Source organism: Faecalibacterium sp. 9, from assembly GCF_048320955.1.
Lineage (GTDB): Bacteria > Bacillota > Clostridia > Oscillospirales > Ruminococcaceae > Faecalibacterium > Faecalibacterium wellingii.
The window spans coordinates 114,487-228,510 of the sequence record NZ_JBLWGB010000001.1 but is presented as its reverse complement, the minus strand read 5'-3'; the positions used below and the strand labels follow the sequence as shown (position 1 = coordinate 228,510).

The window sequence follows — 114,024 nt, the reverse complement described above, 5'->3', positions numbered from 1 at the left end:
ACTGACCACCCCCTGCACCGTGCAGGATCTTGCCCCGCTCAAGGCGGGCGATACGGTGCTGCTTTCCGGCGTGGTGTACACCGCCCGGGATCAGGCTCACAAGCGCATGACCGAAGCACTGGATAAGGGGGAAACGCTGCCCTTTGAACTTGAAGGCAGTGCCATCTACTACGTAGGCCCCACGCCGGAGCGGCCGGGCGAGGTGATCGGCTCGGCAGGGCCTACCACCAGCGGACGCATGGACGCCATGAGCCCGCGTCTGCTGGACCTTGGCAACAAGATCATGATCGGCAAGGGCAAGCGGGACGACGCCGTAAAGGCTGCTGTGGTGCGCAATGGCGCGGTGTATCTGGCCGCTCTGGGCGGTGCCGGTGCCCTGATGGCAAAGAGCGTGCAGACGCTGGAAGTCATCGCATGGCCGGATCTTGGCTGTGAAGCGGTGCGCCGCCTGACTGTGAAGGACATGCCGCTGACGGTGATCCTGGACGCCCACGGCGGCGATCTGTACCAGTCCGGCCCGGCAGCATATCTGGAGAGCAGATAAAAGATAAACGGGCTCGCCCTCTCCGTCTGCTCCCGTTGGCCGCATCGAACTGCTTTTTATGCAAACAAGCCAAAACCAAACCGGCTAAGATGTGGTCAAAACAGCAGATTTATGCAGAAGAAAATTGGTTTGTTTTAACAAACTTCCGCGAATTGCTTGCACATCGGTCAAAAGTGTGATATCTTGTACTATATGAAACCGTGGTGCTTTGCATCCCGGCACAGACAGGAGGCAAACATACCATGCAGATCCACCAATCCGCAGAAGATTATCTCGAAACGATCCTTATGCTCACCCAGCGGATGGGCCGTGTGCGTTCCATTGACGTTGTCAATGAGCTGGGCTTTACCAAGGCAAGCGTCAGCATTGCTATGAAAAAGCTGCGCGAGAACGGCTATATCGCGGTGGACGGCGAGGGCAACCTGACCCTGCTGGCACCGGGCCGCGAGATCGCAGAGCGTATCTATGGCCGTCACCGTCTGCTGACCCACTTCTTTATGCAGCTGGGCGTGGACGAAAAGACCGCCGCCGAGGACGCCTGTAAGGCAGAGCATATCCTGAGCGAGCAGACGCTGGAAAAGATCCGCGAGCGCGCCCTTGAGACCGACTCCGAGCTGACCAAGCCTGCCGAGTGACCGTAAAACCGGAAAATGATCCCGTTCCTTACAAAAAGGAGCGGGATTTTTTGTACCCAAAAGGAGCCGCAACTTCCACTTGCATCCGGGAGCGGGGTGCGGTATTCTTATAAGATAAGAAGGTTTTACAGCCAAACCGGGAGGAAACAGCCATGGATGCAGACGAGATCCGCACGCTTTTGGGCGATAACATTTTTGAGCGGGCCAAGAAATACCGCAAGCGCATCCAGCAGAGCACCTGCACCGTCAACGCCGATGGCGTGCGGCATATTTCGGCCATGGTACAGGGCAGCGGCGGCAGCTATTACTATACGCAGGCATGGCTGCGGGAGAACGGCAGCTTTGTCAGTGCGTCCTGCAGCTGCCCGTATAACCAGAACGGCGAGGGCACCTACTGCAAGCATATCGGCGCATTGCTGCTGGACGATGCGGAAAAGAATGCGCCCGCCCCCGCTGCAAAGCCGGATGCCATTCCGGGCGTGGTGCGGGGCACTGCCGGGCTGGGAACAGAGCCATCCCGCCGCGACAGCTACGCTTCCGGTCTGGAGATGCTGTTTGGCAAAAAGTGGCACGGGGAAGCGCCGGTGTCGGACAACGAAGCCCGCAGGCTGCTGGATACCTATAAGGAAGCCGCGCTGGAGGACCTTGGCGGCGGCGAGGTGCCCCAGCGCACCGGCTTTGTCCGACTGGAACCGGAGCTGACCCTGCTGCCCGGCGCGCAGCCATGGCTGCGGCTGCGCATTTCGGACGGCGGGCGGCAGTATGTGGTCAAGAGCATCCCGGATCTTTTGGAGAACATCGAACACGGCCGCAGCGTCAGTTACGGAAAGGCGCTGGCCTTTGTGCACCGGTGGGATGCCTTTGATGAGGAGTCCCGCGCCCTTTTGCAGCTGCTGCGCCGTCAGGTGAGCGCAAGGCAGAGTCTGGATAAGGCTGCAGTGCGGGTGTATGGCGGGGCCGAGCAGGGCCCGGCAGGCGGCATGATCCTGACCGGAGAAAACTTTGACGCCCTTGTTCAGATGTACGCACACACCGGCTTTCTGGGCGGCTACGAGCTGCGGGAGGGTCTGCCCGCAGTCACCCTGACTGTGGCACGCAGCCGCGGCGGCGTGCAGGTGGAAGGCGAACCCGCACTTTCCGCTGTGCAGGGGCTGGATTATGATTATCTGTTCAGCGAGGACACCCTCTGGCGGCTGCAGCGGCCCGGCTGCACCCGCATCCTGCCCGCGCTGCAGGCGCTGGGCGGCAAGAGCCTGTTTTTTACAAACGCAGATGCCACCGCCTTTTGCAGCTATGTGCTGCCGGAGCTGGGCAGCAGGCTGAACATCGTGGACCCGGAACGCCTGCTGCTGAACCAGATCCCGCTGGAGCCGGTGGTGCAGTTCTATCTGGATGCGCCGGACAGCTTCCGCATTGAGGCCCACGCGGAATTTCTGTACGGAGAGGATAAGGTCACGCCGTTTGCCCCGGCCCCGGCGGGCCTCTTGCGGGATGTGCGTGCCGAGAGCCGTGCAAAGCGGCTGCTGGCTTCCTATCTGCAGCCCGGCGTCGGCGGCAATGAGGAAGTGTACGGCACCGCCGACGAGGAAGAGATCTGCCGTCTGCTGGAAGAAGGCATCCCGGCCCTGCTGGCAGAGGGCGAAGTCTACCTGAGTGATGCATTCCGCAGCCTGCAGGCCGCGCCGCCGCGCATCACGGTGGGCGTTTCGGTGCACGGCAGCGTGCTGGATCTGGAAGTGGACACCGGCGAGTTCCCGGTGGCCGAGCTGAAAGAGCTGCTGCGCTCCCTGCACCAGAAAAAGCGCTACCACCGCCTGCGGGACGGGAGCCTGCTGCGGCTGGACGACAGTCTGGAAGGGCTGGATGAGCTGAACGATACACTGGAGCTTTCCGGCGTCAGGCTCCGGAACGGCCATGCCGAACTGCCGCTTTACCGGGCACCCAGTCTGGACTGGGCACTCTCGGGCCAGAACGGCCTGCGCTTCAACCGCGACGATGCCTTCCGCCGCATCAGCCGCAGCTTCCATGCCGTGAAGGACAGCGAGTATACCCCGCCGGAAAGCCTGCACAATGTGCTGCGCAAGTACCAGCGGGACGGCTACCGCTGGCTGCGCACGCTGGACGGCTACGGTATGGGCGGCATTCTGGCCGATGATATGGGCCTTGGCAAGACGGTGCAGGTGCTCAGCTACCTGCTGGCTATGAAGGAAAGCGGGCAGACCCTGCCAAGCCTCATCGTCTGCCCGGCATCGCTGGTGCTCAACTGGCAGGAGGAATGCAAAAAGTTCACCCCGCAGCTCATCTGTGTGGCGGTGGACGGCGACGCCGCCCACCGTGCCGAGCTGGCAAAGCAGTGGCAAAACGCCGACCTTGTGGTGACCAGCTACGACCTGCTGCGCCGGGACGAAGAACGGTATGCGGAACAGGCGTTCTATGCCTGCATTCTGGACGAAGCCCAGGCCATCAAAAACCACACCACCCAGAAATACAAGGCGGTGTGCGGGGTGAACAGCAAAGTGCGTTTCGCCCTTACCGGCACCCCGGTGGAGAATCGTCTGGGCGAATTGTGGAGCATCTTCTCCTTCCTGATGCCGGGGTATCTGCCGCCCTATAAGACCTTCTGCGCCCGGTTTGAAAAGCCCATCGTGCAGGAGGAGGACAAGGAAGCCCTGCGGCGGCTGAACCAGCTGACCGGGCCGTTCATCCTGCGGCGCATGAAGTCCGAGGTGCTTAAAGAGCTGCCGCCCAAGACCGAGAATCTCCACCGCATCGAGCTGGACGAGCAGCAGCGCAAGCTCTACCTTGCCGCTGTGGTGGACGCGCGGGAAAAGCTGCGCGCCGCCAAGCCCGAGGATAAAATGGCGGTGTTCGCGGTGCTCATGCGCCTGCGGGAGATCTGCTGCGACCCGCGCCTTGTGGCGGACAACTGGGACGGCGGCAGCGCCAAGCTGGACGCCTGCATGGAGCTGGTGACGGCTGCTGTGGAGGGCGGACACCGCATCCTGCTGTTCAGCCAGTTCACCTCCATGCTGGAACTGCTGGCAAAACGGCTGGACGAAGCAGGCGTGAGCCACTTTACCCTGCAGGGCTCCACCCCAAAGCCGGTGCGTGCGGAGCTTGTGCGCCGGTTCAACAGCGGCGAAGCGGACGTGTTCCTCATTTCGCTGCGGGCGGGCGGCACCGGCCTGAACCTGACGGCGGCAGATATCGTCATCCACTACGACCCGTGGTGGAACGTGGCCGCGCAGAATCAGGCCACCGACCGCGCCTACCGCATCGGCCAGCGCAATCCGGTGCAGGTGTACAAGCTCATTGCGCAGGACACCATTGAAGAAAAGATCGTGGAGCTGCAGCAGGCAAAGCAGGACCTTGCCGAGACGGTCACCGGCTCGGCAGACGGAGCGATCCTGTCCATGAAGCCGGAAGAGCTGCTGCAGCTGCTGCAGGAAGAATAAGGAGAGACTGCCATGAAAGTCTGGGATCTGCACTGTGACACCCTCAGCGAGCTACGCAAAGCCGAACATGCGGGACGGCCCAAGAGTTTTGCGCAGAACGATCTGCATATCGACCTTGAAAAATTACAGAAAGGCGACTATCTGCTGCAGTGCTTTGCAGCCTTCGTCAATCTGGACGACCCCGCTCCCGGCGCGGACCCGCTGGTGACGGCGCTGGAGGAGATTGACTGGTTCAAGCGGATCATGGCGGCATACCCGGACGCCATTGCCCCGGTGTACACGGCGGCAGATATCCGCCGGAATGCTGCGGCGGGAAAGATCAGCGGGATGCTCACCATCGAGGAAGGCGCCTGCTGTAAGGGCAGCGTGGGGGTGCTGCGCCGGATGTATGAGCTGGGCGCACGCATGATGACCCTGACATGGAACCACGAAAACGAGCTGGCAAGCCCGCAGCGGAACCCCGGCGGCGTGCTGGTGCCCCAGACCGAAAAGGGTCTGACCGGAATAGGCTTTGAATTTCTGGCCGAGATGGAGCGGCTGCATATGATCGTGGATGTGAGCCATCTTTCGGATAAGGGCTTCTGGGATATCGTGGAGCACGGCACCCGGCCCTTTGCGGCCAGCCACTCCAACTGCCGTGCACTGGCACCCCACACCCGCAACCTGACCGATGAGATGATCCGTGCGCTGGCAGAGCGCGGCGGCATTGCGGGCCTGAACTACTATGCGCCCTTTCTGGACGCCGACCCCACCCATCCGGAACGCTGCCGCAGCACGGCGGCGCTCATTGCGAAGCATGCGGCCCACTACAAACAGGTGGGCGGTGCCCAGATGATCGCCCTTGGCAGCGATTTTGACGGCATCGATGGCCCCCACCAGCTGGAAAATGCTGCCTTCCTGCCGCTGCTGGCGGATGCCCTGCGCAAAGAGGGCTTCACCGAGGACGAGGTGGAGGGGGTCTATTTCCGCAACGCTATGCGCTTTTTTGAGGAAAATCTGTAATAATAACGGAGAATATGCCGATATGGATAAAAATATGACGCTGGAAAAGCGCATTGCTGCGGAACTGTACTGCTATCAGGGGAGAATGAGCGTGTTCGTGGACGACCTGCAGGGCCATACCGTGGAGGTGGGCGCGGACGAGGAATTTGAGACCGCATCCACCATCAAGGCGTTCCTTCTGGCGGCGCTGTATTTGCAGGTGCAGCGGGGCAGGGCCAGCCTTACGGACGAACTTGTCTACGAGCAGAGCCAGTTTGTGGACGGCAGCGGCATGCTGCGGGCGCTGGGTGTGGGCGCACGCCTCAGAGTAAAAGATACCGCTACCATGATGATCATTTGTTCGGACAACATCGCCACCAACATGCTCATTGACTATCTGGGGCTGGACACCATCAATGCCTGCATCCGGGAGCTGGGCTTTGCCCACACGGTGCTGCACAATCCGCTGCACTTTGACCGCTACCGCCAGCTTGGCACCACCACGCCCCGGGACTATGCGGCGCTGTTCGCCCGCATTGCAAAAGGGGAGCTGGTCAGCCGGGAAGCCAGTGCCGAGATGCTTGCCATCCTGCGCCAGCAGCACTACAATACCATGCTGACCCACGATTTTCCCCAGTATTATCTGGACTGCGAGGAGACCGGTGCGCCGGAACTCATCTGGGTGGCCAGCAAGAGCGGCAGCATGAACGCCTGCCGCAACGATGGCGGCATCGTCCATACCCCCTACGGCGAGTATGTCATCGTGCTGATGAACAAGGACTTTCATGATATCATCGAGTACAACGAACATCCCGCTATGGTGTACGGTGCAAGGGTGTCCCGCATGATCCTGGATCAGGTGCTGGCCTGTGAGGGACGGCTGTTTCTGTCCTGAAATGCACGTACCCAAAAACAAAAAACTGGAAAAATAAAGGGAATTATAGCAATGGGTATCACGCTCTCGCCATGGATGATGGCGTTTCTCATTCTGATGACGGGCTTTGCAGGCTTTGTGGATTCGGCAGCCGGCGGCGGCGGCCTTATCAGCCTGCCGGCCTATCTGTTTGCCGGACTGCCGCCCCACTACACCTATGCTACCAACAAATTCAGCGCCGCCTGCGGGACCACCTTTGCCACAGCCAACTTTTTCAAAAACGGTGCCATGAACCTGAAGGTAGGCATCCTTGCAGCCATTGGCAGCTTTGCGGGCAGTGCACTGGGGGCGCACATCGTGCTGCTGCTCAGCGATGAACTGCTGCGCACCATGATGTTCCTCATCCTGCCGGTGGCGGCAGTGGTCATTTTGTGGCAGCGCGACCTGCCGGACCAGAACCGGGACGACGGCACCCTGAACCTGAAGAAGATCCTGCTGGCGCTGGGCATCGGCTTGGGCATCGGCCTGTACGACGGCATCGTGGGCCCGGGCACCGGCACCTTTGCCATCATTGCCTTTACCACCCTGATGGGCTTTGACCTGCGCACCGCCAACGGCAACGGCAAGGTGCTGAATCTTGCCAGCAACTACGCCAGCCTGTTCACCTACCTGATGAACGGTCTGGTGGTGTTCCACATCGGCATCCCCTGTGCTGTCAGCAACATTCTGGGCAACCTGCTGGGCTCCCATTTCGCCCTGAAAAAAGGTGCACGCTTCATCCGCCCCATGATGCTGGTGGTGCTGGTGCTGCTGCTGGGCAAGCTCATCTCGGACGCAGTGCTGTAAGCGCAGGGCGCGCCAGAGGCTCCCTCTCCGAGGAAGCTGGCAAAACCGTCAGGTTTTGACTGAGGGAGTTTGTGGTTCCCAACAAAAAAACAAGCCGGGCAGCCCGCAGGGCTGCCCGACTTTGGTCGGATGATCTTTTTTCGGTGGTCGCTTATTCCAGCACCAGCCCTTTGTCGAAGAATGCCAGACCGAACGCGCCGGGGCCCGCGTGGGTGCCAATGACGCAGCCGATCTGCCGCACCAGCGGTTCAGGCAGATCCAGAGTATCCCGGAAGTAGTTCTGGATGGGCTGCACTTCGCGCAGGCTGGCAGAGTAGCCTGCAACCGTGGCAAAATCCGGACTGATGCCGCCCAGTTCGTCGATCTTCTTGAACAGGGCTACATAGGCACCGGGCAGGCCGCGGGCCTTGCCGGCCATGGCTACCTTGCCCTCCTTGATGGTGATGAGGGGCTTGATGCCCAGCATCCCGCCTGCGACGGCCACGGCGGCGGGCAGACGGCCGCCCTTGCGCAGATACTTCAGATCGTCGATGGCGGCAACCAGATGCAGATGCTCCTTGGCATGCTCCAGATCGGTGGCGATCTGCACCAGCGTCTTGCCTGCGTCCCGCAGCTGTACGGCCAGGCGCACCAGCAGCGCTTCGCCCAGACACACGTTGGCACTGTCCACAAACAGCACGTTGTCCACATTGGCAAGGTCTGCAGCCAGCTTTGCGCACTGCCATGTGCCGGACAGCTCGTGGGACAGGAAGATGCCCAGCACTTCGTCCCCGGCAGCAGCGGCTTCCAGATAGAACTTCTCAAACAGTTCCGGGCTGGGCTGGCTGGTGGTGGGCAGCTTGCGGCAGGAAGCCAGATGGTCATAGTAGGCGCTGGGGGTCATGTCGATGCCGTCCCGCAGGACGACGCCGTCCTCCAGCGTCACGTTCAGAGGAATCACGGTCACGCCCAGCTGCTCCGCCTCGGCAGGCAGGATGTCGGACGCAGAATCGGTAAGAATGCGGATCATAAAAAATACCTCCGGATCTCCGGTGAGTGAGAGCTTAAATTATGTTAGTCAACGATTTTTGATAAAAGGTCGGAAAACATTATACCAGAACCGGCAGGGAAAAGTCAATCGTTTTCCAGTACACTCTGGCCAAAATTGCTTCGTCACAGCGCAAAATACTTGCGCAGCGGCCAATGGATGTGATAAGATAGACGCTGATCGATGCGGCAGGGAGGGCAGGGCCATGGAACGGAATGAAAAAACAAGGGCCCTGCTGGCCGCATTCGGCTGTGCGCTGGCTTACCTGCTGGCGGGCAAGGCTCTGACGGCGGTCCTGCCGCAGGTGCCGGAGGAAGCCGCCCGGATGTGGGCCTTTGTGCACCGCTGTGCCGCTGCGCCCATCGTGGAAGAACTGGTGTTCCGCGGCACCATCCAGCAGCTGGCCCGGCCGCTGGGCGAGAGACAGGCTGTGGCTTTGCAGGCGGTGCTGTTTGCCGTGCAGCATAGGGGCCCGGCAGGCATGGCCTATGCGCTGGTGTGCGGCCTTGTGCTGGGCACCCTCCGCAGCCGTACCGGAAGCGTATGGCCGGGGATGCTTTTGCATACATTGAATAATCTGCTGGTTTTTGCAGCAGGATAAAGAGGAGCCTATGACCGATTTTGAATTGATGGGCCTTGCGCTGGAGGAAGCCCGCAAGGCGGCGGCGCTGGGCGAGGTGCCGGTGGGGGCGGTAGTGGCCCGCAGGGGCGAGGTGGTCGCTGCGGCCCACAACACCCGCGAGACCGAAAAAAACGCGCTGCACCATGCAGAGCTGCTGGCCATCGATGCGGCGTGCAAAAAGCTGGGCGGCTGGCGGCTGTGGGAGTGTGAGCTGTTCGTTACACTGGAGCCCTGCCCCATGTGCGCCGGAGCGATCCTCAACAGCCGGGTGCGGCGGGTGGTATACGGTGCGGCAGACGCCAAGGCGGGCTGCTGCGGCAGCGTGACAGACCTGTTCGCCATGCCCTTCAACCACCATCCGGTGGTGGAAAGCGGTCTGCGTGCCGAGGAGGCACAGGCGCTTTTACAGGCGTTTTTCAAAGACCTGCGGGCACGGCTTGCGGCAAAGCCGAAGTGGAAACCGCCGGTACAGCCGGGGCAGAATATGAAAAAACCGTAAAAAAGTGGAAGCTGCGTGAAAAAGCAGGCGGCTTCCACTTTCTTTTTTCGGCAAATTGTGCTATATTATTTAATGGTGTTTTGTCGAAACCCATCTTGCGCACCTGCCTGTCACGCCAAGCGCCGGACTTTGACCGGAAAAGAAATGGACGCTGACCGGGGGCGATGGGCGGCAGAACATCTCCTGCACGGCGCACAGCTGCTGTGCAGAGAACACGACAGGAGGACCATACTCTTGTACGAAGATGAATTTGAACTGACGTTCAATCTGTCGGGCGAGGAGCCGCAGCCGGAACAGGCTGCGCAGAAACCGCCTGCAGCGCCAAGGCCGAAGGCGGCACCGGCAGCATCTGCGGTGGACGAACCCACCCGGGTGATGGTGCTGGAAAAACCTGCGCCGCAGCCGGTCCCGGAGCCGGAGACGCCAGAACCGCTGCAGGAGCCGGAAAAACCGGCAGCCGAAGAGGCAGCTGCGGCGCGTCCGTCTGCGGGCAATGGCCGGGGCGTTCTGATCTCCGGCGGCGACCGGGGCATCGGTGCGGCTGCGGCCCGGGCGTTTTATGAGGCCGGCTTCCGCGTGGCGGTGCTGTACCACAGCAACGCCGAAGCCGCTGCGGCACTGGAAAAGCAGCTGCCCGGCATTACCGCCGTGCAGTGCGATGTGGCATCCCGCGCCAGCTGCGAGCTTGCGTTCCGCACCGCAGAGCAGGCGCTGGGCCATGTGGATGTACTGGTGAGCAATGCGGGCATTGCCCAGCAGAAGCTGTTCACCGACATCACCCCGGAGGAGTGGCAGCACATGCTGGATGTGAACCTGACCGGTGCATTCCACCTGTGTCAGCTGGCGCTGCCGGGCATGATCCGCCGCAAGGCCGGACGCATCCTGACGGTGAGCAGTATGTGGGGCCAGACCGGCGGCAGCTGCGAAGTGCACTATTCCGCAGCAAAGGCAGGCCTGATCGGCCTGACCAAGGCTTTGGCCAAAGAAGAAGGCCCCAGCGGCATCACAGTGAACTGTGTTGCGCCCGGGGTCATCGATACCGATATGATGGCAGCGTTCACCGCCGAGGATAAGGCGGCGCTGGCCGAGGAGACCCCGGTGGGCCGTCTTGGCAGCGCAGATGAGGTGGCAAGGCTGCTGGTGTTTCTGGCGGGCGAGGATGCCGGCTACATTACCGGACAGGTGTTCGGTGTGAACGGAGGACTTGTGATCTGATGCGCGGGAACACGTTATTACAGGATTTTCCCCGGAGCAAGAAGGAGAGAGCAAAATGGGCATGACTTTAAAGGAACTGTTGACGAAAGGCGAAGGCACCATTTCGGCCAAGGAGGCCAAGGCGCTGGCTGCGCAGTGCAGAATGGATGAGGAAACGCTCTATACCCTTCTGGAAGAACGCGGGATCAAGGTGCTGGAAGAGGACACGGAGCCGATGCTGGATGTGGACAGCATCATGGCGGAGGTGGAGAGCGCCGAGAACAACAACGATGATCTGGGCATCACAGAGGACGAGGACGAGCAGAGCGAGGAGAACCCCGCAGACCTGAAGGCTGCCATGGACGAGCTGCTGGACGACCCTGTGAAGAACTACCTCAAGCAGATCGGTCAGATCCCGCTGCTGAGCGCCGAGCAGGAGGTGGAGCTGAGCCGCCGCATCCATGCCGGTGCCGAGGCAGCGCATATCCTGCAGGCCGACCGTCAGAAGTACGGCGGGCCGGAGTACATCAAGAAGAACAGCGCCCGCTTCTCCTTTGAAGAGGACGAGAACAGCCGCAGCTATACCGAGGATCTGGACGAGGAAGGCAACGAGAAGCCCACCGAGGATGCCGAGGAAAAGGCCGCAGAAGAGGAAGCCATGGAGGCCGTGGAGAACGGCCCCCTGACCGACGAAAAGCGCGCAGAGCTGCTCAAGACCCGCCGCGACGGCCTGAACGCCCGCCGCAGCCTGAGCGAGGCGAACCTGCGTCTGGTGGTGTCCATTGCCAAGAAGCATGTGGGCCACAATCTGGCATTTCTGGATCTGATCCAGGAGGGCAACATCGGCCTGATCAAGGCTGCGGAGAAGTTTGACTGCGACCGTGGATTCCGCTTCTCCACCTATGCGACCTGGTGGATCCGTCAGGCCATCACCCGCGCCATTGCGGATCAGGCCCGTACCATCCGCATCCCGGTGCACATGGTGGAGACCATCAACCGGATGCGTCAGGCCACCAACCAGCTGGTGTACCAGAACGGCCACGAGCCGACCCCGGAAGAGCTGGCAAAGGCCATGGATATGAGCGTGGAGCGTGTGCGTGAGATCCAGCGCATGGCACAGGAGCCGGCAAGTCTGGAAAGCCCCGTGGGTGAGGAAGAGGATTCCTCTCTGGGCGATTTCGTCGCAGACGAAAATGCCGAAGCTCCCGGCAAAGCCGCAGACCGCGCCATGGTGGCACAGCAGATCAATCTGGCGCTCAAGAGCCTGACCCCCCGTGAGGAAAAGGTCATTCGCCTGCGTTTTGGTCTGGACGATGGCCGTCCCCGCACGCTGGAAGAGGTGGGCCGTGACTTTGGCGTTACCCGTGAGCGCGTGCGCCAGATCGAGGCAAAGGCCATCCGCAAGCTGCACAGCCGCAAGTGCCTGTCCCTGCTGAACGGCCTGATCGAGTGATACGGATCGAGTTTTGAACATGCAAACCGCCCGGTCGTGGAAAACGGCCGGGCGGTTTTTGCGTAAAAACCGACTTTTTGCGAAAGACGCAAACTATTTTGCAAAAAACACTTGCAAAACAGCAAAAGCTGTGGTATTATAATTGAGCTGTGATTGTGCTGCTATAGCTCAGTTGGTAGAGCGCATCCTTGGTAAGGATGAGGTCTCCAGTTCGAATCTGGATAGCAGCTCCAGCTCAGACGCCTCGAAGCGGAAACGCTTCGGGGCGTTTTTTGTCGTATAAAAGCAGGCCGGACAAAACAAAAACCGGCTGTCGGCTCGCAGAAGCGCGAGACCAGCAGCCGGAATGGGAGGCTTATGCAGTTAGGCGGTCAGGCTCAGAAATCCACCTCGGTGTCGTAGTAGCAGCACTTGAGCAGCTTTTCCATCTCTTCCTGACTGGGCTGGCGGGGGTTGGAGCCGGTGCAGGCATCGGCAATGGCGTTCTTTGCGATCTCGGGCAGGCGCTGCAGGAACACGTCCTCCGGCACAAAGCCCTGCTCGGCGGGGTAGGAGTCCGGGCCGTAGTGCTGGATGCAGTGGGGGATGTTCAGCGCGTCGTTCATGCCGCGCAGGTACTCGATGAGCAGCGTTACCTTCTCGTCATCGTTGGCACCGCCCAGCTTCATCTCGTCTGCAATGACGCCGTAGCGCTTCCTGGCTTCGGGGTCCTTGGCGTTGAACGCGATGACCTTGGGCAGATACATGGCGTTGGCGGCACCATGGATGATGTGTGCGCCGTAGTCCGCAAAGGCAGCGCCGGTCTTGTGGGCCATGGAGTGCACGATGCCCAGCAGTGCGTTGGAGAAGGCCATGCCGGCCAGACACTGGGCGTTGTGCATGGAGTCACGCTTGGACATGTCGCCGTTGTAGCTGTCCACCAGATCGCCCTGGATCATGCGGATGGCAAAGATGGCCAGCGGGTCGGTGTAGTCGCAGTGTGCGGTGGAAACATAGGCTTCGATGGCGTGGGTCATGGCGTCCATGCCGGTGTGGGCCACCAGCTTTTTGGGCATGGTCTCGGCCAGATCCGGGTCCACGATGGCCACGTCGGGCGTGATCTCAAAGTCCGCGATGGGGTATTTGATGCCCTTCTGGTAATCGGTGATGATGGAGAAAGCCGTCACCTCAGTAGCGGTGCCGGAAGTGGAGGAAATGGCGCAGAAGTGGGCCTTGCGGCGCAGCGGCGGGATGCCGAACACCTTGCACATCTCCTCAAAGGTGATCTCGGGATACTCGTACTTGATCCACATGGCCTTGGCGGCATCGATGGGAGAGCCGCCGCCCATGGCGATGATCCAGTCCGGCTCAAATTTCAGCATGGCCTCAGCACCGCGCATGACGGTCTCCACCGAGGGATCGGGTTCGATGCCTTCAAACAGTTCTACTTCCATGCCTGCTTCCTTCAGGTAGGAGACCGCACGATCCAGAAAGCCGAACCGCTTCATGGAGCCGCCGCCCACGCAGACGATGGCCTTTTTGCCGGTAAAAGTCTTCAGGGCTTCCAAAGCGCCCTTGCCATGGTAAAGATCACGGGGCAGGGTAAAACGAGCCATAGTAGTTACCTCCAAAAGTTCCAATACTCTCTATGCGGCCAGACTGCCGCCAAATGCATTATGTTAATTGTATAACAACTGGACGGTGACATCAATTGACGGCAGCGGAAGAAAGTTTCCGCTGCTTTTGGGCAGAGTGGACAACCAGATGGATGCAACAAAGGACCGCAAACAAAAAACACCCCGAAGTCCTAAGACTTCGAGGTGTCTGCGCATGGAGCTGCTATCCAGATTCGAACTGGAGACCTCATCCTTACCAAGGATGCGCTCTACCAACTGAGCTATAGCAGCAAATGGCGACCCGGATCGGGCTCGAACCGACGACCCCCAGCGTGACAGGCTGGTGCTCTAACCAACTGAGCTACCGGGCCATGATCGCTCAAGTTTCGTGCGGTGCTTACCGCCGGAACGTGCTTTATTATATCGAAAAACCGCCTGCTTGTCAAGCATGAATTTCAAAAAATTGCAAAAAAGCAAAAAACATGCTGGTTTCCTCTCCAGCCCCTTCCCGTGAAAAAGTGTTCCGGAAATGACCGCAGTCATTTCCGGAACACGAACATAAAAATGATATTTCCGCTGAAAATGGCCAGAGCGAATGCGGAGGCCATTCTAAATGGTTCGGCCTTGCCGCAGGCGTACAAAAACAAACCGCACAGGCTCCGAAGAACCTGTGCGGTTATGGCAGGGGTAGTAAGTTTCGAACTCACGGCACGCGGTTTTGGAGACCGCTGCTCTACCAGCTGAGCTATACCCCTATAGGCACTCGCTGAATGCTTAGTTATTATAGCCGATGCAAAGGCGAATGTCAAGCATTTCTTTCAAGATTCAGGCATTTTTCGTGCCGCAGCTGCAGCAGCCCTCTTTTTTGTCTGCGGTGGGCAGCTGACGGGCAAGCTGCTCCAGCGTTACACTGTCGATATACTGGTTGATGACCTCGTCAAGGCCGGTCCAGAACGGCAGGGTGAAGCACTGCTCCCACATGGGGCACTCGTTGGTCTCGCTGCCAAGGCAGGGAATGGGGGCCACACTGCCCTCGATGGCGCGCAGGATCTCACCGGCGGTGTAGGCGGCAGGGGCTTTGGTCAGGCGGTAGCCGCCCTGACTGCCGCGCTCGCTCTTGACAAGGCCTGCCCGGGCCAGCGGCGTGACGATCTGCTCCAAATATTTCAGGCTCAGGTTCTGCCGCTCACTGATCTCCTTCAGGCTGACGGTGGTGCCCGGCGCATAGCGCGCCAGCTCGGCCATCAGGCGCAGGGCGTAACGGCTTTTGGTCGAAAATTTCATGGCGATCCTCTCCTTATTGCTTCCTATAGTATAGCACGTTGCTCGGATTTTGCAAAGGTATCCTCTTGTGCAAACAAAAAAGGTCTGCTATCATAGGATGGATAAGAGGATAACATAAGGAGTGAGAGTATGACTGAGAAGATCACTGCTGCCGACGCCATCCGTCTGCTGGATGCACATGAGGCAACCGCCGTGGACGTCCGGGAGCCGGACGAATTTGCTGTGGGCCACATTCCGGGGGCAAAGCTGCTGCCGCTGAGTCAGGTGCTGAGCCGTGCCGCCGAGGTGCTGCCGGATAAGGATGCCATGTGGCTCATCTACTGCCGCACCGGCCGCCGCAGCGCCGATGCCGTGCAGAAGCTGGAATCGCTGGGCTACACCAATCTGCGGGATCTGGGCGGCATCCTGAGCTGGCCCTACGAGATCGAGGGAGATTTTGAGGGGCATTTTTAAAACCCTCTCAGTCTCGCTGTGCTCGCCAGCTCCCCCGAAAGGGGGAGCTTAATACGCGCTGACCGGAAGAAGGCAAAAAGCTCCCCTTTCGGGGGAGCTGGCAAAGCCGTCAGGCTTTGACTGAGAGGGTTTGCTGCCGTTTTCCTCCACGCCCTACCCGCGAAAAGCCGCCGTGTACTTTATATAAAAAGCAAACGATCCTACCAGAAAGAAAGGAAACCACGCCATGTCGTTCCATGCAAAAGACTTTGCCGGCAGCCACTGCGGCTGCCGCTATCAGCAGGATTACCGCCCCACCCTTGGCCGGGACGGCAAAAAGGAATCCGGTACGCTGGAGGTCATCAAGTTCTACTATGATGGCGCTATCCGGTTCGAGCAGCACTGCTACGGTGAAGCGGCTACCTTCGTGTTCGGCGTATGGGCGTCCGGCATGGACGAGGACGGCACCCTGCACTGGGTGCTGCCCGACCGCCGCAAGAGCTACTACGATGAGGCGTATCTGCCCAAAAAGCTGGACCGCGTGGACGAACAGGGAAATCTGTACTTCGACGGCGGCGTTTTTCCCTGGAAGCTGGCAGACGATTTTGCCGAAGATAAGCGCTGGGGCTACCCCAAGTGGAAGGTGTTACTGGGAAAACTGACCGGAAAGGGCAAAAAAGGTGACTGAATCACGAAAATCCAGTATTCATATTGACATACTAGGGAATGATATGGTATAACTTATCCGTTGAAAGGATTCCGCATCTGCACAGGGCATTCAAGGCTCCTGCAGACGCGTTCAATAAGAAAGGATCATTCCTATGGAAAACATGGAAAAAGTGGTTTATCTGGATAATGCTGCCACCACTCCCTGTGCTCCCGAGGCACTGGAAATGATGGTCAAAGCCCTGAGCGGTGCCTGCGGCAACCCCAGCAGCCATTACAGTGTGGGCTATGAGGCCAAGGAATTCGTGGACACCGGCCGTGCGCAGGTGGCAAAGGCCATCAATGCAAGTCCGGCTGAGCTCTTCTTTACCAGCTGCGGCTCCGAGGCCGACAACTGGGCCGTAAAGGGCACTGCCTTCACCAAGGCACGCCAGAACAAAAAGCACCTCATCACCAGCGCTTTTGAGCATCATGCCATCATGCACAGTATGGCTGCACTGGAGCGCATGGGCTTTGAAGTGACCTATATCAAGCCCACCGCCGAGGGCTACATCCGCCCTGAGGACGTGGAAGCTGCCATCCGTCCCGATACCGCGCTGGTCAGCATCATGATGGCCAACAACGAGATCGGCACCATCCAGCCCATCAAGGAGATCGCCGAGGTCGCTCACAAGCACGGTGTGTGGATGCACACCGACGCGGTGCAGGCTGTGGGTGCCATCCCCGTGGATGTGAAGGAACTGGGCGTGGATATGCTGTCCATGAGCGCCCACAAGTTCAATGGCCCCAAGGGCATGGGTGCACTGTACTGCCGCAAGGGCGTATGGCCCCAGAACCTGATCGATGGCGGCAGCCAGGAGGCCCGCCACCGTGCAGGCACCGAGAACGTGGCCGGCATTGCTGCCATGGGCAAGGCACTGGAGATCGCCACGGCGCATCTGGATGAGCGCATGGCCCACGAGAGCGAGCTGCGCGATTACGTTATCGACCGCATCCTCAAGAATATCCCGGAAGCCCGCCTGAACGGCGGCCGCAGCCCCCGTCTGCCCAACAATGTGAACATCAGCTTCCCGGGTCTGGAGGGCGAGACCATCCTGCTGGATCTGGATATGCACGGCATCTGCGCCTCCACCGGCTCTGCCTGCAACTCCGACAGTCTGGACCCCAGCCACGTCCTGCTGAGCATCGGCGTGCCTGAGGAGATCGGCCACGGCTCCATGCGGTTCACCTTTGGCCCGCAGAACACCATGGAAGAAGCAAAATATCTGTGCGACGTGCTGGAGGAGGTCATTCCCCGCCGCCGCGCGATGAGTTGTATGTGGCTGCAGGGCCAGAACACGGCCCGCCAGTTCAGCCTGAAGGGAGAGCAGTAATTATGGCAAGCATGTATAGCGCAAAGGTCATGGAGCATTTTGCAAATCCGCACAACGTGGGTGAGATCCCCGACGCAAACGGCGTGGGCGAAGTGGGCAACCCCAAGTGCGGCGACATCATGCGCATGTACCTGAAGATCGAGAACAACGTGATCGTGGATGTCAAGTTCCTCACCTTCGGCTGCGGTGCCGCCATCGCCACCAGCAGCATGGCCACCGATCTCATCAAGGGCAAGACCATCGACGAGGCCCTCAAGCTGACCAACAAGGCTGTTGTGGAAGCTCTGGAAGGTCTGCCTCCCATCAAGGTGCACTGCTCTGTTCTGGCCGAGCAGGCCGTCAAGGCTGCTCTGTCCGACTACTACCGCCGTCAGGGCATCGATCCGGAACCCATCGTGGGTAAGCTCGAAGAGGACTGCGACCACTGCGAGAGCTGCGGCCACTGATCCCCGCAAAGGACACTTCAGAGGACACCGTTTTGTGCGGTGTCCTCTTTTTTGCAAAAGACTGCACTGTTGTATCCTATCCGATTTGTAATAAACTGACTATAAAATATCATAAGTTTATAAAAACACCCTGTTTGTCTACTCGTTCATGAAAAGTTCATATATTGTTCAGAATGAGTTCACCACTTTTCGGTATAAGTAGGGCAACACAGGCGCAAAGAGCGCCGAACTCCCACGGAAGCGGACGAAGAACAGGGCAAAGAATGGGTTCGCGGCACCCACTGCAAAGCGGATGCGTCGGCTCCGGAAAACGTCCCGCCGCACAGGAAAGGAAACGAGTTAGTATGAAAATTGGTTTTTGGGAACTTGTCGTCATCGTGATCGTGGCGTTCGTGTTCATCGGCCCGGATCAGCTGCCCGTCTACGCAAAGAAGATCGGCAAGATGCTGCGTGAACTAAAAAAGTACACCGGCGCTGCTTCTGAGGAGATCCAGAAGAACGTTGTGGAGCCGCTGAATGAGATCCAGGCTCCCCTGAAGGAAGCCGTTGCCCCGCTGACCGATATCAAGAAGGATATCGACAACAGCGTCAAGGATGTGACCAAGAGCTTTACCGGTATCGGCAAGACCAGCAAGGAGGAAGCTGCCAAGGCAGAAGCTGCCGAGGAAGTGACCGAGCTGACCGAGGAGCCGGTGGAAGAGCTGGAAGAGGACGCTGCACCTGCCGCCAAGGCCGAGGAGAACGCTCCCGCTGAGGAGACCGCTGCACCTGCCGAAAAGGCCGAAGAACCCACTGCCCCGGTTGAAAAGGCTGAGCCTGCCGCTGCACCCGCAGAGGAAAAGGCCGAGTCTGCCGTAGAAGCGGCTCCCGCACAGGAAGCTGCCGAGGCTGCTCCTGCGGCCGAACCGGTGGAGGAAGACCCTCGTCAGAATGATGTTCTGCCGAAGGACTGATTACTTACTGGATGCACCCGCGCCCGCGGTTGCCTGATACATGCAATAAGCCCGCCACGCGGCGCGGCAAAGTAAAAAGGAGATTTTTATTATGCGTATTGGTACTAACGAACTGCTGATCATCCTGGTCGTCGCTCTGCTGATCTTTGGACCCAAGAACCTGCCGAAGCTGGGCAAGATGTTCGGCAAGACCATCAACGGCTTCAAGAAGGGCATGGAGGACGAGGAAGGCTCCTCCGATGATTCCGAGGAGAAGACCGAGAAGAAGGTTTCCAAGAAGGACGAAGACGAGGAGTAATTGTGGCTACGAACGTTAAGCGCAAAAAGAAAAAAGCCGAAGTAATGGCAGAGGACGGCAGCATGACGCTGACCGGCCATCTGAAAGAACTGCGGAACAGGCTGATCATCTGCGCGGTGGTGTTCGTGGTGGGTGTTGTGGTCTCGCTGGCATACGCCGACCGTCTGATCGATCTGCTCACTGCCATGGGCCGCGACTATTACGAGTTTGTTTCCATTGCCCCGCAGGAAAAGCTGATGCAGTATTTCCGCGTCTCCATTCTGGCAGGCGTGGTGGTCACCGTTCCGGTGGCGTTCTACCACATTTATGCATTTGCAAAGCCCGGCCTGAAAAAGAGCGAGAGCTTCTTCTTCAAGATGGTCATGCTGCTGGGCCTGATCCTGTTCTGCGTGGGCGTGCTGTTCGCCTACAAGCTCATGATGCCCTTCATGCTGCGTTTCCTCAGCACCGGCATCGAGGGTGCAGAGTACATCCAGACCACCACCAGTATCGAGAGCTATGTCAACCTCTGCTTGACCATGTTCATCATTTTTGGCTGCGTGTTTGAGATGCCTCTGATCACCATCATCCTGTCCAAGATGGGCATTATCAACCCGCAGCTGCTCAAGCAGGTGCGCGGCATTGCCATCGTGATCATCTTCTTCATCGCGGCCGTTGTCACCCCGCCGGATATCGTGTCTCAGTGCATGGTGGCCGGCCCCATGGTGCTGCTGTACTTCATCAGCATCTTCCTGAGCGGCATCTTCTATAAGCCGAAAAAGGACGATGACGACGAAGAGGATGACGAGGATGAGGGCGAGGACGAAGAGTAAGCTCTGACTTCAGGTTTTCTGTTTTATCATTGCAAAAGCAAAGGCTGCTGCGCCATTTGGTGCAGCAGCCTTTTTGTATGTGGAAAATGTTTTCGGTGCAGAGCGTAATCGCGTGGGAGCGGGTTTGCGTTTAATGCTTGCATTATCTGCGACGCGGCAGCCGCAGGCTGACAGCAGCAATATGCCGTTTACTGCCACGACCCCTCCCCGTGAAAAAGCAAATCAGGAAAATCCGCAGATTTTCCTGATTTGCAAATATAAAAATAATTTTTCCGCTATTATAGCCAAAGCGAACGCGGCGGCAATTCCAAATCGTTGCTGCTCAGTCTATACAAGCCATCTGCCTTGTGCTAGAATGAAACCAACAAATCAAAGGCGGTGAAACCATGCACCCACTCCCGGAATATCCTCGCCCGGCCATGCGCCGGGACAGCTATGAGAACCTGAACGGCCTGTGGAAGTACGCCATTACCCAGACAGCTGAATACCCCGCTGCGTGGGACGGCAGCATTCTGGTGCCCTACTCGCCGGAAACAAAGGCCTCCGGCGTGGGCCGCACCCTGCAGCCCGGCCAGTGGCTGCACTACCACTGCACCTTTGCTCCCCCTCCGGGAGAAGGGGGCCGGGTGCTGCTGCACTTCGGCGCGGTGGACTATGCCTGTGCGGTGCAGGTGAACGGCCATCTGGTGGGCGGCCATCGGGGCGGCTACTGGCCCTTCACACTGGATGTCACCGCCCAGCTCAACGATACGGGCCGCAACAGCCTGTGGGTGGCCGTGCAGGACCCCACGGACAGCGGCACGCAGGCCCGGGGCAAGCAGACCCTGAAGCCCGGCGGCATGTTCTACCCGGCCCAGAGCGGCATCTGGCAGACGGTCTGGCTGGAGCGTGTGCCGGAAAACTACATCCAGTCGCTCACGGTCACGCCGGACTACGATGCCCGCACCGTGACCGTGAAAGCCCATACTTCCATGCCCGGCGGTGCGGTGAACCTGTGGGCCGTGGTGCGGGCCGGGGGCGTGACCATTGCCGAGGACTGGGGCAGTGACGAAGCGGACCGGGATGGCGAGGTGACGCTGAACATCCCGGAGGAACATTTCTTTCCGTGGAGCCCGGATACCCCGTTTTTGTATGACCTGACCGTGGGCACCACGCAGGGAGAGGAGGAACAGTTCGACACCGTGCATAGCTACTTTGCCCTGCGCAAGTGGAGCTGTGAGCCGGACGCGCGGGGCGTGCTGCGCTTCTGCCTGAACGGAAAGCCCATCCTGCTCAACGGCCTGCTGGATCAGGGCTACTGGCCGCAGGGCCTGTATACCCCGCCTTCCGATGCGGCGGTGGAGCGGGAGCTGAGCGAGGTGAAAGCGCTGGGCTTCAACCTGCTGCGCAAGCACGCAAAAATCGAGCCGGAGCGCTGGTATTACCACTGCGACAGGCTGGGCCTTGTGGTCTGGCAGGACATGGTGAACGGCGGCAGCGCCTACAAGCTGTGGTTCGTCACCTACCTGACCAATGTGCTGCAGCCGCTGCTGCGCTGCCTGCCCGATGCAAAACCCCTCTGGGGCCTGCTGAGCCGTGGAAAGGAAAGCAGCCGGGAAGAATACCGCCGGGAGCTGGAAGCCACGGTACAGGCGCTTTCCGGCCATCCCTGTGTCGGCTGCTGGGTGCCCTTCAACGAAGGCTGGGGCCAGTTTGACGCGGCCGGGGCAGTGCAGGCCATCCGCACGCTGGACGATACCCGCCTTGTGGACGAGGCCAGCGGCTGGTATGATCAGGGCGGCGGAGATGTGTGCTCCATCCACAACTATTTCTATCCGCTGCATGTAAAGCCCGGAAAGCGCACTGTGGCCCTGAGTGAATACGGCGGCATTGCATGGCCCATGCCGGGGCACGAAGCTCCGGGCAGGACCTACGGCTACGGTACGGCAAAGAGCCGCGCAGACCTGACGGCCCGCTGCAAAAAGCTGCAGTTGGGTACAGTGCTGCCCCAGCTGAAAAAAGGACTCTCGGCGCTGGTGTACACCCAGCTGACGGATGTGGAGGATGAGGTGAATGGGCTGTTCACCTATGACCGGGCCGAGATCAAGCCGGACGCGAATGCCGTCCGTTCGGTGAACGCTGCCCTTGCCGCAGAGTTCGCGAAAGTAGTGAACCCTCTCAGTCACGGCTGACGCCGTGCCAGCTCCCCCAAAGGGGGAGCTTTTTTGTGCTTGTCGGAAAATAAAAAGAGCTCCCCCTTTCGGGGGAGCTGGCAAACCCGTAAGGGTTTGCCTGAGAGGGTCTTTGTTCTCAGCTGTTGGCGCTGCTGTTCACGATCTTTTTGGCGGGCAGCTTGTTCATGGCGGAGCTGTTCAGGCTGTGGGCCAGTTCTGCACCGCTGGAAGCCAGTGCATCGTCCAGCTCGCTGCCCTTCATATCGCTCAGGACCTGCTCCCGCAGATCATCCAGAGAGGATACGCTCAGCGGGTCCACACGCACCAGCAGGAGCAGGGTGTAGCCGTTGATCTGCACGGCAGCGGCTTCGCCGTAGGAAAGGCTGCGCAGAGCATCGGCAGCACCGTCCTGCGTAAAGGACGAAGCAACATCGCTTTCGGTCAGCAGCTCGGTCTGGACGCTGGCGCTGTCGTCGGAAGTTTCGCCGTCCAGCACAGCGTAGATGTCCGGCAGGGCATTCTGTGCGGCCTCATGCAGGGCACTCACCTGATCCGAGACCGTCTCGCCGCCTGCAGCGTTGACGCTGTCGGCAGCAGTCTGGGCCAGCTTGAGCATCTCGGCCTTCTGGTCGTCGTTGGCAAAGGCATAGGTGCTGGTGTTGTACAGCGGGATGCTGATGTAGCAGATCTCGTACATGCTGTCGTCCAGATGGCTGGTCAGCTCGTCGTCCGCCACCGGGGTCTCGCCGTCCGGGCCGTAGACCATATCCAGCAGAGCGGTGTGCTCCACCTGCAGGCGCTCGTAGGCCTTGATGGTCTCCAGACCGATGCCGTTGGCGGTGTAGGTGTCGCCGTACTGGTCCATCATCTGCTGGGCATAACGGTCGGCAGTGGCGATCTGCTCGTCGGTCAGCTCACCGCCCAGTGCCTTGAAGCGGGCATCCACAGCAGCCAGCGTTTCCAGCGTCTGCTGGGTCTGCTGGGCCACATAGTCGCTGACCACGGCGGTCTCGCCGCTGTCAGAGTCAGTGGTGATCGTCTCCTTCAGAAAGGCTTTTACATCCGAGGCATCCTGATCGCTGCCGGCCAGCTGTGCCGCCTGCTGATAGGCTCCGTACTGGGCCAGCAGATACATACCGGAGGTGATCTCAAAATCACCGATGCTGCCCACGGTGTCCGGGGTGGAAATGGTGCAGCCTGCAAAGCTGAAGGTGAGTGCCAGCGCGCAGACCAGTGCAAGAAGTTTCTTTTTCATGGTAATGCTCCTAGTATTTGATGATTGATAGGCGAGGACGCTGCAGATCATTTGCTGTCTTTTGCTTTTTCTCCGCCATTCAGGATCTCCGCCATCGCCTTGAGGATGCTCTGCAGCAGCTCCAGCGGCTTTTCGTCGGGCTGCAGGGTGACAGAAAGATAGGGCCGGTTGCCTGCACCGGCGGTGACGCGGCCGTTGAAGGCTACCAGCAGGCCCCGGATCATGGGCAGATCCAGACTTTCCAGCTGCAGGGTGAGGGTGTCCTTTTTCTGGGTCACTTCGGTCACGCCCACAGCGCTGGCCTGCACGCGCACCAGTGACACGTTCACCAGATCGCTCACCGAGGGCGGCGGGTCGCCGTAGCGGTCGATGAGCTCGTCCAGCACATCGGCGGCATCCTCTGCCGTCTGGATGGCGGCAATGCGCTTATAAGCTTCAATGCGGCCCGGGCCGTCTGCGATATATTTCTCCGGGATGAAGGCATCCACCCGCAGGTCCACAAGGCATTCACTCTTGTCCCGCCGGACAGGTTCGCCCTTGGCCCGGGCGATGGCCTGCCCCAGCATCTTCACGTAGAGGTCGTAGCCCACGGCCTCCATGTGGCCGTGCTGGCTGTGGCCCAGAAGACTGCCCGCACCGCGAATTTGCAGATCCCGCATGGCGATGCGGAAGCCGGAACCGAAGGCCGTGAACTCCCGGATAGCGGAGAGCCGCTTCTGGGCGATGTCGGTCAGGGTCTTGTCCCGCCGGAAGGTGAAGTAGGCATAGGCTTTGCGGCCGGAGCGGCCCACCCGGCCTCTGATCTGGTACAGCTGGGCAAGGCCCATGCGGTCGGCGTCCTCGATGATGAGGGTGTTGCAGTTGCGCACATCGATGCCGGTCTCAATGAGGGTGGTGCACACCAGAATATCGATCTCACCGTTCAGCAGATGCTGCCATACGGGGTTCAGCTCTTCCTCGGTCATCTTGCCGTGGGCAATGCCGATGCGTGCGCCGGGCACCAGCTTGCTCACATGGGCGGCGCAGGCTTCGATGTTGTCCACCCGGTTGTGCAGGTAGTACACCTGCCCGCCCCGGGCAAGCTCCTTCTTCATGGCCTCGGCAAGGATGACGTCGTTGTATTCCAGCACAAAGGTCTCCACGGGCTGCCGCTCGATGGGCGGCTGTTCGATGGTGGAAAGGTCCCGGATGCCGCTCATGGCCATGTTCAGGGTACGGGGAATGGGAGTGGCCGACAGGGTGAGCATGTCCACCCCGATGAAGTTCTCCTTGAGCTTTTCCTTGTGCTTGACGCCGAAGCGCTGCTCCTCATCGATGATGACAAGGCCGAGGTCATGGAACTTCACGTCCTTGGACAGCAGCCGGTGGGTGCCCACCACGATATCCACACTGCCCGACTGCAGGCCCCGGAGGGTCTCCTTCTGCTGTTTTGCGGTGCGGAAGCGGGACATCATCTCCACCTTCACCGGGAAGGCTTCCATGCGGGAAAGAATGGTGTTGTAGTGCTGCCATGCCAGCAGGGTGGTGGGGGCAAGGATGGCGCACTGCTTGCCGCCCATCACGCACTTGAAGGCGGCGCGCAGGGCCACTTCGGTCTTGCCCACGCCCACGTCGCCGCACAGCAGGCGGTCCATGGGATAACCCTTTTCCATGTCCTGCTTGATCTCGGCGGTGGCGTTCAGCTGGTCGTCGGTCTCGTCGTAGTCAAAGCGGGTCTCAAAGTCCCGCTGCCAGTCGCCGTCCGGCGGGAAAGCGTAACCCGTGGCCTGACGGCGGCGGGCGTAGAGCTCAATGAGCTCCTGCGCCATCTCCTCGGTGGCTTTTTTCACCTTGGCGCGGGTGCGCTGCCACTCGGCGCCGCCCAGCTTTGCCAGCTTTACCTTTTCCTCGTCGCCGGGGGCGGTGTAGCGGCTCAGCAGGTCCAGCTGGGTCACCGGTACGTACAGCACGTCCGAGCCGGAATACTGCACTTTGAGGTAATCTTTCGTGGCGCCCTGCACTTCCAACCGCTGGATGCCCGCATACATGCCGATGCCGTGGCTCTGGTGCACCACATAGTCCCCGGGCTTGATGTCCGAAAGGCTGGAAAGGGCATTCTTGTTCTTTTTGCGCTTTTTGGTCTCGGCAGCGGTCTCTTCCTCCAGACCGTGCCGACGGCTGGACAGCACCGCCGCATGGGCAAACGGGAAGGTGCACCCGGCGGTCAGATGACCCGGCAGCACCTGCACGATGCCTTTTGTGGGCCGCACATCCCGGCTCATGCTCACGGAGTAGCCCTTGTCGGCAAGGTCACGGGTGAGGGCGGCGGCACCCTTGGGCGTGCCGGAGAACAGGGTAACGGCATAGCCCTGCGCAATGAGGGGGTCAAGGTCTTCCCGCAGGGAAGCAAGGTTGCCGTTCCAGTTGGGTGCGGCAAAGGCTTCGGCGTTGATGAGATCTTTCAGCTTGAACTCGTTCATGCCGCGCAGGAAGTTCTCACACAGCAGGGTGCTCTGCTTCTGGGCGGAAGCGGCAAGGTCGTCCATGGTCTGGTAGAGAACATCCAGCCCGGGGCAGAGCACACCCTCCTCCAGCAGGCCGGTCAGCTCCTCGCTGCGGCGGAACTCGGTGGCCTTCTGGGCGTCCCGGATGCCGCCCACCTCGTCCAGAATGAACAGCGGTGTGTCCAGATGATCCAGCAGGGTGGCCGGGCTCGGATAGCGCAGGCCGTAGTATTTATCCATGGCTTCCGGCATCAGGCCGGAGTCCAGCTGAGCAAGGTCGGCTTCCGTGGCCTTTTCCAGTGCGGTGCGGTGCCGGCCGCGCGCCTTCTTGATGGCGGCACGCAGGGCCTCGGCGGTCTCGGCTGTGTCGCCGAACAGCACCTCGCGGGCAGGGGAAAGATAAATTTTGTCCAGTGCGCTGTCCCGCCGCTGGGTGAGCAGGTCAAAGGAGGAAATGGAATCGATCTCATCGTCCCAGTATTCCACGCGGGCGGGCTGGCGCATATCCGGCGCATAGATATCCACGATATCGCCGCGCACGCTGAACTGTCCCGGGCCGTCCACCTGACTGCGCCGCACATACCCGGCGGCGAACAGCCGGGCCACAAGACCCTCGCGGTTGTACACCATGCCGGGTTTGAGGGTAAGAGTGTTCTTTAAAAATTCATCCCGGGGCACGGTGTACTGCAACAGCGCTTCGGCAGGCACGCAGACCGCGTTCAGCCGCCCGCCTGCAAGGGAGCCCAGCACCGAAAGGCGGCGGTACTCGTACTCGCGGCCCGCGCCCTCCACCGGGCGCAGCATAAAGTCCCGGGGCGGGAACACGGCGGCAGAAAGGCCCAATGCCTTGAGGTCGTCCGCAAAGTGGGTGGCCTCGGCCTCGCCGGGGGTCACGATGCAGAGCACCCGGCCAAGGTCTTTTTGCAACGCGGCGTACAGCAGGGCACGGCCTGCAGGCGGCAGACCGAACAGCGCGGCAGGACCGGGCTTTGCAAAGCTGGCGGCGATCTTCTGGTATTCCGGTGTAGCCTTGAGCAAGGCTTCGTACATGGAAAAACCTCCTTTCCTGCTGGGATGACGATTTGAAATTGCCGCCGCATTCGCTTTGGCAATGGCAGAGGAATGATTATTTTTTATTTGCAGCAGAGAAAAGCCTGCGGGCTTTTCTCTGCTGCTTTTTCACGAGAGGGGGCGTGACCTCAAAATGCATCAAAGAACATAAATGCAGCTTGCCAGTGCTGCCCCACTCGGTGAAAATGTGTTTGGAGCGGCCCGCAGGCCGCGACAAACACAAACAATAAAAATAAAATTCCGCTGAAAATGCCCAGAGCGCAAGCGGAGGGCGTTTTAAATGGGGTTCTTACCCGTTATATTTGCTCTGGGCCAGACTCAGCTTGCCGTCCATGATGAGCTTTGCAGCGGCCTCAAGGTCGGGGTAGCGGTCTGCGATGGCTTTGGCGTCCTCCGGCGGGAACTTGCCCAGCACCCATGCGGCAAGGTCGTAGTCCGGGTGGGGCTTTGCGCCGATGCCGATGCGGATGCGGGGGAAGTTCTCCCCGCCCAGCCGGGCGATGATGCTCTTCAGGCCGTTGTGCCCGCCGGCAGAACCGGAGGGGCGGATGCGCAGCTTGCCGGGCGCCTGCGTGATATCATCGCACAGCACCAGCACATGGTCGGCAGGGATCTTGAAAAAGCCCGCCATGGGGGCGATGGAATCGCCGGAGAGGTTCATGTAGGTCAGGGGCTTCAGCAGCACCACCTTGTGGCCGTCCACTTCGCCCTGTCCCCACAGGCCCTGAAATTTGGTCTTGCCAACAGAGATGTTCCACTTGTCGGCCAGCGCGTCCAGCGCGGCAAAACCGGTGTTGTGGCGGGTGCCGTCATATTTTGCTTCGGGGTTGCCCAGCCCTGCAATGAGCCAGATATCGGTTTCATTCATGATATGATAATACCTTTTCCTGATAATAGTGTGATACAACATCTAAGTATAACATACGCGCGCGCAAAAAGATATACATTATAAGCAAAAAATGCCCCCGTGCCGTGCGGCCGGAGGGCAAAAGGGCTTGTTACAGCTTCAGCGTGAGGGCAGAGCGTTACTTGTTCTGCTCGTTTTCCAGCTTCTGCTTTTTGGCAATGTAGGCTTCCATCTTGGGCTCTGCCCAGCCGTCCAGATTGGTCTGGCGCTCCCGGGCGATGCCCAGTGCCTGTGCGGGCACATCCTTGGTGATGGTGCTGCCGGCGGCAGTATAAGCGCCATCGCCCACCTTGACCGGGGCCACAAGGTTGGTGTTGCAGCCGATAAAGCAGTAATCGCCGATCTGGGTGCGGAACTTATCCTTGCCGTCGTAGTTGCAGGTGACGGTGCCGCAGCCGAAGTTGCAGTACTTGCCCACATCGCTGTCGCCGATGTAGGTCAGGTGGCTCACCGTGTTGCCCCGGGCAAAGTTGGAGTTCTTGGTCTCCACGTATGCACCCAGATGCACGCCGTAGTCGGTGACGGTGTTCACCCGCACATGGGTGAAGGGGCCGATGTTGTTGTGAGGACCGATGTGGCTGCTGTACACCTGACTGGCGTTGACGGTGCTGCCCTCGTCTACGATGCTGTCCTCAATGAGGGTGTTGGGGCCGATGATGCAGCCCGCACCGATGACCGTTCTGCCGCGCAGGATGGTACCGGCCAGAATGACGGCACCCGGGGCGATGACCACGTCCGGTGCGATCTGCACGGTGCGGCTGTCGATGATCACGCCGTTTGCGATGTGCTGCAGCAGAATGACCTCACGGGCGGCTTCGGCGGCATCCAGCTGCTCACGCGCTGCATTCAGCGCAGCAGAAGATACAGAATTTTCCATACGATAGATCTCCCTTCCGGCACGGTGCTCTCCCGGCGGGCAGATTAGCTTTTTCTGCCCGGAGAAATGTTGCATCCATATCCAAAGATGGATACAACAGGAGATATGTGCCGACAAAAAAGAAAAGCTGAAATTACAGGGATAGAAAGTTGTATCCAACAGGCGGGGAATCTGCGTCAGAAAACGAAAAACCTCTCGAACTTTCTCCCATTTTATATTACCGGAAAACTCGGCAAAATTCAAGTGATTTGCATAAAAAATATCAAACAAATTCGGTGTTTTGCACGGTGGAAACGGATGGATTTTCTGGTATAATAATTTAGCATTCACAAAACAATGTTCATCGATCAAGTGAGACAAGGCAAGCGATGAGGCTGCGGCGCGGATGCTCCGCAGTCAAAAATGGGAGGTAAACAACGCATGAGCAAAAAGTATCTGTACTACTTCAGCGAAGGCAATGATGCTTTCGGCGGCGACAAAGTCACCATGAAGAATACTCTGGGCGGCAAGGGTGCCGGTCTGGCAGAAATGACCGCAGCCGGTATGCCGGTGCCGCAGGGTTTCACCATCACCACCGACGCCTGCACCCAGTATTATGCAGACGGCCGTCAGATCAATGACGAGATCACTGCTGATATCTTTGAGCACCTCAAGGGTCTGGAAGAGATCACCGGCAAGAAGTTCGGCGATAACCAGAACCCCCTGCTGGTCTCCGTCCGTTCCGGCGCACGTCAGTCCATGCCCGGCATGATGGACACCATCCTGAACCTGGGCCTGAACGATGAGGCTGTTGAAGGTCTGGCAAAGAAGACCGGCAACGCCCGTTTTGCATACGACTGCTACCGCCGCTTTGTGCAGATGTTCGCGGACGTCGTTATGATGGTCCCGAAGAGCCTGTTCGAGGTCGAGATCGACAAGATGAAGGAAGCCAAGGGCGTCAAGAACGACGTGGACCTGACTGCTGACGACCTGAAGGAACTGGTCGGCACCTTCAAGAAGATCTACGAGGAGAACGAAGGCCGTCCCTTCCCGCAGGATCCCCGTGATCAGCTGATCGAGGCTGTCAAGGCCGTGTTCCGCAGCTGGGACAACCCCCGTGCAAATGTCTATCGTAAGATGAACGAGATCCCCTACGAGTGGGGCACCGCAGTCAACGTTCAGCAGATGGCATTCGGCAACTCCGGCGACCGCTCCGGCACCGGCGTTGCATTCACCCGTGACCCCGCCACCGGCGCAAAGAAGCTGATGGGCGAGTACCTGATCAATGCACAGGGCGAGGACGTCGTCGCAGGCGTGCGCACTCCTTCTCCCATCAGCCACCTGAAGGATCAGATGCCTGAGGTGTACGATCAGTTCGTTGAGATCGCAACCCGTCTGGAGAACTACTTCCGCGATATGCAGGATATGGAGTTCACCATCGAGGACGGCCACCTGTACATGCTGCAGACCCGTAACGGCAAGCGTACCGCTCAGGCCGCTCTGCAGATCGCATGTGATCTGGTGGACGAGGGCATGATCACCGAGCAGGAAGCTGTCCTGCGCGTGGAGCCCAAGCAGCTGGATACCCTGCTGCATCCCCAGTTCGACGCCGCTGCCCTGAAGGCCGCCGAGGTCGTCGGCAAGGGTCTGGCAGCTTCTCCCGGTTCTGCCTGCGGCCAGATCGTCTTTACTGCTGAGGAAGCAGAGGAGATGGTCAAGTCCGGCAAGATGAAGAAGGTCGTTCTGGTGCGTCTGGAGACCAGCCCCGAGGACATCGTGGGCATGCAGGTCTCTCAGGGCATCCTGACCGTCCGCGGCGGCATGACCAGCCACGCAGCCGTTGTTGCCCGTGGTATGGGCACCTGCTGTGTCTCCGGCTGCGGCAATGACAACGAGGTCAAGATCGACGAGGAGGCAAAGACCTTCGAGATCAACGGCCACAAGTTCGTCGAGGGCGACTGGATCTCCATTGATGGTTCCACCGGCAACATCTACGGCGAGCAGGTCGCTACCGTGGCCGCTACCGGCAACAAGAACTTCAACCGCTTCATGGGTTGGGCAGACGCAGCTCGTCAGCTGCTGGTCATGACCAACGCCGACAACCCGCGCGACGCACAGCAGGCAGTGGATTTGGGTGCTGAGGGCATCGGCCTGTGCCGTACCGAGCACATGTTCTTCGCAGAGGATCGCATCAAGGCTGTCCGTGAGATGATCTGCGCACGTACCGTGGAAGAGCGCGAAGCTGCTCTGGCCAAGGTCGAGCCGTTCCAGCAGGGTGACTTCGAGGCCATGTACCGCATCATGGGTGAGCGCCCGATGACCATTCGTTATCTGGATCCGCCTCTGCACGAGTTCCTGCCCACCAAGGACGAGGACATCAAGGAGCTGGCTGCCGATATGGGCATGACCTTCGATGACCTGAAGAACGTGGTTGCTTCCCTGCACGAGTTCAACCCCATGATGGGTCACCGCGGCTGCCGTCTGGCTGTCACCTACCCCGAGATCGCAGCTATGCAGACCCGCGCTGTGATCAAGGCTGCTCTGAACGTCTCTGCTGAGACCGGTTATATGATCACCCCGCACATCATGATCCCGCTGGTCGGCGAGGTCAAGGAGCTGAAGTTCGTCAAGGACGTTGTGGTCAAGGTCGCAGACGAGCTGATCGCTGCTGCCGGCGTTGAGATGAAGTATCAGGTCGGTACCATGATCGAGATCCCCCGCGCAGCCCTGACTGCCGGCGAGATCGCCAAGGAGGCTGAGTTCTTCAGCTTCGGCACCAACGACCTGACCCAGATGACCTTCGGCTTCAGCCGTGATGATGCCGCCAAGTTCCTGGGCGCATACTACGAGAACAAGATCTACGAGAGCGATCCGTTCCAGCATCTGGATCAGATCGGCGTTGGCAAGCTGGTCAAGATGGCTGCCCACGACGGCCGCGAGACCCGTCCCGATCTGGGTCTGGGCATCTGCGGCGAGCACGGCGGCGACCCCACGAGCGTGGAGTTCTGCCACAATGTCGGTCTGGACTACGTCAGCTGCTCTCCCTTCCGTGTGCCTATCGCACGTCTGGCTGCCGCTCAGGCTGCTATCAAAAATCCCAGAAAGTAAGATTGTTGCATGAAGATGTACTAATCCTGCAAAACATGGGAAGATAAGCGTATGATAAAACCCTCCCCGGTGAAACTGAATGGTTTTGCCGGGGAGGTTTTTGTATATTAGGAGGAAAGTTATGAAACGAAAAGAATTGGAAGAGTTCAAGAAGAGATGGGAGGAAAATTTAGGTGGCCTTGGAGAAATGTTAAATAGTCCTTGGTTTGCAGTTTCAATAAAGTATGATGAAGCGGAAAAAAATAAGTGTTGTATTAAATTGGGACAATACGTTTTAAGATACTGGGCACAACTTCACGGGGTGGACTTATCGCCGTATGGCGACAAAGAAATTACAACGGATGAGTTTAAACAGGCAGTTACAAAGGCTCAAACTGAAATGAAAACAGATTTTGAAGGCGGTGAAGGAAACGCTGAAAATAACATATTAGATCAATTAAAACGAAGATTAAATATTATTTTATTTGGGACGACCAAACCAGAAGAAGATCAGAAAATCAAACTTGGAAAAAATGATTTGCTCAGTGCGTCAAATGTCGTTTTCTTTGATGAGCTATTAAAAACTGATGTGGGCGATCTTAAAACGATCATAGATGACAGAGAGATCGGTAATATAACGGGTGCACAAAAAAAGCACGTACATATAGAATACGAGGAGCACAATAAAAGAAAAAAACAAGAAATAGAATTGGACGATTACTATAAGGAAATGATAGTTCGTGGGCTTCGTTCACTAGAAAAAAATGAATGGATTAAAACCAGCCTTAAAAGAACTGCACAGAGTAGACTGGATTCATTATATCCACCCGAAACGCCAGATGAAGTAGAAGAAGATTCATATTTGACCGAATGTGGAGGATGGATAGTATTCAATGAGCTAGACTTAGAGTTGCGGTTATGTGAGAAGCACTTTCCACGAGCAAATTTAGTAAATAGAGAAACATATGATAAGATTTTAGAAGCACTCGTAGAGTGTAACGAAAAGGTGATTGACTGTGTGAGCGAGTTATGCGAGATAGATTGTAAAATGAATGGAACCAATATAGAAGATTGTCTATAAGCAAAAAGAACTACTAAGCTAGTTCTCAAAAAGACTAACAGAACCATTGCGTAGTATTAAAAGCGATACGCAATGGTTCTGTTAGTCTTTTTTTGAAATGTGAATAAAGTGTTAATAAAAAAGCGCGAGAAATCCGAAAAAAGGGGGGTGCGTGGGGCTTTTTGAATGTGTGATGAGAAACTATAATAATTGGCGTGATGACGACGTGACCAACGTTGAATCACAAAAATAGTTGATTTGCGAGGTATTTATTATGCTACAGAAGAATTGCGAAAACGAGATTCGAGAGCTGAGCCGGGACCAACAGGAAATGTTGGATGAACACATCGACAGGCTGAATAAAGTTTTTAAGGGCAAGGACAACTATGCCGGTATTGCCGTAATGCCGGAAAAATATGCACCTGTTGTCCGCGAAAACAAGGAAGCTTATCCGCTCAATGAAATTCAGGTGATTATCAAAAAGAACGGAGAACCGTTTGTAAAATGCGGCTGGAAAAGTGATGACGGAACAAGCAATTTTCCGCTTCAGTTCAGCGCAAAAACTTCAAAATCTGGCCAAATCTCTGGGAGCGTTTTTGTTCGAGGACAAATGAAATCGCCTATTGTGATTGACAGTTCAGACGAATTCGAACTGGATGGCTTTTACGAGCTGATGGTACACGCTTGCGATGAAGAGATGGGGTATCTCTGGGTCGGAGATGGAAAGAATGAGGGCTTGACCAGAATGGATTATCTCCTCTCTGGAAACCTTAATCGGAATCCTATTGAAAAGCTGATTGACCAGATGTATTTCCAGAATGCTACTTCGGAGGGTACGAACCATGAATAATCTGAACGGTAACAGAAAGAATGAATTTCGTCGAAAGCAAGAGGAGAAGCAGCGGAAGCTTGCTCTAAAAATCGAGGACGAAGCTGGCGAATTACGAGAGGGGAGCTTGAAGAGCGAGGAAGCCATTCCATCGCTTGACGAGCTTTGTGCAATGGGAGAGCGAGTTGAACAACAGACCACTTTTTCTGCAAAGGAGGCGATACGCAACAAAATCAAGGCAAGACGAGATGCTGAACGATACAAGACAACAAGCACGGACAGCGAAAAGTGGACTCCTAATCCGTTTGAAGATTCTAATGCAGCCGCTATAGAGTCTCCGAAAAATGAGGACACATTAAACACAACGAGAAAACACGCCGATGCCCAATCGACAAAATCAGCTGGGCTGAAAACCTCAAAACGGCGATCGATTGTGGAGATGGTTCAAAAGCTCAAAAAATATGTTCCCATCGTTGTCTGTGGAGATGTGTTGTACTATTACAACGGTTACTACTATGAAGCAATCGGCCTTGAGAAGCTGATAAAACTCTACCGAAAATACGTGGACTATGACCTTAACAACGAGCCGAGTCTATATGCGTACAAAGACTTGTATCAGTGTTGCACCACTGATCCGGAATTGGAACGTAGTGAGCCAGAGAACCAATCTATCCATGCACCTTTAGAAAATGGCGTCTATGATCTGATGAAGAAAGAGCTGAAGCCGCATGACCCAAGACGGTTGATTTTTACCTATATCAAGGCGAGCTACGATGAATCGGCAGAATGTCCGGTATTCAATAGCTTCTTAAAGCAGATTACGCATGGAAATCCTCAACTGGAGGAGCGTTTTTGGATGGCGATTGGATACCTGATGATTTATCCGGCACGAGGCAAGTTCTTCATTGTTATGGGTTATGCCAGAGACAGCGGCAAGAGCGTACTGGGTAACTTTATCCAACGGTTATATCCGAAGGAAAGTGTCGGTAATCTGCGACTTCAAGAAATGAAAGGAACGTTTTCATCAATGTCTTTCCTTAATGCGGTAATCAATCTTGAGTTGGATATGCTCAGAAGGGCAAATTTGACCTAATCATTACTCGCGAAGTGAGTCGCTTTGCACGAAATACAGTTGATACGCTGTCCTACACACGGGAGTTGAAAGCACGTGGGGTGGACGTATTTTTCATCAACGATGGTATCAACACGGCGACCAACGATGGCGAACTTCGGCTGACGATCATGTCTTCTATGGCACAAGATGAGAGTCGCAAAATTTCAGAGCGCGTGAAGGCTGGGCAGAAAATCAGCCGGGAGAAGCACGTTTTATATGGCAGCGGAAACATCTTAGGATACCGCAGGGAGAACGGAACCTATGTTCCTGACCCTGACCAAGCTGAAACGGTAAGACTGATTTTCCAAATGTATTCTACCGGGGAAAATGGGTTGGTTAAAATCGTAAACGAATTATACCGCCTTGGCCGATTGGATGCAGGCGGCCATGTTTCGTGGGACGCTTCCAAGGTGAGCAGAGTTCTACATAATGCAACCTATAAAGGGTGCATCTGTTACAATAAATCCCACAGCGACGGATATTTGACGCAGAAACGTGTTAAAAATCTGGACGAGAGCAGCTACATCTATGTGAAAGGCGACTTTGAGCCTTTGGTATCAGAAGAAATGTGGGATAGATGTCAGCAAATTTTGGCATCGAAATCAACACGGGTAATAGATGAAAATGGAAAAAAGCACAAGTATATGAGAAATACACCAAAGTCAGTCTGGACGGCAAAACTGCGGTGCAGCTGTGGCGCAGGATTTATCCAGTTCAAGTGGCGTGTAAATCGGGATGGTGCAGTAGTTCATGGATTTCAGTGTTATCGCCGTACCCGTAGGCCAAGCATCAGCTATTTGCAGGAGCATGGCTTGGACTTGGGAATTAGCTGCCAAATCAGAGCAATCTGTGAGTGGAAGCTGGACTTGATGGCAGCAAAGGTATTTGAACATCTCACCTTTGACAAGGGCAAAACAGTCAAAGAGGTCTATAAAATTTTGAACCGCTGCATGGCAGAAGAAAAGACTGTCCGCATTTCCAGAAAGGCGATGCTGGAAAACAGCATCGCCAGACAGAGGGAGCGTCTGGATAAGTACATAGACCTGTGTGCAGACGGAATCATCACAAAACAGGAATTGGCAGAGCGGCGGAAGGGATTGGATGCGCAGATTGCAGAATTGCAATCTCAATATGAGAATGTGGAACAGGAGGATGAGCGCAGTGGAACCCTTGATATGAATTTAATTGCGCAGAAGTTGGATGAGTGGCAGAAGGCATCTAGAAATGATGTTAACCGGGAGCTTATCAATAGCTGTGTGGCGCAGATCACGCCGCTGACGAACGAGGAGTATCGCTGGGTGCTTGATTTCCAACTGACAGAAGTGCAGAGTCGAAATAGTGCTACTTGTACGTTGGATGGCTTTATGGAGATGGCTCGTTTTAGGATTTCTTTTGAAGAAGCTAAGGCTTTTAAGGCTTCCCGGAATCAGGGAATTCGTAAAAATGAGTGGCATGACCTCACGGTAGCCGTGGGTATCCGCACAAAAACTTGACCGTAAAGTACTGTGCCAGCTGTGCCGGATGTGTCAGAATTTTTGAGAAACCTTTATTATATATTATCTATTATCTATTATCCCTATCGCTTTATCTAAGAGAGAAAATAGAGTAGAAGGGATAAAAATAAAGAAATATATAGAGAGTTTCATAAAAACCTGACACATTTGACACACCTGACACAAGACAAAGCGTATCTGAAAAAATTACAGTTATATATTATCTTTGTAGAAAGACCTGTGAGCAGTTTGATTCTGTCCACAGGTCTTTACTTTTTGCTTGAAAAATGGAGGAAAAACAATGGCTGATATTATGGTAAAGATTCTGATGAAGGGTGCAAAAGCAATCGGGAAAACTGCTGTAATACTCATTATTTGGATCGCCCATAAACTCGAAAACAAGTAATCACATTAAAATTTTAGGAGGTAGTAGTTATGTCTGCAAATGTTGAAACCATGTTCTCTGTCCGTGAAACCCCTTGGCACGGTCTTGGCCGCATCGTGATGGATGCCCCTGCAAGCCGTGAAGCCTTGGAGCTGGCTGGTCTGGATTGGCAGGTGGAAAGCCGCAACATCTATTCCGGCACGGGTGCTATGATCCCCGGCTATCGTGCCAATGTCCGCAGCACGGATGAAGCTGTTCTGGGCGTGGTGTCTGACCGCTACCGCATTGTGCAGAACGAAGAAGCGTTCCAGTTCACGGATGACCTGCTGGGTGAGGGTGTTACTTACGAAACTGCCGGTTCCTTGCAGGGCGGCAAGAAAGTCTGGATGCTGGCGAAGCTGCCGGAGAAATACATCATCGCCGGAGACGAAGTGACCCCATATCTTGTGTTCTTCAACAGTCACGATGGCAGTTCTGGTGTCAAGGTCGCTATGACCCCTGTTCGTGTTGTCTGCCAGAACACCCTGAATCTGGCTCTGGGCACGGCAAAGCGCATCTGGACTGCTCGCCACACCGAAAATGTTCTGCTCCGGGTGCAGGATGCCCGTGAGACCTTACAGCTTGCCAACAGCTACATGGGGGAGCTGGGCAAAGGTATCCATGAGCTGACCACCATCAAGCTGTCTGACCGCAAGGTGCAGGAGTTCATCAATGAGTTCTTTCCTGTCACCGAAGATCTGACCGATGGCCAGCGGAAGAACAACCTGCGCTTGCAGGAAGACTTGAAGGCTCGCTACTACAATGCACCTGATCTGGAATGGGTTGGCAAGAACGGCTGGCGGTTCGTGAACGCTGTTTCGGATTTTGCTACCCATGCAGACCCTATCCGTAAAACTCGCAACTACAACGAAAATCTGTTCCTGCGTACCGCAGAGGGCAATCCCATGATTGACAAAGCCTACAAGATGGTGCTGTCAGCAGCATAAAGGAGGACGTATGAACGATGTGAGCAACCGGGCTGTCCGGGAGTTTTCTGAGTTCCTGAACAGCATTGAAGCCGATTTTCCAAAGCCAACTTGTACCACGGCATACGAGATCACGATGAAAAGCACCATCGTCAGTGCTTTAATTACGCTGGACACCGAAAAGCAGATGGACGAGCGTTTCTGGAACCATCTCCGGGTGCAGCGGAACATTCTGGATTTCCTGTATACCCTGTGGCTGGATGATGACCGTACCTTGGTGGATGAGTTTTCCACCATTATCAAAGACTTGGTGGAATATGATTTCTCCATTGCAGAAGAACAGATGAAAGTGAGGTTGAACATTGCATGAAAAGACTTGTATCTACATTAAATTTATCCAAAGAGGATTGGCTCCGTTATCGCAAATGCGGTATTACCGGCACGGATGCCGGGGCTATACTTGGCCTGAATCCCTATCGCTCCGCATTTCAGGTGTACCACGACAAAATCAGCGACACCATTGAGAATATGGACAACGAAGCCATGCGTCAGGGTCGTGACTTGGAGGATTATGTAGCACAGCGGTTCTCCGAAGAAACAGGGTTTAAGGTGCGCCGTGCAAATGCCATCTACCAGAGTGAGGTACATCCGCTGCTTCTGGCAGACTTTGACCGTCTAATCGTTGGGCAGAAAGCTGGATTGGAGTGCAAGACGGTTTCGCCCTTCTCTGCGGACAAGTGGGCTGATGGGAAAATCCCGGCTCACTATCTGGCGCAGGTTGACCATTACTTAGCCGTCAGCGGTTTCGACTGCTGGTATGTGGCGGCTCTGATTTTCGGCAGAGAGCTGGTGATCCACAAGATCGTGACAGATAAGCAGGTGCTTTCTGGTCTCATTGATAAGGAAGAACGTTTCTGGACGAACCATGTTGTGCCCCAGATTCCCCCTGCACCCAACGGTTGCGATTGTGACACCCAGCAGATCAACCAGCTTTATGAGGTAGACAACCGGGATAAGACCGCTGACCTGAGTGCCTTGCATGGACTTCTGGATAAGCGGCAGGAGCTTTCCGACCAAATCGAGCAGATGGAACAGGAGAAAACGGCCATCGAGCAGCAGGTCAAGCTGCAAATGCAGGATGCTGCCTATGGCACAGCACCGGGCTATAAGGTATCGTGGGTGTCCTCCGAAAGCAAGCGTGTGGATTCCCAACGCCTGCGGAAAGAGCAACCAGACATTTTCAACCAGTACAGCAAAAATGTAAGCAGCCGCAGGTTTACCATCGTTCATGCGGCATAAAACTTTGTATATGGCGGCAGGGAGTGACTTCTCTGCCGCCTTTTTTCTTGGAGGGTTATTATGGCTACGGAAAATCCATTCGTAAAATTATTCGCTATCGACTTCAAAGATCATCTGGAAGTCAAGAAGTCTGGCAATACCGAGTTAAAATATGTAAGCTGGGCGTATGCCTGGGCAGAGGTGAAAAAGCTGTATCCCGCTGCCAGCTATGAGGTCAAGAAATTCAACGGTCTGCCCTATGTTTATGACCCCATCACCGGCTTTATGGTGTATACCTCGGTCACGATTGAGGGCGTTTCGCATGAAATGTGGCTGCCTGTACTGGATGGCGCAAATAAAGCGATGAAAGCCACGCCTTATACCTACACCACCCCGAAATGGGACTACAATCCGCAGACCCGCCGCCGTGAAAAAATCGGCATGGAAGAACGTACCGTAGAAGCAGCCTCTATGTTCGATGTGAATAAAGCTATCATGCGGTGCTTAGTGAAGAACCTTGCTATGTTTGGTCTGGGCCTGTACGTTTATGCCGGAGAGGATTTGCCGGAAGATGCTGCACCGCAGCCGGAGGCAGAACCGCAAAAGCAGCCGAAGCCGAGACCCACCAGCCAAAAGCAGGAACAGCCGCCGATGCCCTGCATCTGCGCTCGCTGCAACCAGCCCATCAAGAGGGTCAAGCTGAAAGATGGCTCCATCATGCAGGCGGCAGAATTTGCAGCCACCCATGAGGGAATGTGCGCTGACTGCTACAAAGCCACCAGATTGAACGTAGCATAAGGAGATTTCAAAGTGAAAGAAGCAAAGATCAAAGTTCTTGCTCTCCTGCCGATGGAACTGCCAAAGGAAATCGAACTGGACAACACGCTCGAAGCCATGCAGAACTTTGTTGGTGGGCTGATCGAATGCATTCCGCTGACCGACACCGACTCTGAAGTCACCTTGGTCTGCAACGATGAAGGTAAGCTGCTGAACCTGACTCCCAACCGGCTGCTCTGGAATGGAGCGGATTATCTTGCTGGCCCCGGTTTCATTGCAGGAACTGATGGTGAAGGGAATTTGGCTTCGCTGCCGCCGCAGGAAATGAACTATTACGCTAAAAAATTTCATGCATTTTTGATTGCACTTTAAGGAGGCTTTTCTGTGACTTTTGATGCAACGACCCAACGCTATGAGGAAATCACCGTCTGCGACAAACCTGCGCTGTTCACCAGTGTCCGCATTAAGCGGGATTCTGTTCCTGCTGGTCTGTATGCCTACGATGTGCGGCATGATGATGACTGCCGGGGGATTCCCTGTGAGATTGCACCATTTATCATGGTCAATCACTGGGGAACGATTATTCTTGCAGAGCCGTTGGAGCTGCCCAATGACGGACGGCGGTACATTGATGAAGAGACGGACTGGAACTATGATCCGTTTGGAGGAGCAGAGAAAAATCAAAAGCCCTGCGTGACGGTGGAAGAGTTTATGAATCAGTATCTGAACCGTTGATAAGAGCGAGCCGTGTCGTTCCTTATAAAGTTTAAAAGTCATCGCAGGGGACGAACGGTGCGAACCGTTCGTCAACGGAGATAATCTTTTGAAGTTTATGAGGGATGACTAAGGCTCGCAGGAAAAAGTATTAAAATTGCCGTGGGTACAGAAAAGTATCAATCATAGTGTGATGAAGCCGATTTGTCTTAGCAAATCGGTGACGCTAAAATGACGTTCGGCATTTTTGATACAGAAAGAAAAAGTTATGAGTATTTATGGTTATTGCAGAATTTCCACTGCAAAACAGAGCATTGACCGTCAGGTGCGTAATATCAGGGCGGAATACCCGACAGTTCACATTGTACAGGAAGCCTATACGGGAACTTCCATCCTTCGGCCAGAATGGAGCAAGCTGTATCGGATTCTGAAAGAAGGAGATACTGTGGTGTTCGATTCCGTCTCCCGAATGTCCAGAAACGCAGAAGAGGGATTTTCATTGTATGAGGATCTCTACCATAAGGGCATCCGGCTGATATTTCTGAAAGAGCATCACATTGATACTGAAACTTACAAAAAAGCCCTGTCCGGCAGCATTGCCATGACAGGGACGAATGTGGACTTCATCTTGAAGGGCATCAACGAGTATCTGATGGCCTTGGCTAAGGAGCAGATCAAGCTGGCCTTTGAGCAGTCTGAAAAAGAAGTGGCCGATTTACACCAGCGTACTCGTGAGGGTCTTGTAACAGCAAAGCTGAATGGAAAACAGGTTGGACGTAAAAAAGGCACTGGATTTGAAACCAAGAAGTCTAAAGCGGCCAAAGAGAAAATCCGCATCCATTGTAAGGCTTTTGGTGGTACATTGGACGATGTGGAGTGCATGAAGCTGACAGGGCTTGCCCGGAATACCTATTATAAGTATAAGCGGCAGATTCGGGCTGGATTGGCTGACGAGGGAAAAACTTAAGAAGGAAAAGTTGTTATGAATAACGAAAAATGTGTAAAAGATGAATCTTGTAGCGAATTTACAAAAGAGGAACAAGAAGAATTTTTGAATTTGCTGGGTCGCATAACCCCGGAACAGCGTGAAGCACTGAAAAAAGTTCTGAAGTCCTTTACTTAATGAAGAAGGATGCCGAGTGACACAATGACCGCTCGGCATCCTTCTTTTTTGTAAATGTGCATATCATTCGGGTAAAAATGCTTGGATCAAATCCAAGATAGCAGTTCTTTGTGAAGGAGAAAGCCTATCCCAAGTGGTTAAGAGGGATTTCTGCTCCTCTGTCAAATGGTGAACAGCAGCATCCTCTTCAAAAAACTGTGAGAGAGTGATACCAAGGCCATGACAAATTTTTTCAATCGAGGTTACGTTGGGCTGAAGGTTTCTTCTGCGCCATGTTGATAAGGTCGATTGCGTCAGACCAGAGTTCTCGGCAAGGGTGTATTCAGACCATCCACGAGCTAACCGCTCCCGGTCAATTCTTCCCAGAATGTCAAAGTTTGGCTTCTCGCGTTCCATGTCATTGCCCTCCTTGGATAAATCGTAGTGCTACTTACGATTTTAAGTGTGGATGCCTTGACAGGTAATTCTATAAATCGTATAATTTTAACAAGATAAATCGTAATACGAGGCGGTTCATTTGTCTTGATTGATAATTGAAACCAATGAAAAGCTTCATGCGATTTAAGGTCGTAAAGAAAAGATGAAAGGAAAAGTCAAATGAAAAAGAGAATTGCGTCAATGCTGGCAGCAACGGTGCTGCTGCTTAGCGTAATAGCTTTGCCTGCTTCAGCTCAAACAGATTGGTTTGGAAACTCTGATTTGACGACCGCAAAGGTACGTGAGATTGCAGACGCTGACACATTGACAGAAAGTCAAATTGCAGAAATCAATAATCACTACTCTGAGTATGAAATTATGCAGGGGATTTCCAAGACCTTAATAGAAGATTATGCTGCAAGGATAAATCCTGATAATCCGCCTCACTGTGCAGTTTGTGCGGGTTTTGATGATTTGTGGTTGCACTATATTAACGATGTTTACCGTCGACTTGGGTATGATGGGTCGAATTATGACATCCAAAGAGGATATGACTATGTTATCTTCCAAGGAGTTGCTGGGGGAAATAAGACATTTTTAAATGAAAGAAAGCACTTCCAAGCGGTGCGTAGGTTTGGAGCACAGCACGCGTACAAGTCTGATTACTACAATACTGGGGCTATGACGATTCGCCTTGGGAATGTCATAGAGAATAATGGCGTTAATAGCGTGTATGATGGGTATATTTTAGCAAGTGATGGTACAGCGTACAATGTCCGTGTGAATGCTCCGAATGGTTATTATCAGCCAGGTAATACATACGATGCTTATAGTTATTATTGCGATTCTTTTCATCGTTTGGGTAGTTCATGATTTTAAGAAAGCAGGGGCTGAAATCACGAATGAGCACAGCATTAGACAGTATCTTGACTATCTTGTAAGAAACAAGGGGTGGACTAAGAGCAGCGGACTTATTCCGATTTACACATCTCCCTGTGGCAAGAAAGGCTGCTATGCGGATTGGGAAATGCAGATTTATGACTGCCATCATAAGAAAAAACTGACAACCGCAGAAATCGCTGCATTTTTTGAGCAATTCCAATAATTTACATTGGAAGAGGCTTGGAGATACAAAGAAGAGCAGGATAATTCGGGTAGCACAGTAAGCTGTAAAAAGACCTCCGCTTTCGTTTGCGATAGAGAGCGGAGGTCTTTTACTTTCAGAAAAATGCCTATAAATTAATTATAAGAATGAAATTTTCTAAAATGATGGAATAAAAATTGAAAATGAGGTATACTAATAACAGGAAGGAGTTGAAAGAATGCTTTGCCAATTTTCTTTTCAGAATTTTAAGTCTTATAAGGATGAAACGACATTTGATTTCCGTGCAATGGCAATTCCGGAGTTTCAGGATGCCTTGATTCGGCAGGAGAAAGCGGAAGATTTGCTTCCGGTCAGTGCAGTCTACGGCCCCAATGGTGGCGGTAAGACGAATCTGCTTCAGGCATTCTTTTGCCTGATTAACCTTGTTGTGAAGCCGATTCATGCATTGGAGAAGAATCGGCAGCCAATGATTTTCCAGCAGGGCAGCAGTGTGGCTCCCTTTATGCTGGATGAAAGCTCTGCAAATGAGCCTACGATTTTTCAGGTGTTCTTCCGTGTAGGCGAGAAGGAATACCAGTATTACATTTCGCTCAAGGAAGAAATTGTCTTTGAGTCCCTCTTGTGGCGCACACTGGGCGGCAAGAAGACAGGTTTGATTTTTGAGCGAGATGGTCAGAAAATTGAATTGGGTGCAAGCATCAGTAAGGCGAGCATCAATCTGGACGTCAACCCGAAGATGCCGTATCTTTCTTTTTTGGCAATCAACTACAATATCCCTGTGATTGCAGAAGTGCAGAATTGGTTTGAATCCTGTATTACACAGAGCTACGCAAACCCCAGAGCGGAAAACATTGTGCTGGTGTCCAAGAGTGAGACGACTAAGGAAAGCCTGATTCATGCGCTGAATGATGTAGGCATTGATTTGTCCGGCTATCGTTATGATGAGGATAGCAAGCACCTGTTCACGCAAAGAACGATCAATGGCAAGGTCTATGAACTTCCATTTGAAGCGGAGTCGGATGGAACCAAGAAGATGATAGCAGCTTTGCCGGTTCTGATGGTAGCATTGCAGGAAGGCCGCACAGTCGTTGTGGACGAGCTGGACGCCAAGCTGCATCCAAAGCTGCTCCGGTATGTGATTCAGATGTTCAAGAACCCGGAACTGAACAAGAAGGGCGCACAGTTGCTGTTCAGTTCTCACGACCTGACTACGATGAAGAATACTGTTTTCCGCCGCGATGAAATTTGGTTTGCCGCAATGAATGACAATCATGAGAGCGAGATTTATTCGCTTTACGAATTCCGGCAGGAGGACAATACTCGCGTCAAGAGCACAGCGGCCTTTGACAAGCAGTATCTGGAAGGCCGATATGGTGCAGACCCCTACCTTTCTAATATGCTGACAGGGAGGGATTGGGCATGAGTCTGAAACCTCCGAAAAAGAGTGACCTTGGAAAAAGCTGGATGAAGAATCGCCGTGATAAGGCGAGGATGATTCAGCCGGAATACCACTTGATTGCATCTGAAGGTACAGAAACCGAGCCGCAGTATTTTGGCGCAATTCAGAAAATCATCAATGCTAAGTACCGTGATAGAATCCAGCTAAAGGTAGAGGGCATTGGCGACAATACGGTGAATCTGTTGATGAAAGCTCGTCAATACGTTCAGAATAACGGCATTGTGTTTAAGCACGTCTGGATTGTCTATGACACAGATGATTTTCCGGCAGAAAATATCGACATGGTAGCACAGCTGTGCGAAGAATACAATGCACAAGGTGAGACGATTTACCATGCTGTATGGTCGAACCAGTGCGTAGAACTGTGGTATTTGCTGCATTTTATGTATATGGATACTGATATTGATAGATCTCGTTACTGGCCGAAGCTGAGCGATTGGCTGAAAAACATTGGTGCAGGTGGCTACGAGAAGAACCGCCCGGATATGTATGAAGTGCTGCGGCCTTACATGGACATTGCGATTGCTAATGCAAAGCGATTGGACAAACAAAATGAAGGACGGAAGCCCTCTGAGTCAGCACCCGGAACGAAAGTTTACGAACTGGTTGAGATGTTGAGACCTTATCTTTTGGACACGCAGTGACTTTGATGCTGGAAAGGAGGCCCACGCAATATGTGTGATGTGCTTGATAAAGTGGAAAACAGAGGCATCGAAAAAGGCATCGTGAAAGGTGAGAGCCGTGGTGAAAACAAAATGGCTCTACTGGTAAAGACGCTTCTTGACCAGAATCGCATTGACGATGTAAAGAGGGCTTCTGAAGATGAAAAGAGCCGTGCGGAGTTGATGAAAGAGCTTGGAATCAACTGAAAATTTTCAAATGACGTATTATCGTAAATCCGAACGCTCTGTAATTTTGGCACCCGCCCAGGCTGCTATCAAGAACCCCCGCAAGTAATTGCGTGAGCGCTTGAAAAAGCACAAATAAAGCAAATGAACCGCCCCGGTTTCCGAAGCAGGAAGCCGGGGCGGTTTTTTGCACAAAGAAGAAAGCTCTTTTTCAGAACTTTGATGAATTTGAGCGGTGCCGTTGACAGCAGAAAGGCAGAGGCGTATCTTTGAAACGGAAATCAGAGTATGGCAGGATCAAAATGCCGACCGGATGAGAATGAAACGGACGGGCTGTTTTTCATTTCCGGAGATAAAGCCATGAAAGTACGGATTATGGGACATGTCGTCTGCTATGCTTACTACATGGGATACACGACCCATCAGGAAAGGAGCAAAAATGAGACGGATGCTGGATCGATCACGGCTTCTGGCCGGCAAAACGGATCCGGAAAATAGCAATCTGTGGCTGCCGCTCTGGATGCACCTGCGGGATACGGCAGAGATCATGGAGCTTCTGGTGCGGAAATGGCTGCCCGACAGCGTAAAAAAGGCATCCGGATTGGAAGAGGAAGAATTGGTGCAGCTGGCTCGCTTTTTGGGCTGGGGGCACGATCTGGGTAAGGCAATTTTAATCTTCCAGAGCACGATCATGCAGTGCTTGCCCGAGGCGAAACAACGGCTGGAACGCCTGACACCGCTGAGCTGCCAGAAACTGAACCGGTGCGAAACGCCCCATGCCCGGGCGAGTGAAGCAATTTTGAGAAAACTGGGGTGCCCTGACGGGATCGCTTCGGTCGCGGGTGCCCATCATGGCAAGCCGCAGGACGGCACAGAAGTTGACAAACAGTTTACATGCTGGGAAGTCAACTACTACCCGGAAGAGCAAAAGGGCATCTGGGAGGGCTTTTGGAACGAATTGCTTCAGGCGGCACTGCAGGACAGCGGCTATTCCGGGGTGGACGCGCTGCCGGTGCTCAACCAGCCCGAAGAGATTCTGCTGACGGGGCTTTTGATCATGGCGGACTGGATCGCCAGCAACACGGATTATTTCCCGCTGATCCCTGTGGAAGAGCCGGGCAGTGAGGAGGTTTATCCGGAACGTGCGGATCGGGCGTGGCGCGAATGGGATAAACAGGAGACTGCTTCACCCTGGGCGGCGCAGACCACCATTGCAGAGCCGGAGGAATTTGCAAAGCGATTTGGCTTTGCTCCAAATGCGGTGCAGCAGGCGGCCATGGAAGCCGCCAACACCATGGATGTACCGGGCATTTTGATCTTGGAAGCACAGATGGGCGTGGGCAAGACCGAGGCGGCGCTGGCGGCAGCGGAAATTCTGGCGGCACGCTTTGGAGAGGGCGGCATCTTCTTTGGCCTGCCCACGCAGGCAACGGCAAACGGGCTTTTTCCGCGTCTGCTGCAATGGGCAGAGAACCAGCCTGATGATCTGCCCAGATCGATCCGGCTTGCGCACGGCATGGCGGAACTGAACGAAGAGTATATCCGCCTGCAGCAACGGCCGGTGCAGGTGCAGGACGACTGGGACGACCCGGAAGCAGAAGAGCAGCGGGTGCAGGTGCATCAGTGGTTCCGGGGCAGCAAGCAGGCGCTGCTGGCAAACTTTGTCATCGGCACGGTAGACCAGCTGTTGATGGCGGCTCTGTGCCAGAAGCATGTGATGCTGCGGCATCTGGGCCTTGCGGGCAAGGTGGTGATCGTGGACGAATGCCACGCTTATGATGCGTACATGAACCGCTATCTGGACCGTGCGCTGGAATGGCTGGGCTGGTACAAGGTACCGGTGATCCTGCTGTCGGCCACGCTGCCCGCCCGGCGGCGTGCAGAGCTGATCGAGGCTTACCAGCAAAAGCGCCGCCCCGGCCCGGATGCGCCGTGGAAAACCAGCTGCGGCTATCCGCTGCTGACATGGACGGACGGTGCACAGGTGCAGCAAAAGACCATCCCGCTGGATACGGCCGCCCGGAATGTGCAGACGGTGCGCCTGACAACGGAAGAACTGCCCGATTTCCTGTCCCAGAAAATGCAGGCTGGCGGCTGCGCAGGCGTCATCGTCAATACGGTGCGCAAAGCGCAGGAGGTGGCGCAGCGGCTGCGTCAGGTGCTGCCCGAAAAGGAAGTGCAGGTGTTCCATGCACAGTTCCTGATGCCAGACCGCGCCGCGCGGGAACAGGAGCTGATGCGGCGCATCGGTAAGCGCTCCACCGCTGCAGAGCGTGATGGGCTGATCGTGGTAGGTACGCAGGTATTAGAGCAGTCGTTGGATGTGGATTTCGATGTGATGGTTACAGAGCTTTGCCCGATGGATCTGCTCTTACAGCGCATCGGCCGTCTGCAGCGCCACCCAAATCGGTCTCGTCCGCAGCCGCTGCAAACAGCGGTCTGTGCTGTGCTGGACACGGGCACAGAGGAATTTGACAGGGGCAGCGAGGCAGTGTACGGTCAGTGGCTGCTCTGGCGCACCCGGGCATGCCTTCCGGAGAGCATCTGCCTGCCCGAAGATATCTCGCCGCTGGTGCAGAAAGTCTACGGCTGGGAACAGGCCGATGCCCTGCCTGAAACGGAACGGAGTGAGGGTATGTGCAAAGCCTACGAGTTTGCGCAGGCCCAGCGCAAAGAGCGGGCACAGGTGTATCTTGTGCCGCAGCCCAAAGTGCACAAAAGATTCAAACAACTCAATACCTTGGATGGCTGGATGCAGAATGTGAGTGCACATTCTGATGCAGCTGCCCGGGCGGCAGTGCGGGACGGCGACCCATCGGTGGAGGTGCTGGTGATGCAGCGCCGGGCAGACGGAAGCATCCACTTCCTGCCGTGGCAGGAAAACGGCAGAGCGGTCGCATCCGACCAGCCGCCGCAGCCCGAAGACGCTTTGCAGATCGCCCGGCAGAAGCTGCGGCTCCCGGCGGTGTTCGGCAAAGCGTGGAAGGTGGACGAGGTCATCCGGGAACTGGAAGCGGATAACCGCAGCGGCCTTGCGGCGTGGCAGCTGTCTCCGCTGCTGCACGGAGAGCTGGTGTTGCTGCTGGACGAAAACCTGACCGCCCATCTTGCGGGCATGGAGCTTTGTTATGACCGTGAAAACGGCCTGACCTACCAAAAGGAGGAAACGGATGAAGGAGATCGAATTTAACCTGTTGACGGAGCCATGGGTCCGGGTTCGTCGGCCAGACAATACGGTGCAGGAAGTTTCTCTGACGGACGCACTGCTCCATGCGCAGGATTATGTGGATCTGGCAGGCGAAATGCCCACGCAGGACGCCGCCATGCTGCGGCTGCTGCTGGCGGTGCTGTTTACCGTGTTTTCCCGCGTGAATGTGGAAGGTGAGCCAGAACCGTTTGAAGAAGAGGATGATGCTCTGGCTCGCTGGGGAGATCTGTGGCAGCTGGGGCATTTCCCGGAGCAGCCGCTGCGGGACTATCTGGAACAGTGGAAAGACCGCTTCTGGCTGTTCCACCCGACACATCCCTTCTGGCAGGTGCCGGGGGCGGCCATTGGCACCGAGTACAACGCAGCAAAACTCAATGGCGAAATGTCTGAAAGCAGCAATAAGCTGCGGCTGTTCCCTCTTTACACCGGGGCTGGCAAAAGCCAGCTGACCTATGCGCAGGCGGCCCGGTGGCTGCTGTGCGTGAACGGCTACGACGATACTTCGGCAAAGCCCAAAGAGAAAGGACTTCCCTCTGTGGGCGCGGGCTGGCTGGGCAAGATCGGATTTATTCAGGCACAGGGCGAAAACCTGTTTGAGACATTGATGCTGAACCTCACATTGCTGCAGGATGGCCAGAGCATGTGGGGTGAAAATCTTCCCTGCTGGGAGCTGGATGTCCCCCGCAGTGCGGAGCGGACGCAGATCCTCTGCCCCGATAACCCGGCCCAACTGCTCACACTGCAGTCACGCAGGCTGCTGCTGCACCGGGAAAATGACATGGTAGACCGCTTTTATCTGCTGGGCGGGGATTTTTTCCAGCGGGAAACTGCAACTGCAGAGCAAATGACCATCTGGCGCAATACTGCCAAGAAAAACGAGGCAGCTGTTTTTGCTCCGATCCGCCACGACCCGGCCAAGCAGTTTTGGCGGGAGTTCCCGTCAGTGTTCTGCAAAGAAAAAAATGTTCGCCAGCCGGGCGTTGTGTGCTGGGTCAAAACACTGCAGCGCGGGGAACTGCACATTCTTGACCCAAACCGCAGGATCCACTTCCGCATTTCCGGGATGCAGTACGGTGATAAAGATTTCTTTGTGAACGACTCCTTCAGCGACAGCCTGACCTTTCAGGCAGGGCTGTTGGACGAACTGAGCTGCAAATGGCAGGAGCGCATCGTAAGAGAGATCAATAACTGCGAAAAAGCAGCACAGTGTGTGGGGTATCTGGCGCAGGATATCGCCATTGCGGCCGGGAACAAAAATGAAAATGTCGGCGGCTCTGTCCGTGCACAGTTCTACTTTGCGGTGGACCAGCCCTTCCGGCTGTGGCTGCAAAAGATCGATGCAAATCAAAAGAACTATGATGAAATGGAACTGTGCTGGCAGGCACAGGCGCACAGCATCGCGGAAAAGCTGGGAAAACAGATGGTGATGGAGGCCGGAAATGCCGCCCTGAAAGGGCATCGCATTGTGGTGGACAAGGGCAAAAAAACAGAGCGCACCATCCTGTATACCTCGCCAAGGGCCTATAACATTTTTCGCGCAAAGCTTTGGGAGATCTATCCCAAAACAGAATCATAAAGGGGGAATTGGATGAAAACACAGGACGTCAGAATCTATACGGCACAGCGGCTGGACTGGCTTTGGGCCCTGCGGGACAACCAGCGGCGGGCTGAGTTGGCAAAGCTGCGGCGGGGCGTTGGACACGCACCCGGCGATCTGCCGGAGCTGTGGGGGAGTTTTCTGAGGGGAATGCCGGAAAGCTTTCAGGGCCGCAGTGCTCCCTCGGCGGCAGAGTGGGCGGTCTACCTTGCACTGACTTTATACGCTATGCATCAGCAGGGAAACGACCAGCCCATGAACCGCCCGGGCAATACGCTGGGCCGGGCGGTGCGCCAGCTGGCAGAGCGGAACACCCCTGCCGGACAGGACTGGACCGAAGCCAGCGTGCTGCGGCGGTTCAATGCGCTGGCCACCGCAGAAGAGATCACCGAGATCAGCCACCATCTGCGGGGTATGATCCAGCTGCTGAGCGCCGCAAAGGATGGCGGCATCCCGCTGGACTATCCGCAGCTTGCAGCAGACCTGTATGAATTGCAATGCACCGACCCGCGGTATGCGCAGATCCCCGCCAACGTCCGTCTGCGGTGGGGACAGGATCTGTACCGTGACTCGAAGCCTGCACCGGAAGAGAACGAAAAGGAGAATTGACCATGAACAAGCGCCTGTATGTTGATTTCCACATTTTGCAGACCGTACCGCCCAGCTGCATCAACCGGGACGACACCGGCAGCCCTAAAACGGCCGTGTACGGCGGTGTGACCCGTGCCCGGGTATCCTCGCAGGCGTGGAAGCACGCCATGCGCGCTGCCTTTGCGGAGAACGCCCGGCTGGACGTGGGCAAGCGCACCAAAAAGGTTGCCGATCTGGTGAAGGAGCAGATCCTTCCACTGGCTCCGGCTGCGGATGCGGACAAGCTGGCAAAGAAAGCGCTGGAGAATGCGGGCATCAAGAGCGATGATAAAGGTACCAAAGCCCTGTTTTTCATGAGCACTGCGCAGGCAAAGGCATTGGCAGAGCTGGCTGTGGCGGGCAGCACCGACAAAAAAGAATACCAGAAGGCCCTGAAAGCAGCCCCTTCAATGGATATGGCACTGTTTGGCCGCATGGTGGCAGATGACCCTTCCCTGAACTATGATGCCGCTGCGCAGGTGGCCCACAGCATCTCCACCCATGCCGTGCAGAACGAGTACGATTACTTTACCGCAGTGGACGACTGTCAGGCAGAGGACAACGCAGGTGCAGGCCATCTGGGCACGGTGGAGTACAACTCCTCCACTCTGTACCGCTATGCCACGGTGAACGTGATGGAGCTGGACGGGAAGCTGAGCGCAGAGCAGGCAGCGGAAACGGTGCGGGCCTTTGGCGAGGCGTTTTTGTTCTCCATGCCCACCGGCAAACAGAACAGCTTTGCAAACCGCACTCTGCCGGATGCAGTCTATGTGACCATCCGGGAAGATCAGCCGGTGAACCTGTGCGGTGCATTCGAGCGTGCCGTGCCCCGCAGTACGCAGGGGTATGCCGAACCTTCCAAGGCGGCGCTGGCACAGTACGCGCAGCAGATGTACAGCAGCTTTGCCGAGGCCCCGGCCCAGAGCTTTACCGTGGGCAGCGGTCTGGAGGCACTGGCTCCGGCGCAGACGGCAAAGGCCATGCTGGACGCGCTGGAAAAGGCTGTCCGGGATGCGCTTGCCGGAAATGAGGTGGGGTAATGGCAACGCTGTTGCTTCGGCTGGCAGCGCCTTTGCAGGCGTGGGGTGCGGACTCCAAATTTGAGACCCGCAAGACCAATCGGGAACCTACCAAGAGCGGCGTCATCGGCCTTTTGGCGGCGGCTCTGGGGCTGCGGCGGGACGAGAGTGAAGCGCTGGCCCGGCTGACCGGTCTGCGGTTCGGCGTCCGCGTGGAGCGGGAAGGGCAGCTGCTGGTGGACTACCACATCGCAAAGACGCAGGACCAAAAGACCTCTTATGTGACCTACCGCCACTATCTGCAGGATGCCGTGTTTCTGGCTGGGATCGAAAGCGAAGACACCGCCCTTTTGCAGCAGCTGCAGCAGGTGCTGCTGCACCCGGCCTTTCCGCTGTATCTGGGCCGCCGGTCCTGCCCGCCCACTCTGCCGCTTTGTCTGGGACTGCGGCAATGTTCTTTGCAGGAAGCACTGCAGACAGAACCGCCTCTGTGTCCGGGGCGGCATTGGCGGCTGGTGCTGGACGCCGACCCGCTGGAGCCGGGCACGGCTGTGCAGCGGGATGTGCCGGTCAGCTTTGATCCGCGCCATCGGCAGTACGGCTACCGCTCGGCGCGGGAGCTCTGGCAGACCATGCCGGACAGCCCGGAAAAGACGGAGCATGACCCGTTCCGGGAATTGTAAAGGGGGCGAGAGAATGTATTTATCACGGGTAGAGCTCGATCCCACCCGCCGCAGCACCATGGCAGCACTGGCGGCACCGCAGAAATTGCACGGCGCAGTGGAAAGCGCCTTTACGGGGGAGCGCCGCCGCAGGCTGTGGCGGCTGGATCGTCTGGGAGAGCGGCTGTATCTGCTGCTGCTCAGCGAGGATGTGCCGGAGCTGTCCGGCGTGGTGGATCAGTTCGGCACCGGAGCGGCTGCGGAGACCCGCAGCTACGACCCGCTTTTGCAGCGGGTGGAGCCGGGCAGCAGCTGGCAGTTCCGGCTGACCGCAAACCCCACCAAATGCTGCAAAGACCCCAAGGCACCCGCAGAGCGGGGAACTGTGGCGGCGCACTGCTCGACAAAGTATCAGAAGCAGTGGCTGCTGGACCGCGCCGCAAAGCATGGCTTTGCTTTGCGGGAAGAGGAATTTACCGTGACCCGGGTGCAGTGGCAGCACTTTGCCAAGCATGGCACCCGACCTGTGACCCTGCTGGCAGTGACCTACGAGGGCGTTTTGCAGGTGACCGACCCAGAGCAGTTCCGGGCACTGCTGTGTCAGGGCATGGGACGCGGCAAGGCCTACGGCCTTGGCCTGATGACCGTCATGCGCGGAGGAAACTGAGATGGACGAGATGCCGGGCATGATCCGGCCGGACCTGCAGGCACTGCCGCAGGTGAAGGACCGGATCTTTTCCCCGCACATGCGGGGGTGATCCCCGCCTACCGGGTCAGGCAGACGGGAGCGAATCCTTTTCCCCGCATGTGCGGGGGTGATCCCAACGCCATCACAGCCCTTACCAGTGCCCAGAACTTTTCCCCGCATACGCGGGGGTGATCCTGAATGGTTCCGGGATGAAAATTTGCAGCAGCCCTTTTCCCCGCACATGCGGGGGTGATCCTAGCCGCTGGAACCCGCCGTGCTGCAATAGCCGCTTTTCCTCGCACATGCGGGGGTGATCCTCGAACCAGCCGTGTCTACACACACGCGCCGCGCTTTTCCCCGCACATGCGGGGGTGATCCCCTGATAAGTGGTTTATAACATGCCATTATCTTCTTTTCCCCGCATACGCGGGGGTGATCCCAGAGCTGGCAGCCGCCACAAAGTCGCTTTGCGCTTTTCCCCGCACATGCGGGGGTGATCCCAGCATGGACACCCAGAGCCAGACCATGAATGGCTTTTCCCCGCACATGCGGGGGTGATCCCACACTGGGCGCAATCACACAGGGCGTATACAACTTTTCCCTGCATACGCGGGGGTGATCCTATGCACCGCACCGTCACCGGCGTTGTGGGCTTCTTTTCCCCGCACATGCGGGGGTGATCCGTGGTTGATAAGGGTCTTGAGAAGGTTCAGGAGCTTTTCCCCGCATGTGCGGGGTTTGCGAGAAGGAGTCACGGGCAGTGCCGCTGCGGATGCTTTTTTGTCGGCTGCAGATCCTTTGCGGGTCGGCCCCTGACGCAGGCTGGGCAGAGCGTTTTTTATCATTCCGCTGAAATTGCACAAGAAAATTCCGGTTCCGTTCACAAAGAGACGGCTGCACAGTGCTATACTTTTACCAGATCATTCCTTCTGAAAGGAGCCTGTTCTCTTTATGAGCCAACCCACCTCTGACGCACCTTCCCGCAAAAAGACGACATTTTCGCTGCTGGTGCTCGCCGCACTCACCGGCATCATCGTGCTGCTGTTCAAGGACCACTGGGCCGAGATCACCGCAGCACTTTCGCAGCTGTCCGCATGGCAGGTGCTGGTGGTGCTGGCCATCGGCCTCAGCTATCCGCTGCTGGAAGGGTGCGTGGCGTGGGTCATCGTGCGCAGCCGCATTCCGGGTTTCAGGCTCCGGCAGGGCATCGATACCGCGTGGTGCGGCACCTTTGGCAATGTGGTCACACTGGGCGCAGGCGCCGTGCCGGTGCAGACCTGGTATCTCCACCGCTGCGGCCTGCCGGTGGGCCCGGGTGTGGGACTGATGACCCTGCAGTACGTGTTCCACAAAACCACCGTGCTGCTGTATGCCACGGTGATGCTGCTGTTGCAGCACAGGTGGCTTGCCGCCAACACCACCGGTGTGATGAATTATCTGCCCATGGCATACGCTGTAGTGGCGGCCATCATTGTGGTGCTGGTGCTGGTGTGCGTATCGCCGCTGGTGCAGGACCTTGCCCGCTGGCTGATGCGTCTGCTGCCCAAAACGGAAAAATGGCAGCAGCGCCGCGCCGACTGGCAGCAGCAGCTGGATGTTCTGGGCGAGGAGAGCCGCCGCCTGCTGAAGGATAAGCCCCGCTGCGCTAAAATTCTGGCATTGCAGGCGGTCAAGCTGTTCGGGCTGTTCTGCCTGCCCTACCTGTGCATCCGGTTCATGGGGCTTTCCCCGCTGGGGTTCTGGCAGGTGCAGCTGCTCACCAGCCTGATGCTGTTTTTGTCCAACGCCCTGCCCAATGTGGCCGGTATGGGCTCCATCGAGACGGCATTCCTGCTGGTGTTCGGCAGCTTTCTGGAGCGGGGCGAGGTGATGAGCGTGATGATGCTCTACCGCATCGCCAGCTATTATGTGGTGTTCGCCGCCAGCGCCGTGGGCTTCTTCTTTGCCCAGCGGCATCTGGGCCAAATGGGGGCGGAGCTGCCAAAGGAGGCATGACTTTTATGAAGGAAAAAGGCATTCTGTCCCGGTTCGGCATCGTTTTGCTCATCCTGCTGGCGCTGGTGCTCATCCTTCCCTCTGCCCGGATCGATCTCGCATCCGGGATCAAGGCCAGCACACAGGCCAGTGTCCGGGTGGAGCACATTCAGAACTTTGCCCGCTCCGCAGAGATGGACGTTCAGCTGCTCTCTGCCGACGACCCCGCCTATCAGCAGATCGCAAACGTGCTCTCCGGCCTTACCTGCGTCAAGCGATTCAACCAGCAGTATTCCTCCTACAGCCACGAATACCCGGTGGACTCCGTCACCGTGAGCTATTACGATGCGGATGAAAACAACCGCCTGCTGGTCACGGTCTACTCCGACGGCACCGCCATCGTGAACAGCCAGTTCGTGAAGATCAAAGGCGGCGCGGAAGAAGTGTACCGTCAGCTGGCGGAGATCGTGAAGTAAAACTCCTTCCGTCTGCTCGCTGCACTCGCATCCACCTCCCTCAATGAGGGAGGCTTTGGCAAAACCGTAAAGTTTTCCGCACTGCCAAGGGCTCCCTCTTTGAGGGAGCTGGCATGGCATCAGCCATGACTGAAGGAGTTAAAAACAAAAATCGGGGCACGCAGGTGGTCAAGCTGCATGTCCCGTTTTTGTTTTTCTTTTGCACACGGTGCGGTACCAATCACACCGGATGCCGCGCATCGAGCCGTGGGAGCAAACTAAAACCACAGCTCACCTGAAAAAAGAGAATGGAATGGAGGAATTGGCGTTTGCGCAGCAATGAAAGCCCCAGTGGGGCTTTTAAGCCACAAAGCGGTCTTGCGTAAGCAAGATGGAGTGGCCTCGCCACGACAAACTTGGGGATCACCTGACACAGCTCCGCAGCTCTGCCATGGCGGATCCGGTTTTTCACAGACACTTTTGCAGAAGTATCTGCTTTTCTGGTGCAACGTGGTTAGATTCGTCTAACCTCGTTGCGAGAACAGAATACCATAGCCGGTTAGTCTTGTCAACCCTTATTTTGCGATTTTTTTCGCAAAATGGGTGTGCCGCCGGGATTTCGGCGCTTTTTCTACATTCTGCCCAAAGAAAGCCCCTTGCTTTGGCAGAAAACCCACTTGTTTTCTATTGCATTTTAAAGCGGTTCTTGCTATTATAATAACGCAAGATTTTGTGGGCAGGTTTTCATTTTTGTCTACACCTTGTAGTCGGGGCTGCCGCAGTCGGCAGTTCAAGACCGTTTTGCCCCCAGAAAGCCGCCATACAGAGCGGCTTTTCAAAGGCTCATTAGTTAGAAAACGCTAACTGCGTAATGGAGCAAGGAGGTTCCAATGATCAATTTTGAACAGTGGGAAGGCTTTGAGGGCCGCATCTGGAAAGAAGAAGTCAATGTGCGCGACTTCATCCAGAAGAACTACACCCCGTATGACGGCGACGAAAGCTTTCTGGCCGGCCCCACCGAGGCGACCGACAAGCTGTGGGGTGCCCTGCAGAAGCTGCAGAAGGCCGAGCGCGCCAAGGGCGGCGTGCTGGATATGGAGACTGAGGTGGTCAGCAGTCTGACCGCTTACGGCCCCGGCTATATCGACGAAAGCCTGAAGGATCTGGAGCAGATCGTGGGTCTGCAGACCGACAAGCCCCTCAAGCGCGCCTTTATGCCCTACGGCGGCATCAAGATGGCAGAGCAGGCCTGCACCACTTACGGCTACCAGCCCAGCGAGGAGCTGCACAAGATCTTTACCGACTACACCCGCACCCACAATCAGGCAGTGTTCGATGCCTACACTCCTGAAATGAAGGCAGCCCGCCACACCCATATCATCACCGGCCTGCCGGATACCTATGGCCGCGGCCGCATCGTGGGCGACTACCGCCGCGTGGCCCTGTACGGCATCGATGCACTGATCAAGTTCAAGCAGGAGGACTTCGCCAACTGCGGCGACGGCACCATGACCGATGAGGTCATCCGCCTGCGCGAGGAGATCGCACGCCAGATCAGCGCCCTGAAGGGCATGAAGAAGATGGCCGAGGCCTACGGCTATGATATCTCTCAGCCCGCAAAGAACGCCAAGGAGGCCTGCCAGTGGCTGTACTTCGGCTATCTGGCCGCCATCAAGACCCAGAACGGTGCCGCCATGAGCGTGGGCCGCATCTCCACCTTCCTGGATATCTACATCCAGCGCGATCTGGACAACGGCACCCTGACCGAGACCCAGGCACAGGAGCTGATCGACCACATGGTTATGAAGTTCCGCATGGTCAAGTTTGCCCGTATCCCCAGCTACAACCAGCTGTTCTCCGGCGACCCCGTGTGGGCAACGCTGGAAGTGGGCGGCATCGGCATGGATGGCCGCAGCATGGTCACCAAGAACTGCTACCGCTTCCTGCACACGCTGGAAAACATGGGCCCCGCACCGGAGCCGAACCTGACCGTTCTGTACTCCTCCGCTCTGCCGGAGAGCTTCAAAAAATATGCCGCCAAGGTGTCCATCGATACCAGCTCTGTCCAGTACGAGAATGACGACGTGATGAAGCCCGTCTGGGGCGACGATTACTCCATCTGCTGCTGCGTGTCTGCCACCCAGACCGGCAAGGAGATGCAGTTCTTCGGTGCCCGCGCCAACCTTGCCAAGTGCCTGCTGTACGCCATCAACGGCGGTGTGGACGAGAAGAGCCATGAGCAGTGCGGCCCCAACTATGCCCCCATCACCAGCGAGTACCTGAACTACGACGAGGTGCTGCCCAAGTATGTCCAGATGCTGGACTGGCTGGCTGGCCTGTACGTCAATGTGCTGAACCTGATCCAGTATATGCACGACAAATACTACTACGAGGAAGCCGAGATGGCCCTCATCGACACCGATGTGCGCCGCACCTTTGCCACCGGCATTGCAGGCTTCTCCCACGTCATCGACTCCCTGAGCGCCATCAAGTACGCCAAGGTCAAGGTGGTGCGTGACGAGAGCGGCCTTGCCACCGGCTTTGAGATCGAGGGCGACTTCCCCAAGTACGGCAACGACGACGACCGCGCCGACGAGATCGGCGTGTGGCTGCTGCGCACCTTCCTGGAGATGATTAAGAAGCGCCACACCTACCGCAACTCCGAGGCGACCACCTCCATCCTGACCATCACCTCCAACGTGGTGTACGGCAAGTACACCGGCGCTCTGCCCGATGGCCGTGCCGCCTTCACTCCGTTTGCTCCCGGTGCAAACCCCAGCTACGGCGCAGAGCAGAACGGCCTGCTGGCTTCCCTGAACTCGGTGGCAAAGCTGCCCTACCACTGGGCACTGGACGGTATCTCCAACACCCAGACCATCAACCCGGACGCTCTGGGCCACAGCGAAGGCGAGCGGGTGGAGAATCTGGTACAGGTCATGGACGGCTACTTCGATCAGGGTGCACACCACCTGAACGTGAACGTCTTTGGCAAGGAAAAGCTGCTGGACGCCATGGAGCACCCCGAGAAGGAAGAGTACGCCAACTTTACCATCCGCGTCTCCGGCTACGCCGTCAAGTTCATCGACCTGACCCGCGAGCAGCAGATGGACGTTATCTCCCGCACCTGCCATGCAGCCCTGTAACCCCATCGGCTATGTCCACTCGCTGGAATCCTTCGGCTCTGTGGACGGCCCCGGTGTGCGCTTTGTGGTGTTTTTGCAGGGGTGTGCCCTGCGGTGCAAATACTGCCACAACCCGGAAACGTGGGCTGCGGAGGGCGGCGAGGAATGGACGGTGGAAAAGCTGTTCCAGCGGGTCTACCGCTACCGCAACTACTGGGGCAAAAAGGGCGGCATCACGGTCAGCGGCGGCGAGCCGCTGCGCCAGATGGAGTTCCTGACGGCATTCTTCGAGCTGGCCCGCTCCAAAGGCGTGCACACGGCTCTGGATACTGCCGGTCAGCCCTTCCGGCCCGATGACCCGGATTATCTGGCCGGTTTCGACCGGCTGATGAAGTCCACCAGTCTGGTCATCCTCGACCTGAAGGAGATCGACCCGGAACGCCACCGGCAGCTCACCGGCAAAGACAATGCCAACATCCTTGCGATGGCGCGGCACATCTCGGACCTCGGGGTGCCGCTGTGGATCCGGCATGTGCTGGTGCCCGGCCTGACCGACGACGAGGAGGGCCTGCGCAGGACCGCAGACTTTATCCGCAGCCTGAAAACGGTGCAGCGGGTGGAGGTGCTGCCCTACCACACACTGGGCCTGTTCAAGTGGCAGAAGCTGGGCATCCCTTATCCGCTGCCGGACGCCGTGCCGCCCACAGCGGAGCAGGTGAAGCGTGCAGAAGAACTGCTGGAAGTGAGCCGGTATCCCGGGTAAGGCAAGACGATTTTAATTGAGCTCCGCTTCGCTCTGCGCTATTTCAGCGGAAAGAAAATTTATGATTTCGGAACCCCGGAGCGTCTGCGGACGCTCCGGGGTTCCCTTTTCATGGGAAGAGTCGCAGTGGTAAGCTGCATTTTTCCTTACAGCCCCTCCTGTGAAAATGGGATATCGGAGCGCCCGCAGGCGTTCCGATATCCCGAAATTTAGAATAATTCTTCCGCTGAATATGCCCAAAGCAACGACGACGACCGCCGCCAGTGGCGGAAACAGGGAGGAGTTGTTGGGGCAGCGGCCAGCAAGACGCGCGTGCCGCCCAAGGCACGATGCGGATGCTGGGTGCCGCAACCCGTTAGCGGCGGGCATTCTGAATCGTTTTTGTTCCACCTTGACTTCCCTGTGCGGCACCGCTATAATAAAGAAGTAAAAGGATAAATGCGTTTATCCGGGCAGAGTAGCGCCGCATACCGTCTGCGCAGAGAGAACAGGCCACTGGCTGGAAGCCTGTTTGCAGACTGCCGCGCAAAGTGCGCCCGGACAGCACGCGGCGGGAACCCCTACGGGAAGTATCGCCGTGCGGTGCGCCGCCGTTACCGGCTTTGAGCGACAAACAGAAGTGGAACCGCGATTTTGATGAAAAACCGCCTTCGGAGCTGTGCTTTGTGCACCGCTCCGGGGGCGTTTTGTTTTGCGGCTTCTGTCTGCCACAAAAAGGAGAATTGACCATGCAGATCTTCAACACCCTGACCCGCCAGAAGGAAGAATTCGTGCCGCAGGTGCCCGGTGAGTACCGCATCTATGTCTGCGGCCCTACCGTTTATAACTATATCCACATCGGCAACGCACGCCCGCTGATCGTATTCGACACCCTGCGCCGCTACCTTGAGTACCGCGGCAACAAGGTGATCTATGTTTCCAACATCACCGACATCGACGATAAGCTCATCAAGAAGGGTCAGGAGGAGGGCACCTCCATGAAGGAGGTCGCTCAGCGCTTTGAGGCCGAGTACCTCAAGGATGCCGCCGGTCTGAACTGCAAAAAGCCCACCGTCCAGCCCCGGGCTACCGAGCATATCCAGCAGATTTTGGACATTGTGAAGGACCTGATCGACTCCGGCCATGCCTACGTTGCAAAGAACGGCGACGTGTATTTCCGGGTGAAGAGCGACCCCGGCTACGGCAAGCTGAGCCACCTGAAGCTGGACGATCTGGAAAGCGGCAACCGCGAACTGCGCAGCCGCATGGACGACGACCTGAAGGAGGACCCCGCCGACTTTGCCGTGTGGAAGGCCGCAAAGCCCGGTGAGCCTGCATGGGAAAGCCCCTACGGCATGGGCCGCCCGGGCTGGCACATCGAGTGCAGCGCCATGAGCCGCACCCATCTGGGCAAGACCATCGACCTGCACTGCGGCGGTCAGGATCTGATCTTCCCTCACCACGAGAACGAGATCGCCCAGAGCGAGTGCGCCAACGGCTGCGAGTTCGCCCGCTACTGGATGCACAACGGCTTCATCAACGTGGACAATCAGAAGATGTCCAAGAGCCTGCACAACTTCTTCACCGTGCGGGACGTGGCGGACGTCTACGGCTACGAACCCATCCGCTATTTCATGCTGACCGCAGGCTACCGGATGCCCCTGAACTACACCGTGGACCTCATTGAAAGCTGCAAGAACAGCCTGGAGCGCCTGTACACCTGCCGCGAGAATCTGGATTTTGCCCTGACCAAGGACACCTTTGGCACCGACGAGACCCTGAAGGAAAAGGCTGCCGAGGCCCGCACCAAGTTCTGCACCGCCATGGACGATGACCTGAACACCCCGGATGCACTGGCTGCCGTGTTCGATCTGGTCAAGGAGATCAATACACTGTCGGCTGTTTCCTCCAAGGACGCCCTGCAGACCGCTGCCGCCGCCTTTGACGAGATCACCGGCGTGCTGGGCCTGCTGTACAACCGCAAAAAGGACGAGGTGCCCGCCGAGGTGACTGAGCTGGTTGAGAAGCGTGCCGCCGCCAAGAAGGCCAAGGACTGGGCCACCGCCGACGCCATCCGCGCACAGCTGACCGAGCTGGGCTGGGCGGTCAAGGACACCGCACAGGGCCCGCAGCTGAGCAAACTGTAACACGTTCTGAAATGCCCTCCGTTTCACTCTGGGCATCTTTAGCGGAATTGGTATTTTAAATTTACAGCCCGGAAAGATCTGCGGATCTTTCCGGGCTGTTTTTGCCGCTTTTCTCTTTACATTCCAAACGCAATTTGCCATAATAAAACCAGAAATAACATGAGCGGAGGCAGGCACAATGAAGGTCATGGTTTTTGATGTGGGCGGCACTGAGATCAAGTATTCGGTGATGGACGAAGGATTGAACCGCACCGATGCCGGGTCTGTGCCCACGCCGCAGGATACGCAGGAGCATTTTCTAGACACATTATACGCTCTGTATTCGACGCACCGGGATGAAGTAAGCGGCATCGCCATGGCCCTGCCCGGCTTTGTGGACACCCGCACCGGCTTTGTCTCCAATGGCGGGGCACTTCTGTATAACACCGGTACGCAGGTGGGGCAGCTGGTGCGCGAAAGATGCGGCTGTCCGGTCACGCTGGAAAATGACGGCAAGGCCGCTGCCCTTGCAGAGCTGCAGGCCGGTGCGCTGCAGGGCTGCTGCAACGCGGCGGTGTTTATCATCGGCACCGGTGTGGGCGGCGGCATCATCGCCAACGGCCAGCTGGTGCGGGGCATCCACTTTACCGCCGGGGAATACAGCTTTGTGAACACCAACGCCGACGAGTGGGAGAACACCGGAAAAACCATGGCCTGTCAGTGCAGCACCACCAATCTGTTGCAGTGGTACCGCGCCCGCAGGGGCCTGCCCGCCGATGCGCCCATGAATGGCAGACAGTTTTTTGATGCCGCCAACGCCGGAGAACCGGAAGCGCTGGAAGTGCTGGAACGGTTCTGCAAAGCGGTGGCGGTGCAGATCTACAACCTGACCGTCCTGCTGGATGTGGAAAAGGTGGCCATTGGCGGCGGCATCAGCAAACAGCCGCTGCTGCTGGACAGTCTGCGCCGGGTATATGCCGGGCTGTTCGCTTCCCGGGGGGATTCGCCCTACATGATCGGTCTGCCGCGCACCGAGATCGTGCCCTGCCATTTCAGCAGTGAAGCCAATCAGGTGGGCGCGCTGTATGCCTGTCTGCACACGGTGGGCAGGATGGACTGAATCCGCTTCTGCCCTGCTCCTTCTGCGAAAAAAGAGGAAGATCCCGCCGGATCTTCCTCTTTTTTTCATGCTGCACCAAAACAGCGAACACTCAGGTGGTCAGTTCGTTCACCAGCCGCGTCAGGGTGGCAACGTAAGCTTCGTTGGAGTAATATTTCTCGTACATTTTCCGGCAGTCGGCCTTCATGGCGGCCAGCTGATCGGGGTGCAGGATGGCATGTTCCAGCACCTTTGCCAGCTGGTCGGGGTCGTCGTCCCGGTACACAAAGCCGTCCACGCCCTCGGTGATCAGCCCGGCAGTGCCGGTGTGCTCCGACACGATGGAGGGCTTGCCGAAGATCAGGCCCTCGGTGACAAAGGTGGGCATGGGGTCGTCGCGGGAGGCGCACACCACACAGGTGCACTGATCCATCAGGGACTTGATCTCCGGGCGTTCCAGCCGCTTGCGGTAGAACACGGTGTCCGGGTAATCCTCCACCAGCGCATCCACGGCACTCTTCAGGCTCTTGTCTGCGGCCTTGCCCACGAACAGGAAAGCGGCTTTCTGGCGCACTTCGGGCTTGAGCAGACGGATGGCATTGCAGAAGATATCCTGACCCTTGCGGGGCTCAAAGGAGCCCACGGTCACGAACAGAGGGCGTCCGCCCGCGTAGCTGATATCATAGACCGGGAAGCTCTCCTGCGCGTAGTCCGGCAGGCCGTAGATCAGCTGTTCGATGTTAAAATCCGGCCGCACCGAATGCATGGCGGCAGTGGCGTGGGAGCCTACGGCGCACACATGCACATTGGAGTCCAGCGTTTTGGGGATCTTGTGCGCAATGAACGGATAGCCTGCAAAGGCATCGTGCAGCCACCACAGCACCGGCACAAAGGAGCCGTTCAGGGTGCTCACGGCGGCGGCCTCCACCACAGTATTGGCCAGCACAAAATCCGCACTGGTGGCAAGCCCCCACAGGGAGGAGCTCATCACGCAGTCGCTGCGGGTGACAACGGCAGCGCCGGCATCCAGAAACAGCGGCAGAGAGCCATCGTCCGCAGGGCCCAGAACCACGACCTCGAAGCCCATGCTGCGCAGCACCGGCACGGCGCTCACCAGCACGATGGGGGCACCGGTCATGGTGAGCTCATGGCTCAGGATCAGAGCACGCTTTCCGGAGGCAGAGAACACATCATCGGCACACAGCTCCCGCCGGAAATGCAGCAGGGACTCCGGGATGCGGCGGCAGTTTTCTGCCATGGCGGTGGCAAGGCGCAGCAGCTCGGTCACGCTGTCCCTGCCGCGGGCAGCGGCGCGGATGCGGTCCAGAAGCTTCCGCGATACCATGGCACAGCGGCTGCAGGGGATGTGCTGGGTGCTCAGGTACAGGGCGGTGGAACCGTCAAAGCCAAAGGCGGCGTCGCACACCACAAGGTCTGCACCGGTGCGCAGGGCACCGGCAAAATAGGTCAGGGCAGTGGAGGTGCACTCCAGATCTTCGCTGACCAGCAGCACGCCCTCCACCGAGTCGGTCAGGGCGGGGGCCAGCTCCGTCACCAGCCGGAACTTGCGGTGCAGCTGGTTTTCCAGTGCGTGCTCCAGCGCCTGATGGCGGCCGGGCGCATACACCAGCAGATAGGTGCTCTGGGTATCGGTATACACCTGCTTCGTCAGCTGTTTACGCTGCAGGGTGCTGTAACTTGTGTACATAATGACACTCCTCTGCAAATCGTATCAATGACGGAACAGCCGGTGCAGTGCACGCAGCGGGGCGGTGAGCCGCCAGCTGCTGCTTTCGTACAGGTTTTCCAGCGAGTTTTCGTAGGCGGCGCGGCTGTTCTGCAGCTCGGTCAGTTGATTGTTCAGCCGGGTATTCTCGGCAAGAGCGGCCTGCAGCTGCCCGCGGAGATCGTTCTGCTCCGCTTCGGCCCGCAGCTTGATGGCACTCAGGGCCTGCAGCAGGGCCTTGCCGGGCTGTTCATGCTGGAAGCGGCCCAGCGGATAGTAATGATAGGTCACGGCAAACTTCATCCCGGCCGCAAAAGGCACTGTGCTCTGCACGGTCAGGTTGGGGTCCACATCCAGAAACAGCAGGCAGTCTTCCTGCAGCTGGATGCCGTTCATGGCGCGGCATTCCAGCCGCTCGTCCGAGATGCTCAGGTCAGTCACGCAGCAGGCCAGCTCACCGGGGTCCAGCCGCAGCGCACGGGCATCCGTGGGCAGGGTGAACACCGCAGAGACCTCGTGGGTCAGCTCGTCGTAGGCGTCCTCGGCAACGGTCAGGCATTCCCGCGGGGAATAGCCGGAGCCGGAATCGTAGAATAGCTGCGGCAGGGTGAGGGCGGCAGGCTCGTTGTCGCTGCCGTGCCTTGCCAGTGCGGCCTGATAGTTCAGCACCTGCTGTTCCAGCTCCAGACACCGCTGTGCCAGCCGGGATACGCCTTCGTCAGAGAGCTTGAGCTGCTGCTCAAGGTCGGCAGCGCGGCTGCGGGCCGCAGCAAGGGTCTCGGGGGCATCGTTGTTCATAACGGGATTCTCCTCTTACATTTATGATAGGCTGCACCGCAGCAGCCGGAAAAACACCTTAATGCCGGGCGGTATAGTGCACGGCAGGGCTCTTGCGCCGTGCAGGGAAAAACCGGATGATGAGTGCACGGCGTGCACGCAGCAGCTCACACACCAGCCAGATGGAGCCCAGAGCGATGGCGTATTGCAGCCACATGCCCAGCACCGGCCGGTCCGAAAATCTGGCTACCATCAGATACCACGGGATGGCGATGATCTCCACGGTATGTATGCAGAAAATGTGGAGCGAGCGTCGGCCCACCGCCTCCAGAAAGCGCACGATGCGGCCGTGGAAATGGCTGAGCCGCATGAACAGCCGGATGAATAAAAGACCGGCAGCACCGTCCAGAAAGATGCTCAGGGGGCCCAGCGACCACTCGGCCAGTGAGATGCAGTCGGTGGTGCGGGTGGCAAGAGCGCCTACGGCAATGAGTGCTGAGGCCCCCAGCAGTCCGGCAAAGACTTTGGGCGGCAGGGGCTCGTCCAGCAGATGCTTCTTTTTGGCAAGGAAGCCGATATAGAGATAGGGGACGATCACTGCGCCCTGGATCAGGCAGAAGGGCGGCTCCCACACAAGGCTGACGCCCCAGCCCAGCAGCGCACACCCGGCCACAGCCCAGGGAACGTACTGCTCCGGGAAGATGTTCAGGATCACATCCAGCAGGATCCAGCCCACCATGAGGGCCAGCAGATACCACATGGGCCCGCAGGAGAAAAATTCCTGCCCGAAATACTCTGCCGTGTGGGGCAGGCCCAGAAGAAAACCGCCGGTGACCTTGACCGACTCGCCAATGGTGCCGGGCAGGTACTGGAACGTTTTATAGTGGATGATAAAGTGCAGCACGCAGGTGAACAGCGCAGTATAGAGGTAAGGCTTGAGCAGACTTTTCAGCTGCTGGTGGATGCATTTGCCGATGGAGCGCTTGCGGAAGCCGTAGCCGCTGGCAATAAAGAAAGCGGCCATCAGCGCTTCGCGGTAGATGAACGGGAAAAACGCGGTCAGGGACAGGCCGCTGACCGCCTGCATGGGATAAAGCTCGGCGGTATGCGCAAAAACGATGATCAGCATACCGGCACCCTTGAGCATGTCGAACATGCCGATGGAGCTGACGGTGCGGGGTTTGGTTCCTTCCATGGAGGTTCCTTCCTTGCGCGGGACATTCCCTCAGAGCCGGACGCCGCACAATGCGTAGATTTTGAATGAAAAAGATAAAATTTTGTATGGATATGAACCCAGTATAATGCTTTTTGCACAGACTGTCAATTTTGAATTGCGGTCCGGCGGGCGGGGACACATTGCCGCCTGCAATAAAAGCATAGCACAGGCAGGGCGGCTTCGCAACGAAAGGCAGAATTTACATCTGGAAACGGTATGATGTGCAAGGCTTTGTTGTCAATGTTGGAAATTAAATGTTGCAAAACTCTTGCATTGACACGGGTCTTATTGTATACTGGGCACAGTTGGAAATGTCTGGAAGGATCTGTGTGGGCTTACACCGGTGCACCGGATCGGATGATAAAAATGGAGGAAAAAATGATTACATCGCTGTATCAGTCCCTTTGCAATATGGAAACCAACATTGCAGACCGTGTGGCTCTGCGCTGGTATGATGAAGAAAAGCAGGGCGTTGCCGAGGTGCACTACGCACAGTATGCCCAGGATCTGCGCCGGTTCGTGGCGTTCCTGCGTGCAGAGTATGGCGACGTGCGCGGCAAGCGAGTGGCGATCCTGGCCCGCAACAGCTACCAGTATGTCATCTGCATGTACGGCACCGTGATCGCAGGCGGCGTGGCTGTGCCGCTGAACCTTGGCAAGGACTGGGATGCCATCTCCTACGAGCTGGGCCTCACCGAGCCGGTGTGCATCCTGCAGGATGGCGAGTTCGCGGAGCGGGAGCCTGCCCTCACCGAGACCTACGGCAGCATCCTGAAGCCCATGGACGCTTTTTCTGCCTATGAGCCTGCTGAGGACGTGACCGAGGTGGAGGACCTCTCTGCTCTGGCCTTTATCATGTTCACCTCCGGCACCACCGGCCGCAGCAAGGGCGTCATGCTGAGCCAGAAGAACCTGTTCAGCGCCATGCCGGCTTTCCTGGACCCCTTTGATGATGTGAAGAAGTACACGGGCTGGAACACCGACGAGTTCTCGTCCCTGTCCGCCCTGCCCATGTTCCACATCTCCGCCATGACCAGCCTTGTTTCGTGGAGCATCACCGGCCACTCCATCAACCTGTGCAACAACCTGAAGTATTTCTACCGTGATCTGGGTGCCATGCACAGCGAGGTGATGGCGGTGGTGCCGGTGCTGCTGAAGAGCATCTACAGCGATGTGATGAGGGGCCGCCGCGACCGCCTGAACGGCCTGTGCATGCTGACCTGCGGTGCTGCCATGTTCGACCCCAGGATGCTGAGTGATATGATGGAGAAGGGCTTCTTTGTGGCCCAGATGTACGGCCTGACCGAGACCTGCGGTGACGGTGCATGGAACTCCTCGCAGGAGGCAAAGTACCTGACCAGCGTGGGCCATGTGGACCTCAGCTGTGAATACAAGCTGGACGACGGCGAGCTGTGCATGCGGGGCGGCCCCATCATGCTGGGCTACTACAAGGACCCGGAAGGCACTGCGGAAGTCATCGATGCAGACGGCTGGTTCCACACCGGCGACATTGCCCGGGTGGAAGAGGACGGCTACATGTACCTGACCGGCCGCAAGAAGAACGTGATCATTCTGGACAGCGGCGAGAACGTGAGCCCCGAGGAGCTGGAAAAGCTGCTGGCGCCCTGTGCGGACATTCGGGAGTGCATCGTGAAGGAAAAGGACAAGAAGATCTGTGCCCTCATCTACTGTGACCCTGCAAAGCAGGAGACTGTGAAGGAGTTCGTCACCGGGGTCAACCGCGGCCTGCCGCTGTACAAGCGCATGGTGCCGGAGCTCAGCGCACAGCCGCTGCCCCGCAACGCCATGGGAAAACTGCTGCGCCAGTGATACGGATGCGGTAGAATGCCCACATGCATAAATGGGCCGGCAGACCGGAAGACTGATGACAGGAGTTCCGACAAAAAACAAGGCTTTGTTGCCGGAACCCTTGCGCACAGGAGAGAATCAGGGTATTATTATGGAAAGGCACAGGAGATTGTGCCTATTATCCGTCACGGAAAGGAAGAAAATTTCTATGGAACGAGCAGAGATCATTTCCCAGATCCTGGCCATCCTGGAGGATGTTGCCGAGGTCTCTCCCGAAGATGTGAATGAGAACAGCGTCCTGATGGACGATCTGGATCTGTCCTCAATGGAGATCCTGACCATTGTGGCAGACCTGGAGGAGACCTTCGGCCTGCGCATCCCCGAAAAGGAGCTGCGCAACTTTGTGACTATAGGGGATCTGGTGGATTATCTGGCGGCAAACGCGGGGTAACAGTTCATGAATGAGTCGCAGCGCTCGACGGAGTACATCTTTCAGGGAACGATGTATTTCTTCCGTCGGGAGAAGATCCTGTGCCGGTACCAGTTTGCGCTGCAGGACGCGGTGGAACCCGCTCTTTTGCAGCGTGCACTGGATACGGCGCTTTCGGCCGCACCGTACTATCAGGTACAGCTGGTGCAGGAAAAGCGGAGCTTTTTTCTGGAGCCGAACCCGAACCCCTGCCTTGTGTATCAGGGCAGTGCACAGCGCGATATCCCGGAGGAAACGAACGGCTATCTTTTCAGCGTGAGCTGCGAAGGGGACACCGTCTATTTTGACTGGTATCATTTCCTCATGGACGGCCACGGGGTGTCGCCCTTCCTCACCCGCATTCTGGAACAGTACTGCAACCTGCGCTATGGCACGGCGTTTGCAAACACGCCCATCCTGTGCAGCCCGGCCTATGACATCGAGGCCATGATGGAAAAATATCCATCCCCCGCAGCCACCGAGAGTACGATGCAGAGGGATGTGGTGCAGACCCACGAGGGCAGGATGCGCCGCACCCGGGTGCGGCTGACCAAGCAGAGCCTTGTGGACCGGGCAGTGGAGAACGGCGTCAAGCCCTTTACGGCGCTGGCAGGTCTGCTGAGCCTTGCACTGCGCAGCTATCTGGGCAAGGACGAGATCCAGTATTCCTACTCGGCAGATACCCGCAGGGAAGCGGGCGTGCCGGATGCCCTTTACAACTGCGTGTGCTCCTTCCAGAGCAGCGTGAAGCTGAACGATGATACCCGCCTTGCGGATATCGTGCCGGAGATGGATGCCGAGGTGCTCCGCACCCTGCAGCCGGAGGCAAAGCTGCGCCAGATGGCCCAGCAAATGAGCTGGGTGTACAAGGTAGACCAGCAGAAAGCACCCCTGCGCATCAAGCAGAGGGTGTTCCAGATGGGCGAGTACATCAGTGGTGTCTCGGCGGATTTCTGGCTCAGCTATCTGGGCAATCCGCTGCTGCCGGCCACGCCGGAGCTTCAGAAGTACACCAAAGACTTCAACGTCTGGGTTCCGCCGGATGGCGGCTCCATGGGCGTGGAAGCCTCCAGCCTGAACGGCATTATCACCCTGTGCATCGAGAACAAGGCCGAAATGCCCGGCCTTGCCGGGATGATCCGCACCGCCTTTGAAAAAGAGGACATCACGGTGCTGGAAGCCGTGGATCTGGATACATAAGTGCAGAACATAAAAAGCACTCTTTCCGGGCAGGAAAGGGTGCTTTTTTGCGTCTTATTCGGTCCGTGCAGGCCGTGTGGTCACCTCGCCGCAGCGCAGAGCCTCCTGTCGGCCGTTCTCCCGCTGGATGACCAGCCGCCCTTCCTCGTCGATGGCAAGGGCCTTTGCGGCGTAGGTTTCGGTCTCAGCACACACCGTCACCCAGTGGCCGGGCACAAAGCACCGGGCGCGGTACTCATCCAGACAGTCAAAGCCGGGGCAGAGGGCCAGCAGCTCCCGGGCAATGGCCCCGGCCAGTGCGGCCCGGCTCACCGGAGCAGGCCCGCCGGGGTACAGGCTCCCGGCCCTGCGGGCCAGCTCATCCGGCCAGTCGGCGGCGGTGGAAGTAAGGTTCAGCCCGATGCCCACCACCAGCCATTCCAGCTGTCCGCTCTCCAGGTCGGTCCCCGCTTCGGTCAGGATGCCGCAGACCTTTCTGCCCTGATAGTACAGGTCGTTGACCCACTTGATGGCAAGCTCCAGCCCACAGAGCTTTTTCACGGCACGGCAGACCGCCACAGCTGCGCTGATGGTAGCGGTCTGGGCATTGGCGGCGGGCATTTCCGGGCGCAGCAGCACAGAGCAGTAAACGCCCTTGCCTGCCGGGCTTTCAAATCTCCGGCCCAGCCTGCCGCGTCCGGCGCTCTGGTGGGCGGTGAGCACCAGTGTGCCATGGGGTGCACCATCCAGCGCCAGCAGCTTTGCCGTGCGGTTGGAGCTTTCCAGCGTGTCATATAAATAGATGGGTGCAGGGTAGTCCCCGATGGCTTCGGTGCAGAACGGGTCACCGCCCGCCAGCCGGTAGCCCCGGCGGGGCGCAGCTTCCAGCGCGTACCCTTGGGCCGTGAGGGCCGCAGCGGCCTTGTGCACGGCAGCGCGGCTCACGCCGAGGGTCTCGGCCAGCTGCTGGCCGGAAACGTAGCTGCCTCCGGCAGAGGAAAGTGCCTGCAAAAGTGCCTGACGGGTACTGACAGCCATGGCCGAATGCCTCCTTTTGTGCTATACTATTTCTATTGTATCATAAAAATAAAATTTTTTGCAGGATTTTGAACGGCTGTTTCGTATGAATGTGCAGAAGGGCAATGCAGGGGCTGCACTTCGTCGGACCGGGACGAAACCGAAAGGAGGTGGGTGGATCGTTGACGACCTTGGAATTCAGCGCGATGGTGCAAAAATACCAGTCGCTCGTGTATACGGTCTGCCACCAGCTGGTGCCGGATGCCGGCGATGCGCAGGACCTGACGCAGGAGACCTTTCTGGCGGCATGGCGGGCCATTGACCGCTGCCCGCCCGGGTTTGAAAAACAGTGGCTGGCGCGCATTGCTTCCAACAAGGCAAAAGACTATCTGCGCAGCGCATGGGTGCGCCGGGTGAACACCCCCGGCGATGAGGTGCTGGCGCTGGAAGGCGCGCCGCCCGGCACCCAGCCGGAACAGCAGGTGCTGGATGCTCTGGGCGAGGAAGAACTGACCGGCATGATCCTTGCTTTGCGGGAGCCCTACAAAACGCCCTGCCGTCTGGTGCTGCTGGAACAGCACACCATGGCCGAGGCGGCACAGCTGTGCGGCCGCCCGCCCAAGACGGTGGAGGCGCAGATCTACCGGGCCAAAAAGATGCTGGCACAGCAGATATTACAGCGTGAGCGCTGCGGAGGGGAGTGTGTACATGGAACTGTTTGACAAAAACGGCTGTCTGACCGACGAAGGCCTGCAGGCCCTGCAGGCAGGCGGGCTGGATGAGCTGGGGCGGCTGGAAACAGCCGAGCACCTTGCCTACTGCGATAAATGCATGGATCGTTACACGGCCCTGCTGACGGCAGATGCGCTGGAAACGCCGCCGCACTCCGCGCACAAGGCTGTGATGGCCGCCGTCTGGGTGCGGCTGATGCAGAACACATGGGGCCGCGCTGCAGTGGCCGGTGTGGCAGCAGTGCTGGCGTTCACCATGTGGCGCTCCGGTACCGTGGAGCAGCTGCTGGACTTCCGGCAGGAGCTGCGCAGCTGGACACAGGAAGCCAGCCAGAGCCAGACCGAAGAACCTGCACAGCTGGGCCGACCGGTGGAGGATGGCCGTCGGCCTGCCGAGCCGAAAACACTGGGCCGACCGGTGGAGGACGAAGAGCCGAAGCCGCAGGCGTCTTTTTCAAAGGCGGTCAATGACCTGCTGTTCGGGGCCCACAGCCCGGCGGCAGAGAACAACAGAGATCTGCCGCTTACCGATCAAACGAAATGAGGGAATCGATCATGATGAAAAACGGGATTTTGACCTTTATCTTTGCCTTCTGCCCGGGCGCAGGCCAGATGTATCAGGGCTATATGAAGCGCGGCCTTTCGCTGATCACGATGTTCTGCCTGTTCGTTGTAATTGGCGTATCTACGCTTGAAGTGCTGACCGTCGGCTGTGTCATCGTGTGGATGTACAGCTTTTTTGACACCTTCAATCTCCGGGCGCAGATCGGCGCAGGCACCGCCCCGGAGGACGATTATCTGGTGCATATCAACTGGAAGGACCAGCGGATGCAGGAGTTTATGATGGACAGCCACAAACTGCTGGGCTGGGGCCTGATCGTGCTGGGCGCACTGGTGGCCTACCAGAACATCCTTATGAACACGCTGGGGGATATCGTGTGGCGCTGGGGCCAGAGCAGCCCCTTCTTCCGCGCACTTTATCTGATGATGGATCAGCTGCCGGAGATCGTTGTGTGCGTGGCCCTGATCATCTGCGGTGCGTGGCTGGTGCGCGGCCCCAAGGGCAGAAAGCCGAAGCAGAAGGCCGCGGACGCCGATTTTACCGAGTATGCCGCGCAGGAAACACCGGCCGGGCCGGAGAAAAAGGGCTTTGCAATGCCCAAGCTCTCGGCCCTGCTGGGCAAGCCTGTGACCCCGGAGGACGAGACGGAGGACGAGACGGAGGACGAGACGGAGGACGAGGATGGACGAGAAGAATGAGACCGGCTCTGCTGCCCCGGAAATGCCCGGGAAACAGCCGCCGCTGCGCCGGGTGGGCAGCTTTACGCTGGGTGTATGCCTGATCGCAGCAGGCATCTTCTTTCTGCTCACCTATTTTGTGCCGGACTTTCCCACACAGCCGGTGCTCCGGATCGTCCCGGCAGCAGGCCTTGTGATGCTGGGCGGCGAGGTGCTCTTTTTTGCCGCCCGACCGGGCCGCTGGAAATACGATTTCTGGTCGGTGCTGATCTGCCTTGTGCTCATGGCCGGGTGCTTTGGCCTTTCGCTGCTGCCGGTGGTGTGGGATGAACTCGGCCCGGAGCGGAATCAGGCAAGCATGAAGCTCAGCCAGCAGTACACCGCCGATGCCTATGCGCAGATCCGGAAATCTGACCCGGATGCCCCGGTAAAGGACATCAGCGGGAACGTGTATCTCTATACCGGAGCGGTGAAAACGCTGGAGGACATAGATGGCGGCAGCGGCTATGTGACCCTCGATGTGGAGCTGTCCGGCAGCTACGGCAGTGCAGAGCAGTTTGCACAGGCCTGCCGCAGCATGACGGATGCGGTGCAGCAGTGCCGCCCGCAACCCGATACGCTGATCTTTGCATGGTCGCCGGACAACGACCCGGAAGAGAGCCTTGGCACGGGAACACTGCAGCAGGTGGAGCGGTACACGCTGAAGCTGGTGGGCATTGCGCAGCTGGACTGGACAGCGGAGCAGATGGCAAAGCAGACCGAGGTGCAGTACCTGCTGGACGAAGAAAACGAGGAACAGGACAATGCCGATGATGCTTCCGAGGAAAGCGCGGAGCTGAGTGAGTGAAACAAAAAATGCTTCCGTGCGCCGCACGGAAGCATTTTTTTGTTGAAATCAGCCGAAAACTATGTTATGCTATCTCTGCTGCTGAAAGGCGGCGGGGCACTGCAAACAACGGCAGGCGGTTCGGCCCTCACTTCCGAAAGGAGGTGAGTACATGCCAATTACTTTGACATTCCACTTGTTTGGATTGACATTCACCATTCGCGTGAAAAAGTAAGAACCGCCACCCGGCACGGTGACGGTTCTCAAAAACTGTAAACCTTGAACTGGGGCCAACCGCTTGTCGCAGTGCCCTTTCTATAGACATTATAGCGAATCCCGGCAGAGCTGTCAAGCATCTGCCGGGATTCGTTTTATCGTAAAATTTACAGCTTTTTGCCGGTGAGCAGCTCGTAGGCCTCCAGATACTTGGCAATGGTCTTGTCAATCACGTCCTGCGGCAGGTCGTAGTTGCTGTCGGGGTTGGCCTTGAGCCAGTCGCGAACGAACTGCTTGTCGAAGGAAGGCTGGCTGTGGCCCGGCTCATAGCCCTCCAGCGGCCAGAAGCGGGAGGAATCCGGGGTGAGCATCTCGTCGCCCAGCACCACGTTGCCGTTCTCATCCAGACCAAACTCAAACTTGGTGTCGGCAATGATGATGCCGCGGGAGAGCGCATACTCAGCGCACTTCTTGTACAGGGCAATGGTGTAGTCGCGCAGCTTGGTGGCATACTCCTCGCCGTGGCCGGGGAACTGCTTTTCCAGCACCTCAATGCTCTTTTCGTAGGAGATGTTCTCGTCGTGGTCGCCGATCTCGGCCTTGGTGGAGGGAGTGTAGATAGGCTCGGGCAGCTTGTCGGATTCCTTCAGGCCCTCGGGCAGCTGGATGCCGCACACCTTGCCGGTCTTCTGGTAGCTGGCCCAGCCGCTGCCGGTGATGTAGCCGCGCACGATGCACTCGATGGGCAGCATGGTCAGCTTACGGCACATCATGCTGTTGCCGTCGAACTGGGGCTGCTGGAAGAACTCCGGCATGTCCTTCACGTCCACGCTCAGCATGTGGTTGGGCAGCAGATCGCGGGTGTAATCGAACCAGAACTTGCTCATCTGGGTCAGAACAGTGCCCTTTTTGGTGACCTTGTTTTTCAGGATGACGTCAAACGCGGAAATGCGGTCGGTAGCAACCATGATGAGGCTGTCACCGTTATCATAGATCTCACGGACCTTGCCTTCTTTAATGGGCTTGAACTCAGTCATAATCAAACACTCCATTTTCCAATGCCGAAAAAGCGGCGGTGTATCTTACCTGATTATTGTACCATGTCTGCGGACAGTTTGAAAGAAACAGAATGAAAGGAAAATAGGGCTGTTTTTGCATTTTTCTCGTGAAAAATGTACGAAAAATAAAAGTGAAATTCGGCGATTTGACGATAAAAGTCGTACTTTCACAACAATGAAGCAGTTTTTTGTAAAATGCGGGCATAGACACAGAGCGGATTGTGCGGTATTTTATACTAGGTAAAGTGGAGCTCCGGCCTGTCCGGTGCCGGAAAGATAGAAAACAGGGAGGTTTTACGTATGGGCAGTTTCCCGAAAGATTTTCTGTGGGGCGGTGCCACCGCTGCCAATCAGTGCGAAGGCGCATGGCAGGCGGGCGGCAAGGGCCTTGCCACCGTGGATGTGACCCCGTTTGGCGCTGACCGCTTTCCGGTGGCGCTGGGTCGGCTGGAGATGCTGGAATGCGACGACAGGCACTATTACCCCAGCCACGAGGCCATTGACATGTATCACCACTACAAAGAGGATATCGCCCTCTTTGCCGAGATGGGCTTCCGGTGTTTCCGGCTGTCCATCGCATGGACCCGCATCCTGCCAAACGGCGATGATGCCCAGCCGAGCGAAGAGGGCCTTGCCTTCTACGATGCCGTGTTCGATGAGTGCCATAAATATGGGATCGAGCCACTTGTTACCATCTGCCACTTTGATACGCCCATTGCCCTCATCAAAAAATACGGCGGCTGGAAGGACCGCCGCATGGTGGATGCCTATGTGCACTACTGTGAGGTGCTGTTCGACCGGTACAGGGGCAAGGTGAAATACTGGCTGACCTTCAACGAGATCAACATGCTGCTGCATCTGCCCTTCACCGGCGCAGGGCTGGTGTTCCATCCGGGCGAAAACGTAAAGCAGGTACAGTATCAGGCGGCACATCATGAGCTGGTGGCCAGCGCAAAGGCCGTGAAGCTGGCCCACGAAAAGATGCCCGGTGCCATGGTGGGCTGTATGCTGGCAGCGGGCCAGTATTACCCGCGCACCTGTGCACCGGAGGATATCCGCGCCGCACAGGAAGCGGACCGCGACAACTACTTCTTTACCGATGTGCAGGCCCGTGGGGCCTACCCGGTGTGGGCCGAAAAACGGATGGAGCGGGCAGGCATCGTGCTGCAGACCGAGCCGGAGGACGAAAAGACCCTGCGGGAGGGTACTGTGGACTTTGTTTCCTTCAGCTACTATTCCAGCCGCTGCATCACCACGGACAAGGAGATCCTGGCAGAAGAAAAGGCCGACGGCAATGCGGTGATGGAAGCTGTAAAGAACCCGTACCTCAAGGCCAGCGAGTGGGGCTGGGCCATCGACCCGGTGGGCCTGCGCGTGACGTTGAACACCATCTATGACCGGTACGAAAAGCCCATGTTCATTGTGGAAAACGGCCTTGGCGCGGTGGATACCGTGGAGCCGGATGGCTCCATCCACGACAGCTACCGGATCGATTATCTGCGGGCCCACATTGAACAGATGGAAAAGGCCATCAACGAGGATGGCCTGCCGCTGATGGGCTACACCACATGGGGACCCATCGATCTGGTGAGCGCCTCTACCGGCGAAATGAAAAAGCGCTACGGCTTTATCTATGTGGATAAGGACAACGACGGCAGGGGCACTCTGGCTCGCAGCCGCAAGGACAGCTTTTACTGGTACAAAAAGGTCATTGCTTCAAACGGCTCTGACCTTGCATAAAATACAAAAACAAACGAGAGAGGAATCAGAAAAGAATGATGCCTGAGATCATTGCACACCGTGGTGCGTCCTACCTTGCACCGGAAAATACCCTTACAGCATTCCGCAAGGCGATGGAGATCGGCGCGGACGGCGTGGAGATGGACGTACAGCAGACCGGAGACAAAAAGCTGGTCATCCACCACGATTTTCTCATTGACTGGCACACCGATATGCGGGGCCAGATCTACGACATGACCATGGAGGAGTTGAAGGCGCTGGACTTTGGCAGCTGGAAGGATGTGAGCTACAAGGATGAGCGGATCGCCACCCTGCAGGAGGCACTGGCACTGTGCAGGGAAATGGAAGGCACTGTTGTCCAGCTGGAATTGAAGGCCACCATTGATAACGACCCGGACTTTGTGCCCCGGGTGATCGAAGAGATCCGTGCGGCGGATATCACCGATCGGCTGGTGGTGATCTCGTTCAACCACGACCTGCTGCGGCAGGCAAAGCAGCTGATGCCGGAGCTGAAGGTGGGCGTGCTGGTCTACGGTGCCATGGAGACCATGGCTCTGCCCACCGCCATGTGGGAGATCCTTGGTTTGCAGAACAGTCTGGAAGAGGACGATTTTCCACAGCTGCCCATGTTCTCGGTGGAAAATGTGGACGATGAAAACTGCAGCTGGCTGCTGCGCCAGATAGGCAGTCAGGTCAGTATGCTGCAGGTGGAGTTTCCGAACGAGAGCCTGATAGAAGTGATCCAGCACCTGCTGGATCAGCGGGACCCGGTGAAGTATGTCCAGACGCTGGATTTCAAGCCGGACTGGGTGAGCTGTGAGTACCACACCGCCTATCAGCAGCCCAGCATGGTGCAGAAGCTGCATGATCTGGGCATCAAGACGGCATACTGGACGGTGGACGAGGAAAAGACGGTAAAAGACCTCTGGCCGCTGCAGCCGGATGCCATCGTGACCAACCGTCCCGACCGCGTGCGGGAATGGATCGCTGAACTGGAAATGACCGAATAAAAGGCAGAAGCTGCATCCGTTCGGTGCACCCTGCTTCCCCCAATAGCTCCTGAAAAGCAAACAGCGGACAGCCTGCAGGCTGTCCGCTGTTTTGCTATGCAAAAGAGGTTATAAAATATACCCAAGGCTCCGCAGCACGAACAGCCAGAAGGTCAGGCTGAAGGCACTGAACAAGGTGGTGGTGACGCACACGCTGCCGGTAAGGACGCCTTCGTGCCCCATCTGTTTTGCCATGACGTAGCACGCCGGGGTGGTGATGCTGCCCAGCATCACCAGCAGTGCCACCAGCTTTTCGTCTGTAAAGCCAAGGTGCACCGCCAGCGGCAGGAACAGTGCGGGCAGGATCATCAATTTGACCACGGTGGCGATGGTGGTGGGCTTGAGATAGCCCAGCGCCTTGCGGCCCTTGAAGCCCGCACCGATGGCAAGCAGGGCCAGAGGGCTGGTCAGCCCGGCCACATTGGAGAGGGTCTTATCCAGCACGGCAGGCATGGAAATGTGCAGCATGCTCCATGCAAAGCCTGCCGCAATGCCCAGCAGGATGGGGTTGGTCAGGACGCCTTTGGCGCTTTTTTTCAGCTTTGCGGACATGCTGCCGGTCTGGGCGGCGGCCGGGCTTTCCAGCGTCAGGATGACCACGGCCATAATGTTGTAAAGCGGCACGCTGCCTAAGATCATCAGGCTGGACATGCTGGCGTCGCCGTAGATGCTCTGCAGAAAGGCCGAACCCAGAATGGCGGCAGAGGAGCGGTAGCACGCCTGCACGAACTCGCCCACAAGGCCGGTGCCCTTTAAAAATACCTTTGCCAGCGCCCAGATCACAAGGATGCTCACCAGTGTGACCACAAAGCAGAACAGGACGTACCGGCCGTCAAAGGTGGTGCGGACGTCGTTTTTGCCAAGGTCGCGGAAGAGCTGCACCGGCAATGCAGCATAAAAAACGAATTTGTTGGCCCCTGCCACGAATGCGTCGCTCAGAAAGCCGGTGCGGTGCAGCACATAGCCCAGCAGCATGAGGAAGAACAGCGGCAGGGTGCTGTTCAGACTGAACAGAAGGTTTTCCAGCATGGCTCACACCCCGCCGTGGCGGCGCTGCTCTGCCGCCAGCTCCTGCTGCAGGGCAGCTTTGCGGTGGTCCAGCAGCAGATCCTTGTTGTACTGGAAGTAGCGCTCACAGCCGTTCTCAGTGAGGAAAGCGTGGGACGCAGGGTCCACGGTAAGCTCGGTGACGAACACCACCATCTCCTGACTTTCGGCAAAGGCCTGCTCCATAAAGTCAAAGGCGGCTTCCAGCGCGGCGCTGGCGGCCTGCTGGGCCTTTTCGCGCGCATCGGCCAGAGACTGGAACTGCCCGCGCAGCAGGTCGAAGGCTTCCTGTGTCCCGGCAGCGCTGGCGCGGCGCAGTTCGCCCTCCCACTGACGCAGTACGGCCAGCACTTGCAGGCGGGTGGTCAGAGCATCTTTGCTCAGCAGCCCGGCGGCACGCTTTTGCTGGGTCTCGGCATCGTAGTCCACGAGCTGCTGGTGGAACAGCTCCGCGGAGCCGTCCGGGATATCCTCCGGCAGGGTGGCAAGGGCTTTTTTGATCTCCCGCAGAAGGGCGTAGCAGCTGTCGGCCACAGCGTCCGCCTGCCGGGATGCGGTGAACCGGGTGCCAAGCCCGGCCAGCAGCAGGCTGACAAGGCTGAGCCGCTCGTCAAAGGGGGCCTGCAGCAGCCGTGCGAACACGGCGGGCTTCGTCTGCCCGGCAAGGATCTCCTCCACGCCGTAGTCGTCGCGGTACTTATAGTAGAGGTCGAGGTACGCCGAGAAATCCTCGGCGATCTTCGGGTGCTGGATGTATTCCCGGATCAGCTCCTCGTCTGCCTGCAGACCCAGCGCTTCGTAGGTGTCCAGCAGATTGGACAGGTCCTCCCAGCCGCGGGCGGTGACGAACTGGGTGCCGTCCACGTCTGCGTTGATCTGGTAGAAGTTCTGGGGGTGCAGCTCCAGATAGCTCAGGATGGCGCTGTGGATGTGGGCCGCGCGGGCGTAGTCCTTCCACACCGGCAAATCCGGCTCAATGTCCATGCGGCGCACACGGTCCAGCGTCACGATGTCAAAATCCCGCACCGACTTGTTGTACTCCGGCGGGTTGCCTGCCGCCACAATGACCCAGCCTGCAGGCACAGCCTGATTGCCGAAGGTCTTGCACTGCAAAAACTGCAGCATGGTGGGGGCCAGCGTTTCGGACACGCAGTTGATCTCGTCGATGAACAGGATGCCCTCCGCAAGGCCGGTGGCCTCCATTTTGGCGTAGATGCTGGCGATGATCTCACTCATGGTGTATTCGGTCACTGAGACGTCCTTACCGCCGTAGTTGCGCTGGCGGATGAAGGGCAGGCCCACAGCGCTCTGGCGGGTGTGGTGGGTGATGGTGTAGGCCACCAGCGCTACCCCGCATTCCCGGGCCACCTGCTCCATCACCTGTGTCTTGCCAATGCCCGGAGGCCCCATCAGCAGGATGGGGCGCTGCCGGATGGCCGGGATGGCGTATTCGCCCAAGGCATCCTTGGCAAGGTAGGCTTTTACGGTGTGTTCGATCTCTTCTTTGGCACGTTTGATGTTCATAACAGATGTTCCCCTCTTTATCAGGAGTTGTTCAGGTCACGGTACAGGTCGTCCTCTTCGGCCAGCGCGTCTGCAAGAGCACTGGCCGGGCGGGCTGCTGCACCGGTAAATTCTTCTTCGTCCAGAACCACCTTCATGGCCCACGGCGGCACGTTGGCGTCATCGAACCGCTCCCCCAAAAACAGAAAGGCGGTGTCGTAGGCCGGGCGCCTGGCGGGGTAGGTGCCCATGCCATCGGTGAAGTATAAGAGACCCCGCAGATTTGCAAACTTCTTCTCGGCGCACAGCTGGTTTACGTATTCAAAGGCCGGGCGGAAGTCCGTTCCTCCGCCGCCCCGCAGCTCAAAGTGGTTCATGGCGTGGATCAGCTCGTCCTCATTGTGGATCAGGATATCCTGCCGGATGGCGTTATCGGCCTGGATCAGGTGCAGGTTCATCCGATGAAAAAAGTTCTCCTGTCCTTTCAGCAGAGTGTAGGTCTCCGCAAGGAACGCCCGCACCAGTTCACCGGAGGTGGAGTAGCTGGTGTCGATGACAAGGGCCAGCTCCTCGATCTTTTTGCTCTCCCGGCTTTCCAGAGGCTCGATGAGGGGCAGGTTTCCGTACACCGAAAGGCCGTAGGTGTAGAAGTTCAGGTCGAACTCGTCCGGGTCCAGCTTTACTTCCTCCCGCAGCACGCAGAACCGGCGCAGAAAATCCCGGTAGCTGCGGCGGCTGCGGTTGGCGGCTTTTACCTGCTGCTTCAGGGCATCGGCACCGTCCCCGGCTTCCTTATCCCGCAGGTCCAGCTCTGTCTGCATCCGCTCCCCGATCTTCTGCCACGTTTTCTGGGGCAGCGGCGTGGGCATCTGCTGGGGCTGGTCAGGCGCATCCTTCGGCCACAGGCGGTGGTCGTCGGTCACGAACTCCCGCTCCAGCTGCCGCAGCACGCCGGGGGTCTGCCGGGTGAGCCACCGGTACACCGGCGCGGCTGCCACCACGGTTTCCTCTGCGGTGATCTGCCGATAGGCGTTCTGCCGCACATAGGTCAGCGGCCGCTTGACGCTGGTGCGGTTCAGGCTGTCGATGACATTCTCCACCGCGATATCACAGGCAAGGCTCCACAGCTGCGGCTCCCGGCGGCCTTTCAGCCAGAGATGGCGGAATACGCAGTGGAATATGGTGTGCAGATACAACCGATTGAGATATTTGGGGTTGTCCCGATAGAGCCGCAGCAGGTGGCTGGGCTGATAAAACAGGGACTGACCGTCCGTAGCCAGCACCCGGCAGCGCTCGTCCGGGGCGGGGGACAGGGCGCTGAGTGCCATATCCAGAAAGCGGAAGTCCAGATACAGCCCGCTGCGCACCACCGCCAGAACCTCGCCGCCCATGCGTGCCTGCCATTCCTCATGGGTCTCAGGCCGCTGGGACTGGAAGGGCTTGCGGGGGTCGAAAAATTTTTCTTTTTGGATGGTTTGGGGCAAAGGTGTCACCTCACTTAGAACCCTCTCAGCCTCGCAGCAAACTCCCCCCAGTCATCGCTGCGCGATGCCAGCCCTCTTAGAGGGAGCTGGCGCACGAAGTACGACGGAAGGAGGTTTTTACTGCTTAAAAATCAAAATCGTACCGCTGCTTTTTGGGCTGAGGGGCATATTTTTTGTGCTCTGCATCTGCCAGCAGGGCGGCGGCAGCGGCACTCTCTGCCTTGGCGGCAAGGGCGGCGGCGGACGCAAAACCGGCTTTGTCCAGCACATCCAGCGCCAGCAGGGCGCGGATGCCGTCAAGGTCCTGCGCCTTTAAAAGGCGGGCCAGCACCCGGTCGGTGTTTGCCGCCAGAAACGCCCGGTAATGCCCGGCGGCGGCCTCGGTCAGCTGCCACGGATACCGCAGGCGGTCAAAGCAGAGCATTGCCATCACATTGGCATCGTCGGCATCGTGGCCCTGCGGGAAGATGCTGTCATATTCTGCCGGGAGGAATATATTATTGAGAAAACACTGCCGGTAATGGTATCCCTGCCCGGAAAAGGTATGCAGCAGGATGTGGGCGGGGGTCTCCTCGATGTCCTCCCAGTAGGCGGGATACCACAGCGCCGCCAGCGGCGCGGCGGCACCGGCAGGCCGGAACTCCGCCCGCACGGCCTCGGTGATGTTGTTCACAAGGGCAAACAGACCGGTGGAGTCCCCGGGCGCGGCCTGCACCCGGATGGTCTCCAGCGCGAAGCAGTTCAAAAACACATCGCTGCCTACGGTCAGGCTGCCGCTGCCCACCGTGAGCAGGCGCAGGCTGCGGCAGTTGTAAAAGGCGCAGCTGCCGATCACCTGCAAACTGTCCGGCAGGGTGACCTCTTCCAAAAAATTGCCGCACACCGGGTGCAGCGTGTCCGCATCGGAAGCCGGGGCGTCAAAGTCGAAGTCATACCGACGGCAGGTGCCGCCCACCGCCTGCCCGAATGCCCGGGTCAGCCGCGCCGTGCCGTCCGGCTCCACCGTATAGCGGCAGGTCTTGTCTGCCGCAGGCAGGCTGCGGGGCTTTTCCGAGAAGCAGTAGCCGCCCAGCTCGGTGACGGCAAAACTGCCGCCCTCCGGCGCAGGCAGGACGGCAGGCAGCACCACGCAGGGTGCAGTGCCGTACACCCGCACCAGCCGGGCCGTGTCTGCCGAAAGGGGCAGGATGTCTAATGTCAACTTGCTTTCCGAAACCACAGTGCAAAACCCCTTAATATGATAGAATCATTCAGCTTTCAGTATAAACCAACGGCAAAGCCTTGTAAAGTATAAAAAATTCTGACGTAACATGGTAGAAAAACAGATTGGAAACCTCTTGACTTTTGCATGAAAGTGCGTATAATAAGGGTAGGCAACGCGATAAAGCCGAACGTGTTTACCACGTAAAAAAATCGAAGCACCCCGGTACTGGTTCTACCGGGGTGCTTCTTTTCATTAGTGCTTGCTGCCCTTGAAGAACAGGCTGTCAAGCCACTTGCATAAATAGTAGGCTACTACCTCTGCTGCGACAGTCTGAAAAAACGCGATAAAGCTAGGCATGTTTACCACCTCCTTTCCGCGACAGGGGGATCGGAGAAGGGCCGCAGAGCCAGTATAACACAAAAAGCGGCAGCGCGCAATTTGATGCACGCTGCCGCTTTTTCATTGAGGAGGCAGAAAAAGCTTAGTTTTCGGCAAGGTTGCCGGTGTACAGCTGGTAATACCTGCCCTTTTTGGCGATCAGCTCGTCGTGGCTGCCGCGCTCGATGATGCGGCCTTGCTCCAGCACCACGATGCAGTCTGCATTGCGGACGGTGGACAGGCGGTGTGCAATGACGAAGCTGGTGCGGCCGTACATCAGGCCGTCCATGCCGCGCTGCACCAGCGCTTCGGTGCGGGTATCGATGGAGGAAGTGGCCTCGTCCAGGATCAGCACCGGGGGATCTGCCACGGCAGCGCGGGCGATGGCCAGCAGCTGCCGCTGTCCCTGCGAGAGGTTGGCACCATCGCCGGTAAGCATGGTGTTGTAGCCCTCCGGCAGGCGCTTGATGAAGCTGTCGGCGTTGGCAAGGCGGGCGGCGGCGATGCACTCTTCATCGGTAGCCTCCAGTCGGCCGTAGCGGATGTTCTCCATCACCGTGCCGGTGAACAGGTGGGTGTCCTGCAGCACGATGCCCAGCGAACGGCGCAGGTCGGCCTTTTTGATCTTGTGGATGTTGATGCCGTCGTAGCGGATCTTGCCCTCCTGAATGTCGTAGAACCGGTTGATGAGGTTGGTGATTGTGGTCTTGCCCGCACCGGTGGAGCCGACAAAGGCGATCTTCTGGCCGGGGCGGCCATAGAGGTTGATGCCGTGCAGGACGGTCTTCTCCGGCACATAGCCGAAGTCCACGTCCGTAAAGGTGATGTCGCCCGCCAGCTTGTGGTAGGTAGTGGTGCCATCGTGGTGGGGGTGCTTCCATGCCCACAGGCCGGTGCGCTCGTCCGTCTCCACCAGCTGGTCGTTGCGGTCGTACTTTGCGTTGACAAGGGTCACATAGCCTTCGTCGGTCTCGCTGGGTTCATCCATCATCTTGAAGATGCGCTCAGCACCGGCCAGTGCCATGATGACGCTGTTGGCCTGCATGGACACCTGACTGATGGGCATGTTGAAGCCCTTGTTCAGGCTCAGGAAAGCCATCACCGTGCCAAGGGTCGTGCCGCCCATGCCGCTCACGGCCATGGCTGCGCCTGCCAGCGCGCAGACGGCATAGCTGATGTTGCCCAGCTGGGCGTTGACCGGCATCATGATGTTGGCAAAGCTGTTGGCTTTGTTGGCGCTGTCTTTCAGCTGGTCGTTCAGCTGGCGGAAACCGTCCAGCGCCTTCTGCTCGTGGGTGAACACCTTGACGACCTTCTGGCCTTCCATCATCTCTTCGATGTAGCCGTTCAATTTGCCCAGATCCCGCTGCTGCTGGATGAAGTATTTGCCGGACTGCTGGGTGATCTTTTTGGAGCAGAACATCATCAGCGCCACCATCAGCATGGTGACGATCGTCAGCTGCCAGCTGAGCATGCACATGCTGAAGAACACCGAAACAATGGTAATGGCGCTGGACACCAGCTGCGGGATGCTCTGACTGAGCATCTGGCGCAGGGTATCCACGTCGTTGGTGTACACGGACATGATGTCGCCGTGGGGATGCTGGTCAAAATACTTGATGGGCAGGCTCTCCATGTGGGTGAACAGCTGGGTGCGCAGGTTGCGCAGGGTGCCCTGCGTCACGTTGACCATGATGCGGGCGTTGCCCCACGCTGCCAGAATGCCAATGACGTAGATGATGCCTACCCGCAGCAGAGCCGCAGCCAGCGGGGCAAAATCCGGGTCCTGCTGCTGGGTCATGGGTACGATGTAATCGTCCATCAGGGCCTTTAAGAACAGACTGGCCTGTACGTTTGCCAGTGCACTGACCACGATGCAGACAAGCACAAGGATGCAGTGGGGCAGATAGTGCCGGAATACCTCATCCATGATGCGCTTCAGCAGCTTGCCCGGGTTTTCCACCTTGGGGCGCGGGCCGCCCATGCGGGGGCCGGGGCCGCGAACTTCTTTTGCCTGAGCCATTACTGTTCACCTCCCTGTTTGTCAAAGTCGCCGCCGCCCTGTGTCTGACTGCTGTAGACTTCCTGATAGATGGCGTTGGTCTTCAAAAGCTCCTCATGGGTGCCCAGACCATCGATGCGGCCGTTGTCCAGCACAAGGATGCGGTCAGCGTCCTGCACCGAGGAAATACGCTGTGCAATGATGATCTTGGTGGTGCCGGGAATTTCTTCGCGGAACGCCTTGCGGATCTTGGCATCGGTAGCGGTATCCACGGCGCTGGTGGAGTCGTCCAAAATCAGCACCTTGGGCTTGCGCAGCAGGGCGCGGGCGATGGTCAGGCGCTGCTTCTGGCCGCCGGACACATTGGAGCCGCCCTGCTCGATCCATGTATTGTATTTGTCCGGGAAGCGCTCGATGAACTCATCCGCGCAGGCAAGCTTTGCCACACGGATGCACTCTTCCTCGCTGGCGTTCTCGTCGCCCCAGCGCAGGTTGTCCAGAATGGTGCCGCTGAACAGCACGTTCTTCTGCAGCACCATGGATACCTCGCGGCGCAGCACGTCGAGGTTGTAGTCCCGCACATCCACGCCGCCCACGCGCACGGTGCCGCTCTCGGCATCGTACAGGCGGGGGATCAGCTGCACCAGACTGGATTTTGCGCTGCCGGTGCCGCCGATGATGCCCAGCGTCTCGCCGGGCCGGATGGTAAAGCTGATGTCGTTCAGCACCGGCTGACCGCTGCCGTGCTTATACTTGAAGGTGACATGCTCGAACTGGATGCTGCCGTCGGCCACCTGCTGCACAGGCTGCTTTGCGGGGGGCAGGTCGGTGGTCTCGTCCAGCACTTCCACGATACGCTTGGCGGAAGCGGCAGACATGGAGATCATGACAAAGGCCATGCTGAGCATCATCAGGGCCATGAGGATGTTCATGATGTAGCCGAACAGAGCGTTCAGCTGGCCGGTGGTAATGGCACCGTGCAGCACATATTTTGCGCCCAGCCAGCTCAGCGCAAGGTTGCAGCCGTAGACAGCGACCAGCATGGCGGGGTTGTTGAAGCTCAGGCGGCTTTCGGCGTTGACGAACTGGTCATACAGGCTCTGGCAGGCTTTGGTGTACTTTTCATTCTCAAAGCCCTCGCGCACGAAGCTCTTCACCACGCGGATGGCGGAGACGTTCTCCTGCACGGACGCATTCAGGGCGTCGTAGTTTTTGAACACCCGGTCAAAGATGTGGAAGGTGGGCACCATGATGCCTGCCAGCACCGCCACCAGAAAGACCACAGCCACCACGAAGATCAGCGACAGCGGGCCGCCGATCATCACGGCCATGAACAGGGCGAACACCAGATGCACCGGGGCGCGCACGCACATGCGCTCGATCATCTGGAAGGCGTTCTGTACGTTGGTCACGTCGGTGGTCATACGGGTGACAAGGCCTGCGGTGGAGAATTTATCAATGTTGGAAAAAGAATAATGCTGGATGTTCTCATACATGGCATCGCGCAGATTTCCGGCAAAGCCGGTGGATGCCTCGGCGGCGTATTTGCCGGCCAGAACGCCCAGCGCCAGCGCGACCACAGCCACCAGAAAGGTGAGCAGGCCGTACTTGAGGATGGCGTTCATATCGCCCTTTTCAATGCCCTGATCGATGATGAAGGCCATGATGGTGGGCAAAAGCACATCCATCACGGCTTCCAGAGCGGCAAAGAGCGGTGTCAGGACTGCGGCGCGTTTATACTCGCCCAGATGCGACACTAACTTTTTGATCATCTGAGTTACCTCCTGTTGCTTTTATTTGTTTGGTACAGAACAATTTTATACAAAACATTTTAATTGTCAAGACGTTTCAAAAAATGTTCATAATTACTAATTTAACGGACACTTTTTCGGCAGATTGACAAACCCTCTCAGTCAAAGCCTGTCGGCTTTGCCAGCTCCCCCAAAGGGGGAGCTTTTCTTGCTCTGAACAATACGACCTGCTTTGAATTGGACGCATCACCCTTTGTATTATGGTGCACATAGCTCCCCCTTCGGGGGAGCTGGCAAGCAAAGCGAGCCTGAGAGGGTTCATTTCAGTGCATCCCGCAGCTTGTTCAGCAGCCGCAGCAGCTCGGTATTCTCCTCTTCCGTCAGCAACCCTGCCACATAATCGTCGGTCTGATGGAAGGAACGAATCGTGTTCTCGTGGAAGCGGATGCCCTCTTCGGTGAGCACCAGCTGCTTGAGCCGGGCGTCCTGCGGGACACTGCGCCGCTCGATATACCCCTTGCGCTCCATCAATTGCAGGATGTTGGTCACGGTGGAGCGGGTGATGGAGAACTCCCGCTCGATGTCCCGCTGGAACACGGCTGCGTCCCGGTGGCGGTAAAGATACTCAATGATCCACCCGTGCATGGGGGTGGCCTGCTCCACGCCGTTTTCGCGGGCAAACTGGTTGATCTTGCGGAAGATCAGGTTGTCCACCCGGCGGATCTGTGCCGGGATGACCTGCGGGCTTTCCCAGGGCGGGTCCGTGCGTTTGCAGCACTCGATTTTGATTTCGTCACACATAATGATCGGTTCCTTTGATTTGTTTGAAGCTGGACAGTTTTGAATAAAACTGTTTGATAACATACATATTATACGGCAGACAAAGTGAATGTCAAGGGAAAGTGAACGATTTTAAATGAAGTATTATTTTTTATATTGCAAACCGGCAAAGCCTGCGGGCTTGGCTGGTTTGCTTTTTCACGGAAGGGGCCGTAGCTGCAAGCGGCATATTTTCCGGTTGCGCGGTCATTTCAGAAGGAAATAAGCGCAACAGATGGAGTTTACCTTTTGGGCCATTACTGTGAAAATGCAACAGCAGACAGCCCGCAGGCTGTCTGCTGTTGCTCTATTATAAAAATATTGTTCCGCTAAATATGCCCAGAGCGAAGCGGAGGGCATTCTAAATTATTATTCCAGATTGTGCTTTTTGCAGAACTTTTTGCTCACCCAGTACATGCCTGCCCATAAAAGAATGGCCAGCACCAGATAGACCGGGTTCTTCATGGAACTGACAAGCGACTGCCCGAACAGCGCGATCAGGGCCACCATGACGCCTTTGCCCAGCAGCATGGTGATGAGGTACCGCTTTTCGTCAAAGTCCGAGATGCCAAAGGCCAGATGCATAAAGGAGCTTGGTGTGAAGGGCAGAAGCGTGAGCATGAACAGCGACGAGGTGTCAAAGCGGTTCACCCACTGCTGAGCCTTTTCCAGCTTGGGCGAGCGGGAGGCAAACTTCCAGAAGAAGCGCTTGACTACCCGCCGCCAGAGCAGGAACATGATGCAGCCGCCCAGTGCCACACCGGCCCAGCTGTACAGAAAGCCCAGCAGGCCGCCGTGGGCCGCCACATTCAGCGCCACAATGGCGATCAGCGGCAGCGGCGGGAAAAAAGACTCCACCATGGCCAGCACGATGGGGGCAATGGGGCCAAGGCCGCCAAAACTGTCCAGTAATGCTTCCCAGAATCCCAGCGTTCCAAGCTGACGCAGCCAAACGTTCATCGTGCGTATTCCATCCCTTCTGCCTGCGCCCTTTCCCAAAGCGCGGGCCGTCTATCCGTAGTATATCCACATTGTATGACAGAGCCGTGAACAGAAAACGACTTTTTTTGCCCTGCACACAGCTTCCTTGGGATACTACGAAGCAGAGAGGTGATTTCCTGCAAAACAGGTGAGAAACGACACCGGCTGCTCCGGCAAGCCGTGCGAAGCCATGTCTGGCATGTAGGCTGCACTTAAGGCAATCTCTTTTTTTACGACGGCAATCTCCTGCCGGGGTCTATTTTTATCATCACACGGAACACCGGCGAATTTTTTTCGCGTCACATTCTCTGTAAGGGAAACCCGTCAGAACAAAGCACCTCTCCACTGCATGAAATCATTGAGATACCGCTGCTTTATCCTCTGGCCACGATCTTCTGAGCGCCGCATAGGAAATAAGGAAGTTTGCAAGCCAACCTGCCGGGACTGCAAGCCAAACAAAAGCAATGCCAAAACGCGGTGCACAAATCAAGGCAACAGACAAGCGGATTGCAAGGTTTACCATATTTGCAATAAGAAACGGCCGCATGATTCCAAGTCCGCGAAGAACGCCATCAGTTGCCATCTTGATGCCCATGAAGATGAAAAAGTAACCAAGCCATCTCATATAATCACCGGACACCTGATAGGCCAACGCAGTTCCGTCTTTTCCCAAGAACAACGAGGAAATCTGTGTGTGCAGTGTTTCAATGACCACGAAAGCAAGAACTGCAAAGCATAGATCCAACACCAGTGCAGCATGATAACCTTTTTTGATACGATCAATTTTCTTTGCGCCAAGATTCTGGGATACAAACGGCGAAACTGCATTGCCGATGGATACGAAGATCAGCGAAAAAACATTTTCTACCCGCATCGTTGCCGCATACCCGGCAAGTGCCTGTGTGCCGAAGGGATTTACCACTGCCTGCACGATCATCATACCGATAGACACTGTGGACTGCTGCAAAACCGATGGTACCGCAATGCGAAGCGTGGAATACAGCTCCTGCCGGTCGAACCTGCTAAAGGAGCTCTTGTATTGCCGCATCCGAGACAGAAAGATCAAAAACGAAAACACGGCAGAAATTCCTTGTGCGATCAAGGTCGCAAGGGCTGCACCAAACACCCCCAGACCAAGACCGGCCACCATCCAGAGATCCATAAAAATATTCAGGAGAGATGAGAATATCAGCAGTCCCAACGGAATTTTGGATTCACCGATGGAAGTGAACATGGTGGAAAGAATGTTGTACATGAATAGAAACGGGAAACCCACAAAGTAGACACGCAGATACAATACTGCTTCTTCCAATATATCGGCAGGGGTCTGTAATCCGCTCATCATGAAATGGGAAAAGCAAAAGCCAAAGACACCAAGGACAACGCTCAAGATCAAAAAGCTGATCAGGGACGTTGACACAATGGTTTTCATTTTACCATAATTTTTTGCACCAAAATAGCGGCTTACAAGCACACCTGCGCCCACACCAGCACCAAGCGCCACACAAATAAAAACATTGGTCAGTGCAGCACAAGCACCAACAGCCGCAAGTGCCGAGGAGCCAACAAATTGACCAACGATTATGGAATCGGCCATATTGTATACTTGTTGAAAAAAGCTGCCAAGGATCATCGGCATCGCAAAAACAGTCAGCGCTTTAAGGGGTGGATCTGTGATCAAATATTCATCTTTCGACATGATTCTATTCCTTCCCAAAATCGTTTATCGCAAATTTTATCGCAAGTCAAGAAGTTAGTGCAGCATTCAAACGGCATCTTTGCGATATGCAATTCACCGCTGTTGCATTAAAAAGTTGAATTGCTATAAAATCGACCAGACAGCCTTAATGGGAAGTGCAAAGGCTTCTCACGCTGGTGGACTGGCGAGTGCAGGCGGGACGGAGCAGCCGGTGCCGCTTTTACTCCGCAGCCTGCTTTTCTGCGCGGGCCTTCATCCGCTCCAGCTGGGCGGTGCGCTGCTTCTCCCAGCGGTCAAGGGAGGCGTCGTCCGGCATCTGGAGACAGCGGGCATAGCTCCAGTGCAGGCCGTCGCGGCGGGCAAGCTTGTACCGCTGGAATACGCCTTTGCCTGCAGCGCTGCCGCTGCCGGCGCACCGGGGGCACTGGCTCAGAGTGTACCAGCTGTTGCTGCCCTTTTTCAGCCACACATCGTCCGGAGTCAGTGGTGCACCGCACTCCGGGCAGTTCATGGTGTAAATTTTGGGGTCGGTGCGCCAGGTGTACTGCTCCACATAGCCGTGGAACACCTCAAAATCCCGGTAGTCGCCGGGGGCCGGGCACAGGCTGGCCCGCAGGGCTTCGTCCTCGGTGGGGTAGGCGGCAAGCCCGGCCCGCAGGTCCAGCAGACGGCAGACATCGGCGGTGTACAGCGTATCGGAAAGTGCATCGTGGAACTGCCGCTCCATGGGGATACCCATGCGGGTGACGACGCTTTCCAGCGTCATACCCTCGCCCTCCTTGCGGGGGTGCTCCCGCAGGAACACCTGTTGCAGGTCGTACCAGACGGTGGGCCTGGACTCGTCAATATTGCACAGGTAAAGGTTCTGCTTGAGCACAGGCACATCGTCCATGCCCCACTCAGCAAACTCGGCGTCCGGGCCGCACCACTGCATAAAGCGGCGCAGGCCCTGCACGATGGGCTCCCCCTTGTCCAGATCGGCCTGCGTCAGGCCGGTGACTTTCGCGATGTGGTGCTGCAGCTTGCGGAAGATGCGGGGGCGCAGATGGATGGAAAAGGTATCCAGCACGTTGGCGTCCTCGTCGATCTTTACGGCGCCGATCTCTACGATCTCGCCCCGGAAGGTCTGCTGCACGCCGTGATAATTAAAGGTATACGGCTGGTAGCCGATGTTCCATTCCAGATCAAATAAAACCAGATTGCGCGGCATTGTTTTGTGTTCCTCTCGTTACTTTAAAATAAACTTCTCCACGGCCTCAGCCACGCCGTCGTGATCGTTGTCGGCAGCGGTCACATAATCGGCGCAGTCCTTTACCGGGTCTTCGGCGTTCTGCATCGCCACGCCCACACCGGCGTAGGCGATCATGGAGCGGTCGTTCAGGCCGTCGCCGCAGGCCATCAGGTTTTCGCGGTCAAGGCCCATACGCTCCAAAAGGGCGGCAAGGCTGCCGTCCTTGGCCACGCCCAGCGGCACGGCTTCAATGAAGAACGGGCTGGAGGGGTACAGGTCGATGCGGCCGTCAAACTGCTTTTTGCCGGCGGCCCACACCTCGTCCCGGCGGGCAGGTTCCAGTGTGATGAGCATTTTGCAGATGGGGTAATCCACATACTTTGCCAGATCGTCCACGCTGGTCATGGGCAGCTTGCAGGTAAAGCATTCGCGCAGGGCCCACTTGTCGTCCGGGTGCTCGGTGACAACGCCCTCTTTATTATAGGTGATAATGGTCACGTTCTGTGCGGCGGCAAAGGCGCACAGCTCGGGTATGTACTGGGCATCCAGCTGTTTCTGGTACAAAGTCTCGCCGGTGCGGCAGTCGATGATCTTGCCGCCGTTGTAAGAAAGGATGCAGCCGCCCTTTTTATCCAGCCCCAGTTCCTTTGCCAGCGGCAGCACGCCCGCGGTAGGACGGCCGGATGCCAGCACGATGGTGACACCCTTTGCAATTGCGGCATCCAGTGCAGCCCGGGTGCGGGGCGTGACTTCCTTTTGGCTGTTGGTCAGGGTGCCGTCCAGATCCAGCGCCAGAACTTTGATCTCTGCCATAAAAATACATTCCTCTCCATCTATATAAAGGTAAAAAAGCACTTACCCTTTTATTGTACAATGAAATGCGTCCGATTTTCAACCCTTCCGGTGCGGTTTGTGGAAAAAGAGCGCCGCCTGCACAGGATTTTACATCATTTTCCGGGTTTTTACGTTGAAGGTGCAGCGCACGCACCGGTTTTACCAAAGCTTTGCGGCGGCATGGTTTTTCTGCGGGCGGCAGTGCGCTACAATAAAGACGTTCCCGAAAGACAAAAAACGGTGCCTGAGGCAGGCCCGCCGCATTTGATTGGATAAAAAGAGAGGATCGCGTTATGAAAGAAAATAAGATCTCCCGCCGCAGTTTTCTGAAGTTTGGTGCAGCCGCTTCCGCTGCCGGCATGATGGCCGCAGCACCCGTGGCTGCAAGTGCAGCCCAGCCGGACGCCGCTGCTGCCGAGGATGAGGAGAACGGCCTGCTGGACCTGTTCAAGAAACCCAAGTACATCTTCCTGTTCATCGGTGACGGCATGGGCACCGCCCAGATCCAGTCTGCCCGCTTCTACAAGGGCACCGTGGACAACAACGGCGCTGTGACCGAGGCCGACCTGAGCTTCACCGGCTTTCCCACCGTGGGCAGCGTGACCACCTACGACAGCACCTCCTTCTGCCCGGACTCCGCTTCCACCGCAACCTCCATTGCTACCGGCCACAAGACGGAGAGCGGCGTCATCAACATGTGCCCCTGGACCCGCGATATGCCCTATGAGACCATTGCCGAAAAGCTGCACGCCCAGAAGGGCTACAAGGTGGGCGTCATCTCCTCGGTCAACATCGACCACGCCACTCCCGCCGCCTTCTACGCCCACCAGAAGACCCGCAAGAACTACTATCAGATCGGCGTGGAGCTGGCAAACTCCGGCTTTGAATACTTTGCCGGCGGCGAGTTCCAGAAGGTGAACGGCGACGGCACCGGCCCCAACAACCACGAGGTGGCTGCTCAGGCCGGATACAATGTGGTCACCACGCAGGCAGGCGCTGCCGCCCTGACCGCAGGCGCAGGCAAGACCCTGATCATTGCCGAGAATCTGGCAGACGGCAAGGCCATGAACTACGCCATGGACGCCGCTGCAGGCGAGTGGCAGCTGACCGATTACGTCAAGAAGGGCATCGAGCTGCTGGATAACCCCAAGGGTTTCTTCCTGATGACCGAGTCCGGCAAGATCGACTGGGCCTGCCACGCCAACGATGCCGCTGCTTCCATCCACGATGTGCTGGAGCTGAGCAACGCCGTGCAGGCAGCTGTGGAGTTCCAGAACAAGCACCCCAACGAGACCCTGATCCTTGTCACCGCTGACCACGAGACCGGCGGTATGGCCATCGGCTACAAGACCACCAACTATGACACCTTCCTGACCAATCTGGCCCACCAGAAGATGTCTTACGCAAAGTTTGATTCTACCTATGTGCAGAACTACATCGCCAACAAGACCCCCTTTGAAGCTGCCATGCAGGATGTGAAGGCGAACTTCGGTCTGACCCTGCCCACCGACCCGGATGCCGCCAATGCCGGCAAGCTGCTGCTGACCGACTACGAGGTGCAGAACCTGCGCACCGCCTACGAGCGCACCCTGAAGGTCGGCTCTGCCAGCCAGAAGGAAATGTCTCAGCAGGACTACGAGCTGTACGGCACCTACATCCCCTTCAGCATGACCATCTGCCACACCATCAACCATAAATCCGGCATGGACCACACCACCTACGCTCACACCGGTGCCATGGTGAACGTCTACGCCAACGGCGTGGGTGCGGAGAAGTTCGGCGGCGTGTTCGACAACACCGAGATCTTCCACAAGCTGGCCGACCTGACCAAGGTCAAGTAAAGCTTCACCAGACTGATCTTCCACATTTTTCCCGGATAAAGTAAAACCTCCCTGCTCTGGAACCGCAGCGACTGCGGCCGGGCAGGGAGGTTTTGCGTTGATTATGCTGTTTGCCTTTGCGGCTCCGCCGGTGAAAAAACAAATCGGGAAAGTCCGCAGACTTTCCCGATTTGTAATTTAGAAAATGATTCCGCTGAATATGGCCAGAGCAAAGCGGAGGCCATTCAAAATTTAATTGTTGATCTCCGGGAAGCCCTCCAGCTTGCTGGTGCAGTGGGGGCAGCGCACCGCCTTGATGGAGATCTCGCTCTGGCAGTAGGGGCACACCTTGGTGGTGGGCTCTGCGGGAGCTTCCGGCTCAGCAGGCTTCTTGTGCAGGGAGTTGACGAACTTGATGACCACGAACAGCACGAATGCCACGATCAGGAAGTTGATGACGGCATTGATAAAGGAACCGATGCCGATCATCACATCGCCCACATGGATGCCGACGTCCGAGAAATCGGCGTTGAAAAACAGGCCGATGGCGGGGTTGATGATGTCGTTCACCAGTGAGTTGACGATGGCGGTAAAGGCACCGCCGATGACAACGCCGACTGCCATATCCAGCACATTGCCGCGCATGGCAAAGGCCTTGAACTCTTCAAAAAACTTTTTGATGCCCTTGACTTCTTTTTCTGCCATAAGAAAATCCACTCCTTTACTCCCTTTATGCCGCAAGGGAACATATTTGCTTCTATGATAGCGGATTTTTGGCATGATTACAAGGGAAAATGACAGCCTCAGCCCGCTTTTGACAAAAAATAAAACGGGAAGGCCCGCAGACTTTCCCGTTATGCAAGGATGAAACAGTTCTTACTTTTCCGGTGCAGTAAAAGCGATGGGGGTAGCACCTGCAGCGGCATCCACACTCAGCAGGGAGATGGGAGCGACCTCGTAGTGCAGGGTCTCAAAGCTCTGGGTCTGGCCGTCCTCGGTGGTGAACTCCAGAATGTAGGTCACGTCGGACTGCTTGTCGGCCTCCACGTCGCGGGTGATGACGATGTTCTCGCCGTCAGCCAGACCGTTCTCGCCGGCCAGATTGTCGCCCTTCTCGTCGCTGCCTGCATCGTACAGGTGCAGCTCGGTGACGGTAGAACCGGTGGTGTTGTACACGGTGTACTCAGCGGTGGTGGGCTCAGCTGCTTCGCTGGAAGCAGCCTCAGAGCTTGCAGCCTCGGAAGAAGCGGCAGCAGAAGAAGCCACAGAAGAGGAAGCGGCGGTGGAGGATGCAGAAGAACCGCAGGCGGTCATGCCAACAGCCAGTGCTGCAGCGGCAGCAACGATCGCAATGTTCTTGAGTTTCATGTGAAATATACTCCTTTGAAATTTCTTCGTATTCAGATCAACCAACAGGGTGTGATGGATGATGAAGACGATTATACGGGAATTTCGACAAAAAATCAAGACGCCTGTGTGCATTTTCGACGATGAAACAGGAACTGTTACCAATTTGACATGAAATTGGAACATTTTAACATGAGTTAACATGAAGCAAAGTTTTGTAGGAAAGGCCGCTTGCCGCTTCGTAAAAGACAGCCCCATGCAGACTTTGGCCTGCACAGAGCTGTCTGGTCGGAAGGTTAAAGAAGGCGCAGTGCCCAAATGGCTTTACTTGGGCTGGCGGCCGATGTAAGCCAGAATGCCGCCGTCGGCGTACAGGATCTGGCCGTTCACAAAGTCGGAAGCGTGGCTTGCAAGGAACACGCAGGGGCCCACCATGTCGTCCGGCTCACCCCAGCGGCCTGCGGGGGTCTTGGCGGTGATGAACTGGTCGAAGGGGTGGCGGCTGCCGTCCGGCTGCACCTCCCGCAGGGGTGCGGTCTGGGCAGTGGCGATGTAGCCGGGGCCCATGCCGTTGCACTGGATGTTGTACTCGCCGTACTCGGAAGCGATGTTCTTGGTGAGCATCTTCAGTGCACCCTTGGCGGCGGCGTAGGCAGAGACGGTCTCGCGGCCCAGCTCGCTCATCATGGAGCAGATGTTGATGATCTTGCCCTCGCGCTTTTCCATCATGTCCGGCAGAACGGCCTTGGAGCAGTTGAAGGCACCGCCTACATGCACGTCGATGACCCGCATGAAGTCGGCGTGGCTCATCTCGATCATGGGCACCCGCTTCATCAGACCAGCGTTGTTCACCAGAATGTCCACAGGGCCCACCTCGGCCTTGATCTTTGCCACCATGGTGTTCACAGCGTCCTCGTCGGACACGTCGGCAACATAGCCGTGGGCGTCGATGCCGGCGGCCTTGTAGGCGGCAAGACCTTTCTCCAGACTTGCCTCGGAAGAGCAGTTGAAGCAGACGGTTGCACCGCACTGGGCCATGCCCTCGGCGATGGAGAAGCCGATGCCGTGGGCACCGCCGGTGATCAGAGCAACCTTGCCCTGCAGGTTGAAAGCGGAAAGATCCATGATTTTCTCCTTCTCAAGTTAAATAACCCTCTCAGGCTGCTTCGCAGCCAGCTCCCCCGAAGGGGGAGCTTTTAGATACGTTGAGGAAAGATGGATAAAAACCTCGCCCTTCGGGAGAGGTGGCATCGCGCAGCAATGACGGAGAGGATTCAAGTTAAATTTTTAGCAAAAAGCCCCGTACCGGTTACCCGGTACGGGGCTTTTGAATGGTGCTTTTTAGCGCAGGTCAGTGGTAGCGATGTTGTCCATGTCGTCAAACTCCATGTTCTCGCCGCCCATTGCCCAGATAAACGTATAGTTCGAGGTGCCTACGCCGCTGTGAATGCTCCAGGAGGGGCTGATGACAGCATCCTCGTTGTGCATCACGATGTGGCGGGTCTGGGTAGGCTCGCCGCACATGTGGAACACCACCTGCCCCTCGGGCAGTTCAAAGTAGGTATAAATCTCCATGCGCCGCTCGTGGGTGTGGCTGGGCATCGTGTTCCAGTTGGAACCGGCATCCAGTTCAGTCATACCCATGCTCAGCTGGCAGGTCTTCAGCACATCCGGGTGGATGAACTGGTTGATGGTGCGCTTGTTGCAGGTCTCGACGCTGCCCAGAGGACGGTGATTTGCATCAGCCATCTTGATCAGGCGGGTCTCGTAAGAGCAATGTGCGGGAGCGGACACCATGTAGAATTTGGCGGGATGCTCCGGGTCGGCGGAAGCAAAGGTGACTTCCTTGGTGCCTTTGGTGATGTACAGGCAGTCCTTGTAGCCCAGCTCGTACTTCACACCGTCGGCCACCACGATGCCGGTGGAATCCTTGCCGATGTTGAACATGCCGATCTCGCGGCGCTCCAGAAAGTAGTGGGTGCCGAAGTTTGCCCACACGTCGATGCCCTTGTCGATGGACACGGTCTCGTGCACCGGCATGCAGCCCAGCGTGACCATACGGTCCACATGGCTGTACACAGCAACGACCTCATCGGCCTTGTACAGGCCGGTGATGAGCATTTCGTCCCGCATTTCCTCAGTGGTATAGCGGTTGAAATCCTTCTGGTTGCAGGAGTAGCGGATATCCATTGTGGACTCCTTCCTGCAATTAGCGCTGGATACGGCCGGAACCGTCGCCGCCGGCCAGCTTCTCGACCTCGGACACGGTCATCATGTTGTAGTCGCCCTCGATGGAGTGCTTCAGAGCAGAAGCAGCAACAGCGAACTCAACAGCTTCCTGAGTGGTCTTGCCGGTCAGCAAGCTGTAGATCAGGCCGCCGCCGAAGGAGTCACCGCCGCCAACGCGGTCGATGATGTGCAGGTCGTACTTCTTGGAGAAGCAGTACTCATTGGAAGCAACATCGTACAGCATAGCGCTCCAGCCGTTGTCGAAGGCGCTGTGGCTCTCACGCAGAGTGATAGCGACCTTCTCGAAGTGGAACTTGTCAGCCAGCTGCTTGGCAACGCTCTTGTAGCCCTCAGCATTCAGCTTGCCGCCGTAGATATCGGTAGCCTCGGCCTCGATGCCGAACACGTCCTTTGCGTCCTCCTCGTTGGAGATGCAGACGTCAACATACTGGCACAGGTCAGTCATGGCAGCGCGGGCCTGCTCACGGGTCCACAGCTTGCCGCGGTAGTTCAGGTCGCAGCTGATCTTCACGCCGTGTGCCTTAGCAGCCTTGCAGGCCTCGCGGCAGATCTCGACGACGTTCTCGCCCAGAGCCGGGGTGATGCCGGTGAAGTGGAACCAGTCCACGCCCTCGAAGATCTTATCCCAATCAAAGTCGGAGGGCTGAGCCAGCTGGATGGCGCTGTTGGCGCGGTCGTAGATGCAGACGGAACCACGCTGAGAAGCGCCCTTCTCGTTGTAGTAGATGCCAACGCGATCGCCGCCGCGGGTGATCATGCTGGTGTCAACGCCGTAACGGCGCAGGCTGTTGACAGCGGCCTGACCGATTGCGTGTGCGGGGAGCTTGGTGACGAAGGCTGCGTCCAGACCGTAGTTGGCCAGAGAAACAGCAACGTTTGCCTCGCCGCCGCCGAAGGTGAACTCCAGGCTGTTAGCCTGAACGAAACGCTCGTAGTTGAACGGCTGCAGACGGACCATCAGTTCGCCAAAAGTAACAACTTTCATTGGGTATTCTCCTTTTATTTACAGGTGTTTATGACCTTCTGCTGCGGGGCATCCCCGGCGCAGCAGGGCTTTCACGGATAGGGGAGCCGGAGCTCAGGCCTGGACCAGATGGAATGCGAAGCCGCCGATCTCGTCTGCAAAGTAGCAGGCGATGGTCTTGCCGTTCTTCACGTTCTTGCTGTCCAGATCGAACTTCACGCCGCGCTGAGACAGGTGGTAGATGGCACGGTCGACGTTGTTGCAGCCGATGGCGATGTGGCCATTGGTGCCGCGGCCGGGCTTCTTCATGATCTCAAACTCCTTGTTGCCCACAAAGATGCTGGAATTGCCGGGAGCGACCTTCATGTTCAGCAGGCTGCCGATGAGGTTTGCCATCTTCATGGCCTCTTCCTCGTTCTCGGTGTTGATGCCGACGTGCATCAGCTTCAGACCCAGCATGGTGTCAACCGCTTCCTTGCTCTGAGCGGTGATCTTAGCCCAGTCGTGAGCCTTGATCACGTCGCTCTTGCACATCCAGGTGCCGCCGACAGCAAAGATCTGGTCGTAGCCCAGATAGTCGTTGACGTTCTTTGCATTGACGCCGCCGGTGCACATCCAGCGTGCGCTCTTCAGGGCTGCGCCGATGTTCTTCAGCATGCCGACACCGCCGTTTGCCTCAGCGGGGAAGAACTTCAGGGCCTCGCAGCCCATGTTCATAGCCTGCTGCATCTCGCCTGCGGAGCAGGTGCCGGGCATCATGATGCCGCCCTTGTCGATGACGTGCTTGCAGACCTCGGGGTCAAAGCCGGGAGCAACGATGAAGGATGCGCCTGCTGCCATTGCACGGTCAGCCTGCTCGGTGGTCAGGACAGTGCCTGCGCCCAGCAGCATCTCGGGCATCTCCTCGTGGATCTTGCGGATGCAATCCTCAGCACATGCGGTGCGGAAGGTGACCTCAGCTGCGGGCAGACCGCCGTCAGCCAGAGCCTTGCACAGGGGCAGGGCTTCATCAACGCTGTTGAAAGCGATAACAGGGATAATGCCGATCTGATAGACCTTTTCTACGATGGGATTCATAAATGCATTTCTCCTTTTTGAATTTGACTTTCTCGGTGCGCGTGGGCTGCCGTTTGGGCATGGTACACCCATCGTGCGCTTGTAATATTAGTATAAACGACGGAAACAAGTTTGGTAATGCTCAACAAGCACAATGTTTTGCATAATAGCTTGTATACATTGCACAAAAATGACGAATGACCTGAAAAGCAGGGCTGTTTTGCCCCGGTTTGCCCCTGTTTACTCAGATGCCGAGCTTCCGGAACAGCTCTGCAACGCCGTCGTGATCGCAGTCGGCCTCGCTCACAAGGTCGCCCAGCGCCTTGATCTGGGGCATGCCGTTTGCCATCACGGCGGCAATGCCCGCCTTTTCCAGCATGGCGCGGTCGTTCTCGCTGTCACCCACCGCCAGAGTATTCTCGTGGGGGATGCCCAGCAGGTCGGCCAGAGCCAGCAGGGCGCTGCCCTTGTCCACACCGGCAGCGGTCACTTCGATGTTGTCCGGCGAGCCCTGCACCACCTCCACGCCCGGGATGGCCTGAAATCCCGGCAGAGCGGCGGCGGTCTTTTCGATGCTGTCAAAGAACATGCACAGCTTCTCGATCTCGTGGGCGTGGCGGGACATCCAGCTCTCGATGCCGGGGATGACGGTAAAGCGGCCGTCGGTCAGGTCCTGCCGGGCCTCGGAGGAGAGAAAGTGGGTGGTGCGGGAGGCAAGCTTTGCGATGCCCTCCGGCGTTTTGATGGCAAGACCATCGCAGAACACGCTCAGTTCACCATCGTACTGCTGGAACAGGGCAAAGACCTCCCGCGCAGTCTCCGTCGGCATCAGACGGTGCAGCAGGCAGGCGGGCTCACTGGTATGGCGCTGGGCGGCATTGGAGTAGCGGCTGTACACGGCACCCATGGGGTCGTCGCCCAGATCCCACACGGCCGCACCGTTGGAGGTGATGGCATACCGGATGCCGGGCAGCTTTGCCACCACAGGCGGCAGGCTGGCCAGCGGACGGCCGGTGGCAGGCACCACGGCCACGCCGTGCGCCACAGCGCGGGCGATGGCTTCGCGGGTGGCAGGGGTGACTTCGTTGTTCCGGCTCAGCAGAGTGCCGTCCAGATCCAGCGCAACAAGGCGGACAGAGGGAAAGCTTTGCAACATAAAGGCTCCTTTTATAATCAGTACAATTTCCACAGGAAAAAGCTCTCTGTCTATTTTATCGCACCGCAGGGGTTTGCGCAAGATGGCGGGATGTGGTATAATCGTACGTCAACACATTGAAATTATAGGAGAAATACCATGAATCGCAAGCAGCTGCGGGCCCAGTGCCGCCCGCATTTGTGGTTTCAGCTGTACTGGGTGGTGTACCTCATCTGGTTCTTCTGGCTGGACCTTACCATCACAGATCCCCAATACATCATCCACAGCAGGATCGACGACCGGATCCCCTTCAATGAGTGGTTCATCTTTCCGTATTGCAGCTGGTTTCTGCTGTTGGCCGGGGTGACGGCGCTGCTGTGGTGGTGCGACACCCAAAGCTATGATAAGCTCTGCCTGACCATGTTCTCGGGCATGACCTTCTGCCTGATCCTCTATATGCTGCTGCCCAACGGTCTGAAACTGCGCCCGACGGCAGAGGCAGCAGGGCGCAGCAACATTGCCATGAGCATCCTGCAGCTGATCTGGAAGGCGGATGCATCGGTGAACGTGTGCCCGTCCATCCACTGCCAGAGCTCGGCCTGCATGGCGCTGGCCTTCACCAACAGCCGTCTGGCAAAGGACCGCCCGGCCCTGAAAGTGCTGGCATGGGTGTGGGCGGCGCTGATCTGCGCTTCCACGGTGTTCACCAAACAGCACTCCATCATAGATGTGGTGTGCGGTCTGGCCGTGGCCTTCGTGTGGGTGCCGGTGGTGTACCGCCCTGCAGGAAAATGACCAAAAGCCCCCGGCCGGGGGCTTTTCTTGCGCACGGGCGCGGACAAATGGACAAAACAGAGAAAAAAATGGGCGATTTTTAGTTGCCGTTACACTTGACAGCCGCCAGCAGGTTGGGTAATATGGTCTTATAACTTCAATACTAGTATATCAATTCTTCACCCTGAAGGGAGAGAGACCGTATGGCATCACTGAGTGCGCGCGAAATGGCCTACCAGACCCTCCGCAGCCGGATCATCACCATGGAGCTCAAGCCCGGCGACCCGCTGAATGACCGTGAACTGGCAGAGGAGCTTGGCATCAGCCGCACCCCCATGCGGGAGGCACTGCTGATGCTCAATCTGGCCCGCATGGTGGACATCAAGCCTCAGAGCGGGACCCATGTGGCACCCATCAATCTGCGGCTGATGGAAATGGAGCAGTTTGCCCGCTTTACGCTGGAAAAGGAGATCCTGAACCGGCTGCGCGGCCATGTGACGCCCCAGCAGGAAGCTGAATACCGCAGGAACATCGAGGACTACCGCGTGCTGGAAGCAGATCTGACCCAGCCTGACCGTCCCACCCGGCTGCTGGAGCTGGACAATGCGTTCCACCGCAGATCCTTTGAGCTGATCGGGATGGAGGCGCACTATGACTACATGCTTGCCAGTCTGCAGCATGTGGAGCGCATCCGCAAGTTCAGCCTGCAGACCGAGGAGAACAAGTCGGTGTGCGCCACCCACACGGCGATCCTGGAAGCGCTGCTGCACGGCAGCCCGGACGATGTGAGTGAAGCACTGGAAAGCCACCTGAGCCGGTACAAGCAGTCGGTGGCGCAGGCACGCAGCATCCATCCGGAATACTTTATCGATGGATGACAAGCCGGGAGGGCCTGCTGCGAAGGCAGGCCCTCTTTTGTGCGAAAATATAAAACATTTGAATCACTTGAATCCAGTTATTGACCGAAACAGCGTTTTGCGGTAAAATCGGAGTACAACAGGGCATGGCATCATGCCGGTTCCCGATGCAGCGTGCCGGTGGGTACGGCTGCGTGATCCTTTGAAAGACAGGAGGTCTTATACGATGAAGGCCAAACGATTGATATCCCTTGTGCTGGCAGCGGCATTCATGCTCAGCGCAGCAGCAACACCGGTGTTCGCCGCCGCCGCACTGCCGCAGCAGACCGCAGCAGTGGAACAGGAAAACGGAATAGTGTCCATCCGGATCAAGGCTACGGGCGACCTTGTCTATGGTTCGGATTATAAACTGGAAGTGCAGACCACCCCTGCCGATACCCAGTATATCGGTGTCGTTGTGGGGATTGGCGGCGAGGCAAACGGCTATGTGACGCTGATGCTCTCGGATAAGATCCGCACCCTGCTCAAAATGATCCCCCTGCCGCGGGTGATGTCCAAGACGCCGGATCAGGTGGAAGAGTTCAATGTGTACAATTACCTCAAGCAGCTGATTGACGGCAACGACGTCGGCGTGCTGCTGCGGGTGGCCGATGAGGTCGTCTCGGTGATGGATGTGCTGCACTTCTATGTGCCCACCATCGATCAGGTGTCCAACGGCCTGCGCCTTGCGCTGAACCTGATCCGCAAGTATCTGCCGGAGGGGGCATTCAGCCGCATTTATCTGGACGAGCAGCCGGTGGATTCCGGCAACTATGTGGCGGGTGCGCTGGCGCTGGAAAGCAGCGATATGAACACAGCAGGCTTTGCCATGTTCCGCATCAAGCCCAAGCGCGACGGCGTGCGCATGTACTGGGCCCAGCAGGCAGAACAGGCAATGACCGCCGAAGAGCTGGAAGCCTTCAACGAAGCAGCCGTGCTGGAGGTGGATGGTCAGGTGGTGCCCACCGATAAGATCCGCTATACCTATAAAAAACAGGGCTGGTTCACCGAGAGCACCAGCGAGCTGCCCACCAACCCGGGCACCTATACGCAGACGGCAGAGATCGGCGGCAACTACAACTGCAGCAAGATCAGCCGCAATATCATCGTAAAGTAATGCTGTAACAAAAACAAGGCCCTGCACCTTTTAGGTGCGGGGCCTTGTTGTATCCTGCGGAAAAAATGGATCACATGCGGAACCGGAAGGCCCAGCCGCCGCAGCAGCAGTTGCACAACAGGTTCAGCAGGATCATGCTCCAGCACCACTGCATCAGGCCGCCGGGGCGTGCGTAGGTGGTCTGGGTGGTGCGGTAGGTCTGGCCGGGGTTCTGCATCCGGCGCAGGTGCATCTGGTATTCAGTGTTATTGGGGTCCAGCTGCACGGCGCGGCGGGCATCCTGCAGCGCATCGATGCGGTTGCCCAGTCCCTGATTGGCAAGGGAGGAAAGATAATACCACCGTGCATTGCGTCCGGTCATGCCGTCCAGCACCCGGCGGGCCTCCGCGTAGCGGCCATTGACCACAAAGTTGCGGGCGGCCTGCATTTCCGGGCTGTCGGAGCCGGAGTAGCTGGCGCCCTGCTGGCCGTAGCCCTGCTGCCCGCCGAAGCCGAACCCGAAGCCGAACGGGTCGAAGCCGTCAAAACCATCAAAGCCGCCAAAACCGCCGTAACCGTTCTGGTAGCCCTGCTGCTGATAGCTCTGCTGGCCGTAGCCCTGCTGGTAGCTGCCGTAGGGATTGCCGCCCTGAGGGCCGGTCTCGCCTTTGGTGATGGCATCATAAGCCGCCTGCACCTCTTTGAAGTGCTCTTCGGCGGTGGGGTCGTTGGGGTTCAGGTCCGGGTGCCAGCGCTTGCATTTGGCGCGGTATGCTTTTTTGATCTCGTCATCGCTTGCGCCGCGCGAAACGCCCAGCACCTCATAGGGATCTCTCATGGATATACTTCCTCACGTCTCATTTCATGCAGCCGCCATTGCGGCATAACGTTTATAGTCTACCGTATTGCCGTGCAAAAATCAAGCAAAACCGCTCAGATGCCACGTCTGCGGGCATCCTTTGCGGTCTTGCAGTTGTATTTGAGCCATACGCCGGAATACAGGATGTTGCGCAGCAGGTCTGCATCCTCTACACAGGGCAGACGCTCAAAGCTGTGGGCGCATTGCGCCAGCAGCAGCTCAAAGATCTCCTTCATTTCCTCTTCATAGCCGGGCTGGGTGCTCAGGCTTTTCAGTGGATTGTAGGCACCTTTGCGCTGATCGCGCTTCAGATCGTCGTAGGCATCCAGCAGGTAGATGAATTTGCCCAGATGGAAGCCGATGCTGCGCAGCTCCGGCGACCAGTGATCCTGCCGGTAGTCGAACAACTCAGCCATCAGCGTGCCAAAGCAGCCGGACACTGCGTCCAGATCCTCGCTGCCGGCGGCTTCATATTCGGCCAGCCGGTCAAGGCAGGTGCGGATGGCGCTGCACTGACGGGGCCAGCGGCTCTCGGCGTCCTGCCTGCAGCCGGTAAGCAGCTTTTCGTAACCGAGGCCCAGCAGGCTGCGGTCATCCTTCCATTTATCCTCAGCGTTGTAGTAGTGCAAAGCTACGCTCAGATCTGCACAGTAATCGGTGGGGGAGGCCGCCCGCCATTCCACACCGCCCAGGGGATGGATGGGGCACCGGTCGTGCCCGGAAGAAGCTTCGGTCTCGCCCTCGTACAGGCTGCACAGCAGCAGATTCAGAAAGGTGAGATCATAGCTCAGGGTAAAGCGGCCCCGCAGGCCATGCAGTGCATCGATGCGGCGGCACAGCCCGCAGTAGGCGGTGCGGTAGCGCTTCTGCGCCTCGTCCGAAAGCGCAGCCTGATTGGGAACAACATAACCAAACATATCCGGTCAGCTCTTTTTGATGAACTGGGTGCCGCAGCGGGGGCAGGAGATCTGGATACGGCCCCGGCCCCGGGGCACGCGCAGCTTCTGGCGGCACTTAGGGCAGCGGTAGTAGTGGTAGATCTTACGGTTGGCCCACTGATCTTTCAGGGAGTGGAATTTGCGGTCGATGCGGTCCTTCAGGGTGTAGTACTGGTAATTTTCCTCGGTGCGCTTGGAAATATTGCGGCTGAGGGAACGGTAGTAGCACAGGATCAGCAGCGCCAGACCCAGCCAGGTGAACAGGCTGAAGCGGGTGAGCAGCGAGAGCAGCAGCAGCACGATGGAGGCCATGCTCAGAAACTGGTTCAGGCCATCGGTGCCGTAGCGGCCGATCATAAACTGACGGAATTTTTCTTTCATAAGTCCTGCATCCTTTTGTTTTGGAATCAAAGCGGAAAGCGGGATGTGCCCGCTGTTATTTTACATTTCTTAGGATACCAGCCAACCATGATGAAATTTTGAACAGAGTGCAAATCTATCATGAAGGGACGGAGATTAACCGTTCTCCCGGCTGCGGATGGTCAGGACGGCGTCGGTGTCCAGCGCACCCTCCATGCGGCAGTGCAGCACGGCGCGGCCCGCCTCGCCGGTGGTGGCAAGGTAGGTGCCCGCCATGCCGCCGCGCAGCGGCACCACACTGGGGCCGATCGATCTTCAGCGGGCCGTCCACACGCAGCTGGACAGCCTCGCCGCAGTAGGACAGCAGGTTGCCGTTCTGGTCGATGGCACGCAGGCTGACAGCCGCGCAGTCCCATGTGGGGCCGTCGGTCAGGATGGGATTGTGCACGGTGCATTCCAGCCGGACGCTCTGCACCGGCTCCCGCACCACTGTGCCCACGACCCGGCCGTGCCAGACCGCCTCAAAGCGGTACACGGGGCTGGGGCTGCCCAGAATGCCGATGTATTTGCAGTACATGCGGGCCACTTCGTTCCAGCTCAGCCGCAGCGAGAGCATCCGCGCCTTGGAAAGCGGCGAAAGCTCCATGGCGCACCGGCGCATATCATTCAGGATGGCCGCAGCGGCCTGAGCGGAAGGCGGGTCCATGCCCTCGTACTTTTCCAGCAGAGAGCCTACAAAATCGTTGATCTCAATGGGCGGGTGCGGCATGGCGGCAAAGCGGCCGTGCCGGTCGGGCGAGAACGCGGCAATGTAATCGTTGCCGCGGTACAGCCGCACGCTTTCGGCATTGGTGAACACCCAGCAGGCCGTAGGCGCGCCGCCGGGCAGGTCGCCCAGCGCCATGCCGGAAGAGACCTCCAGCACGATGTCCGAAGGGGAACGCGGCGTTTTCTGGCTGGCGTACACGGCTGCGGAAAGCTTTGGGTTGCGGAACATGTCCAGCATGCCGTGGTAGCAGATGCGGTCGCCGCTGCCAAATTCCCGGTGGGTGTTGTAATCGGCCATGCACCAGCCAAAGCTGCCGGCCACGCCCTGCTGCGCGATGGAATCGTTCAGCACGGCGGCGGTGCGCAGCGCCTGCACCAGCCGATGGGTCTCGTCGTCAAAGGGTTTGGTAGGCATCTGCTGCCCGCCGAATTCGCTGATCAGGTAGCCCTTGCGGGTGTCGGGGGTCACTGCGGCGCGGGCTTCACAGGCGGCACCGCGGCCCCGGCAGGAGTAGTCGTTGTAGGCGTACACATCCTCCAGAAGCTGGCTTTTGCGGTGGTTCCGTGCACCTGCTGTGGGGCGGGTGGGGTCCAGCCGGTGGATGGCCTCATTGGTGCGCTTATAGAAAGCTTCGTCGTCGCTGCTGCCGTTCACCCGGGCACCCCACAGAAAAATGCTGGGGTGGTTGCGGCACTGGCACACCATTTCGCGGCAGTTCTGCAGGGCCTGCGCCTTCCAGCTCTCATCGCCGATGTACCGCCAGCCGGGCATTTCGGTAAACACCAGCAGGCCAAGCTCATCGCAGGCGTCCAGAAATGCAGGGCTCTGGGGGTAGTGGCTGGTACGCACTGCGTTGCAGCCCAGATCTTTTTTCAGGATCTGAGCGTCCAGCCGCTGGATGCTGTCCGGCATGGCGTAGCCCTGATAGGCAAAGCTCTGGTGGCGGTTCAGACCGCGCAGCTCCACCCGCTGGCCGTTCAGATACAGCCCGCCTGCCACGAACTGCACGGTGCGGAAGCCGAACCGCACCGTCTTTTCGTCCAGCACGCGGTCCGGCAGACCGGCAGAGCCGGGACGGATCAGCTGCACCGTGAGGGTGTACAGGGTGGGATGCTCGATGCTCCACGGATGCACGCCGTTCAGCACGCCGGTGATGGGCAGTGAAAGCTCGCCGCTGTAGGCGGCGCGGCTGCCGGAGGGGCTGCGGATCTCGGCCTGCAGGGTGCAGCCCACGGTCTCGCCCACGGTGGAGGTGTAGATGCGGAAATCGCCTTCGGCCTTTGCCTCAATGAACACATCCCGCAGGTAAGCGGGCTCCTTGATGTCCAGACTGACAGCACGGTAGATGCCGCCGTAGGTCAGATAATCGATCTGCCCGCCGAAGGGGGGAATGTTCAGATCCTCGCGGCTGTCGCAGCGCACGGCCACCACGTTTTTCTGGCCGAAGTGCAGTGCGCCGGTCAGGTCCACCGTAAAGGAGGTGTAGCCGCAGCCGTGGTGGAACAGCCGCCGCCCGTTGCAGAACACAGTGGCGTCGTGGGCAATGGCACCGAAGGTGAGCAGCACGGTACGGCCCTCCCACTCTCTGGGCGCAAAAAATTCCCGCCGGTAGCCGCACAGACACTGGTATTCGTTTTCACTGCAATAGTTGTAGGGCAGCACCCGCACGGTATGGGGGATGCGCACCGGCTCCAGTTCCAGCCCGCATTCCGGCCGCACCAGTGCCGGGTCGAACCGGGGCGTGAACAGCCAGCCTTCATTCCAATCGTAGTGTTCCATAGCAGCGCTCCATCTGATAAAATCACTTTACATCTTATAGTAACATAAAGATATGAACGAAAAAAGATACGGAAGGCGCTTTGGAAAAGGTTTTTTGCTGTTTTTGGCACGAAAAGCAGAAGAGTGCAAACAAAAACTGCGTTCCGTGCAGGCCCTGCTGTCTTTTCTGCATAAAAAAGCACACCGGGAAGCTCTGCGGAACTTCCCGATGTGCAAACTGCGGAAAAACGTTTTCTTACCGGATAAAGTTGGTCATGGGCCGCTTGGGGTTCTGCGGGTGCTCAATACCGGCGGCTTTTCCGGCTTCGATGCAGTGCAGCAGCCAGGCCATGTTGCGGCCCAGCTCCTGCATCACGGCACAGCCCTCGGCGTCCTGCAGAACCTGCTCGGCGTTGGAGCCATGCACCATGGCCCAGTAGGAGCCGTTCACCAGCGGCATGTGGAAGAACTGCGGGTACTTCACCAGCTGGTCCAGCGTGGTGGTGGTACCGGCGCGGCGTGCCGAGCAGCAGATGGCGGCAGGCTTGTAGGCCAGATATCTGCCGCCTGCGTAGGCAAGGCGGTCCATGAAGCTGGTCATGTTGCCGGTAGCGGATGCATAGTGCACCGGGCTGCCGAACACAAAGCCGTCGGCGGTCTTGGCCTTCTCGATGGCTTCGTTGACCACGCCGCCGAACACGCAGCCATTGCCTGCGGCGCAGCCGCCGCAGCCGATGCAGCCGCCTACGGGCTTGCCGCCGACATGCAGGATCTCGGTGTCCACACCGGCGTCGTTCAGTTCCTTTGCGATGAGGGAAAGGGCGGTATAGGTGCAGCCCTTTTCGTGGGGGCTGCCGTTGATGAGCAGAACTTTCATGCAGATACTCTCCTTTTGGTGTCCAGAATGCGCCGCAAAAGCCCGGCGCTGCCGGTTTTATTGTAGCACAAACCGACAGACGGCGCAACGCGCGGCCCTTGACAAGAATATGCAGTTGGGTGATAATAAAGTGATACAAAAATGTGTTTGCAGCTGCATCTTCCGGCTGCAAGGAGGAGGAGAGAGAACATGCACGTGATCGCAGGAGAAGCCCGGGGCCGCAGTCTGGAGGCCCTGCCGGGAACAGATGTGACCCGGCCCACCCTTTCGCAGGTAAAAGAGGCGATGTTCAGCATCGTCCAGTTCGACCTGCCCGGCGCACGGGTGCTGGACCTGTATGCGGGCAGCGGCCAGCTTGGCATTGAAGCACTGAGCCGCGGCGCGGCGCGCTGCGTGTTTCTGGACGAGAACCGCGAGGCAGTGAATATCATCATGCGCAACTGCAAGGCCTGCGGCGTGTTCGACCGCAGCCGCGTCAATATCGGCGAGGCTGCGCGGTATCTTTCCGCCTGCCGGGAGCAGTTCGACATCGTACTGCTGGACCCGCCCTTCCGCAATGGTACGCTGGAAAAGATCCTGCCGGCGGTGGACAAATGCACCGCACCCGGCGGCATCGTGCTGTGCGAGAGCGAGACGGGCATCGTGCTGCCGGCCGAGGCAGGCGGCCTGACTCTGCGCAAGCAGTACAAGTACGGCAGAGTGCTGCTGTGGAAGTACACAAAGCCCATGCAGCCGGCCGGTGATGAGCAGAAGGGAGAAGCACTATGAACGTGAACGAACTTTTGGATACCATTGAGGATGCACTGGAGGAAGGCGCAAATGTCCCTCTGTCCGGCGGCAAGAAGATCGTGGACGTGGAGCAGATCCGTGATCTGCTGGACGAGATCCGCGCAAACCTGCCCGGTGAGCTGCGGCAGGCCCAGCAGATCGTGAACGACCGCGCCCAGATCGTGGAAACGGCCAACGCGCAGGCACAGGTCATCGTGAAAAAGGCGGAGGAAAGAGCCCGCATCCTGACCAGCGAGGCAGAGATCGTGAAGGCGGCGCAGCAGCGTGCCGCGGAGATCACCACCGCAGCCCAGAATGAGGTGCGCACCCTGCGCCAGACCGTGACGGACTACTGCGACAATATGCTCCGCAACACCGAGGAGACCATGGTGGAAAATGCGGCACAGGTGAAAAATGTGCGGGCAAATCTGCGCCAGAATGCCAAGAAAAACGGATAAACTGCGGCTGCATGATGCGACACCGCAGCAAAAGCGCCGGACAGCCGGGCAGAGAGGCTCTGCGCCCACAAGCTCACACACAAATTACACATCCCCGGAATAACAAAGTCCCTACAGGCAAAAATGACGGCTGACAGGGGCTTTTTTTGTTACATTTTGCGGGAAAAACGGAAACGGAAACCCTTGCATTCAAGGGCTTGATTTGCTACAATAAAACTGTGTCATCGGACGAAAGCGTGCACTGCGCGCACAGCCCTCTGATGCACAAAGCCATGAACGAAGAAAGGAGGCCGTACCGATGGAACTTGAAACACAAGCAGCCTTTGACCCGGCCTCGTTTGAGCATATCCCGGTCCTGCTGAACGAGTGTCTGGAGGGTCTTGCCATCGACCCGGCTGGCACTTACCTTGACGGAACGGCGGGCGGCGCGGGACATTCCCGCCAGATCGCCCTGCGATTGGATGCGGCAAAGGGCGGTCGCCTGATCTCGCTGGATCAGGACCCGGATGCCGTGCAGACCGCACGTTCCCGTCTGGCGGGCCTGCCCGCTACGGTGGTGCAGATCAACTTCCGCTATGCGGGACAAGCTCTGGAAAGCCTAGGCATCGACAAGATCAACGGTGCACTGCTGGATCTTGGCGTTTCCAGCCATCAGCTGGACGATGCAGCCCGGGGATTTTCCTACCGGGCAGATGCACCGCTGGACATGCGGATGAGCCAGCAGGGCGAGACGGCGGCAGACATTGTGAACACCGAGAGCCGCGAAGAGCTGGCGCGCATCCTGCGGGATTACGGCGAGGAGCCATTTGCATGGCAGATCGCAGGCAGGATCGTGGAAGCGAGAGAAAACGCTCCCATTGAAACGACCCTGCAGCTGGCAGACATCGTGGCCAGCGCCATGCCGCCGGCAGAACGCCGCAAGAACAAGAACCCTTCCCGCCGCACCTTTCAGGCGCTGCGCATTGCAGTGAACCATGAACTGGATGCGCTGGAGGAAGGGCTGGATACCATTTTTGATCACCTTGCGCCGGGCGGCCGGCTGTGTGTGATCACCTTCCACTCGCTGGAGGACAGGCTGGTGAAGAACAAATTCCGCCGCTGGTCCACAGCCTGTACCTGCCCGCCGGAGTTTCCGGTGTGCGTGTGCGGGGGCAAGGCAAAAGCAAAGCTTGTCACCCGCAAGCCCATTGAGGCAAACAGTCAGGAACTGGAGGAGAACCGGCGCAGCCGTTCTGCCCACCTGAGAGTTTTGGAAAAATGCTGAACAGAATACCTGTTTTGTGAGGAGGAGAGCAAGCCATGGGTCAGGCAGCATATGATTATAACGCAGTGCGGCGCAGAAAAGCCCCGCAGACACAGCGCAAGGCGAACCTGCGTGTTGCAAAGGGCGGCAAGCGCCGTCTTACGCCGCTGCAGGCAGCGGTGCACAATGCCATGAATCTGGTGGCAGCTGCGCTGCTGGTGGGCTTTGCCATCAGCCTGCTATGGAGCGAATCCCAGCTGGTGGAGCTGAACGATCAGATCCAGGATGCAAAGGCACAGCTGGTGAGCGAGCAGAGCCAGTATACTTATTACAACAGCACCCTGAACAGCAAGACCAATATCACCAGCGTGGAGGAAACCGCCGGGCGTCTGGGCCTGATGAAGATCGACCAGAGCCAGATCACCTACATCCGTCTGGGCGAGAGCGATACGCTGGAGCGCACCCAGTCCGCTGTGCGGCAGTGGACCGACTTTATCTATAACGGAGCAGTGAACATTCTTGGCACCATAAGGTGAATCAGGTACGGGAAAGCGTGCGGCAGCGCACGCTTTTTCGGTTTTATGCCCCCTTTGCAAAAAACTTCAAATCCAATAAAAGTGCGGCGGGAAGCAGAAACTGCCTTTTGCCGCAGGAGCATACCATGCCAAAATTTTTCCGAAAGATCACCAAAAAAATAAAAGGGCCATGGCCGGATACCGGTGCCGGTGCCCGCATGAACCCCAAGATCAGCCTGCTCTGCGGCAGTCTGGCCCTTGCGATCATGGGGCTTGCGGCCATCCGTGTGACCTACAGCCTGTATAACATCCAGATCCGGAACGGCGAGACTTATCGCCAGCTGGCCGCAAAGCAGCAGCTGCTGGATACCACCATCAAGGCCACCCGCGGCGAGATCTACGATACCTCCGGCATCACGCTGGCCTCCACCAGCGTGGTGTGGACCATCTGGGCCGACCCGGACAATAGCAAAATCTTATATACCACCACCGGCAAGGATGAGGAGGCGGTGCGCACGCTGGACACGGCCATGTGCGCCGAGGTCAGCCGGGAACTGACCCTGCGCCTGCTTTCCGGCGACGGCGAAAGTCTGGACGCGGTGGACACTTCCTCGGAAGCGTACCAGACCCAGTACCAGAAGGTTTACGATGCACTTTCCAAGACGGACACCAAGTATCAGGTGCTGGCCACCAAGGTGAACAACGCTGTCAAGCTGTCCATCGAATCCTACGTTTCCCAGTTCAACAAGGCACACAAGCGTGCCACTGAGACCTCCCGCAAGGGCAACATCTCGGTCGGCAGCGAGAAGAGCTTCCAGCGCAATTACCCCTACGGAGCGTTTGCAGCGGCAGTGCTGGGCTTTACCGATGCGGACGGCATTGGTACTTACGGTCTGGAAAAATCCTATCAGTCCACGCTGGCCGGTGTGGATGGCCGCACCATTACCCAGCGCAATGCCTACGGCAACGCCATTGCGGACGAGAATGCCACCACCTTTGCAGCCAAGGATGGCTCCAATCTGGTGCTTTCGCTGGATGTGAATGTGCAGGAGATCGTGGAACGGTATCTGAACGAAGCCATTGCAGCCAACACGGTGGAGAACCGCGGCTGCGCCATCGTGATGAATGTCAAGACCGGTGCCATCCTTGCCATGGCTTCCAAGCCGGATTTTGACCCCAACGACCCGCTGGACTACAGCGCAAATCTGGATTACCTCAACGAGCTGGTGCGCGCTGAGCCGGAGCTGTACGGCATCTACAAAAAGGATGAGAACGGCAACGAGCTGAAGGATGCAAACGGCAACCGCATTCTGGACGAGGAGGCCGATTACTCCGGCTACTTCCGCGATATCCAGTGGAAAAACAAGGCCATCACCGAGTTGTACTACCCCGGCAGTGTGTTCAAGGTGATCACCTCGGCCATGGGCGTGGACTCCGGCCTTGCAAACATCAACACCACCTTTACC

At 57.4% G+C, this 114,024-nt stretch carries 103 protein-coding genes and 4 tRNA genes (2 of these 107 cut by a window edge); 68 read left to right on the top strand and 39 right to left on the bottom strand.

Features of this window, described 5'->3' with window-relative positions; all coding sequences use genetic code 11:
* From ACKXF9_RS01060 to ACKXF9_RS01035, 6 genes are all read left to right on the top strand, one after another.
* Nucleotides 1-544, top strand: the 3' portion of a protein-coding gene (locus ACKXF9_RS01060) for a Fe-S-containing hydro-lyase (protein WP_348584848.1). The gene continues 11 nt to the left of window position 1, outside the view; 544 of the gene's 555 nt are visible here — the last part of the coding sequence; the start codon falls outside the window, past its left edge; the stop codon is at nt 542-544.
* 242 nt (nt 545-786) lie between these two features.
* Nucleotides 787-1,179 (top strand): metal-dependent transcriptional regulator, encoded by a 393-nt coding sequence (locus ACKXF9_RS01055; protein ID WP_249237461.1) that lies wholly within the window; start codon nt 787-789, stop codon nt 1,177-1,179.
* A 152-nt stretch (nt 1,180-1,331) separates the two neighbouring features.
* A complete protein-coding gene (locus ACKXF9_RS01050) occupies nt 1,332-4,634 on the top strand; it encodes an SNF2-related protein (RefSeq protein ID WP_418265050.1) in 3,303 nt (1,100 codons plus the stop codon).
* Between the two features lie 12 nt (nt 4,635-4,646).
* Nucleotides 4,647-5,636: a dipeptidase gene (locus ACKXF9_RS01045; RefSeq protein WP_418265049.1), complete on the top strand. Its 990-nt coding sequence runs from the start codon at nt 4,647-4,649 to the stop codon at nt 5,634-5,636.
* 22 nt (nt 5,637-5,658) lie between these two features.
* Entirely contained in the window at nt 5,659-6,510 is an 852-nt protein-coding gene (locus ACKXF9_RS01040; RefSeq protein WP_418265048.1) for a serine hydrolase, read from the top strand.
* A 51-nt stretch (nt 6,511-6,561) separates the two neighbouring features.
* The gene (locus tag ACKXF9_RS01035) at nt 6,562-7,335 is read left to right on the top strand and encodes a TSUP family transporter (protein WP_418265047.1); all 774 of its coding nucleotides are present in this window, start codon (nt 6,562-6,564) and stop codon (nt 7,333-7,335) included.
* A gap of 151 nt (nt 7,336-7,486) precedes the next feature.
* Here the strand turns inward: ACKXF9_RS01035 and ACKXF9_RS01030 are convergent, their stop codons facing one another.
* Nucleotides 7,487-8,344 (bottom strand): DegV family protein, encoded by an 858-nt coding sequence (locus tag ACKXF9_RS01030; protein WP_348584853.1) that lies wholly within the window; start codon nt 8,342-8,344, stop codon nt 7,487-7,489.
* 223 nt (nt 8,345-8,567) lie between these two features.
* Here ACKXF9_RS01030 and ACKXF9_RS01025 point away from each other — a divergent pair, with 223 nt between their 5' ends.
* The 5 genes from ACKXF9_RS01025 to ACKXF9_RS01005 all read left to right on the top strand — a co-directional run bounded on the left by ACKXF9_RS01025 (nt 8,568) and on the right by ACKXF9_RS01005 (nt 12,363).
* Complete coding sequence (locus ACKXF9_RS01025) at nt 8,568-8,963, top strand: lysostaphin resistance A-like protein (RefSeq protein ID WP_418265046.1); 396 nt, start codon at nt 8,568-8,570, stop codon at nt 8,961-8,963.
* Between the two features lie 10 nt (nt 8,964-8,973).
* On the top strand, nt 8,974-9,483 hold the full coding sequence (locus ACKXF9_RS01020) for a nucleoside deaminase (RefSeq protein ID WP_339394986.1): 510 nt from the start codon (nt 8,974-8,976) through the stop codon (nt 9,481-9,483).
* Nucleotides 9,484-9,717: 234 nt separating this feature from the next.
* Nucleotides 9,718-10,698: an elongation factor P 5-aminopentanone reductase gene (ymfI, locus tag ACKXF9_RS01015; protein WP_418265045.1), complete on the top strand. Its 981-nt coding sequence runs from the start codon at nt 9,718-9,720 to the stop codon at nt 10,696-10,698.
* A gap of 55 nt (nt 10,699-10,753) precedes the next feature.
* Complete coding sequence (locus ACKXF9_RS01010) at nt 10,754-12,130, top strand: sigma-70 family RNA polymerase sigma factor (RefSeq protein WP_249237452.1); 1,377 nt, start codon at nt 10,754-10,756, stop codon at nt 12,128-12,130.
* Between the two features lie 157 nt (nt 12,131-12,287).
* Nucleotides 12,288-12,363, top strand: a tRNA-Thr gene (locus ACKXF9_RS01005).
* A gap of 144 nt (nt 12,364-12,507) precedes the next feature.
* Here the strand turns inward: ACKXF9_RS01005 and ACKXF9_RS01000 are convergent.
* The 5 genes from ACKXF9_RS01000 to ACKXF9_RS00980 form a co-directional block, all read right to left on the bottom strand.
* On the bottom strand, nt 12,508-13,725 hold the full coding sequence (locus ACKXF9_RS01000; protein ID WP_418265044.1) for an iron-containing alcohol dehydrogenase: 1,218 nt from the start codon (nt 13,723-13,725) through the stop codon (nt 12,508-12,510).
* Nucleotides 13,726-13,940: 215 nt separating this feature from the next.
* Nucleotides 13,941-14,016: transfer RNA gene (locus ACKXF9_RS00995), tRNA-Thr, on the bottom strand.
* Nucleotides 14,017-14,019: 3 nt separating this feature from the next.
* A tRNA-Asp gene (locus tag ACKXF9_RS00990) sits at nt 14,020-14,096 on the bottom strand.
* Nucleotides 14,097-14,404: 308 nt separating this feature from the next.
* Nucleotides 14,405-14,480, bottom strand: a tRNA-Trp gene (locus ACKXF9_RS00985).
* Between the two features lie 70 nt (nt 14,481-14,550).
* Complete coding sequence (locus tag ACKXF9_RS00980; protein ID WP_339394990.1) at nt 14,551-15,009, bottom strand: RrF2 family transcriptional regulator; 459 nt, start codon at nt 15,007-15,009, stop codon at nt 14,551-14,553.
* Between the two features lie 129 nt (nt 15,010-15,138).
* On the opposite strand from ACKXF9_RS00980, the gene ACKXF9_RS00975 reads away from it, so the two are divergent.
* The 9 genes from ACKXF9_RS00975 to ACKXF9_RS00935 all read left to right on the top strand — a co-directional run bounded on the left by ACKXF9_RS00975 (nt 15,139) and on the right by ACKXF9_RS00935 (nt 22,160).
* On the top strand, nt 15,139-15,462 hold the full coding sequence (locus ACKXF9_RS00975) for a rhodanese-like domain-containing protein (protein WP_249237449.1): 324 nt from the start codon (nt 15,139-15,141) through the stop codon (nt 15,460-15,462).
* Nucleotides 15,463-15,688: 226 nt separating this feature from the next.
* On the top strand, nt 15,689-16,129 hold the full coding sequence (locus ACKXF9_RS00970) for a hypothetical protein (protein WP_249237448.1): 441 nt from the start codon (nt 15,689-15,691) through the stop codon (nt 16,127-16,129).
* A gap of 133 nt (nt 16,130-16,262) precedes the next feature.
* Entirely contained in the window at nt 16,263-17,480 is a 1,218-nt protein-coding gene (locus tag ACKXF9_RS00965; protein ID WP_418265043.1) for a cysteine desulfurase family protein, read from the top strand.
* Between the two features lie 2 nt (nt 17,481-17,482).
* On the top strand, nt 17,483-17,926 hold the full coding sequence (gene nifU, locus ACKXF9_RS00960; protein WP_005937858.1) for a Fe-S cluster assembly scaffold protein NifU: 444 nt from the start codon (nt 17,483-17,485) through the stop codon (nt 17,924-17,926).
* Between the two features lie 344 nt (nt 17,927-18,270).
* Complete coding sequence (locus ACKXF9_RS00955; RefSeq protein ID WP_418265042.1) at nt 18,271-18,879, top strand: Sec-independent protein translocase subunit TatA/TatB; 609 nt, start codon at nt 18,271-18,273, stop codon at nt 18,877-18,879.
* A gap of 91 nt (nt 18,880-18,970) precedes the next feature.
* Nucleotides 18,971-19,177 (top strand): twin-arginine translocase TatA/TatE family subunit, encoded by a 207-nt coding sequence (gene tatA / locus ACKXF9_RS00950; RefSeq protein WP_348584861.1) that lies wholly within the window; start codon nt 18,971-18,973, stop codon nt 19,175-19,177.
* 2 nt (nt 19,178-19,179) lie between these two features.
* Nucleotides 19,180-19,989: a twin-arginine translocase subunit TatC gene (gene tatC, locus ACKXF9_RS00945; RefSeq protein WP_418265041.1), complete on the top strand. Its 810-nt coding sequence runs from the start codon at nt 19,180-19,182 to the stop codon at nt 19,987-19,989.
* A gap of 79 nt (nt 19,990-20,068) precedes the next feature.
* Nucleotides 20,069-20,371, top strand: a complete 303-nt coding sequence (locus ACKXF9_RS00940; RefSeq protein ID WP_418265040.1) for a hypothetical protein — start codon at nt 20,069-20,071, stop codon at nt 20,369-20,371.
* Nucleotides 20,372-20,375: 4 nt separating this feature from the next.
* Entirely contained in the window at nt 20,376-22,160 is a 1,785-nt protein-coding gene (locus ACKXF9_RS00935) for a glycoside hydrolase family 2 protein (protein ID WP_418265039.1), read from the top strand.
* Nucleotides 22,161-22,278: 118 nt separating this feature from the next.
* Here ACKXF9_RS00935 and ACKXF9_RS00930 read toward each other — a convergent pair whose 3' ends face one another.
* The 4 genes from ACKXF9_RS00930 to ACKXF9_RS00915 all read right to left on the bottom strand — a co-directional run bounded on the left by ACKXF9_RS00930 (nt 22,279) and on the right by ACKXF9_RS00915 (nt 28,735).
* A complete protein-coding gene (locus ACKXF9_RS00930) occupies nt 22,279-23,397 on the bottom strand; it encodes a foldase (RefSeq protein WP_418265038.1) in 1,119 nt (372 codons plus the stop codon).
* Between the two features lie 47 nt (nt 23,398-23,444).
* On the bottom strand, nt 23,445-26,930 hold the full coding sequence (gene mfd, locus ACKXF9_RS00925) for a transcription-repair coupling factor (protein ID WP_418265037.1): 3,486 nt from the start codon (nt 26,928-26,930) through the stop codon (nt 23,445-23,447).
* Nucleotides 26,931-27,240: 310 nt separating this feature from the next.
* The gene (gene pth, locus ACKXF9_RS00920) at nt 27,241-27,819 is read right to left on the bottom strand and encodes an aminoacyl-tRNA hydrolase (RefSeq protein WP_418265036.1); all 579 of its coding nucleotides are present in this window, start codon (nt 27,817-27,819) and stop codon (nt 27,241-27,243) included.
* Between the two features lie 157 nt (nt 27,820-27,976).
* Nucleotides 27,977-28,735: a UDP-N-acetylglucosamine diphosphorylase gene (locus ACKXF9_RS00915; protein ID WP_418265035.1), complete on the bottom strand. Its 759-nt coding sequence runs from the start codon at nt 28,733-28,735 to the stop codon at nt 27,977-27,979.
* 420 nt (nt 28,736-29,155) lie between these two features.
* Here ACKXF9_RS00915 and ppdK point away from each other — a divergent pair, with 420 nt between their 5' ends.
* The 13 genes from ppdK to ACKXF9_RS00850 all read left to right on the top strand — a co-directional run bounded on the left by ppdK (nt 29,156) and on the right by ACKXF9_RS00850 (nt 41,539).
* Entirely contained in the window at nt 29,156-31,822 is a 2,667-nt protein-coding gene (gene ppdK / locus ACKXF9_RS00910) for a pyruvate, phosphate dikinase (RefSeq protein WP_418265034.1), read from the top strand.
* Between the two features lie 121 nt (nt 31,823-31,943).
* The gene (locus ACKXF9_RS00905) at nt 31,944-32,882 is read left to right on the top strand and encodes a hypothetical protein (RefSeq protein WP_418265033.1); all 939 of its coding nucleotides are present in this window, start codon (nt 31,944-31,946) and stop codon (nt 32,880-32,882) included.
* Nucleotides 32,883-33,135: 253 nt separating this feature from the next.
* The gene (locus tag ACKXF9_RS00900) at nt 33,136-33,711 is read left to right on the top strand and encodes a hypothetical protein (protein WP_418265032.1); all 576 of its coding nucleotides are present in this window, start codon (nt 33,136-33,138) and stop codon (nt 33,709-33,711) included.
* Nucleotides 33,704-34,783: a hypothetical protein gene (locus ACKXF9_RS00895; RefSeq protein ID WP_418265031.1), complete on the top strand. Its 1,080-nt coding sequence runs from the start codon at nt 33,704-33,706 to the stop codon at nt 34,781-34,783. Before ACKXF9_RS00900 ends, ACKXF9_RS00895 begins: the two co-directional genes overlap by 8 nt.
* Before the next feature lie 14 nt (nt 34,784-34,797).
* Complete coding sequence (locus ACKXF9_RS00890) at nt 34,798-36,297, top strand: recombinase family protein (protein WP_418265030.1); 1,500 nt, start codon at nt 34,798-34,800, stop codon at nt 36,295-36,297.
* Nucleotides 36,298-36,732: 435 nt separating this feature from the next.
* Nucleotides 36,733-37,668 carry a DUF932 domain-containing protein gene (locus ACKXF9_RS00885; protein ID WP_418265029.1) on the top strand — a complete coding sequence of 312 codons (936 nt, stop codon included), beginning with the start codon at nt 36,733-36,735 and terminating at the stop codon, nt 37,666-37,668.
* A 10-nt stretch (nt 37,669-37,678) separates the two neighbouring features.
* Nucleotides 37,679-38,017 carry a DUF3848 domain-containing protein gene (locus tag ACKXF9_RS00880; RefSeq protein ID WP_418265028.1) on the top strand — a complete coding sequence of 113 codons (339 nt, stop codon included), beginning with the start codon at nt 37,679-37,681 and terminating at the stop codon, nt 38,015-38,017.
* On the top strand, nt 38,014-38,946 hold the full coding sequence (locus tag ACKXF9_RS00875; protein ID WP_418265027.1) for a YqaJ viral recombinase family protein: 933 nt from the start codon (nt 38,014-38,016) through the stop codon (nt 38,944-38,946). The genes ACKXF9_RS00880 and ACKXF9_RS00875 overlap by 4 nt, the downstream gene beginning before the upstream one ends.
* A gap of 60 nt (nt 38,947-39,006) precedes the next feature.
* Nucleotides 39,007-39,723, top strand: a complete 717-nt coding sequence (locus ACKXF9_RS00870; protein ID WP_117948869.1) for a DUF1071 domain-containing protein — start codon at nt 39,007-39,009, stop codon at nt 39,721-39,723.
* A gap of 12 nt (nt 39,724-39,735) precedes the next feature.
* Nucleotides 39,736-40,074: a DUF3846 domain-containing protein gene (locus ACKXF9_RS00865; protein ID WP_295300483.1), complete on the top strand. Its 339-nt coding sequence runs from the start codon at nt 39,736-39,738 to the stop codon at nt 40,072-40,074.
* A 12-nt stretch (nt 40,075-40,086) separates the two neighbouring features.
* A complete protein-coding gene (locus tag ACKXF9_RS00860) occupies nt 40,087-40,437 on the top strand; it encodes an LPD28 domain-containing protein (RefSeq protein WP_117948873.1) in 351 nt (116 codons plus the stop codon).
* A gap of 247 nt (nt 40,438-40,684) precedes the next feature.
* Nucleotides 40,685-41,383 (top strand): recombinase family protein, encoded by a 699-nt coding sequence (locus ACKXF9_RS00855; protein ID WP_295300480.1) that lies wholly within the window; start codon nt 40,685-40,687, stop codon nt 41,381-41,383.
* Nucleotides 41,384-41,398: 15 nt separating this feature from the next.
* Nucleotides 41,399-41,539 (top strand): hypothetical protein, encoded by a 141-nt coding sequence (locus ACKXF9_RS00850; RefSeq protein ID WP_295300479.1) that lies wholly within the window; start codon nt 41,399-41,401, stop codon nt 41,537-41,539.
* A 63-nt stretch (nt 41,540-41,602) separates the two neighbouring features.
* Here ACKXF9_RS00850 and ACKXF9_RS00845 read toward each other — a convergent pair whose 3' ends face one another.
* Nucleotides 41,603-41,935, bottom strand: a complete 333-nt coding sequence (locus ACKXF9_RS00845; RefSeq protein ID WP_295300476.1) for a helix-turn-helix domain-containing protein — start codon at nt 41,933-41,935, stop codon at nt 41,603-41,605.
* A 201-nt stretch (nt 41,936-42,136) separates the two neighbouring features.
* On the opposite strand from ACKXF9_RS00845, the gene ACKXF9_RS00840 reads away from it, so the two are divergent.
* The 16 genes from ACKXF9_RS00840 (at nt 42,137) to ACKXF9_RS00765 (ending at nt 62,711) form a co-directional block, all read left to right on the top strand.
* The gene (locus ACKXF9_RS00840) at nt 42,137-42,829 is read left to right on the top strand and encodes a hypothetical protein (RefSeq protein WP_418265026.1); all 693 of its coding nucleotides are present in this window, start codon (nt 42,137-42,139) and stop codon (nt 42,827-42,829) included.
* A gap of 518 nt (nt 42,830-43,347) precedes the next feature.
* Nucleotides 43,348-44,484: an AAA family ATPase gene (locus tag ACKXF9_RS00835; protein WP_418265025.1), complete on the top strand. Its 1,137-nt coding sequence runs from the start codon at nt 43,348-43,350 to the stop codon at nt 44,482-44,484.
* The gene (locus ACKXF9_RS00830; RefSeq protein WP_418265024.1) at nt 44,481-45,164 is read left to right on the top strand and encodes an RloB family protein; all 684 of its coding nucleotides are present in this window, start codon (nt 44,481-44,483) and stop codon (nt 45,162-45,164) included. Before ACKXF9_RS00835 ends, ACKXF9_RS00830 begins: the two co-directional genes overlap by 4 nt.
* A 30-nt stretch (nt 45,165-45,194) precedes the next feature.
* Nucleotides 45,195-45,389 carry a hypothetical protein gene (locus ACKXF9_RS00825; protein WP_418265023.1) on the top strand — a complete coding sequence of 65 codons (195 nt, stop codon included), beginning with the start codon at nt 45,195-45,197 and terminating at the stop codon, nt 45,387-45,389.
* Nucleotides 45,390-45,807: 418 nt separating this feature from the next.
* Nucleotides 45,808-48,558 carry a CRISPR-associated helicase Cas3' gene (gene cas3, locus ACKXF9_RS00820; RefSeq protein ID WP_418265022.1) on the top strand — a complete coding sequence of 917 codons (2,751 nt, stop codon included), beginning with the start codon at nt 45,808-45,810 and terminating at the stop codon, nt 48,556-48,558.
* Entirely contained in the window at nt 48,539-50,152 is a 1,614-nt protein-coding gene (gene casA, locus ACKXF9_RS00815) for a type I-E CRISPR-associated protein Cse1/CasA (RefSeq protein WP_418265021.1), read from the top strand. The genes cas3 and casA overlap by 20 nt, the downstream gene beginning before the upstream one ends.
* Before the next feature lie 12 nt (nt 50,153-50,164).
* Complete coding sequence (casB, locus tag ACKXF9_RS00810) at nt 50,165-50,782, top strand: type I-E CRISPR-associated protein Cse2/CasB (RefSeq protein ID WP_418265020.1); 618 nt, start codon at nt 50,165-50,167, stop codon at nt 50,780-50,782.
* Between the two features lie 2 nt (nt 50,783-50,784).
* A complete protein-coding gene (gene cas7e / locus ACKXF9_RS00805) occupies nt 50,785-51,843 on the top strand; it encodes a type I-E CRISPR-associated protein Cas7/Cse4/CasC (protein WP_418265019.1) in 1,059 nt (352 codons plus the stop codon).
* Entirely contained in the window at nt 51,843-52,505 is a 663-nt protein-coding gene (cas5e, locus tag ACKXF9_RS00800; RefSeq protein WP_418265018.1) for a type I-E CRISPR-associated protein Cas5/CasD, read from the top strand. The genes cas7e and cas5e overlap by 1 nt, the downstream gene beginning before the upstream one ends.
* A 13-nt stretch (nt 52,506-52,518) precedes the next feature.
* Entirely contained in the window at nt 52,519-53,151 is a 633-nt protein-coding gene (gene cas6e / locus ACKXF9_RS00795) for a type I-E CRISPR-associated protein Cas6/Cse3/CasE (protein WP_418265017.1), read from the top strand.
* A gap of 972 nt (nt 53,152-54,123) precedes the next feature.
* Nucleotides 54,124-55,167 carry a lysylphosphatidylglycerol synthase transmembrane domain-containing protein gene (locus ACKXF9_RS00790; RefSeq protein ID WP_418265016.1) on the top strand — a complete coding sequence of 348 codons (1,044 nt, stop codon included), beginning with the start codon at nt 54,124-54,126 and terminating at the stop codon, nt 55,165-55,167.
* Nucleotides 55,168-55,172: 5 nt separating this feature from the next.
* Nucleotides 55,173-55,622 carry a hypothetical protein gene (locus ACKXF9_RS00785; protein ID WP_418265015.1) on the top strand — a complete coding sequence of 150 codons (450 nt, stop codon included), beginning with the start codon at nt 55,173-55,175 and terminating at the stop codon, nt 55,620-55,622.
* An 869-nt stretch (nt 55,623-56,491) separates the two neighbouring features.
* Nucleotides 56,492-58,744, top strand: a complete 2,253-nt coding sequence (pflB, locus tag ACKXF9_RS00780; protein WP_418265014.1) for a formate C-acetyltransferase — start codon at nt 56,492-56,494, stop codon at nt 58,742-58,744.
* A complete protein-coding gene (pflA, locus tag ACKXF9_RS00775) occupies nt 58,731-59,486 on the top strand; it encodes a pyruvate formate-lyase-activating protein (RefSeq protein ID WP_418265013.1) in 756 nt (251 codons plus the stop codon). The genes pflB and pflA overlap by 14 nt, the downstream gene beginning before the upstream one ends.
* Nucleotides 59,487-60,214: 728 nt before the next feature.
* Nucleotides 60,215-61,612, top strand: coding sequence for a cysteine--tRNA ligase (gene cysS, locus ACKXF9_RS00770; RefSeq protein WP_339395032.1), 1,398 nt, complete (start codon nt 60,215-60,217; stop codon nt 61,610-61,612).
* A gap of 178 nt (nt 61,613-61,790) precedes the next feature.
* Nucleotides 61,791-62,711 (top strand): ROK family protein, encoded by a 921-nt coding sequence (locus ACKXF9_RS00765; RefSeq protein WP_418265012.1) that lies wholly within the window; start codon nt 61,791-61,793, stop codon nt 62,709-62,711.
* A gap of 91 nt (nt 62,712-62,802) precedes the next feature.
* Here the strand turns inward: ACKXF9_RS00765 and ACKXF9_RS00760 are convergent, their stop codons facing one another.
* From ACKXF9_RS00760 to ACKXF9_RS00750, 3 genes are read right to left on the bottom strand one after another with little or no spacing between them, the layout of a single operon-like run.
* The gene (locus ACKXF9_RS00760) at nt 62,803-64,398 is read right to left on the bottom strand and encodes a glycosyltransferase family 4 protein (protein ID WP_348584879.1); all 1,596 of its coding nucleotides are present in this window, start codon (nt 64,396-64,398) and stop codon (nt 62,803-62,805) included.
* 24 nt (nt 64,399-64,422) lie between these two features.
* On the bottom strand, nt 64,423-65,214 hold the full coding sequence (locus ACKXF9_RS00755) for a hypothetical protein (protein WP_348584880.1): 792 nt from the start codon (nt 65,212-65,214) through the stop codon (nt 64,423-64,425).
* 58 nt (nt 65,215-65,272) lie between these two features.
* Nucleotides 65,273-66,388 carry an acyltransferase family protein gene (locus tag ACKXF9_RS00750; protein ID WP_418265011.1) on the bottom strand — a complete coding sequence of 372 codons (1,116 nt, stop codon included), beginning with the start codon at nt 66,386-66,388 and terminating at the stop codon, nt 65,273-65,275.
* 432 nt (nt 66,389-66,820) lie between these two features.
* On the opposite strand from ACKXF9_RS00750, the gene ACKXF9_RS00745 reads away from it, so the two are divergent.
* The 3 genes from ACKXF9_RS00745 to ACKXF9_RS00735 all read left to right on the top strand — a co-directional run bounded on the left by ACKXF9_RS00745 (nt 66,821) and on the right by ACKXF9_RS00735 (nt 69,887).
* Nucleotides 66,821-68,239 carry a class I adenylate-forming enzyme family protein gene (locus ACKXF9_RS00745; RefSeq protein WP_418265010.1) on the top strand — a complete coding sequence of 473 codons (1,419 nt, stop codon included), beginning with the start codon at nt 66,821-66,823 and terminating at the stop codon, nt 68,237-68,239.
* Between the two features lie 187 nt (nt 68,240-68,426).
* Entirely contained in the window at nt 68,427-68,669 is a 243-nt protein-coding gene (locus ACKXF9_RS00740) for an acyl carrier protein (RefSeq protein WP_044953961.1), read from the top strand.
* A 6-nt stretch (nt 68,670-68,675) separates the two neighbouring features.
* On the top strand, nt 68,676-69,887 hold the full coding sequence (locus tag ACKXF9_RS00735) for a hypothetical protein (RefSeq protein WP_418265009.1): 1,212 nt from the start codon (nt 68,676-68,678) through the stop codon (nt 69,885-69,887).
* A 54-nt stretch (nt 69,888-69,941) separates the two neighbouring features.
* Here ACKXF9_RS00735 and ACKXF9_RS00730 read toward each other — a convergent pair whose 3' ends face one another.
* Entirely contained in the window at nt 69,942-70,904 is a 963-nt protein-coding gene (locus tag ACKXF9_RS00730) for a biotin--[acetyl-CoA-carboxylase] ligase (RefSeq protein WP_418265008.1), read from the bottom strand.
* A gap of 161 nt (nt 70,905-71,065) precedes the next feature.
* On the opposite strand from ACKXF9_RS00730, the gene ACKXF9_RS00725 reads away from it, so the two are divergent.
* From ACKXF9_RS00725 to ACKXF9_RS00710, 4 genes are read left to right on the top strand one after another with little or no spacing between them, the layout of a single operon-like run.
* Nucleotides 71,066-71,605 carry an RNA polymerase sigma factor gene (locus tag ACKXF9_RS00725; protein WP_418265007.1) on the top strand — a complete coding sequence of 180 codons (540 nt, stop codon included), beginning with the start codon at nt 71,066-71,068 and terminating at the stop codon, nt 71,603-71,605.
* Entirely contained in the window at nt 71,592-72,158 is a 567-nt protein-coding gene (locus ACKXF9_RS00720) for a hypothetical protein (RefSeq protein ID WP_348584886.1), read from the top strand. The genes ACKXF9_RS00725 and ACKXF9_RS00720 overlap by 14 nt, the downstream gene beginning before the upstream one ends.
* A complete protein-coding gene (locus ACKXF9_RS00715; protein ID WP_418265006.1) occupies nt 72,155-72,874 on the top strand; it encodes a hypothetical protein in 720 nt (239 codons plus the stop codon). Before ACKXF9_RS00720 ends, ACKXF9_RS00715 begins: the two co-directional genes overlap by 4 nt.
* Nucleotides 72,858-73,700, top strand: coding sequence for a hypothetical protein (locus tag ACKXF9_RS00710; protein WP_418265005.1), 843 nt, complete (start codon nt 72,858-72,860; stop codon nt 73,698-73,700). The genes ACKXF9_RS00715 and ACKXF9_RS00710 overlap by 17 nt, the downstream gene beginning before the upstream one ends.
* A 362-nt stretch (nt 73,701-74,062) precedes the next feature.
* On the opposite strand, the gene ACKXF9_RS00705 is transcribed toward ACKXF9_RS00710, so the two are convergent.
* Nucleotides 74,063-74,932: a phosphoribosylaminoimidazolesuccinocarboxamide synthase gene (locus ACKXF9_RS00705; protein ID WP_044953963.1), complete on the bottom strand. Its 870-nt coding sequence runs from the start codon at nt 74,930-74,932 to the stop codon at nt 74,063-74,065.
* 321 nt (nt 74,933-75,253) lie between these two features.
* Here ACKXF9_RS00705 and ACKXF9_RS00700 point away from each other — a divergent pair, with 321 nt between their 5' ends.
* Together ACKXF9_RS00700 and ACKXF9_RS00695 are read left to right on the top strand one after the other, a co-directional pair.
* Complete coding sequence (locus tag ACKXF9_RS00700; RefSeq protein ID WP_339395043.1) at nt 75,254-76,693, top strand: 6-phospho-beta-glucosidase; 1,440 nt, start codon at nt 75,254-75,256, stop codon at nt 76,691-76,693.
* Between the two features lie 35 nt (nt 76,694-76,728).
* Nucleotides 76,729-77,703 carry a glycerophosphodiester phosphodiesterase gene (locus tag ACKXF9_RS00695; RefSeq protein ID WP_339395044.1) on the top strand — a complete coding sequence of 325 codons (975 nt, stop codon included), beginning with the start codon at nt 76,729-76,731 and terminating at the stop codon, nt 77,701-77,703.
* A gap of 108 nt (nt 77,704-77,811) precedes the next feature.
* On the opposite strand, the gene ACKXF9_RS00690 is transcribed toward ACKXF9_RS00695, so the two are convergent.
* The 11 genes from ACKXF9_RS00690 to ACKXF9_RS00640 form a co-directional block, all read right to left on the bottom strand.
* On the bottom strand, nt 77,812-78,771 hold the full coding sequence (locus tag ACKXF9_RS00690) for an AEC family transporter (protein ID WP_339395045.1): 960 nt from the start codon (nt 78,769-78,771) through the stop codon (nt 77,812-77,814).
* Between the two features lie 3 nt (nt 78,772-78,774).
* Complete coding sequence (locus tag ACKXF9_RS00685; RefSeq protein ID WP_418265004.1) at nt 78,775-80,313, bottom strand: AAA family ATPase; 1,539 nt, start codon at nt 80,311-80,313, stop codon at nt 78,775-78,777.
* 20 nt (nt 80,314-80,333) lie between these two features.
* Nucleotides 80,334-81,785, bottom strand: a complete 1,452-nt coding sequence (locus ACKXF9_RS00680) for a VWA-like domain-containing protein (protein ID WP_418265003.1) — start codon at nt 81,783-81,785, stop codon at nt 80,334-80,336.
* Between the two features lie 115 nt (nt 81,786-81,900).
* Entirely contained in the window at nt 81,901-82,977 is a 1,077-nt protein-coding gene (locus tag ACKXF9_RS00675; protein WP_418265002.1) for a leucine-rich repeat protein, read from the bottom strand.
* A gap of 484 nt (nt 82,978-83,461) precedes the next feature.
* Nucleotides 83,462-85,381, bottom strand: a complete 1,920-nt coding sequence (locus tag ACKXF9_RS00670) for an ABC transporter ATP-binding protein (protein WP_418265001.1) — start codon at nt 85,379-85,381, stop codon at nt 83,462-83,464.
* Nucleotides 85,381-87,132 (bottom strand): ABC transporter ATP-binding protein, encoded by a 1,752-nt coding sequence (locus ACKXF9_RS00665; RefSeq protein WP_418265000.1) that lies wholly within the window; start codon nt 87,130-87,132, stop codon nt 85,381-85,383. The genes ACKXF9_RS00670 and ACKXF9_RS00665 overlap by 1 nt, the downstream gene beginning before the upstream one ends.
* A 297-nt stretch (nt 87,133-87,429) precedes the next feature.
* Complete coding sequence (locus ACKXF9_RS00660; protein WP_339395051.1) at nt 87,430-87,912, bottom strand: MarR family transcriptional regulator; 483 nt, start codon at nt 87,910-87,912, stop codon at nt 87,430-87,432.
* Nucleotides 87,913-88,299: 387 nt separating this feature from the next.
* On the bottom strand, nt 88,300-88,890 hold the full coding sequence (locus ACKXF9_RS00655) for a TVP38/TMEM64 family protein (protein WP_418264999.1): 591 nt from the start codon (nt 88,888-88,890) through the stop codon (nt 88,300-88,302).
* A gap of 376 nt (nt 88,891-89,266) precedes the next feature.
* On the bottom strand, nt 89,267-90,610 hold the full coding sequence (locus ACKXF9_RS00650; protein ID WP_418264998.1) for an MATE family efflux transporter: 1,344 nt from the start codon (nt 90,608-90,610) through the stop codon (nt 89,267-89,269).
* Between the two features lie 220 nt (nt 90,611-90,830).
* A complete protein-coding gene (locus ACKXF9_RS00645; RefSeq protein ID WP_418264997.1) occupies nt 90,831-91,820 on the bottom strand; it encodes a 3'-5' exonuclease in 990 nt (329 codons plus the stop codon).
* 18 nt (nt 91,821-91,838) lie between these two features.
* A complete protein-coding gene (locus ACKXF9_RS00640) occupies nt 91,839-92,654 on the bottom strand; it encodes a Cof-type HAD-IIB family hydrolase (RefSeq protein WP_418264996.1) in 816 nt (271 codons plus the stop codon).
* Between the two features lie 60 nt (nt 92,655-92,714).
* On the opposite strand from ACKXF9_RS00640, the gene ACKXF9_RS00635 reads away from it, so the two are divergent.
* Together ACKXF9_RS00635 and ACKXF9_RS00630 are read left to right on the top strand one after the other, a co-directional pair.
* Complete coding sequence (locus tag ACKXF9_RS00635; protein ID WP_418264995.1) at nt 92,715-92,951, top strand: hypothetical protein; 237 nt, start codon at nt 92,715-92,717, stop codon at nt 92,949-92,951.
* A 17-nt stretch (nt 92,952-92,968) separates the two neighbouring features.
* Nucleotides 92,969-94,516: an alkaline phosphatase gene (locus ACKXF9_RS00630; protein ID WP_418264994.1), complete on the top strand. Its 1,548-nt coding sequence runs from the start codon at nt 92,969-92,971 to the stop codon at nt 94,514-94,516.
* 231 nt (nt 94,517-94,747) lie between these two features.
* On the opposite strand, the gene mscL is transcribed toward ACKXF9_RS00630, so the two are convergent.
* The 7 genes from mscL to ACKXF9_RS00595 all read right to left on the bottom strand — a co-directional run bounded on the left by mscL (nt 94,748) and on the right by ACKXF9_RS00595 (nt 101,268).
* Nucleotides 94,748-95,200: a large conductance mechanosensitive channel protein MscL gene (gene mscL, locus ACKXF9_RS00625; RefSeq protein WP_249237400.1), complete on the bottom strand. Its 453-nt coding sequence runs from the start codon at nt 95,198-95,200 to the stop codon at nt 94,748-94,750.
* A 171-nt stretch (nt 95,201-95,371) separates the two neighbouring features.
* Entirely contained in the window at nt 95,372-95,863 is a 492-nt protein-coding gene (locus ACKXF9_RS00620; RefSeq protein WP_418264993.1) for a cytochrome C, read from the bottom strand.
* Between the two features lie 303 nt (nt 95,864-96,166).
* Nucleotides 96,167-96,967, bottom strand: coding sequence for a gluconate 5-dehydrogenase (locus tag ACKXF9_RS00615; protein ID WP_339395060.1), 801 nt, complete (start codon nt 96,965-96,967; stop codon nt 96,167-96,169).
* A 216-nt stretch (nt 96,968-97,183) separates the two neighbouring features.
* The gene (gene kduI, locus ACKXF9_RS00610) at nt 97,184-98,032 is read right to left on the bottom strand and encodes a 5-dehydro-4-deoxy-D-glucuronate isomerase (protein WP_418264992.1); all 849 of its coding nucleotides are present in this window, start codon (nt 98,030-98,032) and stop codon (nt 97,184-97,186) included.
* A gap of 19 nt (nt 98,033-98,051) precedes the next feature.
* A complete protein-coding gene (locus tag ACKXF9_RS00605; protein ID WP_097777423.1) occupies nt 98,052-99,077 on the bottom strand; it encodes a sugar kinase in 1,026 nt (341 codons plus the stop codon).
* A 93-nt stretch (nt 99,078-99,170) separates the two neighbouring features.
* Nucleotides 99,171-100,133 carry a bifunctional 4-hydroxy-2-oxoglutarate aldolase/2-dehydro-3-deoxy-phosphogluconate aldolase gene (eda, locus tag ACKXF9_RS00600; RefSeq protein WP_249237395.1) on the bottom strand — a complete coding sequence of 321 codons (963 nt, stop codon included), beginning with the start codon at nt 100,131-100,133 and terminating at the stop codon, nt 99,171-99,173.
* Nucleotides 100,134-100,356: 223 nt separating this feature from the next.
* Nucleotides 100,357-101,268, bottom strand: coding sequence for an HAD-IIB family hydrolase (locus ACKXF9_RS00595; RefSeq protein ID WP_418264991.1), 912 nt, complete (start codon nt 101,266-101,268; stop codon nt 100,357-100,359).
* Between the two features lie 138 nt (nt 101,269-101,406).
* Here ACKXF9_RS00595 and ACKXF9_RS00590 point away from each other — a divergent pair, with 138 nt between their 5' ends.
* From ACKXF9_RS00590 to ACKXF9_RS00580, 3 genes are all read left to right on the top strand, one after another.
* The gene (locus tag ACKXF9_RS00590; RefSeq protein WP_418264990.1) at nt 101,407-102,042 is read left to right on the top strand and encodes a phosphatase PAP2 family protein; all 636 of its coding nucleotides are present in this window, start codon (nt 101,407-101,409) and stop codon (nt 102,040-102,042) included.
* Nucleotides 102,043-102,224: 182 nt separating this feature from the next.
* A complete protein-coding gene (locus tag ACKXF9_RS00585; protein WP_418264989.1) occupies nt 102,225-102,899 on the top strand; it encodes a GntR family transcriptional regulator in 675 nt (224 codons plus the stop codon).
* Nucleotides 102,900-103,104: 205 nt separating this feature from the next.
* The gene (locus ACKXF9_RS00580; RefSeq protein ID WP_418264988.1) at nt 103,105-104,034 is read left to right on the top strand and encodes a hypothetical protein; all 930 of its coding nucleotides are present in this window, start codon (nt 103,105-103,107) and stop codon (nt 104,032-104,034) included.
* A 70-nt stretch (nt 104,035-104,104) separates the two neighbouring features.
* On the opposite strand, the gene ACKXF9_RS00575 is transcribed toward ACKXF9_RS00580, so the two are convergent.
* The 5 genes from ACKXF9_RS00575 to ACKXF9_RS00555 all read right to left on the bottom strand — a co-directional run bounded on the left by ACKXF9_RS00575 (nt 104,105) and on the right by ACKXF9_RS00555 (nt 109,574).
* A complete protein-coding gene (locus ACKXF9_RS00575; protein WP_249237390.1) occupies nt 104,105-104,851 on the bottom strand; it encodes a J domain-containing protein in 747 nt (248 codons plus the stop codon).
* 95 nt (nt 104,852-104,946) lie between these two features.
* Complete coding sequence (locus tag ACKXF9_RS00570) at nt 104,947-105,789, bottom strand: DUF5685 family protein (protein WP_418264987.1); 843 nt, start codon at nt 105,787-105,789, stop codon at nt 104,947-104,949.
* 6 nt (nt 105,790-105,795) lie between these two features.
* Nucleotides 105,796-106,191 carry a hypothetical protein gene (locus tag ACKXF9_RS00565; RefSeq protein WP_249237388.1) on the bottom strand — a complete coding sequence of 132 codons (396 nt, stop codon included), beginning with the start codon at nt 106,189-106,191 and terminating at the stop codon, nt 105,796-105,798.
* Nucleotides 106,192-106,309: 118 nt separating this feature from the next.
* Nucleotides 106,310-108,718: a glycoside hydrolase family 2 protein gene (locus ACKXF9_RS00560; protein ID WP_418264986.1), complete on the bottom strand. Its 2,409-nt coding sequence runs from the start codon at nt 108,716-108,718 to the stop codon at nt 106,310-106,312.
* A 235-nt stretch (nt 108,719-108,953) separates the two neighbouring features.
* A complete protein-coding gene (locus ACKXF9_RS00555; RefSeq protein ID WP_348584912.1) occupies nt 108,954-109,574 on the bottom strand; it encodes a flavodoxin family protein in 621 nt (206 codons plus the stop codon).
* Between the two features lie 189 nt (nt 109,575-109,763).
* Between ACKXF9_RS00555 and rsmD the strand changes: the two genes are divergently transcribed.
* The 5 genes from rsmD to ACKXF9_RS00530 all read left to right on the top strand — a co-directional run.
* A complete protein-coding gene (rsmD, locus tag ACKXF9_RS00550) occupies nt 109,764-110,342 on the top strand; it encodes a 16S rRNA (guanine(966)-N(2))-methyltransferase RsmD (protein ID WP_418264985.1) in 579 nt (192 codons plus the stop codon).
* Nucleotides 110,339-110,800 (top strand): ATPase, encoded by a 462-nt coding sequence (locus ACKXF9_RS00545; RefSeq protein WP_249237383.1) that lies wholly within the window; start codon nt 110,339-110,341, stop codon nt 110,798-110,800. Before rsmD ends, ACKXF9_RS00545 begins: the two co-directional genes overlap by 4 nt.
* Before the next feature lie 298 nt (nt 110,801-111,098).
* A complete protein-coding gene (gene rsmH, locus ACKXF9_RS00540; protein WP_339395069.1) occupies nt 111,099-112,064 on the top strand; it encodes a 16S rRNA (cytosine(1402)-N(4))-methyltransferase RsmH in 966 nt (321 codons plus the stop codon).
* Between the two features lie 35 nt (nt 112,065-112,099).
* Nucleotides 112,100-112,579 carry a cell division protein FtsL gene (locus tag ACKXF9_RS00535; protein ID WP_249237381.1) on the top strand — a complete coding sequence of 160 codons (480 nt, stop codon included), beginning with the start codon at nt 112,100-112,102 and terminating at the stop codon, nt 112,577-112,579.
* A 125-nt stretch (nt 112,580-112,704) separates the two neighbouring features.
* Nucleotides 112,705-114,024: the 5' portion of a penicillin-binding transpeptidase domain-containing protein gene (locus ACKXF9_RS00530; RefSeq protein ID WP_418264984.1), read on the top strand. Its footprint extends 1,164 nt past the window's final position; 1,320 of the gene's 2,484 nt are visible here — the first part of the coding sequence; its start codon is at nt 112,705-112,707; its stop codon lies beyond the right edge, outside the window.

What these genes read in the sequence shown, in the direction of transcription:
- ACKXF9_RS00750 (WP_418265011.1), bottom strand. Translation starts at nt 66,388, where the DNA reads ATGGAAGGAACCAAACCCCGCACCGTCAGCTCCATCGGCATGTTCGAC.
- pflA (WP_418265013.1), top strand. Translation starts at nt 58,731, where the DNA reads ATGCAGCCCTGTAACCCCATCGGCTATGTCCACTCGCTGGAATCCTTC.
- ACKXF9_RS00965 (WP_418265043.1), top strand. Translation starts at nt 16,263, where the DNA reads ATGGAAAACATGGAAAAAGTGGTTTATCTGGATAATGCTGCCACCACT.
- ACKXF9_RS00615 (WP_339395060.1), bottom strand. Translation starts at nt 96,967, where the DNA reads ATGGATCTTTCCGCTTTCAACCTGCAGGGCAAGGTTGCTCTGATCACC.
- ACKXF9_RS00825 (WP_418265023.1), top strand. Translation starts at nt 45,195, where the DNA reads ATGTGTGATGTGCTTGATAAAGTGGAAAACAGAGGCATCGAAAAAGGC.
- ACKXF9_RS00710 (WP_418265005.1), top strand. Translation starts at nt 72,858, where the DNA reads ATGGACGAGAAGAATGAGACCGGCTCTGCTGCCCCGGAAATGCCCGGG.
- ACKXF9_RS00635 (WP_418264995.1), top strand. Translation starts at nt 92,715, where the DNA reads ATGAAATGCGTCCGATTTTCAACCCTTCCGGTGCGGTTTGTGGAAAAA.
- cas3 (WP_418265022.1), top strand. Translation starts at nt 45,808, where the DNA reads ATGAGACGGATGCTGGATCGATCACGGCTTCTGGCCGGCAAAACGGAT.
- ACKXF9_RS01035 (WP_418265047.1), top strand. Translation starts at nt 6,562, where the DNA reads ATGGGTATCACGCTCTCGCCATGGATGATGGCGTTTCTCATTCTGATG.
- ACKXF9_RS00955 (WP_418265042.1), top strand. Translation starts at nt 18,271, where the DNA reads ATGAAAATTGGTTTTTGGGAACTTGTCGTCATCGTGATCGTGGCGTTC.
- ACKXF9_RS00830 (WP_418265024.1), top strand. Translation starts at nt 44,481, where the DNA reads ATGAGTCTGAAACCTCCGAAAAAGAGTGACCTTGGAAAAAGCTGGATG.
- ACKXF9_RS00700 (WP_339395043.1), top strand. Translation starts at nt 75,254, where the DNA reads ATGGGCAGTTTCCCGAAAGATTTTCTGTGGGGCGGTGCCACCGCTGCC.
- ACKXF9_RS00730 (WP_418265008.1), bottom strand. Translation starts at nt 70,904, where the DNA reads ATGGCTGTCAGTACCCGTCAGGCACTTTTGCAGGCACTTTCCTCTGCC.
- ACKXF9_RS00645 (WP_418264997.1), bottom strand. Translation starts at nt 91,820, where the DNA reads ATGCCGCGCAATCTGGTTTTATTTGATCTGGAATGGAACATCGGCTAC.
- ACKXF9_RS00570 (WP_418264987.1), bottom strand. Translation starts at nt 105,789, where the DNA reads ATGTTTGGTTATGTTGTTCCCAATCAGGCTGCGCTTTCGGACGAGGCG.
- ACKXF9_RS00975 (WP_249237449.1), top strand. Translation starts at nt 15,139, where the DNA reads ATGACTGAGAAGATCACTGCTGCCGACGCCATCCGTCTGCTGGATGCA.
- kduI (WP_418264992.1), bottom strand. Translation starts at nt 98,032, where the DNA reads ATGGATATCCGCTACTCCTGCAACCAGAAGGATTTCAACCGCTATACC.
- eda (WP_249237395.1), bottom strand. Translation starts at nt 100,133, where the DNA reads ATGAATCCCATCGTAGAAAAGGTCTATCAGATCGGCATTATCCCTGTT.
- ACKXF9_RS00785 (WP_418265015.1), top strand. Translation starts at nt 55,173, where the DNA reads ATGAAGGAAAAAGGCATTCTGTCCCGGTTCGGCATCGTTTTGCTCATC.
- ACKXF9_RS00870 (WP_117948869.1), top strand. Translation starts at nt 39,007, where the DNA reads ATGGCTACGGAAAATCCATTCGTAAAATTATTCGCTATCGACTTCAAA.
- ACKXF9_RS00745 (WP_418265010.1), top strand. Translation starts at nt 66,821, where the DNA reads ATGGAAACCAACATTGCAGACCGTGTGGCTCTGCGCTGGTATGATGAA.
- ACKXF9_RS00545 (WP_249237383.1), top strand. Translation starts at nt 110,339, where the DNA reads ATGAACGTGAACGAACTTTTGGATACCATTGAGGATGCACTGGAGGAA.
- ACKXF9_RS00620 (WP_418264993.1), bottom strand. Translation starts at nt 95,863, where the DNA reads ATGAAACTCAAGAACATTGCGATCGTTGCTGCCGCTGCAGCACTGGCT.
- cas5e (WP_418265018.1), top strand. Translation starts at nt 51,843, where the DNA reads ATGGCAACGCTGTTGCTTCGGCTGGCAGCGCCTTTGCAGGCGTGGGGT.
- ACKXF9_RS00565 (WP_249237388.1), bottom strand. Translation starts at nt 106,191, where the DNA reads ATGAAAGAAAAATTCCGTCAGTTTATGATCGGCCGCTACGGCACCGAT.
- rsmH (WP_339395069.1), top strand. Translation starts at nt 111,099, where the DNA reads ATGGAACTTGAAACACAAGCAGCCTTTGACCCGGCCTCGTTTGAGCAT.
- ACKXF9_RS01020 (WP_339394986.1), top strand. Translation starts at nt 8,974, where the DNA reads ATGACCGATTTTGAATTGATGGGCCTTGCGCTGGAGGAAGCCCGCAAG.
- ACKXF9_RS00875 (WP_418265027.1), top strand. Translation starts at nt 38,014, where the DNA reads ATGAAAAGACTTGTATCTACATTAAATTTATCCAAAGAGGATTGGCTC.
- ACKXF9_RS00935 (WP_418265039.1), top strand. Translation starts at nt 20,376, where the DNA reads ATGCACCCACTCCCGGAATATCCTCGCCCGGCCATGCGCCGGGACAGC.
- cas6e (WP_418265017.1), top strand. Translation starts at nt 52,519, where the DNA reads ATGTATTTATCACGGGTAGAGCTCGATCCCACCCGCCGCAGCACCATG.
- ACKXF9_RS00640 (WP_418264996.1), bottom strand. Translation starts at nt 92,654, where the DNA reads ATGGCAGAGATCAAAGTTCTGGCGCTGGATCTGGACGGCACCCTGACC.
- pth (WP_418265036.1), bottom strand. Translation starts at nt 27,819, where the DNA reads ATGAATGAAACCGATATCTGGCTCATTGCAGGGCTGGGCAACCCCGAA.
- ACKXF9_RS00595 (WP_418264991.1), bottom strand. Translation starts at nt 101,268, where the DNA reads ATGTTGCAAAGCTTTCCCTCTGTCCGCCTTGTTGCGCTGGATCTGGAC.
- cas7e (WP_418265019.1), top strand. Translation starts at nt 50,785, where the DNA reads ATGAACAAGCGCCTGTATGTTGATTTCCACATTTTGCAGACCGTACCG.
- ACKXF9_RS00905 (WP_418265033.1), top strand. Translation starts at nt 31,944, where the DNA reads ATGAAACGAAAAGAATTGGAAGAGTTCAAGAAGAGATGGGAGGAAAAT.
- tatA (WP_348584861.1), top strand. Translation starts at nt 18,971, where the DNA reads ATGCGTATTGGTACTAACGAACTGCTGATCATCCTGGTCGTCGCTCTG.
- ACKXF9_RS00705 (WP_044953963.1), bottom strand. Translation starts at nt 74,932, where the DNA reads ATGACTGAGTTCAAGCCCATTAAAGAAGGCAAGGTCCGTGAGATCTAT.
- ACKXF9_RS00560 (WP_418264986.1), bottom strand. Translation starts at nt 108,718, where the DNA reads ATGGAACACTACGATTGGAATGAAGGCTGGCTGTTCACGCCCCGGTTC.
- mfd (WP_418265037.1), bottom strand. Translation starts at nt 26,930, where the DNA reads ATGTACGAAGCCTTGCTCAAGGCTACACCGGAATACCAGAAGATCGCC.
- pflB (WP_418265014.1), top strand. Translation starts at nt 56,492, where the DNA reads ATGATCAATTTTGAACAGTGGGAAGGCTTTGAGGGCCGCATCTGGAAA.
- ACKXF9_RS00575 (WP_249237390.1), bottom strand. Translation starts at nt 104,851, where the DNA reads ATGAGAGATCCCTATGAGGTGCTGGGCGTTTCGCGCGGCGCAAGCGAT.
- ACKXF9_RS00580 (WP_418264988.1), top strand. Translation starts at nt 103,105, where the DNA reads ATGAAGGCCAAACGATTGATATCCCTTGTGCTGGCAGCGGCATTCATG.
- ACKXF9_RS00790 (WP_418265016.1), top strand. Translation starts at nt 54,124, where the DNA reads ATGAGCCAACCCACCTCTGACGCACCTTCCCGCAAAAAGACGACATTT.
- ACKXF9_RS00915 (WP_418265035.1), bottom strand. Translation starts at nt 28,735, where the DNA reads ATGGAAAATTCTGTATCTTCTGCTGCGCTGAATGCAGCGCGTGAGCAG.
- nifU (WP_005937858.1), top strand. Translation starts at nt 17,483, where the DNA reads ATGGCAAGCATGTATAGCGCAAAGGTCATGGAGCATTTTGCAAATCCG.
- ACKXF9_RS00845 (WP_295300476.1), bottom strand. Translation starts at nt 41,935, where the DNA reads ATGGAACGCGAGAAGCCAAACTTTGACATTCTGGGAAGAATTGACCGG.
- mscL (WP_249237400.1), bottom strand. Translation starts at nt 95,200, where the DNA reads ATGGCAGAAAAAGAAGTCAAGGGCATCAAAAAGTTTTTTGAAGAGTTC.
- ACKXF9_RS01045 (WP_418265049.1), top strand. Translation starts at nt 4,647, where the DNA reads ATGAAAGTCTGGGATCTGCACTGTGACACCCTCAGCGAGCTACGCAAA.
- ACKXF9_RS00760 (WP_348584879.1), bottom strand. Translation starts at nt 64,398, where the DNA reads ATGTACACAAGTTACAGCACCCTGCAGCGTAAACAGCTGACGAAGCAG.
- ppdK (WP_418265034.1), top strand. Translation starts at nt 29,156, where the DNA reads ATGAGCAAAAAGTATCTGTACTACTTCAGCGAAGGCAATGATGCTTTC.
- ACKXF9_RS00855 (WP_295300480.1), top strand. Translation starts at nt 40,685, where the DNA reads ATGAGTATTTATGGTTATTGCAGAATTTCCACTGCAAAACAGAGCATT.
- casA (WP_418265021.1), top strand. Translation starts at nt 48,539, where the DNA reads ATGAAGGAGATCGAATTTAACCTGTTGACGGAGCCATGGGTCCGGGTT.
- ACKXF9_RS00930 (WP_418265038.1), bottom strand. Translation starts at nt 23,397, where the DNA reads ATGAAAAAGAAACTTCTTGCACTGGTCTGCGCGCTGGCACTCACCTTC.
- ACKXF9_RS00630 (WP_418264994.1), top strand. Translation starts at nt 92,969, where the DNA reads ATGAAAGAAAATAAGATCTCCCGCCGCAGTTTTCTGAAGTTTGGTGCA.
- ACKXF9_RS00665 (WP_418265000.1), bottom strand. Translation starts at nt 87,132, where the DNA reads ATGATCAAAAAGTTAGTGTCGCATCTGGGCGAGTATAAACGCGCCGCA.
- ACKXF9_RS00585 (WP_418264989.1), top strand. Translation starts at nt 102,225, where the DNA reads ATGGCATCACTGAGTGCGCGCGAAATGGCCTACCAGACCCTCCGCAGC.
- ACKXF9_RS00660 (WP_339395051.1), bottom strand. Translation starts at nt 87,912, where the DNA reads ATGTGTGACGAAATCAAAATCGAGTGCTGCAAACGCACGGACCCGCCC.
- ACKXF9_RS00740 (WP_044953961.1), top strand. Translation starts at nt 68,427, where the DNA reads ATGGAACGAGCAGAGATCATTTCCCAGATCCTGGCCATCCTGGAGGAT.
- ACKXF9_RS00835 (WP_418265025.1), top strand. Translation starts at nt 43,348, where the DNA reads ATGGCAATTCCGGAGTTTCAGGATGCCTTGATTCGGCAGGAGAAAGCG.
- ACKXF9_RS00605 (WP_097777423.1), bottom strand. Translation starts at nt 99,077, where the DNA reads ATGAAAGTTGTTACTTTTGGCGAACTGATGGTCCGTCTGCAGCCGTTC.
- ACKXF9_RS01025 (WP_418265046.1), top strand. Translation starts at nt 8,568, where the DNA reads ATGGAACGGAATGAAAAAACAAGGGCCCTGCTGGCCGCATTCGGCTGT.
- ACKXF9_RS00840 (WP_418265026.1), top strand. Translation starts at nt 42,137, where the DNA reads ATGAAAAAGAGAATTGCGTCAATGCTGGCAGCAACGGTGCTGCTGCTT.
- ACKXF9_RS00715 (WP_418265006.1), top strand. Translation starts at nt 72,155, where the DNA reads ATGAGGGAATCGATCATGATGAAAAACGGGATTTTGACCTTTATCTTT.
- ACKXF9_RS00900 (WP_418265032.1), top strand. Translation starts at nt 33,136, where the DNA reads ATGCTACAGAAGAATTGCGAAAACGAGATTCGAGAGCTGAGCCGGGAC.
- ACKXF9_RS00695 (WP_339395044.1), top strand. Translation starts at nt 76,729, where the DNA reads ATGATGCCTGAGATCATTGCACACCGTGGTGCGTCCTACCTTGCACCG.
- ACKXF9_RS00765 (WP_418265012.1), top strand. Translation starts at nt 61,791, where the DNA reads ATGAAGGTCATGGTTTTTGATGTGGGCGGCACTGAGATCAAGTATTCG.
- ACKXF9_RS01055 (WP_249237461.1), top strand. Translation starts at nt 787, where the DNA reads ATGCAGATCCACCAATCCGCAGAAGATTATCTCGAAACGATCCTTATG.
- ACKXF9_RS00650 (WP_418264998.1), bottom strand. Translation starts at nt 90,610, where the DNA reads ATGTCGAAAGATGAATATTTGATCACAGATCCACCCCTTAAAGCGCTG.
- ACKXF9_RS00850 (WP_295300479.1), top strand. Translation starts at nt 41,399, where the DNA reads ATGAATAACGAAAAATGTGTAAAAGATGAATCTTGTAGCGAATTTACA.
- ACKXF9_RS00655 (WP_418264999.1), bottom strand. Translation starts at nt 88,890, where the DNA reads ATGAACGTTTGGCTGCGTCAGCTTGGAACGCTGGGATTCTGGGAAGCA.
- casB (WP_418265020.1), top strand. Translation starts at nt 50,165, where the DNA reads ATGAAAACACAGGACGTCAGAATCTATACGGCACAGCGGCTGGACTGG.
- ACKXF9_RS01030 (WP_348584853.1), bottom strand. Translation starts at nt 8,344, where the DNA reads ATGATCCGCATTCTTACCGATTCTGCGTCCGACATCCTGCCTGCCGAG.
- ACKXF9_RS00880 (WP_418265028.1), top strand. Translation starts at nt 37,679, where the DNA reads ATGAACGATGTGAGCAACCGGGCTGTCCGGGAGTTTTCTGAGTTCCTG.
- ACKXF9_RS00690 (WP_339395045.1), bottom strand. Translation starts at nt 78,771, where the DNA reads ATGCTGGAAAACCTTCTGTTCAGTCTGAACAGCACCCTGCCGCTGTTC.
- ACKXF9_RS00670 (WP_418265001.1), bottom strand. Translation starts at nt 85,381, where the DNA reads ATGGCTCAGGCAAAAGAAGTTCGCGGCCCCGGCCCCCGCATGGGCGGC.
- ACKXF9_RS01040 (WP_418265048.1), top strand. Translation starts at nt 5,659, where the DNA reads ATGGATAAAAATATGACGCTGGAAAAGCGCATTGCTGCGGAACTGTAC.
- ACKXF9_RS01010 (WP_249237452.1), top strand. Translation starts at nt 10,754, where the DNA reads ATGGGCATGACTTTAAAGGAACTGTTGACGAAAGGCGAAGGCACCATT.
- ACKXF9_RS00755 (WP_348584880.1), bottom strand. Translation starts at nt 65,214, where the DNA reads ATGAACAACGATGCCCCCGAGACCCTTGCTGCGGCCCGCAGCCGCGCT.
- ACKXF9_RS00885 (WP_418265029.1), top strand. Translation starts at nt 36,733, where the DNA reads ATGTCTGCAAATGTTGAAACCATGTTCTCTGTCCGTGAAACCCCTTGG.
- ACKXF9_RS00735 (WP_418265009.1), top strand. Translation starts at nt 68,676, where the DNA reads ATGAATGAGTCGCAGCGCTCGACGGAGTACATCTTTCAGGGAACGATG.
- cysS (WP_339395032.1), top strand. Translation starts at nt 60,215, where the DNA reads ATGCAGATCTTCAACACCCTGACCCGCCAGAAGGAAGAATTCGTGCCG.
- ACKXF9_RS00895 (WP_418265031.1), top strand. Translation starts at nt 33,704, where the DNA reads ATGAATAATCTGAACGGTAACAGAAAGAATGAATTTCGTCGAAAGCAA.
- ACKXF9_RS00970 (WP_249237448.1), top strand. Translation starts at nt 15,689, where the DNA reads ATGTCGTTCCATGCAAAAGACTTTGCCGGCAGCCACTGCGGCTGCCGC.
- ACKXF9_RS01050 (WP_418265050.1), top strand. Translation starts at nt 1,332, where the DNA reads ATGGATGCAGACGAGATCCGCACGCTTTTGGGCGATAACATTTTTGAG.
- ACKXF9_RS00980 (WP_339394990.1), bottom strand. Translation starts at nt 15,009, where the DNA reads ATGAAATTTTCGACCAAAAGCCGTTACGCCCTGCGCCTGATGGCCGAG.
- ACKXF9_RS00535 (WP_249237381.1), top strand. Translation starts at nt 112,100, where the DNA reads ATGGGTCAGGCAGCATATGATTATAACGCAGTGCGGCGCAGAAAAGCC.
- ACKXF9_RS00720 (WP_348584886.1), top strand. Translation starts at nt 71,592, where the DNA reads ATGGAACTGTTTGACAAAAACGGCTGTCTGACCGACGAAGGCCTGCAG.
- ACKXF9_RS00555 (WP_348584912.1), bottom strand. Translation starts at nt 109,574, where the DNA reads ATGAAAGTTCTGCTCATCAACGGCAGCCCCCACGAAAAGGGCTGCACC.
- ACKXF9_RS01000 (WP_418265044.1), bottom strand. Translation starts at nt 13,725, where the DNA reads ATGGCTCGTTTTACCCTGCCCCGTGATCTTTACCATGGCAAGGGCGCT.
- ACKXF9_RS00590 (WP_418264990.1), top strand. Translation starts at nt 101,407, where the DNA reads ATGAATCGCAAGCAGCTGCGGGCCCAGTGCCGCCCGCATTTGTGGTTT.
- ACKXF9_RS00685 (WP_418265004.1), bottom strand. Translation starts at nt 80,313, where the DNA reads ATGAACATCAAACGTGCCAAAGAAGAGATCGAACACACCGTAAAAGCC.
- rsmD (WP_418264985.1), top strand. Translation starts at nt 109,764, where the DNA reads ATGCACGTGATCGCAGGAGAAGCCCGGGGCCGCAGTCTGGAGGCCCTG.